Source organism: Ruegeria sp. AI3, from assembly GCF_056541245.1.
On record NZ_JBQFYA010000006.1, the window covers coordinates 172,835 to 257,927 of the forward strand.

At 57.7% G+C, this 85,093-nt stretch carries 64 protein-coding genes (1 of these 64 only partly in view); 32 read left to right on the forward strand and 32 right to left on the reverse strand.

Annotation, left to right across the window (positions count from 1 at the left end):
- The 4 genes in view from icmH to ACRZ95_RS11405 are tightly spaced (each overlapping or abutting the next) and all read left to right on the forward strand, a layout consistent with a single transcriptional unit that may run on beyond the window.
- On the forward strand, nucleotides 1-1,226 hold the 3' portion of the coding sequence (gene icmH / locus ACRZ95_RS11390; protein WP_170675841.1) for a type IVB secretion system protein IcmH/DotU. 211 nt of this gene lie to the left of the window's left edge; the window shows 1,226 of its 1,437 coding nt (coding positions 212-1,437); its start codon lies beyond the left edge, outside the window; its stop codon occupies nucleotides 1,224-1,226.
- Entirely contained in the window at nucleotides 1,226-4,795 is a 3,570-nt protein-coding gene (gene tssM, locus ACRZ95_RS11395) for a type VI secretion system membrane subunit TssM (protein WP_170675840.1), read from the forward strand. The genes icmH and tssM overlap by 1 nt, the downstream gene beginning before the upstream one ends.
- Complete coding sequence (gene tagF, locus ACRZ95_RS11400; RefSeq protein WP_170675839.1) at nucleotides 4,795-5,481, forward strand: type VI secretion system-associated protein TagF; 687 nt, start codon at nucleotides 4,795-4,797, stop codon at nucleotides 5,479-5,481. Before tssM ends, tagF begins: the two co-directional genes overlap by 1 nt.
- Nucleotides 5,478-6,200 (forward strand): protein phosphatase 2C domain-containing protein, encoded by a 723-nt coding sequence (locus ACRZ95_RS11405; RefSeq protein WP_170659069.1) that lies wholly within the window; start codon nucleotides 5,478-5,480, stop codon nucleotides 6,198-6,200. The genes tagF and ACRZ95_RS11405 overlap by 4 nt, the downstream gene beginning before the upstream one ends.
- Nucleotides 6,201-6,233: 33 nt before the next feature.
- Here the strand turns inward: ACRZ95_RS11405 and ACRZ95_RS11410 are convergent, their stop codons facing one another.
- Both ACRZ95_RS11410 and ACRZ95_RS11415 read right to left on the reverse strand, forming a co-directional pair.
- Complete coding sequence (locus ACRZ95_RS11410; protein WP_170675838.1) at nucleotides 6,234-8,426, reverse strand: serine/threonine-protein kinase; 2,193 nt, start codon at nucleotides 8,424-8,426, stop codon at nucleotides 6,234-6,236.
- 33 nt (nucleotides 8,427-8,459) lie between these two features.
- Nucleotides 8,460-9,032, reverse strand: coding sequence for an OmpA family protein (locus ACRZ95_RS11415; RefSeq protein ID WP_170549474.1), 573 nt, complete (start codon nucleotides 9,030-9,032; stop codon nucleotides 8,460-8,462).
- 168 nt (nucleotides 9,033-9,200) lie between these two features.
- On the opposite strand from ACRZ95_RS11415, the gene ACRZ95_RS11420 reads away from it, so the two are divergent.
- The 4 genes from ACRZ95_RS11420 to ACRZ95_RS11435 all read left to right on the forward strand — a co-directional run bounded on the left by ACRZ95_RS11420 (nucleotide 9,201) and on the right by ACRZ95_RS11435 (nucleotide 17,487).
- Nucleotides 9,201-10,040 carry a M15 family metallopeptidase gene (locus ACRZ95_RS11420; protein ID WP_480554959.1) on the forward strand — a complete coding sequence of 280 codons (840 nt, stop codon included), beginning with the start codon at nucleotides 9,201-9,203 and terminating at the stop codon, nucleotides 10,038-10,040.
- Between the two features lie 192 nt (nucleotides 10,041-10,232).
- Entirely contained in the window at nucleotides 10,233-11,948 is a 1,716-nt protein-coding gene (locus ACRZ95_RS11425; protein WP_170675836.1) for a ShlB/FhaC/HecB family hemolysin secretion/activation protein, read from the forward strand.
- The gene (locus ACRZ95_RS11430) at nucleotides 11,893-15,534 is read left to right on the forward strand and encodes a two-partner secretion domain-containing protein (RefSeq protein ID WP_170675835.1); all 3,642 of its coding nucleotides are present in this window, start codon (nucleotides 11,893-11,895) and stop codon (nucleotides 15,532-15,534) included. The genes ACRZ95_RS11425 and ACRZ95_RS11430 overlap by 56 nt, the downstream gene beginning before the upstream one ends.
- A 21-nt stretch (nucleotides 15,535-15,555) precedes the next feature.
- Nucleotides 15,556-17,487 carry a caspase family protein gene (locus tag ACRZ95_RS11435; RefSeq protein WP_170639697.1) on the forward strand — a complete coding sequence of 644 codons (1,932 nt, stop codon included), beginning with the start codon at nucleotides 15,556-15,558 and terminating at the stop codon, nucleotides 17,485-17,487.
- Between the two features lie 2 nt (nucleotides 17,488-17,489).
- Here the strand turns inward: ACRZ95_RS11435 and ACRZ95_RS11440 are convergent, their stop codons facing one another.
- On the reverse strand, nucleotides 17,490-18,545 hold the full coding sequence (locus ACRZ95_RS11440; protein WP_170675834.1) for an OmpA family protein: 1,056 nt from the start codon (nucleotides 18,543-18,545) through the stop codon (nucleotides 17,490-17,492).
- A gap of 121 nt (nucleotides 18,546-18,666) precedes the next feature.
- Between ACRZ95_RS11440 and ACRZ95_RS11445 the strand changes: the two genes are divergently transcribed.
- Nucleotides 18,667-20,172 (forward strand): caspase family protein, encoded by a 1,506-nt coding sequence (locus tag ACRZ95_RS11445; RefSeq protein ID WP_170675833.1) that lies wholly within the window; start codon nucleotides 18,667-18,669, stop codon nucleotides 20,170-20,172.
- Nucleotides 20,173-20,311: 139 nt separating this feature from the next.
- Entirely contained in the window at nucleotides 20,312-21,391 is a 1,080-nt protein-coding gene (locus ACRZ95_RS11450) for a helix-turn-helix domain-containing protein (protein ID WP_170549495.1), read from the forward strand.
- Here the strand turns inward: ACRZ95_RS11450 and ACRZ95_RS11455 are convergent.
- Entirely contained in the window at nucleotides 21,364-22,254 is an 891-nt protein-coding gene (locus ACRZ95_RS11455) for a LysR family transcriptional regulator (RefSeq protein ID WP_170675832.1), read from the reverse strand. The two genes, ACRZ95_RS11450 and ACRZ95_RS11455, sit on opposite strands and share 28 nt — an antisense overlap.
- A gap of 103 nt (nucleotides 22,255-22,357) precedes the next feature.
- Here ACRZ95_RS11455 and ACRZ95_RS11460 point away from each other — a divergent pair, with 103 nt between their 5' ends.
- Nucleotides 22,358-23,218: a phytanoyl-CoA dioxygenase family protein gene (locus tag ACRZ95_RS11460; protein WP_170675831.1), complete on the forward strand. Its 861-nt coding sequence runs from the start codon at nucleotides 22,358-22,360 to the stop codon at nucleotides 23,216-23,218.
- A 9-nt stretch (nucleotides 23,219-23,227) separates the two neighbouring features.
- Here the strand turns inward: ACRZ95_RS11460 and ACRZ95_RS11465 are convergent, their stop codons facing one another.
- Complete coding sequence (locus ACRZ95_RS11465; protein WP_170675830.1) at nucleotides 23,228-24,532, reverse strand: UDP-glucose dehydrogenase family protein; 1,305 nt, start codon at nucleotides 24,530-24,532, stop codon at nucleotides 23,228-23,230.
- A gap of 157 nt (nucleotides 24,533-24,689) precedes the next feature.
- Here ACRZ95_RS11465 and gmd point away from each other — a divergent pair, with 157 nt between their 5' ends.
- Together gmd and fcl are read left to right on the forward strand one after the other, a co-directional pair.
- Nucleotides 24,690-25,814 (forward strand): GDP-mannose 4,6-dehydratase, encoded by a 1,125-nt coding sequence (gmd, locus tag ACRZ95_RS11470; protein WP_170675829.1) that lies wholly within the window; start codon nucleotides 24,690-24,692, stop codon nucleotides 25,812-25,814.
- A gap of 10 nt (nucleotides 25,815-25,824) precedes the next feature.
- Complete coding sequence (gene fcl / locus ACRZ95_RS11475) at nucleotides 25,825-26,802, forward strand: GDP-L-fucose synthase (RefSeq protein ID WP_170675828.1); 978 nt, start codon at nucleotides 25,825-25,827, stop codon at nucleotides 26,800-26,802.
- Between the two features lie 35 nt (nucleotides 26,803-26,837).
- Here fcl and ACRZ95_RS11480 read toward each other — a convergent pair whose 3' ends face one another.
- The 4 genes from ACRZ95_RS11480 to ACRZ95_RS11495 all read right to left on the reverse strand — a co-directional run bounded on the left by ACRZ95_RS11480 (nucleotide 26,838) and on the right by ACRZ95_RS11495 (nucleotide 32,063).
- Nucleotides 26,838-27,908: a DUF2793 domain-containing protein gene (locus ACRZ95_RS11480; protein ID WP_170675827.1), complete on the reverse strand. Its 1,071-nt coding sequence runs from the start codon at nucleotides 27,906-27,908 to the stop codon at nucleotides 26,838-26,840.
- Nucleotides 27,909-28,058: 150 nt separating this feature from the next.
- Nucleotides 28,059-29,489 (reverse strand): mannose-1-phosphate guanylyltransferase/mannose-6-phosphate isomerase, encoded by a 1,431-nt coding sequence (locus ACRZ95_RS11485; RefSeq protein ID WP_170675826.1) that lies wholly within the window; start codon nucleotides 29,487-29,489, stop codon nucleotides 28,059-28,061.
- Between the two features lie 40 nt (nucleotides 29,490-29,529).
- Complete coding sequence (galU, locus tag ACRZ95_RS11490) at nucleotides 29,530-30,423, reverse strand: UTP--glucose-1-phosphate uridylyltransferase GalU (RefSeq protein WP_170639686.1); 894 nt, start codon at nucleotides 30,421-30,423, stop codon at nucleotides 29,530-29,532.
- 404 nt (nucleotides 30,424-30,827) lie between these two features.
- Entirely contained in the window at nucleotides 30,828-32,063 is a 1,236-nt protein-coding gene (locus ACRZ95_RS11495; protein ID WP_170675825.1) for a lytic murein transglycosylase, read from the reverse strand.
- Between the two features lie 153 nt (nucleotides 32,064-32,216).
- On the opposite strand from ACRZ95_RS11495, the gene ACRZ95_RS11500 reads away from it, so the two are divergent.
- From ACRZ95_RS11500 to ACRZ95_RS11515, 4 genes are read left to right on the forward strand one after another with little or no spacing between them, the layout of a single operon-like run.
- Entirely contained in the window at nucleotides 32,217-33,179 is a 963-nt protein-coding gene (locus tag ACRZ95_RS11500) for a cytochrome ubiquinol oxidase subunit II family protein (RefSeq protein ID WP_170675824.1), read from the forward strand.
- The gene (locus ACRZ95_RS11505; RefSeq protein ID WP_170675823.1) at nucleotides 33,176-35,263 is read left to right on the forward strand and encodes a cbb3-type cytochrome c oxidase subunit I; all 2,088 of its coding nucleotides are present in this window, start codon (nucleotides 33,176-33,178) and stop codon (nucleotides 35,261-35,263) included. The genes ACRZ95_RS11500 and ACRZ95_RS11505 overlap by 4 nt, the downstream gene beginning before the upstream one ends.
- Nucleotides 35,260-35,892, forward strand: coding sequence for a cytochrome c oxidase subunit 3 (locus ACRZ95_RS11510; RefSeq protein WP_170675822.1), 633 nt, complete (start codon nucleotides 35,260-35,262; stop codon nucleotides 35,890-35,892). The genes ACRZ95_RS11505 and ACRZ95_RS11510 overlap by 4 nt, the downstream gene beginning before the upstream one ends.
- Nucleotides 35,885-36,211, forward strand: coding sequence for a cytochrome o ubiquinol oxidase subunit IV (locus ACRZ95_RS11515; protein WP_419741360.1), 327 nt, complete (start codon nucleotides 35,885-35,887; stop codon nucleotides 36,209-36,211). Before ACRZ95_RS11510 ends, ACRZ95_RS11515 begins: the two co-directional genes overlap by 8 nt.
- A gap of 8 nt (nucleotides 36,212-36,219) precedes the next feature.
- On the opposite strand, the gene crcB is transcribed toward ACRZ95_RS11515, so the two are convergent.
- Both crcB and ACRZ95_RS11525 read right to left on the reverse strand, forming a co-directional pair.
- Entirely contained in the window at nucleotides 36,220-36,582 is a 363-nt protein-coding gene (crcB, locus tag ACRZ95_RS11520; protein ID WP_170659090.1) for a fluoride efflux transporter CrcB, read from the reverse strand.
- Complete coding sequence (locus ACRZ95_RS11525; protein ID WP_170659091.1) at nucleotides 36,579-36,947, reverse strand: FluC/FEX family fluoride channel; 369 nt, start codon at nucleotides 36,945-36,947, stop codon at nucleotides 36,579-36,581. The genes crcB and ACRZ95_RS11525 overlap by 4 nt, the downstream gene beginning before the upstream one ends.
- A 265-nt stretch (nucleotides 36,948-37,212) precedes the next feature.
- Between ACRZ95_RS11525 and ACRZ95_RS11530 the strand changes: the two genes are divergently transcribed.
- Nucleotides 37,213-38,793: an FMN-binding glutamate synthase family protein gene (locus tag ACRZ95_RS11530; protein ID WP_170675821.1), complete on the forward strand. Its 1,581-nt coding sequence runs from the start codon at nucleotides 37,213-37,215 to the stop codon at nucleotides 38,791-38,793.
- A 3-nt stretch (nucleotides 38,794-38,796) separates the two neighbouring features.
- Here the strand turns inward: ACRZ95_RS11530 and ACRZ95_RS11535 are convergent, their stop codons facing one another.
- From ACRZ95_RS11535 to ACRZ95_RS11550, 4 genes are read right to left on the reverse strand one after another with little or no spacing between them, the layout of a single operon-like run.
- Entirely contained in the window at nucleotides 38,797-39,453 is a 657-nt protein-coding gene (locus ACRZ95_RS11535; protein ID WP_170378328.1) for an ABC-type transport auxiliary lipoprotein family protein, read from the reverse strand.
- Nucleotides 39,450-40,766, reverse strand: coding sequence for an MlaD family protein (locus ACRZ95_RS11540; RefSeq protein WP_170378326.1), 1,317 nt, complete (start codon nucleotides 40,764-40,766; stop codon nucleotides 39,450-39,452). The genes ACRZ95_RS11535 and ACRZ95_RS11540 overlap by 4 nt, the downstream gene beginning before the upstream one ends.
- A 13-nt stretch (nucleotides 40,767-40,779) precedes the next feature.
- Nucleotides 40,780-41,586 carry an ABC transporter ATP-binding protein gene (locus ACRZ95_RS11545; protein WP_170639677.1) on the reverse strand — a complete coding sequence of 269 codons (807 nt, stop codon included), beginning with the start codon at nucleotides 41,584-41,586 and terminating at the stop codon, nucleotides 40,780-40,782.
- A 1-nt stretch (nucleotide 41,587) separates the two neighbouring features.
- Nucleotides 41,588-42,712: an ABC transporter permease gene (locus ACRZ95_RS11550; protein WP_170675820.1), complete on the reverse strand. Its 1,125-nt coding sequence runs from the start codon at nucleotides 42,710-42,712 to the stop codon at nucleotides 41,588-41,590.
- A 252-nt stretch (nucleotides 42,713-42,964) separates the two neighbouring features.
- Here ACRZ95_RS11550 and ACRZ95_RS11555 point away from each other — a divergent pair, with 252 nt between their 5' ends.
- The 3 genes from ACRZ95_RS11555 (at nucleotide 42,965) to ACRZ95_RS11565 (ending at nucleotide 47,479) form a co-directional block, all read left to right on the forward strand.
- On the forward strand, nucleotides 42,965-44,830 hold the full coding sequence (locus ACRZ95_RS11555; RefSeq protein ID WP_170676136.1) for a PAS-domain containing protein: 1,866 nt from the start codon (nucleotides 42,965-42,967) through the stop codon (nucleotides 44,828-44,830).
- Nucleotides 44,830-45,531 (forward strand): response regulator transcription factor, encoded by a 702-nt coding sequence (locus ACRZ95_RS11560; protein WP_170675819.1) that lies wholly within the window; start codon nucleotides 44,830-44,832, stop codon nucleotides 45,529-45,531. Before ACRZ95_RS11555 ends, ACRZ95_RS11560 begins: the two co-directional genes overlap by 1 nt.
- 181 nt (nucleotides 45,532-45,712) lie before the next feature.
- A complete protein-coding gene (locus ACRZ95_RS11565) occupies nucleotides 45,713-47,479 on the forward strand; it encodes an ABC transporter ATP-binding protein (RefSeq protein ID WP_170675818.1) in 1,767 nt (588 codons plus the stop codon).
- Nucleotides 47,480-47,539: 60 nt separating this feature from the next.
- Here ACRZ95_RS11565 and ACRZ95_RS11570 read toward each other — a convergent pair whose 3' ends face one another.
- The 4 genes from ACRZ95_RS11570 to ACRZ95_RS11585 all read right to left on the reverse strand — a co-directional run bounded on the left by ACRZ95_RS11570 (nucleotide 47,540) and on the right by ACRZ95_RS11585 (nucleotide 55,769).
- Nucleotides 47,540-48,850 (reverse strand): HlyD family type I secretion periplasmic adaptor subunit, encoded by a 1,311-nt coding sequence (locus ACRZ95_RS11570; RefSeq protein WP_170675817.1) that lies wholly within the window; start codon nucleotides 48,848-48,850, stop codon nucleotides 47,540-47,542.
- The gene (locus tag ACRZ95_RS11575; RefSeq protein ID WP_170675816.1) at nucleotides 48,834-50,981 is read right to left on the reverse strand and encodes a type I secretion system permease/ATPase; all 2,148 of its coding nucleotides are present in this window, start codon (nucleotides 50,979-50,981) and stop codon (nucleotides 48,834-48,836) included. The genes ACRZ95_RS11570 and ACRZ95_RS11575 overlap by 17 nt, the downstream gene beginning before the upstream one ends.
- 100 nt (nucleotides 50,982-51,081) lie before the next feature.
- A complete protein-coding gene (locus ACRZ95_RS11580; RefSeq protein ID WP_170675815.1) occupies nucleotides 51,082-51,921 on the reverse strand; it encodes a SapC family protein in 840 nt (279 codons plus the stop codon).
- Between the two features lie 38 nt (nucleotides 51,922-51,959).
- Nucleotides 51,960-55,769 carry an Ig-like domain-containing protein gene (locus tag ACRZ95_RS11585; RefSeq protein ID WP_170675814.1) on the reverse strand — a complete coding sequence of 1,270 codons (3,810 nt, stop codon included), beginning with the start codon at nucleotides 55,767-55,769 and terminating at the stop codon, nucleotides 51,960-51,962.
- A 228-nt stretch (nucleotides 55,770-55,997) separates the two neighbouring features.
- On the opposite strand from ACRZ95_RS11585, the gene ACRZ95_RS11590 reads away from it, so the two are divergent.
- The 6 genes from ACRZ95_RS11590 to ACRZ95_RS11615 all read left to right on the forward strand — a co-directional run bounded on the left by ACRZ95_RS11590 (nucleotide 55,998) and on the right by ACRZ95_RS11615 (nucleotide 61,862).
- Nucleotides 55,998-58,046 carry a dockerin type I domain-containing protein gene (locus ACRZ95_RS11590; RefSeq protein WP_480554967.1) on the forward strand — a complete coding sequence of 683 codons (2,049 nt, stop codon included), beginning with the start codon at nucleotides 55,998-56,000 and terminating at the stop codon, nucleotides 58,044-58,046.
- A 241-nt stretch (nucleotides 58,047-58,287) separates the two neighbouring features.
- Entirely contained in the window at nucleotides 58,288-58,878 is a 591-nt protein-coding gene (locus ACRZ95_RS11595) for a TetR/AcrR family transcriptional regulator (RefSeq protein ID WP_170675812.1), read from the forward strand.
- Nucleotides 58,875-59,138 (forward strand): hypothetical protein, encoded by a 264-nt coding sequence (locus ACRZ95_RS11600; RefSeq protein WP_170675811.1) that lies wholly within the window; start codon nucleotides 58,875-58,877, stop codon nucleotides 59,136-59,138. Before ACRZ95_RS11595 ends, ACRZ95_RS11600 begins: the two co-directional genes overlap by 4 nt.
- A 9-nt stretch (nucleotides 59,139-59,147) precedes the next feature.
- Nucleotides 59,148-60,299: an SRPBCC family protein gene (locus tag ACRZ95_RS11605; protein WP_170675810.1), complete on the forward strand. Its 1,152-nt coding sequence runs from the start codon at nucleotides 59,148-59,150 to the stop codon at nucleotides 60,297-60,299.
- 18 nt (nucleotides 60,300-60,317) lie between these two features.
- The gene (locus ACRZ95_RS11610; RefSeq protein WP_170675809.1) at nucleotides 60,318-60,791 is read left to right on the forward strand and encodes a hypothetical protein; all 474 of its coding nucleotides are present in this window, start codon (nucleotides 60,318-60,320) and stop codon (nucleotides 60,789-60,791) included.
- Nucleotides 60,792-60,803: 12 nt separating this feature from the next.
- On the forward strand, nucleotides 60,804-61,862 hold the full coding sequence (locus ACRZ95_RS11615; protein ID WP_170675808.1) for a ferredoxin--NADP reductase: 1,059 nt from the start codon (nucleotides 60,804-60,806) through the stop codon (nucleotides 61,860-61,862).
- A gap of 398 nt (nucleotides 61,863-62,260) precedes the next feature.
- Here ACRZ95_RS11615 and guaD read toward each other — a convergent pair whose 3' ends face one another.
- The 5 genes from guaD to xdhA all read right to left on the reverse strand — a co-directional run bounded on the left by guaD (nucleotide 62,261) and on the right by xdhA (nucleotide 69,977).
- Nucleotides 62,261-63,589, reverse strand: coding sequence for a guanine deaminase (guaD, locus tag ACRZ95_RS11620; RefSeq protein ID WP_480554969.1), 1,329 nt, complete (start codon nucleotides 63,587-63,589; stop codon nucleotides 62,261-62,263).
- Between the two features lie 63 nt (nucleotides 63,590-63,652).
- On the reverse strand, nucleotides 63,653-65,254 hold the full coding sequence (locus ACRZ95_RS11625) for a permease family protein (protein WP_170675807.1): 1,602 nt from the start codon (nucleotides 65,252-65,254) through the stop codon (nucleotides 63,653-63,655).
- Between the two features lie 43 nt (nucleotides 65,255-65,297).
- Nucleotides 65,298-66,176 carry a xanthine dehydrogenase accessory protein XdhC gene (gene xdhC / locus ACRZ95_RS11630; RefSeq protein ID WP_170675806.1) on the reverse strand — a complete coding sequence of 293 codons (879 nt, stop codon included), beginning with the start codon at nucleotides 66,174-66,176 and terminating at the stop codon, nucleotides 65,298-65,300.
- Nucleotides 66,177-66,179: 3 nt separating this feature from the next.
- Complete coding sequence (xdhB, locus tag ACRZ95_RS11635; RefSeq protein ID WP_170675805.1) at nucleotides 66,180-68,498, reverse strand: xanthine dehydrogenase molybdopterin binding subunit; 2,319 nt, start codon at nucleotides 68,496-68,498, stop codon at nucleotides 66,180-66,182.
- A 15-nt stretch (nucleotides 68,499-68,513) separates the two neighbouring features.
- On the reverse strand, nucleotides 68,514-69,977 hold the full coding sequence (xdhA, locus tag ACRZ95_RS11640; RefSeq protein ID WP_480554971.1) for a xanthine dehydrogenase small subunit: 1,464 nt from the start codon (nucleotides 69,975-69,977) through the stop codon (nucleotides 68,514-68,516).
- Nucleotides 69,978-70,131: 154 nt separating this feature from the next.
- Between xdhA and ACRZ95_RS11645 the strand changes: the two genes are divergently transcribed.
- Nucleotides 70,132-71,034: a LysR family transcriptional regulator gene (locus ACRZ95_RS11645; RefSeq protein WP_170675803.1), complete on the forward strand. Its 903-nt coding sequence runs from the start codon at nucleotides 70,132-70,134 to the stop codon at nucleotides 71,032-71,034.
- A 41-nt stretch (nucleotides 71,035-71,075) separates the two neighbouring features.
- Here the strand turns inward: ACRZ95_RS11645 and ACRZ95_RS11650 are convergent, their stop codons facing one another.
- Nucleotides 71,076-72,308 carry a urate hydroxylase PuuD gene (locus ACRZ95_RS11650; protein WP_170675802.1) on the reverse strand — a complete coding sequence of 411 codons (1,233 nt, stop codon included), beginning with the start codon at nucleotides 72,306-72,308 and terminating at the stop codon, nucleotides 71,076-71,078.
- Between the two features lie 101 nt (nucleotides 72,309-72,409).
- Between ACRZ95_RS11650 and ACRZ95_RS11655 the strand changes: the two genes are divergently transcribed.
- The gene (locus ACRZ95_RS11655) at nucleotides 72,410-73,324 is read left to right on the forward strand and encodes a LysR family transcriptional regulator (RefSeq protein ID WP_170675801.1); all 915 of its coding nucleotides are present in this window, start codon (nucleotides 72,410-72,412) and stop codon (nucleotides 73,322-73,324) included.
- 12 nt (nucleotides 73,325-73,336) lie between these two features.
- On the opposite strand, the gene uraH is transcribed toward ACRZ95_RS11655, so the two are convergent.
- On the reverse strand, nucleotides 73,337-73,690 hold the full coding sequence (gene uraH / locus ACRZ95_RS11660) for a hydroxyisourate hydrolase (RefSeq protein ID WP_170675800.1): 354 nt from the start codon (nucleotides 73,688-73,690) through the stop codon (nucleotides 73,337-73,339).
- Between the two features lie 146 nt (nucleotides 73,691-73,836).
- Here uraH and puuE point away from each other — a divergent pair, with 146 nt between their 5' ends.
- On the forward strand, nucleotides 73,837-75,249 hold the full coding sequence (gene puuE / locus ACRZ95_RS11665; RefSeq protein WP_170675799.1) for an allantoinase PuuE: 1,413 nt from the start codon (nucleotides 73,837-73,839) through the stop codon (nucleotides 75,247-75,249).
- On the forward strand, nucleotides 75,246-75,731 hold the full coding sequence (locus tag ACRZ95_RS11670; protein ID WP_170675798.1) for an ureidoglycolate lyase: 486 nt from the start codon (nucleotides 75,246-75,248) through the stop codon (nucleotides 75,729-75,731). The genes puuE and ACRZ95_RS11670 overlap by 4 nt, the downstream gene beginning before the upstream one ends.
- A 173-nt stretch (nucleotides 75,732-75,904) precedes the next feature.
- Here ACRZ95_RS11670 and bhcD read toward each other — a convergent pair whose 3' ends face one another.
- The 4 genes from bhcD to bhcA form a co-directional block, all read right to left on the reverse strand.
- The gene (gene bhcD, locus ACRZ95_RS11675) at nucleotides 75,905-76,870 is read right to left on the reverse strand and encodes an iminosuccinate reductase BhcD (protein ID WP_170675797.1); all 966 of its coding nucleotides are present in this window, start codon (nucleotides 76,868-76,870) and stop codon (nucleotides 75,905-75,907) included.
- Nucleotides 76,871-76,980: 110 nt separating this feature from the next.
- A complete protein-coding gene (gene bhcC, locus ACRZ95_RS11680) occupies nucleotides 76,981-78,144 on the reverse strand; it encodes a 3-hydroxy-D-aspartate aldolase BhcC (protein WP_170675796.1) in 1,164 nt (387 codons plus the stop codon).
- Nucleotides 78,145-78,186: 42 nt separating this feature from the next.
- Nucleotides 78,187-79,155, reverse strand: coding sequence for a beta-hydroxyaspartate dehydratase BhcB (bhcB, locus tag ACRZ95_RS11685; protein ID WP_170676135.1), 969 nt, complete (start codon nucleotides 79,153-79,155; stop codon nucleotides 78,187-78,189).
- The gene (gene bhcA / locus ACRZ95_RS11690; RefSeq protein WP_170675795.1) at nucleotides 79,155-80,345 is read right to left on the reverse strand and encodes an L-aspartate--glyoxylate aminotransferase BhcA; all 1,191 of its coding nucleotides are present in this window, start codon (nucleotides 80,343-80,345) and stop codon (nucleotides 79,155-79,157) included. Before bhcA ends, bhcB begins: the two co-directional genes overlap by 1 nt.
- Nucleotides 80,346-80,513: 168 nt before the next feature.
- On the opposite strand from bhcA, the gene bhcR reads away from it, so the two are divergent.
- Nucleotides 80,514-81,350, forward strand: coding sequence for an HTH-type transcriptional regulator BhcR (gene bhcR, locus ACRZ95_RS11695; protein ID WP_170675794.1), 837 nt, complete (start codon nucleotides 80,514-80,516; stop codon nucleotides 81,348-81,350).
- Nucleotides 81,351-81,357: 7 nt separating this feature from the next.
- Here bhcR and ACRZ95_RS11700 read toward each other — a convergent pair whose 3' ends face one another.
- Nucleotides 81,358-82,200: a bifunctional allantoicase/(S)-ureidoglycine aminohydrolase gene (locus tag ACRZ95_RS11700; protein ID WP_170639647.1), complete on the reverse strand. Its 843-nt coding sequence runs from the start codon at nucleotides 82,198-82,200 to the stop codon at nucleotides 81,358-81,360.
- Nucleotides 82,201-82,743: 543 nt separating this feature from the next.
- Nucleotides 82,744-84,690: a DUF3604 domain-containing protein gene (locus tag ACRZ95_RS11705; protein WP_170639646.1), complete on the reverse strand. Its 1,947-nt coding sequence runs from the start codon at nucleotides 84,688-84,690 to the stop codon at nucleotides 82,744-82,746.
- Nucleotides 84,691-85,093 lie beyond the last annotated feature (403 nt).

Genomic DNA, 85,093 nt, shown 5'->3' on the forward strand with positions numbered 1-85,093 from the left:
AGACGCCCCAATCCCGGCCTGCGTCCGGTGGGGAAGAGGTCGCGACTACCGGTATGAACCGGCTGAACGCCTGCGCTGCATCGCTGTTTTCGTTGATCAGCCGCATTCGCAATCGCGCGCAGCATATGGATCCGGACAAGCTGCGCCAAAGCGTTGTGGCCGAGGTGCGCGCGTTTGAAAATGCCGCTTTGCAAGCAGGCATTGCGGCGCAGACCGTCAAGATCGCACGCTATGCTTTGTGCGCGACTTTGGACGACGTTGTTTTGAATACACCGTGGGGTGGCCAATCCAGTTGGGCGACCCAGTCGCTGGTGGGCACCTTCCACCGAGAGACCGTCGGTGGTGATCGCTTCTATGACCTGCTGGCGCGTCTTGAACAGGACCCGGCCAACAATATTGAGCTGCTTGAATTCGTCTACATGTGCCTTTCGCTTGGGTTCGAGGGGCGTTTGCGCGTCGAACAGGGCGGCGCGGACAAGCATATGCAGATCCGTCAGGGTCTGGCGCGGATCATTCGCGCACAGCGTAGTGACGTGGAACGGGACCTCGCCCCGCATTGGGAAGGGGTCGACAAACCCTACCGCGCCCTCAGCCTTTGGAAGCCAGTCTGGATCGCTGTTGGCGTGACCGCGTTGCTTTTGCTGATCGAGTTTGGCGGATTGTCTTACCTGCTGTCCAACAAGACAGAAAACCTTGTGGGGCAGATGTCGGTGATTGATGCTGGCCGTGTGACGGAGTTGCAGCGCCGCGCGCCACCGCCTCCTCCGCCACCGCCGCAAGCCCAGCCGCAGGTCGAAAAGGTCGTGGCTTTCCTGCAGCCCGAGATCGACGAAGGGTTGGTTGAGGTCTTTGAGAAGGGCAACACGCTGATTATCCGGATCAAGGGATCGGGCATGTTCGGGTCGGGTTCGGATCATCTGCAGGACAAATTCAAGGAGCCGGTGCGCCGTGTGGCTGTTGCGTTGGACGGCGAACCCGGAGGGGTCATCGTGACCGGGCACTCAGACAATGTGCCGATCCGCTCATCGCGCTTTCCGTCCAACCTCGCTCTGTCTCTGGCACGGGCCAAATCGGTGATGAACCAGATGGCGGGTGAGATTTCCGATCCCGACCGCCTAAGTGCCGAAGGCCGCGCCGATAGCGAACCGATTGCCGACAACTCGACCCGCGAAGGCCGGGCCACGAACCGCCGGATCGAAGTCCTGCTGGTTCAGGAGGAGAACTGATGATCCGCCGCGTTTTAAGATATGTTTTCATGTCGATCTACACCGTGCTGTTCTTCACGGCGACGGTACTGGCTGGGTGTCTGTACTATTTCGGCCCGTGGATCGGCTCGGATGAGTGGCGTCCGCTGGACGGGGTCGGGACGCGCCTGATCTGGTGCGGGGTGATCTATCTGGTCTTCTTCCTGATCGGCCTGACCATTTTTCTGTTGCGCCGACGTCGCGAAAAGAAGCTGACGGAGGAGATCACTGAATCCGTCGCCGATGGCGGCGACATGATCGATAGCGAGATTTCCGAGCTTCGCGGCAAACTGAAAACCGCGATGGCGGCTTTGCGCAAGTCAAAGAACGGGCGGCGCCATCTGAATGAGCTGCCCTGGTACGTCATGATCGGCCCTCCGGGGGCTGGCAAAACGACGGCGATTGTGAACTCGGGCCTGAACTTCCCCTTGGCCGATGAGCTGGGCAAGACCGCGATTGGCGGTGTCGGCGGTACGCGGAACTGTGACTGGTGGTTCACCGAGAATGCCGTTCTGATCGACACGGCCGGGCGTTACACGACGCAGGAAAGCGATGCCGAGGTCGACAATGCGGCTTGGATCGGGTTCCTAAACCTGCTCAAGAAATACCGCAAAAGGCAGCCGATCAATGGCGCGATGATTGCGATATCGCTGTCTGACCTGTCTCTGCAGGACGAGGTCACGCAGAAGGAACACGCAAAGGCCGTCCGCCGCAGGCTGGAAGAGCTGCGTGAAAAATTGGGCGTGCGGTTCCCAGTTTATATCCTGTTCACCAAAGCCGACCTGATCGCAGGTTTTGCCGAATTCCACGACAATCTGGGCAAAGAAGAACGCGAACAGGTTTGGGGCTTTACTCTACCATTAGACAAGTCGCGCAGCGAGCAATCTCCGGTCGCGGCTTTTGATGAGGAATTCGCCCTGCTTCTGGGTCGCCTGAACTCTCAGTCCTTGGAGCGTATGCAGACCGAGACGGACCCGCAGCGCCGGGCTCTGATTGCCGGGTTCCCGATGCAGGTCGCCTCGGTGCGCAAGGTGGCGCATGAGTTCCTGACCGAGGTGTTTCAGGACAGCCGCTATCAGCACCGCCACATGCTGCGCGGGGTTTATTTTACGTCGGGTACGCAAGAAGGCACACCAATTGACCGCCTTATGCTGGGCATGGCGCGGACCTTTGGGATTGGCCGTCAGGCCATTGGCTCAGGGCAGGGGTCGGGTCGCTCCTATTTCCTGACGCGCCTGTTCGATCAGGTGATCTTCCGCGAGGCTGGTCTGGTTAGCGCGGATGACAAGGTGGAAAAGCGCTACAAGATCACCAAATGGGCCTCGATTGCGGCGACTGTCATTGCAGCCGTCACAGTCGGAGCCTTGCTGGTGCGCAGCTACATGGGCAACACTGATCTGATCGCCGAGGCGCAGGAGGGTGTATCCGCCTATCAGGCCGCCGCCGCGACTTTGCCGCCCAGCCCCGTGGGAGACACCGATCTGGTTCCGGTCGTGCAAGCGTTGAACACGTTGCGCGACCTGCCGGCCAATCCGACGCTATCGGATCCTGAGCCTGAAACACGTCTGACTTACGGTCTCTATCAGGGCGACGTGATCGGCACACAGGCGGCACAAACCTACCGCGCCGCGTTGAACCAACGTCTGTTGCCGCGTCTTCTTCTGCGTCTGGAAGAGCAGATGAGCGCCAACATCAACAACCCCGATGTGCTCTATGAAGCGCTGAAGGTTTATCTGATGCTGGGTCTGCAAGGGCCGATGAACCAGGATTTGGTCAAGGAATGGATGAACATTGATTGGAGCGTGTCCTTCCCCGGTCCATCGCGTGAGGAATTCCGCGCGGATCTGAACGATCACCTGGACGCCATGCTGAGCCAACCGATGCAAGAGATCGCGCTGAATGGGCCGATGGTGGATCAGATTCAGGGTATTCTGTCGGAACTCCCGCTGGCGCAGCGTGTCTATAACGGTATCGTCTCCAGCCCCGCGGCCACAGCGCTGCCGGAGTGGCGGATCACCGAAGTAGGTGGCCCCGCTGTCGGGCGCGTTCTAGTGCGGTCTTCCGGGAAACCTTTGAACGACGGGATCGAGGGCATTTTTACCTACAATGGCTTCAATAACGTTTTCCTTGGAGAGGCGATCGGTGTCGCCAAACGCGTTCAAAAGGAAAGCTGGGTTCTGGGCCCACGAGGTGAGGCTGAACAGACGGAGCAGGCTCTTGCCGCCCTCAGCCGCGATGTTCTGGACTTGTATTACAACGACTACATCGCGCGCTATGACGCCATGCTGGGCGATATCGACATCGTACCGATGGAAAGCCTCAGCCACGCAGTTGAGGTCACTAATGTGCTGTCAGGCCCGACCTCGCCTATCGTGAATGTCCTGAATTCGATCTCGGATGAGACGAAACTGACCGAAAACCGGTCAATTCTCTCGGGCAATGATGCGATCAGCGAAGGTGTTTCCGGGGCCGCCGCGATTGAGTTGCAGTCGGCTACCTCAGCCCAAACGCAGATCCTGTTGGAAGCCTTGGCCAAAACCAGTGGTGTCAATGCAGGCGAACCCGTGCAAGCGCCAGGGCAGTATGTCGAGGATCGCTTCGATTGGTTGCATCAGCTGGTTGAACGGCAAGAGGGGCAGCCTTCGCAGCTGGACATGCTGATGGGGTCGCTGACAAGCGTATATCAGGAGCTGAACAAAATGTCGTTCAGCGGTGTCTCTGGTGGTGAAACCGGGCAGGCTCTGCAGCAGTTCCAGCAAGAGGCCGCCCGTATTCCCGGCCCGATGGAACGCTGGGCCCTGCAGATCATCGACGGTTCGTCCGGGATCACCTCGGATAGCACCCGCTCGTCCATCAACGCGCGGTGGCAATCAACGGTTTTGCCGTTCTGCGAGCAGGTCGTCGGGGATCGCTATCCGTTCAACCGCCGCTCGGGTGCGGATGTTGCGATGGGTGACTTTGGCAAGTTGTTCGGTCCGCAAGGTCTGATCGACTCGTTCTTCAACGAAAACCTCGCCAAACATGTGGATATGCGCACGCGACCATGGTCGTGGAAGTCCGGGGTCAATGCGACCGATCTGGGCATCAGTCAGGCGGTTCTGACCCAGTTTCAAAATGCCGCCGAGATCAAGGAGGCATTCTTTGCGGCAGGCCCGCAGCCGCAAATCCAGTTCCAAATTATGCCCGAGGCATTGGATCCAAAGGCCAAAGGCGTCAAGCTTGAGATTGATGGCCAAGTGCTGGAGTTCAAACATCGCGGTGGGCTGCCCTCACCCCTCGCCGTGACATGGCCGGGCTCGGTTGGGCTGGCGCGCGTCAGCTTTGAGCCGGAAAAGCGCAATATCGAAAGCGTTCTGTCCAAGGACGGCCCCTGGGCCTGGTTCCGCCTGCTGGACGCGGCCGAGGTAAGGCGCACCAATGTGTCTGACCGCAAGAAGGTGATCTTCAATGTCGGTGGTCGCATCGCAATCTTCCAGTTGCAGTCGGGTTCGGTCATCAACCCGTTCGCTTTGCCGGCGCTGCAGAAATTCAGCTGTCCCAAGTCGTTCTGATGCAAACAGGCGGGTTTGGTGCATTCGGCAAGATGCCCTCGGTCGGAGATTTCTTCCGCCTCGGGGTATCACACGCGTTTGTACAGCCGTGGGATGAGTGGATACAGCGCAGCATGTTGGCTGCGTCAGAAGCTTTGGGTGAGGCATGGGATTCCCACTACATGTCTGCTCCGATCTGGCGGTTTTGCCTGTCTCCGGGGCTGGCTGGCCCGCAAAAGATGCTGGGGGTTCTGATGCCTTCGGTGGATCGGGTCGGACGTCGGTTTCCTTTGACCTTGGTTGCCGGGGTCTCGAACGAAGGGTCTGCTGCGTTGGCGCATTTCCGGGCAGCTGAGGTCTACCGACAACTTGAAGATCTGGCGCTTGCCGCGCTCGAAGATGACATGACCCGCGACAAACTGGCCGAGGGTTTGGCCGCTTTGCCAGCCCCAACGCAGCAACCGACTGCGCCTGTGCGCGCACATGGTAACACGATGGTGCTGACCCGCGGGGAAGTCTCCGACAGCTTGTTGCCTGATCTGGCGGCGGGCTTGATGTCGCAAAGATATCGCACCCCAAGCGTTTGGAGCACTGAAATCGGCGGCGTCCCCCGAATGATGATCTGCGAAGGTTTACCGGATGGGGCAAACATGCAAGGCTTGTTCAACTTACACGCCGCATTGTGGACCGAGGCACGACCAATATGAATTCAAGTCACCGCGTTCGGTACAGTGCACGCAGCCATGTGGGCCTAAGGCGTAAGGTCAACGAAGACGCGGTGCTAGCGCTGCCCGAGGAAAGCCTCTGGTTGGTGGCTGATGGGATGGGCGGGCATGACGCGGGAGACTATGCCAGCCGATTGGTCGCGGATATGGTTGCCGCAATCCCGCCCGGTTTGGCCCCAGCAGATAGGTTGACCGCATTGCGGGACGCAATCCAGCGCGCCCATGCCGTGATCCGACAAGAGGCAGATGCCCGAGGTGGCGGCACGATTGGTACGACGGTTGCGTGCATGATGCTGGCCAATGGGCACTTTGTCGGGCTTTGGGCTGGGGATAGCCGTATTTATCTGCTGCGTGAGGGCAAGATCCAGATGCTTAGCACCGATCACTCGGTCGTGGCGGATCTGGTTCTGGCCGGTCAGATGAGCTGGGACGAGGCAGAGCAGCACCCTCAATCCAATGCGATCACACGGGCCGTGGGCGTTGGGGATGTTCTTGAACTGGACAAGGTCCGTGGCGAAGTTCAGCCCGGCGATCGTTTTCTGATCTGCTCAGACGGCCTTAGTAAATACGCGACGTTCCCGATGTTGGAGAAAGCGCTGTCGGATATGCCGATCGAGACCGTCTCGGATCAGTTGATACAGGTCGCGCTGGATGGAGGCGGGGCCGACAACATAACCGTGATTGTTGTCGACATCCTTTAAATTCACATTTGGACGCAGGAACGCCGCCGGAGCCTATTGCTCCAGCGTGGTCAGAATGCGGCTGTCCAGAGACAGAATTTGCGTTTCAACATTGCGGTCCTGCTCGCGCAGAGCCTCGGCATAACCTGCAGCGGATTCCGCCGTTGGGCGTATGGTGCTAAACAACTGGTTGTCAGTGTGCAGAACGATTACCTTGCTTTTCCCAAGCGCGGTGTCATCGACCTGAAAGGCGATGCCGCCATTGTCTTGGCTTTCATCAATCGAATAGGCCACGCGGACGGAAATCGGTCCGGACTCTCCGTCGCGTATAGAGGCGATATCGTTGTCTTGGCGGGTGACATTGGGCAGCAAGTGGAACACATTGCCTGACACATCCAGGACCGAGACGGACAAATACCCATCCTGAACATCATCGGGCAGGTCGACATCGATGACCGGGTTTTGCCCGACAATGAAGTCTCCGGTCGGATTGGGCGCGTTGCCTTGCTCTCCGTTGAAGAACGCAATCGAGATATCGCTGGTAGGTGCCGAGGGCAGGAAGTTCTCGATCAGGCACAGGGTAGGGTTCAGCAGCGTGACCTGTTCAAGATCGATAGGGCGTGAACCAGCGAGGGCCGTCAGCGCGGTGTCCAAACCGACCAAACTGTCCCTTGAGGCCAGCGTTCCGCCAACCTTGATCGGTGTTTCGGGGCCGTAGCCCGTGCTGGGTGCGTCGATCAGTTTCAACGCGCCGCAATCGGCCAGACCGGACAAGATGGGTCGGACCTCATCTGCGGACAGGAACAGCGACTCCAACTCGATATCTGCGGTGCCTTGTAGCCCGGCGGGCAGACCGGCGGAGTAGAGTTGCTCTAGCTCGGCATGCAGGGCCTGATCGGTGGTTTGTCCGGTCAGCCGGGCCTCATTGCCTTCGACCACGAAACGCCACTCATCCAGATCCATGGCGGCGTCGATGACGCCGGTCACGGCTGTCCCCCAGGTGTCGGAAATGTCGCCTGAGGCCAATGTGAGATCAACGTCGCCCCCTTCGGATGTGATCTCGCCCGTCATGGCATCCCGCACGGTCTCGGACGGTACAAAGCCTACGGCACGAGGGGCCTGACCGGGGCGTTTATCAGCCACCAGAGTATAAGGCGATACGGTCGGATATTGCGGTGCAAGGAAGCTGTCAAACAGACCGCCGAAATATCCACCTGCGCCAATGCCAACGACCGCAAGCACGCCAACTGCGGCAACTACGCCTCCGCGCGAGGATTTGGCAGGCTCAGATTTAGCAGGGGTGGCCTTGGGTTTCGGGTCGGGTTTCGTAACCGGGGCGGAAGATGGCGCAGCAGCTGGGGCCGCGCGCGGGGCGATCACGGTCGCATCGTCCAGATCGTCTTGAGGCGCAGCCGATCCGTTCCGGGCCGCCGCAAGTGCGCGCAGGACATCTCCGGCGCTCTGGTACCGATCATCCGGGTTCGGAGCCGTCATTTTGTCGAGGATCGACTTCAGCGGTTCCGGTACGTCCTGAGTATTCAGCGGCTCTTTCTTGTTTTCGACCACTTCCAGCAGGTTGCGCCCGGCATCGGCTTTTTGCCCCCGGAAATTGGCCAGCAGCAAGGCGCCCAGAGAATAGATATCGGTACGCTGGTCGGTTTTGCCGGAAAGCTGCTCGGGCGCGGCATAGGCGTATTTCCCGGCAAACTCACCGCCCACAATGGTTTCGGCACCCGGGTTTGTATCCTTGGCGATGCCGAAATCAATAATCACGGCCTGCGCCGGATCGCCATCGCGCAGGATGATATTGTCGGGGCTCAGATCGCGGTGAACGATGTTGCGGGCATGGGCGGCTTCAAGCCCCTCGCAGACCCGTTTACACACAGTCAGCACATCGCTTGCCGACATGGGGCCAGCCTTGAGTTTCTGGTCCAGACCCGGCCCGTCGACATAGTCCATCACCAGATAGACATGCCCGTCGGCGGTTCGGTTGTTTTCAGAATAGCGGACAACCGCGTCGTGGCGGATGTCGCGGATTTCTTCCTCGCGGGTCAGCAGGACCAGATAGTCATCATTGCTGGAAAACTCGGCCTTCAGAACCTTCAAAGCGGCAAGCCGCCCCGAAATCTCGGAGCGGGCTCGATAGACGTCAGAAGTACCGCCCCGCCCAAGTATCGCTTCGATCCGATAGGTATTGTTCACCAGATCGCCCGGCTGAAACAGGTCGCCTGCGCGGGAGTCCGTCATGCTGTCCTCGGTTTAGTTAGAGTGGTGGTGTAATCAGCCGAGGGCCTGGAATTCAACGCGACGGTTTTCGTCGGCGCGCGGATTGTCCTTGTTCAGAGGTTCGGCTTCGCCCACGCCCAGTACCTCAAGCCGCTGTTCCGAGATGCCGCAATCGCCGACGAGGAAGCGCTTGACCTCTTTGGCGCGCAGCAGCGACAGGTTCTGGTTGTATTCAGCCGAGCCTGCACTGTCGGTATGGCCGATGATCTGGAAAACGTTCACATCCACGTTCTTCATCGCCTGACAAAGCGACGAAAGCTTGGGCTTTTCATCCTCACGCAGCGCGGCAGAGGCGAAATCGAAACGGATCTGGATATTGACCTGATCCTCGCTTGCGACCGGCTGGTATTCCGTCGGTGCAGCGGCGACGGTGGTTTCAGCTTCGGCCTCAGCCGTTTCGCCGGAATTCGACGGCACGATGACAAGGCCGCGCGTCTTTTGCTTGTTGAACGCGTCGGTGATTTCGTCTGCCGTCAACTCGCCTGACTGCGCCAAAGCGAACTGAGCGGTACACAGGACGGCAAATGCCGAGGCCCCGATGAACTTCCATGATGCAAATGCGGACATAACCCTAACCTTTCCGTGTTTGAGGGGAAGACTAGCCCCCCACCCGACGACCGACAATGAAGAATGTCACACAAGCGCTGGACATTTTTAGGTCAATAGCGTGACATCATGCGCCCAGCCTTTTAAGTTCATCTCATAAGGTGGCAGAATACAGGAAACATCAGGCAAATGCGCATCGTTCCAGCGATCATTCTGGGAGTGGCCATCATACTGGCTCCGATCATCTGGTACGTCTTTCCTTTGGTCGTCCCACTTGACGAGAATTTCGAAGGTCCCGCCATCGATTCAGGCGCCCGGATCGAGATCGAGATGCTCAGCCAACAGCTGGATGATATGCGCGAACAGGTTGAACGACTTTCGCTTGAGGTGTCGCGCACCCAAAATGGTGCCGGGATCGTGCCGCAAGACAATTCGGTGGCGGATGACTATGGGTTTGACCGCTCGTCGCCTAATGAGATCATTGACGCTTATGCGCAGGTCGTCCTGATCGCCAACCGCAACAAGGTGAACCGGGAGTTGGACTTGGCCGGATCGTCCTTCTTGCGCGAAACATTCGGCCTGCCGCGCGAGGATCTGACAGATGAATGTCAGTCGATGACCAATCCACGGCTTGAGGAACTATTGGTGCTGGAAGAGGTCGGGCCGGTTCGGGTGCGGATGTTGAAACCTGCGGTTGATTCACTGCGGGCTGTATTCGAGAACATTCAACGCACCGACCCCGACCTTTATGCGCGTATCAATACGGCTGGGTCGTTGTGTGTGCGCCGTATTCGCGGGGCGACGTCTTCGGCTTCGGCCCATGCTTACGGTCTTGCGGTCGACCTGAATATCGATGGTGTTCTGGATACGCTGGGCGACGGAAAAACACAGTTGGGTCTGACTATTCTGGCCGATTTCTTCCGCGAGGAAGGCTGGGTCTGGGGTGCCGCCTGGGGCCGTGAGGACTCCATGCATTTCGAGGTCAGCCGCAATAAGATCGAAGAGTGGCTCGAGGCCGGGATGCTCTGACCGCGCCTTTCTTGCGCTTTGTGAAGTCCGTCACAGACGCAATAGGGTGCAAAGTAAATAAAGCGTTATCTATTCCAAAGGGGGCTGCGGAATGTTGAGAACGACCTTGCCATGGTCCCTTCGATGGGATTTCCTCGATACGTTTCTGGCTCATTGGTTTGGGCCGGTACGGGTGAAGGGTGTTTTTCTGACATGACGCGGATTTGTCGTTTTCTGGTTTTGGCTTCCTGCGTCGTGATCGCGACGACTGTGTTTTCTACGGTGGCGCAGGCGCAAAGCGCGTCGAACCTTGCGCCGTCCACCTTTCAACCTCAAAACCAACGCAGCACCGGACCTGTGACCGTAGCGCGCGATCCGGGCGCGCCGGTGCCCGAAGGCGCAGACAGGCTGTTTGTGACCGTTGGTCAGGTGCGGATCGAAGATGGTCTGCCCCAGATGGAGGCGGCAAATGCGGCCTTCATTGAGCGCCTGACCGGCAAGCGCGTGGCCGTGTCCGAGATTTTTGCCGCCACAAACCGATTGGAAAGCGCCTATACCAATGAGGGTTTTGTTCTCAGCCGAGTGGTCCTGCCGCAGCAGACCCTGCGCGATGGGGGCACACTACGCATCGTTGTGATTGACGGGTTCATCGAACGCATTGACGCCGAAAAAGTGCCTCAGCAAGCGCGTGAGCGGGTGGTGATGATCACCAAACCTCTGATCGGCAAACGGGGCGTCAAGCTGCAACAGATTGAACGCGCGCTTTTGCTGGCCGGGGATACGTTTGGCGTGCGGCTGGCCTCGACCCTGTCGGCGGGCGATGCGCGGGGCGGCACCGTTCTGACGCTGGATGGTGAGTTCAAAGAGATCACCGGCTCTTACGGGTTCGACAATACACTGTCGGATGAGCTTGGGCCGGGGAACCTGAACCTCGGGCTTGAGGTCAACGGCGCGCTGGAGATGGGAGAGACCTTCTACTTCCGCGTCGGCGGTGCGCCCAAACGGTTCTTCTCAAGCGATGCGCAATATAGGATTGCGGCGGCAGGGGCGGTCTTTCCGATCGGCTATGACGGGATGACGTTCAACGCCGAATACACCCTGAGCGAAGCGCAGCCGGACGCAGAGCTGGTGCCAAATACCAGCAAATTCGAACGCTTTTCCCTGCGGCTTTACTATCCTTGGGTGCGCACGCGAAGCTACAACCTGTCGTCGCAACTGATCCTGGACCGGATCAGCGACTCGCAGGATCTGATTGCAAGCTCTGGCTCGCTGCCGATCTATGACGATGACCTGAGTGTGCTGAGGGCCACGCTGGACGCAAGCTGGACCTATGACAACGGCGCGTTTCTGTCTGCGGGGGCCGTTCTGTCGCGCGGGTTGGACGCATTCGGAGCCAGCTCCGCGGTCGGGGCGGGGGATACGCCCTTGTCACGGCAAGGCGCCAGCGCGCAATTCACCAAGCTTGTACTGTCCGCGCAGTATCAGCGCCCGTTGAACGCCAATTGGTCCGTGAACTTGAATGGCCGGATTCAATCGAGCTTTGGCGATCCGCTGGTCACGTCGGAACAGTTCAGTATCGCCAGCTCCAGCGAGTTATCGACCTTCGACGCGGGCGACCTGCGCGGAGATGACGGCTGGGTCGCCCGGGCCGAGCTTGGCCGGTCACAACAGACGCAAGTGGCCGGCTTTCCAATCCTTTTCAAACCCTATGTTTTTGGGGCTTACGGCGTGTTAGGTTTAGAACAACCCACTGTTCTGGAACAAGGCACAACCCGGGCATATGCCTACGGTCTGGGCTTTGATGTGTTTACGATTGAGGACTCGACCTATCGGTCCGGGTCAGTACGAGTGGAATATGGGAGGGGGGAACGTGATGACCTCGGGGAAGATGGAAACCGGTTTAGCATCACTGCCAGCCGCCGCTTCTGACGGTAGCGCAGCCATGACAGTCTCACGCCGCATTTTGCTGTCGGCCTCGGCCGTGCTATGGGGCACGACCGCACTAGCGCAATCCCTGCCGACCGGAGGAACGGTGGCTGCGGGTGATGTTGCGATCAGCCAACCCAGCGCCAATCAGTTGAACATCACGCAGGGGTCGAATGCGGCCATCGTGAATTGGAACGGATTTTCGATTGGCTCCGGCTCGACCGTGAATATCAATCAACCAGGCGCGCAAAGCGTGATCCTGAACCGGGTTACCGGGAATACAACCAGTCAGATCCACGGTCAGCTGAACGCCAACGGGCAGGTGCATCTGGTCAACCCGAACGGCATTTTCATCGGCCCGAATGGCCATGTGAACACTGGGGGCTTTGTGGCCTCGACCCTGAACATCTCGGACGATGATTTTCTGAACGGCCGCTATCACTACAACGGCAACGGGGCCTCAGCCGGGGTCGAGAATGCGGGTAGGATTCAGGTTGTTCCAGGCGGTTACGCAGCCTTGATCGGCGGCAAAGTGTCGAACTCGGGTGTGATCCGGGTGCCAATGGGCAAGGTGGGACTTGGCGCGGGTGAGCAAGTGACGCTGGACGTATCCGGCGACGGTTTTCTGCAGGTCGCCGTGCCTTCAAACAGTGATGACGCCGCGATGGAGGCTTTGGTCACCAATTCGGGCCGCATCGAGGCGGATGGCGGTGTCGTTCACCTCAAGGCCGCCAGCGCCCGCGATGCAGCGCGCCGGGTCGTGAACATGTCTGGCGTGATCGAGGCACGCTCGGTCGGTGGCGTGTCCGGAGCAGTTGTTCTGGGCGGCAGCGGCGGCGCCGTACAGGTGTCGGGCCGCATTGATACCTCGGCGCGAGTAACTCTGGTCGAGGCCTCTCCGCGCCCGGTGGCCCGCGATCAGAACAGTGGGTCGATCACGATTATCGGTGAAGCCATCGAACTGGCCGGTGCGGCCCTGAGCGCAGACGGTGCAGGCGCTGGAAATGGCGGAGAGATCCGCGTCGGCGGTGACCTGCAAGGCGGCGGCGATCTGCAGCGGGCCAGCACTACGCTGGTCGACAGCGCAACGGTAATCAGCGCCAATGGCGGAGATCAGGGCGATGGTGGTCTGATCATCATCTGGTCGGATGACTACACATCGTTCTCGGGCTTCAACTCGGCCCGCGGCGGCGATTTGGCCGGGGATGGTGGTTTTGTCGAAGTGTCCGGCAAGCTGGCCCTGAATTACGATGGCCTGACTGATACGCGGGCACCGTTTGGTGCATATGGCACGCTGCTGCTGGACCCCACGAATATCACGGTGTCTGACACGGCAACCGGTCCGGGTTCGGTCACGCCGGGTACAATTGAAACGAACCTTGGCTTCGGCAACGTCACTCTGACGACCGCCGGAAGTGGCACTCTGCAACCGGATGGAGACCCTATCGACCTTGGTGGCGATGACTCACAGGTCGGCACGATCACCGTCGACGATCCGATCACGTGGGGCAACGGCTCTAGGCTAACGCTGCTTGCCAATGATTCGATCACAATCAACGCTGCGATCACCGCGACAAGCGGCGAGTTGGAACTGAACGCCGCCACAACGATTGGTACCGGCGCAGGTGGTACAATCGACGTCGATACCTTTACGCTTACGAATGGCGCCTGGTCACAGGTAAGTTCCACGCTCCCGAGTTTCTCGACGGGAACGCTTGATATTGCGTCCGGCGCAACATTCACCCGTGCGCTCGGTGGCACTGGCGCCGCCGGGTCTCCATACCTCCTGACGGATGTTTTTGGCCTTCAAGGTATTTCGGACGGCAACAACTACGCCCTGGCCAATTCTATCAGTGCCGCGCCACTCAGTTCTTTCGATCCAATCGACTATGCGGGTGGTACACTTGAAGGCAACGGCTTTTCGATAAACGGCCTCACCATTTCGACCAGTTCGTTCGGTGGCCTGTTCAACAATCTTGATGGCAATGTTCAAAACCTGCGCATCAACGGGGCCAGCGTTTCCTCTGGGGGCGGTGGTATCTTGGCGGGAACAAATGGCGGCACGATTTCCGGCGTTTCGGTATCCGGTAGCTTTAGCAGTAGTGACGAACAGGCCGGTGGTCTTGTTGGTTTCAACGATGGCACAATCATAGACAGTTTCTCGACAGCCAGTGTGACCGTGGCCACGACCGAGGCCAACTTGGTTGTCGCGGGCGGTTTGGTCGGCGAAAACAACGGAACAATAACTCGGTCTCACGCTACAGGAACCGTCAGTGGTTCTACGGCTGGTGATTTTTCCGTTGGTGGTCTGGTGGGTGACAACAACGGCCTTGTTCAGGATTCCTATGCAACCGGAAGTGTCTCGGGCACCAACCAGAGTTCAGCGCCCGGAGACTCGGCGACGCTCGGAGGCCTCGTAGGCTTCAACAATGGCGGCACAGTTGCCCGAAGCTATTCGACGGGCGGTGCGAGTTTTTCAGGCCCTAATACACCCACACTTGGTGGGTTAGTCGGTTCAAACTCTGGATCTGTTTCAGGTTCCTTCTGGAACACCGATTCCTCCGGTCTGGCCACCAGCGCCGGGGGCACAGCACTCACCACCGCACAACTTCAGGATACGGTTGGGTTCTTTAACCTTGCGTCGGCTCAAGGTTGGGACTTTACCAATACGTGGGCGCCTGGAGCGAGCGGGTCAGAAGGCGGGACAAACCCACTGCACTACACGACCTCTCCGGTCCTGTTCGTTGTACCTGACACGCTTCTCATCCCCGAAGGTGAGGCTGAAACGACGACAGGCACGGGTACAATTTCTGGTGGCCCCTCTGTCTTTAGGTTCGGGCCGTCGGGTGACTCGCTGGACACGTCCCCGATCTTTGAGACTTTGACGTTTGCCAGCACCGAAAACGGAACCACGACTTATACCGTGGATACAAGCTCACTCCTGAGTATCTCAGAGGTGTTCTATACCGTTTCCGCGCTGCCTGGCACGGCAATCATCGGGAACACGGTCATTCCGACCCCGCCGACCCCAACTATTGAGATTACCCCGACCGTGGATACGACCATCACCGGCGGCGGAGGTGGCGGCGGTGGTACTACGACCACAACGACAACCGAAGCAGAAGCGGCGCTTGGTACGGTCGAGAATGCGTCGCAGGACTTTGACGAGGTGATCTCTTCCTGTGCGGAACAGGGCAACAATGTTAGCGCCTATCTGGCCTGTATCGCCGACGCGATGGACGAATACGCCTCGGACCTCGATTCGATCGTACAGGGTTTGCCGCCGGGTCTGGAATCAGTTGGCGATATCATCCGTGGCGCAAGCGCGGGTATTCGCGCGGCGGGCGAGGATGCGAACCGTCGTCTGGCACTTGCCACCACCGCTGAGGAGCGGGAGACGATCCGCCGCGAGGCCGTGCAGGAAGCGCGCCGTCAGATCCGTCAGGCACAGCGCGAAATCCGCAAGGCGATCACATTGATACGAGCAACCGACCCTGAGCTTGTCAGCATCCAGAACCAGCAGGTAGATACAATCGTGGCTGCTGTTGGTCAGGCCGAAATCGGCCTGTCGCGCGCCATCGGTCTGTAACCCAACGGAGGCTCTGCGCCCATGTTCCTGATCCGTCTTTGCGCGGCCATGCTATTGACCCTGTTCAGCGCCCTCGCGGCGCTGGCAGACAAACGTGTGGCGCTGATCATCGGGAACTCGGATTATCAGACCGTCGGGGCGCTCGACAATCCGATCAACGATGCCTCGGATCTGGCCATCGCGCTTGAGGGGCTGGGGTTCGACGTGTTTCTCGGCACCGATCTGACTCGGGATGAGATGCTGTCTCTGGCTGAATCCTATGGCGCGACGGCTGCGGATTCTGATGTCTCGCTGCTGTTTTATGCAGGCCACGGCTTTCAGGTGGATGGGCGCAATTATCTGGTTCCGGTCGATGCCAACCTGACCAGTGCTGCGGATATTCCGGAGCAGACAGTTGCAATGGAGGAGTTCGTCTCACGGATGGAACGGTCCGACGGCATCCGGCTGGTGTTTCTGGACGCCTGCCGTGACAACCCGTTCGAAGATGGTGTGTTGAGCGTTGACGAAGGGCTGGCCCGTGTCGGCAGCGCAGCGGATTTTCTGTTCGCCTACGCCACGCAGCCCGACAACGTGGCCTTCGATGGCACCGGGCGGAACAGCTTTTTCACTGAAGCACTCCTGAGCCATATTTACACGCCGGGACAGGATATCTCGGACCTGCTGATCTCGGTCCGCAAGGATGTTCTGGCTGCGACTGGTGGGCGGCAGATCCCGTGGGATAACTCCTCGTTGACGCGGCAATTCCGGTTCGACAACAGCCCAGTGACAGCATCAGAAGAGACCTTGCTGTGGCAGGTGGCGGCCAATGCGCAGGATGCCTCTCTGATGCAGCTCTATATTGACCGCTACCCACAGGGCGCGCATGCCACTGAGGTTTTTGCGTTTCTGGATGAGGCCGGGCAGGGCGGCACCCAGACCCGTGCGCTGAGCGTCGAAGACCAGGACGAACAGGCCGAGCGTCTTTGGAAACTGGCTCAACGCAGCCGGATGCGGCCTCTGCTGGAGTTCTACCTAGAGCAATACCCCGACGGCAGCCACGCCGCGCAGGCGCAGCGGCTGATCGCATCAATCCCAAGGCCCGAGGACAGCACGCCGGGCGGCATTTGTGAGCGGCTTGCGACCCATCCCCGTGACCGGACGGCCAGCATCACGGGCGTTCCGTTCAGCCGGTTGCAGGAAAACGCGCTGACGGCAATCCAGGCGTGCAGCGCGGCGGCAGCCCAGTCACCGGAGTTGTCGCACTACGTGGCGCTTCTTGCGCGGGCGACGATCGCTGCGGGGGATGTGGAGCGTGCCGTGACCCTCTACAAACAGGCTGCTGCCGAAGGGGATTTGCGGGCGATGGTGTCCTTGGCGCAACTGCACGAAAGCGGCACCGGCGTCCCTCAGGACATGGGCACAGCGCTGGATCTGTACGAGCGCGCGGCGGCAGGGGGCAGCGCGGATGCCATGATCAACCTCGCCGTTACCCTGTTTGAAGGCCAGATCGTTCCCAAAGACGATGCGCGCGCCGTCGCGCTCTTGCAGCAAGCCGCTGAAGGTGGGTCGGCCAAGGCGACCTTCAATCTTGGCGTGCTGGCGCAAGATGGTGCCGCTGGCGAGCCCGAGCAAGCATTGGGCTACTTCCAGAAAGCTGCGCGTGATGGCGAATATCAGGGCTATCTGGCGGCAGCGATCCTTCTGGACGAAGGGCGCGGCGTGCCTCGTGATCCGTTGGAAGCGGCGCGGATGCTTCTGCGCGGAGCTGCTGAGGATAACGGAGCGATCCTTGATCAGCTGTCCCTCGCCTCAGACCAATGGTCGCGCGATACCCTGATGGAGGTTCAACGGCTGCTGCAAAAGGCGGGCTATTACAACAGTACGATCGACGGCGTGCCGGGGCCGAATTTCATTTCGGCCCTGCGGCAATGGCGCAGCGGTGGGTTCGACCCGATCATTCTGGCCGAGAACTGAGTCTAGTTTACCGGCACAAACTCAATCCGCCGATTGCGACGCTTGCCGTCTGCGGTGTCATTCGACACAACCGGGCGGCTTTCGCCATAACCAACCGTCAGCAGACGTTCCGGCGCGATCCCCTGATCGACCAGATAGGTGTTGACCGCCTGCGCACGCCGTTCGCTGAGAACGCGGTTAGCCTCATCCGAGCCATCGCTGTCCGTGTGTCCGCCGATCTCGATCTTGAGGTCCGGGCAACGGTCGACAATGTCATGCAGATTGCTCAGCAGCGGAATCGAGTCATTGGTCAGCCGCGCACTGCCCGAGTTGAAGTAGATATTGCCTGTGCGCGACAGGATCTCCATCCGACCTTCGCAGGCCTCACGATCCAGATCACCCTTGGTTTCCAGCGCAGCAGCCCCTGGTGTAGCCGAGGCGACCTCAAGCTGAGGCGGTGTGCCGGGTTGGGCACGGTCGAATACGAACCCGAAGCTGACAAAGCCGAAGGGCAGAATATCAACACCGGCGGCCTCTTCGAGCTTGCCGCGCCCTTCCTCAAGGTTGAAGTCGGGCAGGGCAATCGCAATCGGTGTCGTGTTGGCCACAGCTACGCGGTCATTGTCGACCAAAGTGATGGCCACCTGCGCCACGCTGTCTTTTTTCACCCCATGCAGGGACAAGCTATAGGGTAGGTCGATGATCTTGTGCCGGGTCTGGTGAAGATCGACCAGCTGCTCGGGCGGCAATTGGGCGGTGATCACCGCTTCGGGAAAGTTGAAGGTTTCAAAAAACAGAAACCGCATGCGAACGTTGCGCAGGTCAATCTTGGTATCAACACTGTCCATCTGAACCCGGATATCGGCGCCACCCTCGGGGCTGATCACGCCCGTCAGGGTTGCAAAGCCGCTATTTTCGGCAATCGCGTTCTTTTTGACCGAAAGAAACTGCAGTTCCGAGGATTCTGCGTCCAGTTTCCAGCCATGTTCGAAGGGATCGGCGCTTTGACCCCACGCCGTGTTTGCACATACCAGTGCTGTCATCGCAAAAGTATTTCGCACCAAGTTTAAACGCGGCATGTGTGAACCTCTTCCTAGTCTTGATACTATAATTGGGATATTTCAGGCCACGGCCATAAGAAAGCCAAAAAACAATATCAGAGTACTTCCGGGCTGAGTGGTGCCCAAGGGGTCACGGACCATGAGACCAGAAAAAGGCAAAGAACCAAAGGTGCAACGCGTACTTAGAACCCTTTTTGCGATGATCGCAATACTCTGGACCGGTTCGGCTTGGGCCGAGCCGCGAATCGCGCTGGTGGTTGGAAATTCCGACTATGGTTCGGTCTCGGCCCTGGACAATCCGATCAATGATGCGCGGCTGATGGCGGAGAAGCTGGCCGCGCTCGGGTTCGAGGTGCGGCATCTGTCCGACAGCACTCAGATCGAAATGAAGCGCGCCATTGCCCAGTTCGGGCGTGACCTGCGCAAGGGCGGCGAAACCGCCGTTGGCCTGTTTTACTATGCGGGTCACGGGGTGCAGTCTTTCGGTTCAAACTACTTGTTGCCTGTAGATGTTTCGCTGTCCGATCCGGCCGATCTGGATCTGATGGCGGTTGAGGCGCGTTCGGTCCTGCATCAGATGGCCTCGGCCAACAACAAAACGAATATCGTCATTCTGGACGCCTGCCGGAACAACCCGTTCGAGGATCTGGCAGATATGGATGACAACGGTCTGGCTGAGATGAAAGCCCCGACTGGTACTTTTCTCGCCTATGCCACCGACCCCGGCGGTGTTGCGCTGGATGGCGAAACCGGCAACAGCCCGTTCACGCTGAGCCTTGCGCAGCATATCGACACGCCTGGCATGGCGATTGAGCAATTGTTCAAGAAGGTGCGCGTTGATGTTCTCAGCGAAACGCGGGGGCTGCAAACGCCTTGGGATACCTCGTCCTTGACGCAGGATTTCGCCTTTGCACGCGCGAATGAAACCCTGATCGCGAAACCTGAGCAAACCGAAGAAGAACAGTGGCAGGAAGCCGTGAACAGCCGTGACCCGGTGAAGATCATGCTGTTTCAGCGGGCCTATCCAGACAGTACTCATGCATCGCAGGCCAATGATCTGCTGCAGACGATTTTGGCCGAGTCTTTCGGCACTCTGCCCGCGCCCACGCCATCGCAAGAGGCCCCGGAAGCGACCGAGACGGACCGTCTGATGTATGAACTGGCGCAGGTGGACGATTCGATCCATTCCTACGAAGTCTATCTGCACAGCTTTCCCAGCGGCGCATTTGCCGACCAGGCGGTCGAACGTCTGGCGGCCCTGCAGTTGGAAAGCGAGACCGTGACTCGCAAAGCAGAACCCAATGTCGAGGCGCCCGAGGCGCAGAATTCGGGCAGCATCGACGCCGGAGCAGCGGTCACCATGAAATCTATCCTGACGTTCGGCAATACCCATGTCCGGGGCAAATCGATCGAGGAACTGGTAGCGGGTTCACCTCAGTTCCCGCCGATTGATGGGCTGCCGGATGAGTTGTGGAAAGACCAGAACTGTTCGAGTTGCCACCAGTGGACGCATGAGGCCCTGTGCGATCAGGCTCAGACCTATGTCAAACGCCCAGCGGCAGGCAACGTGGCCAAGCAGCATCCGTTTGGCGGTGGTTTGAAGGTCAACCTGCGCCGGTGGGCGATGGGCGGTTGTCAGGGATAAGTCTACCCTAAAGTCTAGATCAGCGATCGGGCGTGGTAGCGCGGCCTTTTGGGCGGACTTTCCAATAGATGTCGGGAAAGCTGGTCATCCAAATGGAAAACCCCTTGTGAGTGGTCGGAAATAGCCGAACAATACGGGAATGAAGCCTAAACCTGTCACATCCGAACCTGATGATGAGGCCGAAGACCTCGGGCCGCGCAGCATCTATGATGGTGACCCCGAGGATGAGGATGATCTGTGGTTTCTCCCCCCCGAGGATGACTCGCCACAGGATGATTTCCTGACCCCTGGCCCTCGGGCAGATCAGCGGCAATTGTTCGATCCCAGAGAGTGGCAGGCCGCGCAATCCGGGTTGTCGTATGAGCTTGCGGATTTGGCGGTGACCTTTGGCGCGCTGGATGAGCGACTGCGGGCGGGGCCGGAAGGGTGGACCCATCGTCTGGCCTTGATGGATGTATCCGATCTGGGCTGGTGGACCGGTGACCGGATCAGTGTCGAACGTTTAGCGCTTTGGACGAGTCTGCGGATCGGCGCGACCGGTGATGATGTGCAGTCCCTGTATCGGGCAGGTTGGGCGGTGCGCCGCCTGTCATCAGGTGCGGCCCCTTCCCATGATGGCTGGGAGGCCGGGCTGACCGCCTTTCTGGACCGGATGGCGCAAGGGATCGAAGAGGTGCCGGAGGCCATTGCAGACCTGTCGGACGTGATGCGCAGCGTCGAGGCGCTGCACCCCGTCACGCAGGCCGCAATCGCCTTTCATGCATGGCGGGCCGTGTCCCAAGGACCCGGTCAGGATACGGAAGCAGCTGTCATAGCAGCGCGTCATGCGGCCTCGATGGGGCGGGGCGGAGCGCTATTCATGCCGCTGGCCCTCTCCGGTCCGGGCGCGCTGCGTGGTGTTGGGTCGCCCGAGGAAAAACTGGCCGCCTGGATTGCCGGAGCCGGTCAGGCGGCCCTCGCAGCCTTATTGCATCTGGACCGTATCAACGCGTGGGAGGCACGGGCGAAGGAGGCAACAGCGGACCTCAGCGGTCGCACGCCGCCATTGCTGATTGACGCGCTGCGGGCTTGGCCCATGGTATCTGCCCCTCTTGCCGAAGAACTGACCCAGGCCTCGCGCGCTGCAGTACAACGCAACATTGACCGTTTCACCCGCCGTGGTTTGGTCCGCGAAGTCACGGGGCAGGGACGCTACCGCGTTTGGACGGCAGCGCTGTAGTCCAGCAGCCAGTCGCGAAACAGGCGGGCCGGCCGGCGCAAGTCTGTACGAGAGGGATAGATCAGGTGATAGGCCTCTTGCCCGCTGACCTGTAGGTCGGGCAGGCAGGACACGAGTCCTGAGCCCTCCATGATACGGTCGGATGCGGGCGCGCGGGCCAGTGCGATCCCAAGCCCGCAGGCGGACAGCTCGGCCGCCATGATCGAGTTGTCAGCAAAGAAGAACCGGGTCTGTCCAGTCGGCAAACGCAGCGCTTCGAACCAATAGAGCCAGCTGGCACGATGGGTCGATACTTCGATCAGGGTGAATTGCTGTAGGTCCTGCGGGGTACGGATCTGTGCAGCAATCTCAGGCGGGGCGACGGGAAACAGAACCTCGTGCAGCAGTTCATCTCCTTCAGTGCCAAACAGCGCGGGATTGCCAAACACGATCTGTAGATCTGTGAACTGATTGGTGAAATCCGAATTCGCATTGCCGGTGGTCAGCGAAAGATTGATCTGAGGTTGCGCGGTCTGAAACGTGGGCAGGCCTTTGGCCAAGATACCATGGGCAAACAACAAAACCGACTGAACGTATAGCCTCTGTTCCCGCGTCTCACCGAACAACCCGGTAGTGGCCGTTTCCAGCATCAGCAGGGATTGCTGAACTGAGGGCAGATAGGCTCGCCCCGCTTCCGTCAACGTTACAGCATGGGCATGGCGATGAAACAGCGGCGTGCCCAGCCGGGTCTCAAGCGCCTTGACCTGTTGGCTGACGGCGGCTGGCGACATGTTCAGCTGCGATGCGGCGCGGGAAAAGCTCTCCGTGCGGGCGGCTGCTTCGAACACGCGTAGCCAGTTGAGGGATGGGATGCGGGGCAACATGTGGAGCAGGCTAAGCTAAACTTATCCTGACGGGCAAGAGGTTTGGTTTTGACGTGTTCTCACTCGCGGATACCCTTTGCGCATACAGCGAGTAGGTGACCCCATGGCGACGACGTTAACGCAACAACAATCCGACCGGTATTGGGAGGATGGCTACCTCTTTCCCCTCTCCGTCTTTTCCGAAGCCGAGACCGCCGGTTTCCGGGCGGAGCTGGAACAGATTGAGAGTGACTGGCTGGATGCGGATCTGCCCTTGCCTTTGAACACCTACAAGCGGGTCAATGCGCATCTGGTCATGCCACTTGCGGCGCGCATCGCTCAGGATCCCCGCGTTCTCGATGTGGTCGAGGGCGTTCTGGGCTCTGATATCATGATCTGGTCGGCTGAGTTTTTCATCAAGGAGGCCAACACCGTGCAAACGGTTGGTATGCATCAGGACCTCACCTATTGGGGCATGGGGGAAACGCCGGATCAGGTCACGGCCTGGATCGCTCTCTCCCCCGCGACAGAGCGCAGCGGGTGTATGGATTTCGTGCGCGCCAGCCACAAGAACCCGATCTTGCCGCATACCGATACATATTCGGAAACGAACCTGTTGTCCCGCGGGCAAGAGGTGGCCGTCGAAGTTGCCGAGACTGACAAGACCCATATCGAGCTCGCGCCCGGTCAGATGTCGCTGCATCACGGGCTGACGATCCACGGTTCAGGGCCGAACCAGTCCGAAGACCGGCGGATCGGGTTGGCTATCCGCTATCTCAGTCCCGGAGCGCAACAATTGGTGGCGGATCGGGATTATGCGCTGCTGGCAAGGGGCTCGGACAAACACAGCAATTTCGTGCCGGTTCAAGCACCTACAGAATTGTTCTCATCCGATGCATTAGCAACGTATGAGCAAGTCCGGCGGGATCAGAGCAAAGCACTGGCCGAAGGGGCAGACGCGTCTGTTCCGCTCTATGCAGGTTGAGGTGGGCGGTTACCGCCCGACCCCCACATAGGTTTCAAAACCTGCTTTTTCGACACTGTCCTGAGAGTAGACGTTGCGCAGATCCACCATGCGCGGCGTCTTCATCGCTCCACCAAGTTCGCTTAGGTTCAAGGCACGGAACTCGTTCCATTCGGTCAGAAGAACAACGACGTCCGCATCCTTGGCCGCCACGTATGGGTCGTCGCACCAATCCACGCCGGGCAGCAGCGCCTCGCCCTCAGCACGGCCTTGCGGGTCGACCACGCGCACTTTGGCCCCTCCGCCGATCAAGGCCGGAATGATAGTCAGGGACGGGGCATCGCGCATATCGTCGGTGTTGGGTTTGAATGTCACCCCCAGCACGGTCACGGTCTTGCGGTTGAAATTGTCGTCGCAAGCGTCGCGGATCTTTTCAATCATTCGCTTTTTCACACCGTCATTGACGCGGATCACGGTCTCGGTGATCTGCATCGGATACGCGTGTTCCTGACCGATCCGGGCCAGAGCGGCAGTATCCTTGGGAAAGCACGAACCGCCATAGCCAGGGCCGGCATGCAGGAATTTATTGCCGATCCGACCATCCAGCCCGATCCCGCGCGACACCTCCTTAACGTCGGCGCCCACTTTCTCACAGAGGCCGGCAATCTCGTTGATGAAGGTGATCTTAGTCGCGAGGAAGGCGTTGGCGGCGTATTTGATCATCTCGGCGCTTTCCAGATCGGTGGTCAAGATCGGGAAGTCTCGCAGATAAAGCGGGCGATAGATCTCGGCCATCACCTCGGCAGCGCGGTCGTTTTCTATGCCGACCACAACCCGGTCAGGACGCATGAAATCGTCGATCGCAGCCCCTTCACGCAGAAATTCCGGGTTCGAGGCCACATCGAACTGCGCATTCGGATTTGCGGCAGTGACGACCTGCTGCACCTTGCGGTTGGTGCCGACGGGCACGGTAGATTTTGTCACGATCACCGCATAGTCGGTCAGCGCATTGGCGATTTCTTCGGCTGCAGCCATGACGTAGGTCAGATCCGCGTGCCCGTCCCCGCGTCGCGTCGGTGTGCCGACGGCGATGAATACCGCATCCGCTCCGTCCACCGCGTCTTGCAGGTTGGTCGTAAAACTAAGTCGCCCGGCGGCCACATTCTTGGCCATGAGGGTGTCCAGCCCCGGCTCATAAATCGGAACCTCACCGGCTTGCAGCAACTGGATTTTATGCTCGGACTTGTCGACGCAGATCACATCATGGCCGAAATCCGAAAAACACACTCCTGACACCAAACCCACATAGCCGGTGCCTATCATCGCAATACGCAAGCTCGAATTCCTTTTTTGTCTTGGCCGAAATGCGCCTGCACAATCAAAGAAATCGTGGTCAGGTGCAATGCCAGATTGTTGCCTTGGGTTGCATTCCATACGGTCTTGCTGTTTTTGAGACGTCAAACAGACGCATTTGTGGAAACGAGGCACAGTTATGACCAAAACGGCATTGATCACCGGCATTACCGGTCAGGACGGATCGTATCTGGCCGAGTTCCTTCTGGAAAAAGGCTATGAGGTGCATGGGATCAAGCGGCGGGCCTCGTCGTTCAACACGCAGCGGATCGACCATATCTATCAGGACCCGCACGAGCCGAACCCCAAGCTGCATCTGCACTATGGCGATCTGAGCGACACGTCCAACTTGACGCGGATTATCCAGCAGGTGCAGCCTGATGAGGTCTACAACCTCGGGGCCCAATCGCATGTGGCAGTCAGCTTCGAATCCCCAGAATACACGGCTGATGTGGATGCGATTGGGACGCTGCGCCTGCTCGAGGCGATCCGGTTTCTGGGACTGGAGGAGAAGTGCCGCTTTTACCAGGCCTCCACGTCCGAGCTTTATGGGCTGGTGCAGGAAACGCCTCAACGCGAGACCACGCCGTTCCACCCGCGCTCGCCCTATGCGGTCGCCAAGCTCTATTCCTATTGGATCACGGTCAACTATCGTGAGGCCTACGGGATGTATGCTTGCAACGGCATCCTGTTCAACCACGAAAGCCCGCGCCGGGGTGAGACCTTCGTGACCCGTAAAATCACGCGCGGCCTGGCGAATATTGCGCAGGGCCTCGAAGATTGCCTGCATATGGGCAATATAGACAGCCTACGGGACTGGGGCCATGCCAAGGATTATGTCCGCATGCAGTGGCTGATGCTGCAGCAGGACGCGCCCGAGGATTTCGTGATCGCGACTGGGGTGCAATATTCCGTGCGTCAGTTCATCGAATGGTCCGCCGCCGAGCTGGGTGTGACGCTTGAATTCACTGGTGAAGGTGTTGATGAAATTGCAACCGTCAAAGCGGTAGAGGGCGACAACGCTCCGGCACTGAAACCCGGGGACGTCGTGATGCGGATCAACCCCCGCTATTTCCGCCCGGCTGAGGTGGACACCCTGTTGGGTGATCCGTCCAAAGCCAAACAGAAACTGGGCTGGGTGCCGGAGTTGACGGTACAGGACATGTGCGAAGAGATGGTGCGCGAAGACCTCAAAACAGCGCAGCGCCACGCACTGCTGAAGCAACACGGCTACGAGATGCCCGTGAGCTTGGAAAACGGCTGAGGAACCGACCATGCGGAAAATTTACGTAGCAGGGCACCGCGGCATGGTTGGTGGTGCCATCCTGCGCAAATTGCAGGACCGGCAGGCCGCAGGCAAGGCCCTGAGCCTCATCACCCGCACGCATTCCGAACTGGATTTGACCGATCAAGCCGCGGTGCGCGCTTTCATGCGGGCTGAGAAGCCCGATGTGGTTGTGCTGGCTGCGGCCAAGGTCGGTGGCATTCATGCCAACAATACCTTCCCGGCCGATTTCATTTACAAAAACCTGATGATCGAATGCAACGTGATCAACCAGGCATTTGAGGCCGGAGTCAAACACCTACTACAACTTGGAAGCTCGTGCATCTATCCGCGCGCGGCTGTACAACCGATGCGCGAAGACGCTCTGCTGACGGGTATTCTGGAACCCACCAACGAACCTTACGCGGTGGCTAAGATCGCCGGGATCAAGCTGTGCGAAAGTTATAACCGGCAGCACGGTGTTGACTATCGCTCGGTCATGCCGACCAACCTCTATGGTCCGGGCGACAATTTCCATCCTGAAAACAGCCATGTGCTGCCCGCCCTGATCCGCCGTTTCCACGAAGCGCAGCGGGACGGTTTGGACGAGGTGATGATCTGGGGCACCGGCAAACCCCGTCGTGAATTCCTCCATGTGGATGACATGGCCGAGGCGTCCCTGTTCGTGCTGGACCTGCCGCGAGACGTTTATGAAGCGAACACGCAGCCGATGCTCAGCCATATCAACGTCGGGTGCGGGTCTGACATCTCGATTGCCGAGCTTGCGGCGCTGGTGGCGCAGGTCACGGGCTACAAAGGGCGGATCACGCAGGATACCTCAAAACCCGATGGGACCCTGCGCAAGTTGATGGATGTGTCACGTCTGGCGGATATGGGATGGACGGCCTCGATCGGGCTTGAGGACGGTATTCGCGAAACTTACGCTTGGTTTCTTGAACAGTCTCAGGGCGATCTTCGCGCGAAATAGAAGCCCGAACTCCAAGGCCCGGGCCCCATTTTACCTCAGAACCAACGTCCAATCGCGGCAAGAGACGGCGCTAGGATTGTTGCATCTGATGTGGTGGAAAGCACCTTGAAAACGGCCTGGCTGGTCGAGGGTTCGTCGGCCCCGATGAACCGCCCCGCGCTGCCACCGCTGCCGCTGACAGACGGGGTCGCCGCGAAAACGACCGGGAAGGTCCACGTCTCCGTGTTGCTAGCGAAAAGCGCGCCTTCAGCAATGGTACAACCTGTCGCGGTCAGGGTTGCGGTACAAATCTGAGTGCCATCAGCGAAACGGACATAGTCGCCCGTTTCAGTGCTGCCGCGTTCGATCACTGCACCCGTCGGCGCACCTGCGTTTTCCGACACCGACCCCAGCAGATTGCCAGGCCCGTACCCATAGTCGGTCCGCATCAAGCGCCCAGCCGTGGTATCCGTCGGGCTGTTTTGAACGGCGGCGCCGCTGGCGATACCCGTGGCGGGATCAAGGCGCAGCGCATCTGTCCATCTGCCACCGTCCGGTGACACCTTGATCGAGAACCCGGTACTGCCGGAAAGGCCCATCTCGGCGTGACCCGTCCAGTTGGACTGAAACAGTAGCGACGCGGTTTCGCCAGAGCCGGACTTGTTGATCTTCAGCTGGTGGCCTCCGCCCTCATGGCTCAGCAGCGTTGCGGGGCCGCGAACGGATAGGCGGTTGGTGCTGTCATAGCCTGTCGCCACACCCACACCGGGCAAGTTAGACGTCTCGACCGGAGGGTTAACCCACGCGCTACCGTCCCACAGTTTCATATGTCCGTCGGCTTGATCCCAGGCGCGCCAGCCTGTCTGCGGGGTCAGGAAATGCCAAGCAGTATCTATCCAGGCGGCCAATTCACCTGAATGGCCGTCCCAATCTCCGGTTGGGTTCGATCCCAACCCATGAATCTCACCCTGTTCTGGGGCGGCGGGTGGATTTTTGCTGCTGGTCGACACAACGCTCAGCTGCACCACGAGGTCCAACTGGCGCAGGGCTTCGTTGTGGGTGACATGTTTCTGCGCCTGAGACGGCTGCAAAAACGGCAGGTTCAATCTGGGTGAGGTCTGAGACACGGGCGTCCTCCTTGGCTGTCAGTCCGACATTTCGTTGCGCGCCACCCTGCCGTATGACGCATGAATTCTGTCTGACCGCAGCGAACGCCCGGAGGTGTTTCTGTTTACCTTTTCACCTGAATCTCGTGCAAAAAACTGAATTCAAACAGTTTAACTGCGTGAGTAGATGTCCTCATAGCGGATGATGTCATCCTCACCCAGATACGTGCCAGTCTGGACCTCGATCAGCACCATGGGCACCTTGCCGGGGTTTTCCATCCGATGGACCGCACCCAAAGGAATGTAGACAGACTGGTTTTCGGAAACCAGACGGTCTTCCTCGTCGATTGTGACCTTGGCGGTGCCTTCCACCACGATCCAGTGCTCCGACCGATGGTGATGAGACTGTAGACTGAGCGCCGCGCCGGGATGGACATGGATGCGCTTGACCTGAAACCGGTCGCCGATCACCAGGCTTTCGAACCAACCCCAAGGGCGGTGGTCTACTGGCAGGGATTCGGCCTGTTTCGCACCTTTGGCCTTCAGCGCGGTCACGGCCTTTTTGACGTCCTGCGCCTTGTCCATGCTGGCGACCAGAACCGCGTCGGGCATGGCAACGGCGATCACGTCCTGCAAACCCAGCGCTACAACCTCCTGCGCCGGAGATTCCGAGCGGACCAGCACGTTTTGACAGTCAATCGCCGTGACTTCACCAGAGGTCGCGACGCCATCTGTGTCGGGATGGGTCAACTCTTGCACCGCGGACCAACTGCCTACATCCGACCACCCGGCTGCATAGGGCACAACGCTCAGGTTGTCCGCTTTCTCCATCACGGCATAGTCGATCGAGATATCTTCGACCTCAGACCACGCCTCGGCATCCAGTCTGAGGAAACCAAGATCACTCTTGGCGTTTTCGACAGCGTTTTTAACAGGGCTCATCAGGGCAGGGGCGTGTTGTTCGAATGCGGCGATGATGTCGCGAACGGCAAACAGAAAGATGCCCGAGTTCCACAGATAGCTGCCATCGGCCAGCATGGATTCGGCTGTTTCAAGATCGGGCTTTTCAACGAACCGATCCAGAGGGACCGCGCGGGTTTCGGGCGTTTGGCTCAGTTTCAGGTAGCCATAGCCGGTTTCCGGCCGATCTGGAGTGATGCCGAAGGTCAGCAGATCACCACGCTCGGCAATCGCGCGCAAACCCTCAGACACCGCGTCGTGAAAGGCGCTGGAATCGGGGACGACGTGGTCAGATGGAGCCACCAGCATCACCGAATCCTGGTCGATTTCATTCAGGAACAAGGCTGCGGCCAGAACGGCGGGCGCGGTGTTGCGTCCTTCGGGTTCGATCAGAACCGGGCCGGGGTCTATACCGATCTCGGTCAATTGCTCCGGCACAACGAAGCGAAACGCCTCATTCGTGAGGACCACAGGTTTGGCGTAAGGCGCAGCTTCAGGCCCACGCATTCTGAGGGCGCAATCCTGCAGCAGGCTGTTTTCGCCGAGCAAGGGCACGAACTGCTTGGGATAGCTTTTACGCGAGAGCGGCCACAAACGGGTTCCAGAACCCCCGCACAGAATTACTGGGTATACGGTTGTCATGATCGCGCAGCGTCTTTCATTTGTGTGTCTTATCGCCCGTTTACTGGGCCGCTTTCTCTGCCGAGACAAGGTCGTGCAGATACGCGCTCAGGTCATCGCGCAGATCATCACGGGCCAAGGCAAATGCAACCGTCGCCTGCAGGAATCCAGCTTTCGATCCGCAGTCGAAGCGTTGACCGTCAAATTTGTAGCCAAAGACAGGAACACCGTTGCGGATATCTTCGGCAATGGCGTCGGTCAGCTGGATTTCTCCGCCGCTGCCCTTCTTTTTTTGGTTCAGATTGTACAGAACTGACGGCCCAAGCACGTAGCGTCCGATTACGGCGAGGTTTGAGGGCGCATCCTCAGGCTTGGGCTTTTCGACCATGCCGCGTGTGCGCACGACCGTGCCCACATTGTCGCCCACATCCAACACCCCGTAAGAGCTGGTTTTTTCTGGCGGAACCTCCATCGCGGCAACCATATTGCCGCCGGTTTCCTCATACGCTTCGATCATCTGCTGCAAACAGGGCTTGTCGGCGGCGATGACGTCATCGGGCAGCATGACGGCGAAAGGCTCGTCCCCGATCAGACGGCGCGCGCACCAGACCGCGTGGCCAAGCCCAAGCGCCTTGTGCTGGCGGATATAGGCGATGGCGCCGCTTTCCATGTTTGTCGCATTGAGCGTATCCAGCAGCTTGTCCTTGCCTTTGGCTTTCAGCTCTTGTTCCAGAACGAGGTTATGGTCGAAATAATCCTCAAGCGCGGATTTCCCGCGGGACGTGACAAATATGAACTCGGTGATCCCGGCTGCGCGGGCTTCGTCGATGGCGTATTGGACCAGAGGGCGGTCAACCAGCGTCATGATCTCTTTCGGGACGGATTTCGTCGCGGGCAAAAAGCGTGTTCCAAGTCCTGCTACGGGGAAAATCGCCTTGGTGACCTTGCGTGTCATAGTGCCTCTCAATCTAGTTGCCCCTTATGGTCGAAACCGGTCGGGTTATTCCTCTTAGGCTTTGGGGCCGGATCATTCAATATTACCCGAAGGGCCTGAGCTTAAATCGGTCAGATCGTGCCATGGAGGGAACAGCAAGTCAAAAGACAGTTATGTTGCCAGTTTCTGGTTTCTGGGGCTGTTATCTCAAGCCTGGAGGCCGCTTAGTTGAAGCACTCCAGTATCGCGTTCTGGGCGATGTATCCATAACGGGTTGATTCTAAACAGCCGCGCCAAGCCTGTGCGACATCTCCGGTCAATAGAAAGGCCGTGCATCAAGCCAATTTAGGCGAGTCCATCAATTGAACGGCAATTGGCAACGATAGCCAAATAAGAAGAGCATTGTTGATTTTGACTGGGGCTGGCTACTGACCAAGTTCAGAGACAAGTGCACGGTCAGGGAAACACGTCTCGGCCCGACCTTGCGTTTTCTGCCAGCGCCCGATTGAGCGTCGTGTTTTGAAACCTGGCAGCCCATCTGCACCGCCGACATCATGGCCAAGGCGTTCCAACCCTCTTTGCATCGCTGCAATTTCTGATCGGTATAGCGGGTCAACGCGACCCCAGCGCGCTGTGAAGTCTCCGACGCCGAATGCAATCCGATCCCCGACATGACCCACGAACAGGGCGTATAGATCGCTCTTGTTGTATTCTTTCAGGACGTAGAAATTCTGGGTCACCAAAAACGCAGGCCCGGTTCGACCTGCGGGCATCATTAGGAACCCTTGGGCGGGCAGTTCATGCGCTGGAAACGGACGGCCCGATGTTCGCGTGATCCCCATCAAGGCCCATTCCTCGATCTTGCGACCCTGATCAGGACCCTCCAGAGCGCAGCTGAGTGTATCAGGCACAAAAACCTCAAACCCCCAATCACGGCCCGAAATCCAGCCATGCTTCGACAGGTAGTTGGCGATCGAGGCGATCGTGTCCTCTTCGGATTGCCAGATATCTGCGCTGGCATCGCCATCTCCGTCCACGGCGTAAGTCAGAAAACTCGACGGCATGAATTGCGGCTGCCCCAGCGCTCCGGCCCAGCTGCTTTTCATCTCACGACCGTTCAAATGCCCTGCTTCCGCGATTTGCAAAGCGGCCAGCAACTCGGCTGTGAAATATTGCGAGCGGGTGCTCATGAACCCCTTTGTCGCTAGGACCTGAAACGCGTTGTGAGGGATCGCCACTTGGCCATATCCGCTTTCACGTCCCCAGATGGCGAGGATAATGCGGGCTGGAACGCCGGTTTCGGCCTCGATACGGGCAAGCACCGCCGCATGCCGTTTGGCCATTTTGCGCCCCTGAGCAGTCGCGCCTTGCAACGAGCCTGCTTTGAAATAGCGCGCTGGCGCTCCGAATTCGGCCTGGGATTGTGGTTTTGATGACCGCGGCGGGCTGCCCGGCGGCACCAGATCGGGAAGATCCCATTTCAATGTCACGCCGGACAGAGCCTGTGTCATGGTCTGGCGCGAAACGCCTTTGGCACGGGCTTGCGGCCACACCGTTTCCTGCAACCAGTTTTGAAACTGACGCTCAACCTTGGCGCGATCTTGCGCGTTGGCCGCCAGGGGCTGGATGGCAAGGCAAAAAATCAAAATGAGAATACGCATCGTAGCCAAGGTGTGTCCCGACGATGCCTGCAAGTCAACCGAAACCAGAGCACCATTGGTGCCAGCTTGAAGGCTGCGATCAAAAGCCTTGAGAAATCTCTTGCCTTTGTCGATAGTTGCACTGAAACGGGATGCGAAAGAGGACAGTCGCCTATGACCAAGGTCAGAACGGCCCTCATATCGGCGGCGATGCTGATGGCCCTTGTGGTAGTGGTATCATCGGCCCGGACCGCAGGCGCCAGTGACAGCTTCATGGACCCTCAGGGACCAATCGCGGCGGTGCAGAAGGTACATCTTTTGCGGGCAACGTGGTTGATTTTGATCGCTGTTGTGCCTGTTCTTGTTCTGGTTCCGCTTATCGCGCTGCGATATCGTCGTCGGAAGGGCGGCACAGCTGCTTATAGGCCAGATTGGGACTTCTCGCCCCGGCTCGAGATGGTGATGTGGGGCGTTCCGGTGGTGATCGTCACGATTTTGTCGATCTACCTGTGGAAAGCGACCCATCGTCTGGACCCTTATGCGGCTCCCTTTGGGGATGAACCTGCCGTTCAGGTTCAGGTCGTGGGCCTCGATTGGAAGTGGTTGTTTATCTATCCCGATCTCGGGATCGCGACCGTGGGTGAGATGGGAATTCCCGTCAAACAGCAAATCGCTCTGACTCTGACGACGGACACGGTAATGCAGTCTTTTATGATCCCTGCCTTGGCCGGGCAGATTTACGCGATGCCGGGCATGACCACTCAGCTGCATTTAGTCGCAGATCAACCCGAACAGATGCAAGGCGAGAATACGCAATATAACGGGCGCGGCTTCACGAAACAGAAGTTCGAAACGCTTGCCCTGTCGGCGGAAGACTTTGACGCTTGGGTCGAAGGCGTGCGCCAGAACGGCATCGTGTTGGATGCGGCGACGTATAGGACCGTCGCCATGCGCTCGGACCGGGATGAGGTGCAACAGGCTCTCGGAACCTCAGATATGCCTGAAAACGCCTTGTATTTCCGCTTGGATGACGGCGATTTGTTTCAGTCGATTCTGCACCGCTATCACTCTGGCCAAGCCTTGCCGCGCGATCAGCAGCCGGGAACAGCCTCATACGGGCAGGGGGTCGGCCAATGACTTCAGAGACCGGTTTCTTCGGCCGCCTCAGTTGGGACGCGTTTCCAATCGCGGGGCTGATCCAGAACCCCAACGCAAATGAGATCGTCGCCAATGCCGCCGCTGCCGTGGTCATAGTCGGAGCGGCTGCCGTTGTCTTTCTGCTGTCCTGGTTTCGGCTGTGGGGGCCGCTGTGGCGCGACTGGCTGACCAGCGCCGACCACAAGAAAATCGGCATCATGTATATCGTCTTTGCCATCGTGATGCTGGCCCGAGGGGTGCTGGAAGGCGTTGTCATGCGCGCCCAGCAGGCCGCGGGGCCCGGCGACGGTTTCCTTGAGGCCGAGCATTTCGCCGAACTCTTCAGTACGCACGGCACGATCATGATTTTCTTTGTCGCTGTGCCCTTTGTCTTTGGCATCGCGAACTACGTCATTCCACTGATGATCGGCGCGCGGGACGTCGCCTTTCCTGTGATGAACCAGATCAGTCTGGGGCTGACGGTCTCGGCGGGCATGATGCTGATGGTTTCTCTCGTGGTCGGAGAGTTCTCGACCGGGGGGTGGACCGCTTATCCGCCCTATACCGGGGCCGCGTTTAACCCGGGTGTGGGGCCGGACTATTGGATCTGGGCTATAGTTGTCTCGGGAATCGGAACGACCCTGACCGGGATCAACTTTGCCGTCACGATCTACAAGCTGCGGGCTCCCGGAATGACCTTCATGCGGCTGCCGATGTATTGTTGGACGATCATCTGTAGCTCGATTCTCATCGTCTTTGCGATGCCGCCGCTCGGGGTCGCGGCCTTGTTGCTGGCCGCTGATCGGTATCTGGATTTTCATTTCTTCACTAACGACCTCGGCGGCAATATGATGAACTATGCCAACCTGTTCTGGCTGTTCGGCCACCCCGAGGTCTACCTGCTCGTCCTGCCAGCATATGGCATCTATTCCGAGGTCTTTGCGACCTTCTCGGCCAAGCGCATCTATGGCTATACCTCGCTGGTGATTGCCACCATGTCGATTGCGGTCCTGTCCTTCACAGTCTGGCTGCATCACTTCTTCACCATGGGCCAAAGCGCGCTGATCAATGCCGTGTTCGGCATTGCGACCATGTTGATTGCCATCCCTACCGGCGTGAAGGTCTATGACTGGATGGCCACCCTCTGGCGGGGGCGTATCCGGTTCTCGGTGCCGATGCTCTATGGACTGGCTTTCCTGATGTTGTTTGTCATTGGCGGCCTCAGCGGAGTGATCTTGGCCAATCCAACCGTTGACTATCAGGTCCACAACACCCTGTTTCTCGTGGCGCATTTCCACAATGTTCTGCTGCCCGGCGTGCTATTTGGCTTGCTCGCGGCCTATAACTACTGGTTCCCCAAGGCGTTTGGGTTTCGTCTAAATGAAGGGTGGGGCAGGGTGACGGTTGCGCTCTGGACTGTTGGGTTCATGCTGACCTTCCTACCGCTCTATTTTGTCGGCCTGATGGGCATGCCGCGCCGGTCGTTCAGTTGGGAAGACCCGAGCTTTCACCCCTATATGATCGTCGCGGTCGTCGGTGCTTTGGTCATCACAGCAGCGCTGCTGTCGGTTCTGGTCCAGCTTTGGGTTAGCATCCGCGACCGCGAAAAAACCCGCGTTCCTGTGGGCGACCCATGGGATGGCCGCTCGTTGGAGTGGTCGATCCCTTCACCGCCACCGCCCTACAACTTTGCCATCATCCCACAGGTAACCGCGCGGGATGACTTCGCCACCGCCAAAGAACGCGGCGCGGCCTATCCCACCCCTGACGCCTATGAGGATATCGATATGCCGCGCAATACCGGGATCGGGTTCATCCTCTGCGTGACCAGCGGTATCTGGATGTTTGCGCTGGTCTGGTGGATCTGGTGGCTGGCAGCGCTGATGACGGTTGCGATGATCCTTGCCTTCATCACCTGGACCTTCGACACCAGCACCGAAATCACCATCCCCGCCGAGGAGGTCCGTAAGGAGCACGAAGCCTGGCTCGCACTGGTTCACAGCGAAACCGCCGTGGATCGGGACCACGAGACGGCGACGGAAAACCGAGGTCTTGCCCGACCCGACATGGAGGTGGTGACATGAAACGCGCCCCAACTCATAGCTATCCCGGCATCAACCTCGGTGAACGCCACGCCAGTGCCCACAAAGCGTCCGAAGTCGTCACCTTCGGTTTCTGGGTCTTCCTGATGAGCGATCTGGTCTATTTCGGCCTGATGTTCGCGATCTACATCACGATGATCGACGCGCAGGCGGGTGGTCCCGGCCCGCACGAGCTGTTCGACCTCAAAAGTATCTTCGCGCAAACCATGATCCTGTTGACCAGCAGCTTGACAGTCGGGTTGGCCATGCTGGCTCTGAAATACAACCTGCCAAGGTCAAAGATCATTCTGTGGTTCGGAGTAACGCTGTTCTTGGGCATCAGCTTCCTTGTTCTTGAGATCCGAGACTTTATGGCAATGGTCGAGAAGGGCGGTATTCCGCAACGCAGTGGCTTCCTTTCTGCCTTCTACGGGCTAGTGCCGTTGCATGGCCTGCACGTGGCGGCAGGCTGTGTTTGGTTGATTGTTTTAGGTATTCAACTGCGGGTCATGGGCATGACCGATCTAGTCATCTCACGCGTCGTGCGGCTTGCATTGTTCTGGCACTTTCTCGACCTGATCTGGATCGGCATCATCACAATCGTCTATTTCGGAGGTCTGACCTATGGATAAACGCTCCGAGATGCACCGGCGCGAGCGGCGGCGCTATGTCATTGGCTACGGAGGCTCGCTGCTTTTGACGCTTGCGATGTTTGGCGTTGCACAGGTGTTCGGCATTGAAACGACCGGAGTGTATCTGACTATCGGTCTGTTGGGTCTGGCGCAGTTGATCTTTCAACTGGTCTATTTCCTGCACATAGATCGTCGTCGCAGCAGCCGCGAGGATCTGGATCTGATCCTATTCTCGACCCTTGTTCTGTTGATTATCATTCTCGGAACGGTCTGGATCTTGGGCAACCTTGCGGTCCGAATGCATATGCACGCAATGTAGCCGGTACGTCAGCGTGTTATGACGAGACCCAACCACAACGCGCCCCAACACATCACAAGGCTGACGACGATATTGCCTGCGGCCAGAACCAGAGTTTGCTTGCGTCGCAGCTCTAGCGATTGATAGGCGAAGCTGGAAAAAGTGGTAAACCCGCCGCAAAAGCCGAATACCAATCGCTTTTCCTCCTCGCCCATGTCGACGGGGCCTCCCAGATAGCCCAGCCACAGCCCAAGCAACAGGCTGCCAAGCACGTTCACTATCAAGGTTGAGAGAGGGAGGTCATGCGTGATCCGCAACGCCACCCAATGACGAAGAACAGCACCCAAACCACCGCCTAGGCCAAACAGAGCATGCAGGTACAGATCCGTCATACGGACCCCCGACCTGCATGAAAACGCCGCCCAAGGGCCTCACCGGCGATTGCGGCACCCAGGCCAACTGCAATCTCCAACCCGGCCGCCGCCACTGCCGCCCCAAGCGTGTTTGCAGCCAACCGTTCAAGCTCGGCCACGAATGAAGAGAACGTAGAGAGGCCACCACAAAACCCGACAGCTCCGAGGTGTAAAACATGCGCGTGGACCCGATGGCGAATGGAATACAGCCAGCCAAGGACGAAACAGGCGAAAACGTTGATCCCGAACGTTGCAGTCAGGACCGAAGCGCCCGGGATTTCTACTGAAAAAAACTCCCGCACTAGAGACCCCAGTGCGCCGCCGACAAAAACGGCAAGAAACATCAAGACGCGGCCTTGTGTACCTGATTGAGAGTTCTGCGTGTTCACTCTGCCTGCCCTTAATGCCAGCCTGTCAGGCGTCGCGCCTTAAAACATTAGATCGATCAAACTCGTAACGCGATTTCACAAACGCGTCTCCTTTGATTGCAAACTGTCTGAGGGCTTGCAATCAAAAGCCAAGCTGTTTCACTTTGATTTATCATTTTCGGTTTTGATCTGAATGGATTTTACGCCGCACTCCAAAACGACCCACCCAAGGAGATCAGGAATGGTTGTACGCAGGCTTTATTACTTTCTCAGCTTCGTCTGTTTGCCTCTGGTTCTGCTTTTGGGCTTTGTCTGGCACCCAGTGCATTGGCTCCTGATCATTCTGATCCCCTATGCGGTTATCGGAATGTACGATATTCTGACTACCAAGCATAACGTGCTAAACAACTATCCTGTGCTGGGCCATTTCCGGTACATGTTGGAGTTCGTCAGTCCCGAGATCCGTCAGTATTTCGTGGAAACCAACGAAAGCGGTCGTCCCTACAACCGGATCGTACGCAGCCTGATTTACTCCCGCGCCAAAGGTCAGGTCGATACTCAGGCCTTTGGTACACAATACGATATCACGACCGTAGGCTATCACCGCGCCAATCATTCGCTGGCCCCTAAACACGTGGATGAAAGCGAAGAACGTATAATGTTGGGCGGGCCGCAATGTGAAAAACCGTACAGCGCGTCGCGCCTGAACGTTTCGGCTATGAGTTTCGGGGCGCTTAGTGCCAACGCCATTCGGGCTTTGAATGGTGGGGCAAAAGATGGCGGTTTCGCCCATAACACCGGTGAGGGCGGGTTGTCTCCACATCATTTGGCCGAAGGCGGCGACATTTTCTGGCAGATTGGCACCGGCTATTTCGGTTGTCGGACGCCCGACGGAGGGTTTGACAAAGACAAGTTCGCAGAAAAGGCCACTAAGGACGTGGTCAAAGCGATCGAGATCAAGCTGTCTCAGGGGGCTAAACCCTCGCATGGTGGGGTACTGCCCGCGGCCAAGGTCGACAAAGAAATTGCTGAGATTCGGGGCGTGCCAGAGCATCAGGACGTCATTTCCCCGCCGGTTCATTCGGCCTTTGACGGCCCGACCGAGCTGCTCGAATTCGTCCAACATCTGCGTGAGATGGCAGGCGGAAAACCGGTCGGCTTCAAGCTTTGCATCGGCAACCCATCCGAATTCATGGCAATCTGCAAAGCGATGTTGGAGACTGGGATCCTGCCCGATTTCATCACCATTGACGGATCCGAAGGGGGCACCGGGGCTGCTCCGGTTGAGTTCACGAACCGCCTTGGCATGCCGTTGAATGAGGCGTTGATCTTCGTGAATAACTGCCTGAAGGGCGTGGGCCTGCGCGACAAAATCCGCATCATCTGTTCGGGCAAAGTGGCCACTGGCTACGACCTGGTCGAAAAATTCGCTCTGGGGGCCGACATGTGCAACGCCGCGCGTGCCATGATGTTTGCGGTCGGCTGCATTCAGGCGCTGCATTGCAACACCAACCGCTGCCCATCCGGTGTGGCGACCCAGGACCCGATCCGAGGGCGGGCCGTAAACGTGCCACAAAAGCGCAAGCGTGTTCATCGCTACCACGATGCCACGTTGGAGAGCTTTCGCGAGCTGCTGGGTGCAATGGGTAAATCAACAGTGGCCGAGCTTCACCCCCGTGACATCTTGCGCCGGACCGCCGACGAGCGGGAGCATTCCTACGCGCAAATGCACACGATCCTGGACGAGGGCGCACTGCTGTCAGATGCTATACCCGTTGAATTTGCCGATGATTGGAACCGCGCGTCAGCCCAGCATTTCTAGGGTCTATTGCAACGACGGTCGGGGGTTGTTGGCGGCGTGCGAGTGGATTTTGCGCACGCTCCACTCAACGGCATCGCGCATGGTTTTGCCGAGCGCGATGTCGAAAGCCTCTACCAGATCAGGGGTTTGATCGCTGGCCGAGACGACATATTCGCGGAATGAGCTTGAGGCGATGATTTTGTCTTCGAACTCGTCGATGATCTTGATGTTCATCCGCACCTCGACCCTTACCGACGTGGAATCCTCAGTTTCCGATACGACAAGACCCTGAAATTCGCGCAGGTCCGGTTGAATGACATAGTCCGCGCGCAGTCCGACCGTGGATCGACCCACCGCAGCAACCTTGCCTGAGTTCTCAAAGCTCTCGACCATCAGCGCCTGCACGATCAGCGGCGCGCGATCGACCCAGCGCGCTTGCGGCAGGTATTGCACCTGAAGCGCAGTGGGCTGAATGGCGATCTGGTCGGTGTTGACGGCGGCCGTCGCCGTCGGCTCTTGCACAACGATCTGCTTTTGGACCCGGGGCAGCGAAGAAGAAAACGTACTTTTTGGTGTCAGCAGATACAGGTTGTTGGGTTTTGAGGCCTGTCGCAGCGTACCAAGACCGGCGCAGGCCCCCAGCAACGTCAAAGACAGGGTCAGAAACAGGGTCCTAATCATTGACGGAACTCCGATGCTTGGGTGCCCAGCAGGAACCGTGCCGGGTCGCGTTCTATTCTGTCAGCCAAGCGGTCGAGGGAAATGACCAGCCGCTGCGCCTCTTCGACAAAACGGACGAATTGAGGCAGGCCAACGCGTAGGAAGTTCGACACCTGCCGGCTGTTGTCTTGTACGATCTTGTCGACCGTTCCCAGCAGCTCCTTCGCTGAGTTCGAGGCGCTGAGGACATCGTCCGAGATCTCGTCGATTTTATTGGTGATGTTTGAGACGGTCTCGGTCACCTGATTGGCCGCTTTGCGGATGTCTTCAGCCACAGGAGCCACGTCTTCGTCTATCACCCGGTTGGCCGTATCAAAGGCACGCTCGGCCGAGGCCAATACGCCTTTGGTCGAGTCCATCGCGGTGGTGATTGACGCCAGCGTGGTGTTGGCATTCGCCACAGTTTCGGTGATCACACCTAGCGAGACACTGGCCTCATTTGACAGCCGCGTCAGGTTCTCGGCCAGTTCCGAGCCGCGCTGAATAAAGGGCTTGATGTCTTCGGCCATGACGCTGTTTGCCGTTGTCAGGGTTGTTTTGGCTTCATCCAACGCGCCTGTCGCCGAGTCCGCCGCCGTTTTGACTGATTGCAGCGTCTCGTTTCCGGTCTGAAGCGTGGTTTCAGCCGCAGCGATCAGCGGGTCGAGACGTTTGGTGAACTCACCGATATCCTTGGCCGCATCGCCGATATTGCCGGAAACGGTTTCAAAATCCGACATGGTCTTGTCCAAACGCCCGGTGGCGGAGGCTAGGTTTTCGAGAATATCCGAGACGGCCTTGCGGTTCTTTTCATCGACGACCGAGTTCAACTCCTGCAACAAAGTGATCGCTTCATCGAGCACCTTCGGCGCGCCTTCGAACAGAGATTGAATTGTACTGCGTTTGCTTTTGATCACGCTGTTTTGCGGCAGACGGGCGGCGGTGGTCGATCCTCCTGTCAGTTCGACATAGCCAACGCCGGTAACGCCAAGCGACTGCAATTGGGCGATCGTGTCTTCTGTGACGGGGATATCTGCATCGACCTCAATCCTCACCCGCACTTTCGAGGGGTCGTCATCATCCAGATTTAAAGAGATCACCTGACCCACAGGAAGGCCGTTGAAACTGACCCCGCCAGCGGCCGACAGGCCAGAAACGTTGTCGAACAACACGTCATAGTAGGCGTATTGGCGGGTCACCTCGAACTTGGCGAGCCATAGGAAAAAGCCAAAAGCCCCCAATAGTGCTGCAAGGGTAAATGCGCCGATTAGAATATAGTTCGCTCGGGTTTCCATCGCCTTACCTGCCTTACCCCTTCTGCTGTGCCGCGCGGGCGCGGGGGCCTGTGAAGTATTCCTGAACCCAAGGATGGTCGACCTTGGTCATCTCTTCTATCGGACCTTCAACCAGTACGCGTTTTTCTGCAAGTACCGCGATGCGGTCGCAAATCGCATACAGACTGTCCAAATCATGGGTGACCATAAAAACCGTCAGGCCCAATGCCTGCTGCAACTCTCGGATCAACTCATCATAGGCGGCGGCACCGATTGGGTCCAAACCAGCAGTGGGCTCATCTAGAAACACGATCTCGGGGTCCATGGCCAAGGCGCGAGCCAGCGCGGCCCGTTTGCGCATCCCGCCCGAAAGTTCGGATGGAAACTTGCCGCAACTCAGCTGTGGCAGACCCACTAGGCTGATCTTCAATGCGCCCAGAGATTCCATCAGTTTTTCACTCAGGCCAGTATGTTCGCGCAGCGGGGCCATGACGTTCTGCAAAACGGTGAGCGAGGAAAACAGCGCACCATCCTGAAACGCCACGCCCCAGTGGCGTTCGATACGGCGGCGGTCTTCCTCGGGGCCATTCAGGACATCCACGCCCAGAACCTCGATGCTGCCTGCCGCTGGCGTGTTCAACCCCACAATCGTCCGCAGCAGTACCGATTTACCGGTGCCCGAGCCGCCCACGATGCCCAAGACCTCACCCCGCCAGACATCGAGATCCAGATTGTCGTGGACAACCTGCGGCCCGAACTGATTGCGCAGCCCGCGCACGCGGATCACCGCCTCGCGTTGCGCATCTGCCTGAGTGGTCTGATGTTGCACCGTGCCGTCCATGTCAGATCCCAATCTCAGAGAAGAAGATCGAAAACAGGGCGTCGATGGCGATCACCATGAAGATCGACTGCACGACCGAGGCCGTGGTGCGCTGACCCACGCTCTGGGCCGAGCCTTTGACCTGCATGGCCTGCCAGCAGGCGATCACGCCGATGACCAGCGCGAAGAAGGGCGCTTTGATCAACCCAACCGCCAATTGCCAAACATCGGTGCTTTCGTTCAAACGGGTGACGAACATACCGGGGCTGATGCCAAGGTCGATCCAGCTCATCAATCCGCCGCCGAAAAGGCCCGCAAGATCGGCGACAAAACCCAGGATTGGGAGCATGATCAAAAGGGCCAGGACACGCGGCACCACCAGCACCTCGATCGGGTCCAGACCCAGCGTGCGCATGGCGTCTATTTCCTCCTGCACCTTCATCGACCCGATTGAGGCGGTAAAGGCCGACCCCGACCGACCGGCAACAATGATAGCGGTCAGAAGGATCCCAAGCTCTCGAAGTACAGAGATCGAGATCAGCTCGACCACGAAAATCTCGGCCCCGAATTGTTTCAGCTGCGTGGCCCCCTGAAAGGCCAGAACAACGCCGATCAGAAACCCCATCAACGCCACGATGGGCAGGGCCTTGAACCCGGTTTCCTCCATATGCGTAAACAGGGCGGCCCGGCGCAGACGCCAGGGCATGACCAGTGTGCGCCCAAGCCGATGCAGCGTTAGACCCAGGAACCCAAGGATCGAGAGCGTGTCCTTCCACGCGCCAACTGTTTTCTGACCCACGCTGGCGACCCAATCCACGGCATTGCGAGGCGGGGCCAGTTTTCCGGGATGGTCTGGGATGTTCTTCGATACGGTCTCGATCAGCGCGGCATGGGCCGGTTGAACGCCCCGGAATTCCAGCTGAGCGCCAGCCTTCGTGAACCGCTTTGCAAGATCCGCAACCAACCACGCGCCGCTTGTATCCAATGCTTCGACACCCGAAAGGTCCAGTGTCACATGCCCGCCCTCTGGCTGAATGCCCGCAAAAGGCCCCTCAACCGGAGCAAGCAATTGCGTCAGCATTTCGCCTGCAATACGGATCCGGGTGCAATCGCTTTCGCGTTCGGCAGAAATGGTTGGGCTGCTCATATCTGTATGTGATGCAAAAAAGCCTGAATCTGCAATGGTTGTATGCCTTTGTTGCCGGATTTACAAATTTGGGATTGCGAGGCTGCGACACTTGCGGCTTGCACGCCACGGTTGTTCGGCGCGGACCTGCTTGCCGATTGTGGGACAAAGTAACCGGCTGGGCGTTCGCCTCTACACCAAGTCTAAATCTGATGCTACGGATAGGTCGCAAGGAGGGCGATCTTGACCGTTAGTGAAAAGCGCATCAAAGCGATGACGACCGCCGGGCTGAATTTAATCGGTCAGGCACTGTCGATCTACGATAACAAACTGCGTCTTGTTCTCAGCAATCGGCGCTTTCAAGAGATGTTCGGCCTTCCCGACGACCTTGTGCAACCGGGCGCGTTGTTTCGGGACACGATCCATTATTTGGTCACCCGCGGAGAATACGGGCCCGAGGGCGATGTAGACGAAATGGTGCAGCAGCGCGTCGAGCAAGCCATGGCGTTTGAGCCGCATTACATGGAGCGTGTCCGCCCAAACGGGCAGGTTGTCGCTGTTGAGGGTTCGCCGCTGCCTCAGGGTGGTTGGGTTGCTGTGTACACCGATATCACAGGCACCAAACGCGCCGAAAACTTGCTTCGCGCCCGATCCGAGGAGCTTTCCGACCAACTGCTCAGCCATACCGAGGAACTTTCGGCCACCAACCGTAAGCTTGCCGCCACCATCGCCGCGTTGGAAGAGGCCAAGCGCGAACTGACCGAGATCGAAGCCCGCACGCGCATGACGACCGAGATGATGCCCGCCCATATCGCGCATCTCGATGTCGAGGGGCGCTACGATTACTCAAACCGGCGGCTCAGCTCCGTGCTGCCGGGTCGCCCATCTGATATTCTAGGGCTGCATATCTCCGACGCCCTTGGCCGACACGCCTTTTCACGAGTCGAGCCGCATCTGTCAAAAGCCTATGGCGGCGAAACGTCCGTTTTCGAGTTCACGGAAGAGCAGGATTCCCGCCGCATTCGCGTGTCCTTTACCCCTGATGGAGAAGGTGGCGTTTATATTATGTCCGTAGACATCACCGAGGAAACCCAAACCCGCGTCGCGCTGCAACAAACGCGCCGCCGCGAGATGGCCGCGCAGATGACCAGCGGGTTAGCACATGATTTTTCCAACTTGCTGACCATCATTCTGGGGATGCAGGGGCGGCTGGATAAGATGAACCTTCCCGATGAAGCGCATGAGTTGATTGCGGCGACCCGTCAGACTGCGCAGCGCGGTGGGCAGCTTTTGAACCGGATCGCGGATATGACGGGGAACCGGACGCCGCAGCCCAAGGCGACGGATATGCTGCAATTGCTTGAGGACCTGCGTATTCTCGCCTCGCCTTCCCTGCCGCGCGGGGTGGGGCTGTCGGTGGTCAACACTCTGCCGGATCAGGCCCTGATGCTGGATCCCGGTATGGTGCAGGATGCCTTGCTGAATTTGGTGCTGAATGCGCGCGATGCTTGCGGCAACAATGGTCAGATCACCATCAGCGCTCATGCGATTGGCGCGATTTGGGTGGAAATTACGGTCTCTGATACTGGGCCGGGGTTCTCGCCCGAAGCGCTGGACAAAGCCCTCAATCCGTTTTTCACCACCAAGGGCAGTGACGGATCCGGCCTTGGTTTGCCAATGGTCTATGACACGGTGAAACTGGCCGGAGGGGACCTGAGCCTGAAGAACACACCCTCGGGCGCGTCGGTTGTATTGCGGCTTCCGTACCGCCCTGCGCCCCCCATGCGCGGCGGAATGGTTCTGCTGGTCGAAGATAATCAGGACTTGCGCCTCCAGTTTCGTGACATGCTGATCGACTTTGGGTTTTCGGTCATCGAGGCAACCTCGGTCGACGAGGCATTGACGCTGGTGAGCGAACTGGACGACATCGTGCTGGTCCTGTCCGATATCCGGTTGGAAGGGGAGGCAACCGGGCTGGACCTGATGGAGCGTCTCAAACCCCGGCTGCCATGTATCTTGATGACGTCGTTGCCATCGACTGATCCTGTGTTGAAGCGCGCGATCGGTCGGGTGCCCGTCTTGCACAAACCGTTCACTCCCAAACAACTTTCGGCTTTGATCCGAACCGAGGCTGCGTGATGACCCAACCGTTGGTGACCATTCTCGACGATGAGCCCGAGATCCGCCATATTCTGACAGAGACCCTGCAAGACGCAGGTTTTCGAACCCAGAGCTTTTCACGCGCCCGCGAATTCGAGGCTGCGTTAAACCGAGTGACGCCCGATGTCTGCCTGGTCGATCTGTCTCTGCCAGATACAGATGGTCTTGCGCTGGTGCATCGTCTAGCCTTGGAGCAGGGCGCCGCAGTCATCATCATTTCAGGACGCGCGCAGGTGCAGGATCGGGTCACCGGGTTAGAGCTTGGGGCTGACGACTATATCACCAAACCGTTCGACCCTGCTGAGGTCGTGGCGCGCGTGCGGGCGCGGTTGCGGGCGCCAAAAGGGCAGGTGGCGCATTCGGAGACGGCCAGTTTCAACGGTTGGGTCGCGCATTTTGACCGCTATGTTCTTGAGGATCAAAACGGCGCAGAAACCGGTTTCAGCCATGCAGAAGGTGAAGTGCTGCGTCTGTTTCTCGAAAGTCCGAAACGTCTGATTAGCCGTGCCCAGATGCAGGAAACGCTGGGCGGCGCAGCAGGTGAGAGCTTTGATCGTGCAATGGATGTGCGTATTTCCCGCCTCAGAACCAAGCTGGGCGAAGATCCCAAGAACCCGAGATTGATCAAAACGATCTATGGCGCGGGCTATATTTTCCTGGGCGATGTGGTCTGGCACTGAAGGTCCCGGTGCGCGCATTTGACCCTGCTTCAAGTATATCTGCACGGGTGGGCTGGAATCTTGGGCTTGTCCTGATTAACTAAAGCGACCTCGACGACCGAGGGGCAGAGGTACAAGGCACCTCTGTTTAACCGTGCGGTTGCCCGATAAGGGCGGCGACACCGACGATCTGGAGTGTGAAATGATCGGCAAGGCCTGGGCAAAATGGCGATCGGGCTATATAGGCCGGCTTGTCGTGGAAAGTCTGCGCAAGCAAGGATGGATGTACGGCATCGCGATGGGTGCGATGGTAATCGTTGCTGCCACGACCGCTGGTACGGCTTGGATGATGGAGAACATCGTTGATGCCATGACCACCCCGGAAATGAGGTCTCAGGCACATTGGATCGCGCTTCTTGTTGTCGGGTTGTTCGGCGCTAAGGCGTTCGCTTCCTATATTCAGTCGATTTTTTTGGCGCGCGCGGGGAACCGAATTATCGCAGTCCAGCAGGAGCGGTTATACAATCGGCTTCTACAGCGCGGCATTGGGTATTTTGCCGAGATTGAATCCTCGAACCTGTTGATGAGGGTCACCGCAGGGGCGGGTGCCGCCCGGAACCTGGTAAACATCATCGTGACCAGCTTCGTACGCGACGCGCTGACGCTTGTTGGTCTGGTTATTGTCATGATTTATCAGCAACCGCTGCTTTCCGTGCTGTTTTTCGTCGTTGGTCCGGTTGCTTTGATCAGCGTGCGCTACCTTTTGAAGAACGTACGGCGAATTATGCAGGCCGAGTTGAAATACCTTTCCGAGATCATCCAGGTCCTTCAGGAAACGTCGAACGGGATCAAAGTTATCAAGGTCTTCAGCCTTGAAAACCGCATGACCGATCGGATGAACACTGCGATCAAACGCGTCGAGAAGCGTTCGAACGACATCGCCTCTTTGCAGGCCATCGCCAGCCCGCTGATGGAATTTCTGGCCGGTCTTGCTGTTGCCGGCATTCTGGTTGTCAGTACTTTGGGGATCGGAGGGTCTGAGCCTCCGACGGCGGGTCAGCTGATGTCGTTTATCACGGCCCTGCTGATGGCCTATGAACCCGCCAAACGCTTGTCGAAAATGAGGGTTTCGATCGAGACCTGCATGGTACCGATTGGTCTGATGTTCGAGCTTCTGGATGAACAGGATTCTATGCAGGAGCATTCAGAACCTAAAGAGATGGTTAAAGGTCCGGGCGAAATTCGCTTGCGTGATGTGACCTTCGGGTATCAGGGGGCAATACCCGTTATCAAGGATATGGATGTCACTTTCGAAGCAGGAAAAACCACGGCCCTTGTAGGCCAATCCGGCGGAGGAAAGTCCACGATTTTCGGCCTGATCATGCGATTTTATGATCCTAATCAGGGCTATGTTGAGATTGACGGCCAGGATTTGACCGAGGTCAGCTTTGCATCGCTTCGCCGAAAAATATCCTATGTTGGGCAGGACACGTTCCTGTTCTCAACCACCGTCATGGACAATTTGCGCTATGTAGCGCCCGACGCGACGGATGAAGAAATTGTCGCAGCTGCGCGAGCAGCGCATGCCCATGACTTCATCTCTCAGTTGTCAGAGGGCTATGACACTCAGGTTGGGGAAAACGGAGCTTTTCTTTCCGGAGGTCAGAAACAGCGGATCGCAATTGCTCGGGCAATTTTGCGCAAAGCGGAAATCCTTCTGCTGGATGAGGCCACAAGTGCGCTGGATGCAGAATCCGAAACTCTGGTCAAAAAGGCATTGGACAAGCTGACGGAAGGGGTCACGACAATCGTAATTGCCCACCGGCTATCGACGATTCTGGAAGCGGACAACATCATGGTCGTTCAGGATGGTCAAATTGTTGAGCAAGGGACCTTGAATGTGTTGCTGGAAGAAAACGGTGCGTTCCGACGGCTGTTTGACCAGCAATTTAAAAAGCCTACTTCCTAATCGGTCTGCGTCTTCCCGCGACTTCAATGTATTGAAAGTGATGAAATGATCAAGCCTGCACTATTCCCGCAGCGCTTGATCTTTAATCTTCACGACCGGTTGGATCAAGTAGTCCAGAACGGTTTTACGCCCAGCCAGAATATCGACCTCGGCAACCATGCCGGGAATGATTTCAACAGCAAGCCCCGAGGCGTCGAGCATCGTACCATTCGTCCGGATCTCAATGACAAAGACCTCTTCATCATTGCGTTCAGACCGGGTGATAGTGTCTGCACCAATACGAACAATTTCCCCGTCCAGCCCGCCGTAGCGGGCGAAATCATAGGCGGTGATTTTGACTTTGACGGGCTGTCCAGCGTGAAGAAACGCGATATCTTGCGGGCGAATATAGGCTTCGACCAGTAAACTGTCATCCAGTGGAACGATCTCGACCAACTCCTCCCCGGTGCGCGCAAGACCACCAATCGTGGTACGGTGGATGCGGTTTACGATGCCGCGCGCCGGAGATTGAACCTTTGCGCGGGACGCCCGATCCTGCAAAGCTGGTAGCATTGGTTCTAGAGCGGAAAGTTCAGCTGTCGCGAGGGCGAGGTCGGTCAGAGCATTGCTCCGAAATCTACTGCGCGCCGCTCGGATTCGGTCATCAATCTCTTCCAGACCAGTTTTTAGTCGGCTGGTCGCAGCTGCGGCTCTGACCCGGCGACCTTTCCATTCTGCCTCACTGCGCCTAAGCGCTAAAAGCGTGGTCGCGGGCTCCATTTTGCTGGCGACCAGAGGCGCCATCATTGCCCTTTCCTCAGCCAGAACATTCAATGTCTCTTCGGCGGTGACCTGATCCACCAATCCTTCTTCGTATTCCTTATCGCGTTGTTGTTGCTGTCGCAGCAAAATATCAACTTCAGCCTGCAGTTCGGCTTGCCGACCCTGATACAAAGCCCTTTCAGATTGAACGACATCCGGGGCGCCTGTGACGAGCGCAGCGTCAAACTGAAGGTCCCGCCCCTCGATCTCGGACTGTAGCCGCTGGATCCGAGCCATCAGGCCAAAAGCACGTTGTTGTTCCTGATTCAACTGACTGTCGATTTGGGTCGTGTCGAATTCCATCAACAAGGTGCCGGCTTGAACCACTTGACCTTCTCGCACGTGCAGTGCCTTCAAAACACCTGGCTCTGTTGCTTCGATGATCTGGATGTCTCCAGATGGCACGATCCGGCCATCCACGCGGGTTACGTCGTCCAACTCGGTCAGATGCGCCCAAAGCCCGGTCGTGAGGAGGCATGCGAGAATTGCCACAAGCAGAAGAGAGTTTCGCAAAGGTGAAGTTCCGCGCGTCGCGCGTGCCAATGAGGCAAGATCATGATGCTGCGACATTCAGGTGCCTCCTGTTTTGACTTGCATGTTGTGAAAGAAGGCTTTTGGGCCCGTCTTTCGCAATTTGACCGTCGGCAATGACAATAACGCGGTCCACCAATTCCAAGAGGCTAGGACGGTGCGTGACGATCACCATTGTCGTGTCCGGGGTCGCCTGCTTGAGGCGGGTCAGAACGCGCGCTTCGGTTTGAACATCCATGGCGCTCGTTGGCTCATCCAGCAGTAAAACCGATGGCTTGCCAATCATGGCTCGCGCCAAGGCAATCGCTTGTCTTTGCCCACCAGAAAGCCCTTCACCCCGTTCCGCAAGCTGTTGATTATAGCCTGCTGGATGGCTAGCTACGAAGTCTTCAACTCCGGCAATATACCCGGCTTCAACTACTTCTTCGTCGTTTGGTCTGATAGCGCCACTGGCGATGTTTTCGCGGATAGAGCCGGAAAACAGCCAAACATCCTGTAGAACAGAGCCGACACCGCGCCTTAGGTCGCCTGGGTCAATTTGCCGAATATCCAACCCATCCAGCATGACCGACCCGACCCGAGGCGCATAGAGGCCCAGCAACAGTCGCGCAATTGTGCTTTTGCCCGAGCCAATTTGGCCAAGAATTGCGACTTTCTCACCGGGGTTGATGGTGAAGGAAACACCTTTCAACGTATCTTCGGATTGATCCGGGTATGTGAAATGAACGTTGCTAAACGAGATTGCACCTTTGAAGCTTGAACGACTGATCCAGGTTCTGCCTTCTGGTCTCTCGCTATCTGCTCGCATAATCTGGTTGAGGTTTCGAAAAGCGCTGCGCGCCTGATTGTACCGCGTCAAAGTTTGCGCCAATTGCCCCAGAGGGGCCAAGGCACGGCCGGTCAACATGACAGCGGCGATCAAGGCACCCATGCTGGCTTTTCCTTCCATGACCAGGAACACACCATAGAAAACGATCAGAACTTGCGCCGCCTGTTGCGTGAGGCCGGTCAGGTTCAGGGCGAATTGTGCAATCGCGCGACTGCGAACTCCGTGGTTCGATTGTCGTTCTATCGCGCTTTCCCAACGGGTACGCATCTGACGATCAGCAGAGGTGGTTTTTATGGTTTCGAGGCCAGAGACGGTCTCAACAAGAACCGATTGTTTGGATTGACCATCCTTGAATTGGCGTTCGGCCAACCGCGATAGGATAGGTTGGGCGAGCAATCCGGAAATCAGCACGATGGGTACCGCCATCGCAGGAACGATGGCCAGCGGGCCGCCCACCAGGAAGATCACGAAGACAAACAGAGCGATGAAGGGTAGGTCGACGATCACAACCAATGTTGCGGACGTGAAAAACTCGCGCAGGGTTTCGAACTCGCGAACTGTATTTGCCGTCGCGCCGGTCGATCCGGTGCGAGATTTCATTTGAATATCGAGTAACTTGTCAAAAATGCGCCGTCCCATCAGCCTATCAGCCTTTTGGCCGGCCTGATCAATGAATCCAGCTCTTAGAATCTTGAGTAGGAAATCGAATCCAAGGGCGAGGCCTACGCCTATGGTCAGTGCAATCAGAGACTCCGTTGCTTCGTTGGGAAGAACGCGGTCATAGACGACCATGATGAAGATAGACGTTGAAAGCCCTAGAAGATTGGCGAGCGCCGCTGCGAGAATGACTTGGCAATAGGACCATCGACTGGACGCCAAAGCAGACCAGAACCAATGTCCAGACCTTTGGGCCTCGCTATTCTTCAAGATATCTTGATGATCTCGGCGAAATAGGATTGCATAGCCGGTATAGGCTTTGTCCAACTGCGTTTCCGGAATTGTCCCGGTTCCGGGCCCGATGCAAGGGTCGTACACCAACAGCATGCCGTCGTCGCTGCGCCCATGATAGACAACGGATCGTCCCCCCTCCAGCAACAGTATGGCTGGTGACAAATCGTCATCCAATTTGCTCAGTAAGCGTGCGCCATACCCTGCCTGAAGACCGCTTTGGCGTGCAAGCGCCAGTGCATCACTTATCGAGAGACCATTTTCCAATTCTGACTGCGCGGCAAAGAGAGACGCTTTTGTTATTGGGCGTTCAAGTGTCTCACCCACATGCAGAATACATGTTTCGAGTTCTGTCAAACGTGATGTGTCCGGTTGGGTTTCGTGCGGCGTCATGAATCAGTTCCTCTCCGGCAAGTTAGGGCAGCGAAGAATTGGAATGCGTCCGCTGATCGGATCTGTTTTCGGTTTTGTTGCGTCGTATGGCGACCAGGGGTTATCGAGCACAAGCGTGTCTCTCCGAAATCTGGCCCCAAGAGGTTTCGCTCGTTTGCGCATCGGCCAATGCAGATAAGAAGCCTTCGGCATTGGCCTTCCGCTCAGCATCCTTTGAACCCGGATTATGTGTCATTCGTGATTGTGCTTGGGTCAACCAAGGTATGTGAGACAGCGAGATTTGATGCGCGTGGACTAGCCGCAGAGCGCCACAAGCCGTCAGTGTGGCCAGCTGCTTGTTTGTCAAACTGTTCAACCGATCGGTCGAGATACCCCAACAGCTCCTTGGCAAAATGCAGCTCTCGTATTGGGTGAGTGGGTCCAACAAGTTCATTTCCGCAAGCACATCACAAATGGCCTTTGTGGTTTGTGCGGACGACATTCGACCTTGGAAGAACCTCTTTACGGCTTCAAGATTGGAAGAAAGCGCTCCTGTTTCACGGTAGAACGCCTCATCTCTGGGGTCATCACTGATCAAGCCAAGGGATTCGTCGATGAGCAATTGGAATTGAGCGTCCTTGACCTGCCCACCTCTTGGCATTGGTTCGGCATCGAAAGGCGGGCACCTCATCGCAGAGGGCAAGTAGGGCGCCAACCATATGCCTGTTTCGGACACAAATGGGTTTTCAGCCTCTTCTGTCAGGGAAAACACTGCGACCGGCTCTACCCCGCTCTCCGTTTTGCGGAACACAAGCGGGAAAGCAGCCGCTACGGGGAAAACTTCTGCCGCAACAACTGAACATTCGGTCACGTGCCTTGTATGGTCGAATGAGGTGAAGCGTTTCCAGAACTTGTGACCATACCTCTGGAATGAGAGGGGTTTGAGGTGGGTTTTTGACATGGCTGCCTTCCAAGCTCTCGGCCAATCCTAGAAAAGGACTAGGCGGTGGCACCTGTGGGATCGGTATGCAGGATATTGTCTGCACTCAGGCTGTTCAGATCATTCAGACCATCGAACACGGCGAGCGTATCAACAGTGACGTCGTCTGATGCAGAGAACCTGGCTTTGACGAGCTTGGCGTCGGTTCCATCGGTTGTCAGGGCATATATCTCGTCTCCGGCCTGCGCTCCGACCAGGCTCTCCAATGCCAATTCAATGGTGCTGGCCGTGAGGTCGCTGAGGATGGTCGTAAAGCCGATGAAGCCTGTATCTATTCCCAGATTGCCGCCTTGGCTCAGGAATTCCACGTCCGTTCCCGTGCCTCGCAACGTGGCGACGTCGAGGCCCCTGAACATCAGGGCATCTGCGACTTCCGTTGCAGTTCCGGTGCTGAACCCCGTGATGATATCTGTGCCATTGATTGCAGGGTCTGCTTCGAACACAACGATGTCTCGGCCTGCCTCTGTCAGGTCAATCGTATCGTCGCCATCACCCCCCCTGATGATCGTGTCCACATTGCTTGCATCTATAACATCGTCAGTGGTCGTCCCTGATTGGTAGACAGAGTCCCCTCCGTTTGGCGTGACGATCTTCAGCTCAAAGGGTTGATTGATGTCCTGAATGTCGACAGAAAACTGCACCAGAGGCGACGAAATGTCGGAGAAACTCAGCGTTGCTCCGGCAAAATTGACGAAACTGGGGTTGGCTGCGTTCACGGCAAGAGGCAATTGCCCGTTGAATATGATGGAGCCGCTGTCAAAGGTGACCTGAGCGGAGTCGAATTCCAATCGCATGTCTACAAATAACCCGCTCGACAGATCCCGATCGGCTTCCGAATAGACCGCGAACTGGACGGTTGAGCCACTTCGGCCGACTTCCGAGATGACATAGGCTATGGGGGTATGAGCCGTGGCTTCAGCGCTCACCGGAACGGGATCAGGCCCTCCTGATACTGTTGCTTCGGCCGAGAAGTTCAGATCCGTCCCGGCTGTCGTGGCGCCAAAAGCGGAGGCTGCGATAGGTGCAGACCATGTTCCATTTGCGGCGACGGTTGCGGTGCCAACGGATGTACTGCCCAGCAGGATATCCACTGTGTGACCGGCAACCAGACCGACCGAAGAGCCGCTGACTGTAATCCCGGAACTTTGCGCATCGGCAAGAGAGATCGCCCCATTTGTTCCAATTGTATCAAGGCTCAAAGTGGGCCGGAAATCGGTTGAGAAGGAACCTGTTGCCGCGTTGGAGGTATTTCCAGCAGCGTCTTCAACCGATGCCGAGACCTGAAAGCTTGCGCTGTCTGCCAAGGCCGCGAGATCGCTGGTTGGAATATCCGCATTCCAGTTTCCGTTCAGTGCGGTGGCCGTATAGGTCTCGCCGTCCAAGGTGATGGTTACAGTGTCTCCGTTATCGGCCGTTGTTGTGCCTGAAACCGTCAGGTCCTGCCCACGCTCCACTACATCCAGAACTGATCCGATGGACAGTGGATCGAGGGTAATGCTGGGTGCCGCAAAATCAGTTGTGAAGCCCATTGTGGTTTGGGACGTGTTTCCAACTGCATCAGCCACAGTCGCGGTGATGGTATAGCTTTCCTGATCCTGAAGCCCCAAAAGCTCAGACGCGTTTGTCACCAACGTCCAATTGCCACCGGTGACGGTTGTTGCGTCGGTGACGTCAACCGTGCCGTCGGCGCGTGCGATCGTGATAGATACAACCGCCCCTACGCCTGCATCGCTTGTGCCTGAAATGGTCAGGTCCGTTGCCCGCTCTGCGGCGTTCATGATCGAGCCGTCCGAAACGCTCGTGATCGCGATGGTTGGATCAGTGAAATCTGTATCGAAGCTGCTTGTCGCTTGAACAGCCGGGTTTTCGGCGATGTCTGAGACATCTGCTGTTACCGCAATTGTTGCTCCGTCCGCAAAGAGTGCCAAATCAGCGGCTGGTACGGTAACGGTCCACGACCCGCCCGAAGCCTCGGCGGTGTAGGTGAGCCCATTCATCCCAACGGTTACGGTTTGATCGTCTTCAGCTGAGGTGGAACCCGAAATGGTCAGGTCGGTTCCGCGCTCCGCCGCATTCATGACAGCACCGTCCGAGAAGCTGTCGATGGTCACCGTCGGAGCGCTGACATCCTTGGTCAATTGCGCCGTTGCTTGAGGCGCAGCCAGCCCGTCCGCGTCAGACACATTGGCTGTTATCGTAAAATCGCCGCCATCGGACAGAGATGCTAGATCGGCGGTCGGTACGGTAACGCTCCAAGAGCCACCCGAGACGAGGTCCGTATAGGTCTGGCCGTTCAGCGTGACGGAAACCTGCTGGTTGTCGCCAACATTTCCGGTTGTGCCTGAAATGGCAAGGTCTGAACCGGCCTCGGCAGCGTTCAGGATATCACCTACGGACAAGGGCGAAATGGCAATGGATGGGCCTGAGAGGTCGACGGGCACCGTGGCCGTCACGGTGGTCGCCGGGTTGCCAGCCGCATCCGCGAGCGTAACACTGATTTCTGCCGGAGTGCCCGTCGTCAACCCGGCAAGATCCGCGTTGGGAATAGTGACAGACCAACTGCCGCCCAGTGTCGTGCCGGTAAAGGACTGCCCATCCAATACAAGCGTTACAGTTTGGTTGTCCTCAGCCGAGGTCGCCCCGGTCACGGTCAGATCGCCGGTTACATCAATAAGGTCAATGGACCCTCCGCCGACCGGATCGAGCGTGAGGGTTGGAGCCGTGAAGTCCGTATCGAAGCTGTTGCTGGCTTGAACGGCCGTGTTGCCAGCGCGATCCGAAACGTCCGCTGTCACGCTGATGGTTGCCCCATCCGACAAGGCTGCCAGATCGGCGGCTGGAACGGTTGCCGACCATTGGCCGTTGGACACCGTACCGGTGTAAGTCTGACCATTCAGAGTGACGCTCACCGACTGCCCGTTTTCTGCGTCTGTCGCACCACCTACGACAAGATCTGTTCCCTGCTCGGCGGCGTTCATGACGGCGCCATCCGAGAAACTGTCAATGCTGAGTGTTGGTGGGATGGTGTCTACGACCACGGTTGCCGTCGATACGGAGATCTCGTCCCCCAAGGTATCAAGCATACGAACGGTCACTGTGGACTGGCCTTGGGCCAGGGCGCTCGCCTCGGGCGCTGTGAGGGTGACGGTCCAGTTCCCTTCGGAATCCGGTGTCACGGTCTTGGTCACGGAGCCGATCGTAACCTCGACCGAGGTCGCATCGTCCGGCGCAGTTGCGTTGGTCAGAGTGTTGTTGAGGGAGGTGGCCTGCAACTCTGCCAAATTCAGCGTCGGGAAGTTTGGCGTAGGGGCTGGATCGTCCCCGCCGCCTCCGCCGCCGCCACCTGCCGCCGCAGCACCGGCGAGACCAAGACCCGCCGCCGCAGCACCCATGCCGCCCAGACCGCCTGCCGCTGAAGCAGCTCCGGCCTCGGCGACGGCGCTGAATTCGACGATCTGCGAAACCATCGCCTCGGCGATCATGATCGAGCCGCTTTCAAGGACCTGAACATGTTCAGCCGCAACAACCATCGTGCGCCCATCGAGCATTTTCAGAAGGACATTCCCGTTGTCCATCAGCTTGGCTGATTTCACACCCGGGATCGTATCCGCGAATTGGAACGCATAGAGTTCCTCAACCGTCGCCTGCGCAAAAGCCGGAAGGGCCAGCAAGGTCGACACCAATCCGCCCGCAATGCCGCGCCCGGACAGTTTGCGCAGGTTGCGTTCGATCCACGAGCGCTTGTGGCGATCGCGATCTGCCCCTGAAAGATCGGCTGGCGTATCAGTATGGCGCTCAGGTGTCTTCATCGTCTTGCCCCTCAGATTTGGTGTCCGCGATCCGTGGAAGGCCATCCCCGACATGACGCTTTGTTCATCTGTCTTGCCTTCCGGTTAACACCGCGGGCGAACCTGGAAAAATTGAGTTAAACTGAAGCCGAACTCCTCGTTTTCACCACATTCCCGCTTTTGTTTCGGTCTGGGCATCAGATCATCCTCAGGTCATTGCCAGGGGTGGCATTGGGGGTGATCAAGGTGATGCTTCAATTCGAAACTGTGGTTGCAACGGGAAGCCCGGCGCTCGATTCAGGTATCGGCGATACGGCTTTAAAAACGTTTAACGGGGATAAGTATCTCTATTCCGTCACCGGTCCGTTCGGTGGTGTTGCCGCTTGGCGCCTCACCGAAGGGGCCGGGCCGCAGCTGGTGGATACCGTCTATCACAGTGGTCCGATCCTGTATCAAGTGGGGCGGACGGGTGTGCCCATCACGCTGGGCGCAGGGGATCAATTGGCCCTTGATATCAACAATGCAACGGGTTTGGTGGGGTACACGCTCAACGCGGATGGTACCTTTGGCGACCTGCAGGAAACCGGGACGCTCGTCGGTGGCGGAGACATCTCGGCGATGGCGCAACTGGACGTCGGAGGGCAGAGCTATCTGACACTTGCGCATGAAGATACCGATCAGATCGGCAGCTACGCGGTCAATCCAGACGGCACGCTTTCGGTCGTTTCGCTGGTCTCAGGCCAAGCCGATTCGATGCATGCTGCGACGGTCGGGTCTGAGCAATTCGTGATCACCGCGAACGCTGCAAATAGTGAAATCGCCGTGTTTGATGTTTCCGCGAGCGATGGCAGCCTCAGCGCTCTGGACAACAGTGCCGCTGTTTCAACGATGGGAATCTCTACGCCCACGGCGATTGAGGTGGTCGAGGCCTATGGGCAATCCTGGGTCATCGTGGCGGGGTCGGGCAGCAATTCCCTCAGCGTGATGGGTTTGCGCAGCGATGGTCGGTTGATCCCCAAGGATCACGTTCTCGATACGTTGAATACCCGGTTTGAATCCGTGCAGGACCTGTCGGTGATCGAGGTGAATGGTCGTGCGTTCGTCGTTGCGGGTGGGTCCGACGATGGGGTCAGCCTTTTCACGCTGACCCCGAATGGAAAGCTGGTCTATCTGGACAGCTTTGCGGACACGTTGGATAGCGGATTGGGGAACGTTCAGACTCTAAACCTCGCCCATATCGGTGATGAGCTTCAGGTGCTTGCAACCTCACAGCAGGATCCCGGGCTGACGCAGCTGAGCGTTTCTTTGGCAAATCTTGGCGTCGTTCTGGATGGTAGCGGGCCGGTTTCGGGCACGGCGCAAGACGACATGCTCAGCGCGGGGGTGCTTGATGCCCAACTGTCCGGCGGAGACGGAGATGACATCCTCATCGCTGGGAGTGGTGAGACGACGCTGACAGGCGGGGCAGGGGCCGATATTTTCGTCATGCAATATGGCAGCGACCCCACGACGATCACGGATTTCGAAGCCGGTACCGATCGGCTGGACATGTTCGACTATCTTCTGCTGCGCACCCCCGATCAATTGACCTTTACAGCCACATCCCAAGGGGCCGACATCCAATATCTGAATGAGGTCGTCCACGTGATTTCCTCAACCGGCACGCCGTTGACGAAAGAAGAGGTCTTTGGCTCCGGGTTTGGCGGGCCGGATCACATTCCTGTGGATTTCGGTACGTTCGGCGGGCTAGAGCCCGCAAGCTCGGACGGCATTCAGGGGCGCGTGAGCGTCGATTCCGAGACTGCCAATCCGGGCCTCGCAGATGCCGAGATCAAGTTCACTCCGACCGGAGGCGGCACCGTCACCGCAACTACAGATGAAACCGGACGCTTCGATTTGAACGTTCCGAACGGGACATTGGCCGGAGAGCTGGAGGTCGTCAAAACCTATTCAACAGCGAGCGGACGGGTCAACGCTCTGGATGCGTTGCAGGTTCTTCGCATCTCGGTTGGTCTGGATCCGACATGGGGACCAGCCGCTCCGGAAAACCTGATTGCCGCCGATATCACTCAGGACGGAGCCGTCAACGCCTTGGACGCGCTCTCCATTCTACAGGCAGCGGTCGGACAAACCTCTCCATATCCCGCGAAATGGGTTTTTCTGGACGCAGATGCCGACCTCTCGGGGATAACGCGAAATGCGGTGAATTATGACACGCAGTTGGATGTTACTGTCCAAGATGGTTCATTTGCGATGGATATGACCTCTATTCTTTTGGGAAACATCGAGACGTTGTGACGGTGTTCCGCGGTCATTTTACTTGGGCTGAACTCTCTTTCTCGAACCAGCGGGCGGTACTGTTGAAAAAGATGAGAGGCAGGCTGTCGCACTCGCGAAAGCATTGGATGGTGGCTGGCCCCTCGCTATAGCCCTTCCGAATTGAAGTTTCTTTTCACGCGCTGGTCTCAAAGTAGATTGTCATAGTTGACAAACAATCTCTAATCATTATTTGTCATCAGTGACAATTTAAGAGGCCGCAATGCCAAGACCATCTCTGAAAGACCAACGATCTCAGGAAATCCTGGATGCGTACCTCACATGTGTGGCGCGGTTCGGCCTTGACGGCGCGACCCAGGAACGGATCGCGGAGGAAGCAGGCGTCAAGCGCCCTCTGCTGCGCCACTATCTTGGCAACAAGGACGAAATGATTGCCGCACTTGCCGAGTACACGCTTGAAGGCTTTGCGATGTCACTAGACGGCCTGCGACAGGCCCTGCCAGACAGAGCAACGCCAACGGATCTTGTTGACGCTCTTTTTGCCGAAAACAGCGGAACTGATCCGCGGCTCATGCTGGCCTATCAGGCGCTGGTAACTGTTGTTCCGGATCGCCCCGATCTGCGGCAAGATCTTATGGACAGCCTAACTGCCTTCTTTGACGTTGTTGAGGATGTCCTGAGGCGCGCTGCCCCTGACGCGCCGGATACTAGCATTCGTGCCGTGACTCAGGGTATTTCCGCAATCTTTGTCAGCATGGATGCCCTGTCGCCACTCGAGCCGCCCAAAGTCTGGCGCGCGGAATTGAAACTGGCGGCGTCTTTGCTGGCCTCTACGCTGGAGGCCGAGCGATGAGCCACGCCAGAACCGCAAATTATTTAGCTTTGCCTGTCCTGTTGGCTGCCGCGTTATTGGGTTTCTACTGGGTCTGGGGGCTGCTTTTCTTATGGTGGACCATTCCGACCATCCTGAATGGTCAGGCTTTTCTGGTGTTCGAGATCAACCGAGACGACGATCCAGTTCTTTTCTGGGCCATAGTCTGCCTTTGGGCTTTGTCGGGACTGATGATGCTCGCCGCCAGCCTTTTCCCGCAATACGCCTATCTGATGACCTGAGGGATAAAGATGACCAAAATGTATCATCACCTGCCAGTCGAAGCCTACACCTCGCAGGATTGGTTCGACCGAGAACAACAACAGATCTTCTCACGCACCTGGCGTTTTGCAGGATTGGTTGAGGATATCGAAGGCCCGGGGCACTATCTGTCGGTGCAGGCAGGTCTGAACAATCTGTTTGTCGTCATGGGGCGCGATCACCGGCTGCGGGCCTTTCACAATATTTGCCGCCATCGCGGTACGCAGCTTATCCGCGCGGTCGGCAAGACGCAAAAGGTGCTGACCTGTCCCTACCACGATTGGACCTATGATCTGGAAGGAAATCTAATCTCCGTCCCCGATGAGGCGTCGGAATTTCCCGGTGGTGTTGATAAATCGTGCCTTGGCCTCAAACCGGCCAGCGTAGACGTCTGGCGCGGTATGCTGTTCGTTCATCCCGATCCGAATGCGCCCACGCTTGCGGAGTGGTTCGGCGGGGTCGATCCATTCCTTGGCCCGCACAAACCCGAGGAATTGGTAGAGTACGCTGAAGGCCGGAACACCTATGAGATCAAGGCAAATTGGAAGATCGTTGTCGAGAATTACATCGACGTCTATCACCTGAGCCACCTGCATTCCAACACCCTGCACATGTATGACCATGCCAAGGCAGAATACGGGTGGCAGGGGCCGCACTATCACTTTTGGGAGCCCCCTTCAGCGGAGTACGCCAAGGACCACGAGGCGAACCTGCCGATGCCGCGCGCGATCCCAAAACCCCATGTCGGCGCCTGGGTTCCAATGCTCTTTCCCGGCATTGGTATCGGAGCCAGTGAAGAAAGCTGGAACTTGTTTGTCATCACGCCACTGGCGCCGGACCTGACGCGCATCGAAAACCGCTCGAAGCTGGCCAACGTATCAGACTGGGCGTTTCAGAAACAGCAGTGGAAAAGCTGGGGTTTTTGGAAGGACTTTGGCGGTGCGAAGTACCAAGGGGACAACGTCGCCGGCGAAGACGATCCGATGGCATCCGGAGATTTCACGACCGAGGATATCTATGCCTGCGAACAACAGCAGAAGTCTCTGAAAAGCCCGTATCTGGAAATCGGCCCGGCTGGGATTGGCGAAAATCCGATTACCCAGCACCAGAAAGCAGTGTTGGAGTTCATGAAGGATGATTGAACAATGCGGAGATTGCTCATGACGCCCGTTCAAGCCACCCTGACAGGCGTGGTCATCGCGTCGACTTTGGTGCTGACAGCGCAAGCAGACACGCCTGAGGAGATCTCTGCCCGTGTCCTTGCGGCTCAAGACGAAGATAGCCTTCTGGCTACGTGGGAAATCTGGCATCCCGAAGCCACACACCGGATCATCCTCAAATACGGTACCGAGCAGGAAGATGATGTCTTCATTTACCGTGTGGGAGATGTGGCGGTCGCTACCGATGCTGAACTCCCCGAGGATCTGGAGGACTACAAGGAAACTGAGCGATCCAAGCCTAAAATGACCACCCGCACCGACAATGAGGTCCACCACGTAACCGCGGTTACGGATGTTCAATATGATTGGCAGGGATATGCCGGAAAAATGCGTCAAACAGATGAGTTTGTCTTTGAACCTTACCTTGGCGGGATGGTTATCCGGTCATTGACCACAACCTATGACTACCGGTGATTGGGTGATCTAATGCAACGCAACTTCTATCCATTGACCGTATCTGACATCCGCACAGAGATCGGCGGTGCAGCCACAAGTGTTACTTTAGATGTCCCTGCCAGACTGGCTGATCTGTTTCAATGGATAGCAGGGCAACATCTGACGATCAGGTTTTTGATCGAAGGGCAGGAACATAGGCGCAGCTACACCATCTCAAACCCTCCTGGATCCGCACTGCGCGTCACTGTGAAACGTGTGAAAGACGGGATCGTATCGAACCATATCGGTGATGCTCTGTCGGTGGGCGATATCATCGAAGTCATGCCCCCCTTTGGACAGTTCACCTTAACGCCCGGCCCCCTGAAACGCCGCACGCACTATTTCTTTGGCGCGGGCAGTGGCATCACGCCTCTATACGCGATGATCAATGCCGTTTTGACGGACGAGCCGCATTCCGTCGCGCATTTGGTTTTCGGCAATACCAACGCGAACAGCATCATTTTTCGGGACGAGTTAGAGCAGATCCAAGCGCGATACCCAAAACGCTTTTCTGTGCGCCATGTTCTGTCCCACCCGTCATTGCTGAGTTGGTTCAGCCCTTGGCGCACGGGTCGGTTGGACGCAAACACCGTTCAGGCCGCTATTGCCGAGACCCCACCTGTAGCGCAGGACGTGCAGTACTGGATCTGCGGTCCGGGCAGCATGAACACGGACCTGCGGGCGGCGCTCAAGAATTTGGACGTGCCTGACGATCGCATTCACAAGGAAAGCTTTGGTGGCGATGTCAAACACGATCTCAGCACGTCAGGAGTCGCGGCGACAGCCCGCATAAATCTGCATGGTGCATGGCATGATGTACCAGTGGCTGCGGGTCAAACCATACTGGAAGCTGCTCAAGCGAAAGGCTTGAACCCACCATACAGTTGCCAGTCCGGTGTTTGTGGTGCCTGTGTTGCCCGGCTTACTGAAGGGGCCGTCCATATGCGGAACCGAGTTGCACTTGAAGACGACGATATCTCAAAAGGACTCATCCTGTGCTGTCAAAGCGTTGCGACACAAGAAAGCATCGCCTTGAAGTTTGAGGGGTAGACTCGGGATCACGAAAAACGCAGGCAGAAGCCAAGCAAACAAGTCGGAACCCCACATCGCAAGTTGAAGGATTGGAAGTGGTGGCTGCTAGAAGATCAAATCTCTTTGCAGACCCGCCTCCTAACCTAACACACTGGTATTTGCCGCCATGTCGCAGCAGATGATGCCGTCACCTGCCTTGTTACTCAATTTGTGGAATGACGGGATACAGATCGATTTTTCATTGCACCAGAAGGATTTATTGGGTACCCGAGGCATCCCGCGCTTTTTGCCTTGTGCGATCAGGAACTTGGCCGCGCGGTTTTGAAGGGTCTAGCCCGGATCGAGCAAGTCAACTGATCCGGGCTTTCAATCAAAGACCGTCGCGGGATGGAAATGGGCCCGCGTTACAGGTGCCGCTAGGCAGAGACTTTGGCTCGTTCAGGTTGCGGCCCTGCAACTTTGCTGGGTGTCCCCGACACGTAGACTTTCTCGATCGCGCGGTCGTCTCCCATCATCTGCAGAACGAAAAGCTCTTGCGCCAGGCTGTCCACGCGGTCCATGCGAAGAGCCATGGCCGGGGTGCTGCGTGCGTTCAGAACGACGACATCCGCTTCACTTCCCGGGGCGAGCGTGCCGATTTTGTCTTCGAGGCCCAGAACGCAGGCATTGCCGAGGGTTGCCCAATGGAATGCTTGCAAAGGGTGCAGGGCTGTCCCTTGCAATTGCAGGACTTTGTAACCTTCGTTCAGGGTTTGCAGCATTGAATAGCTGGTGCCAGCACCAACATCCGTTGCGATCCCATTGGCGATTCCGCGCGCGCTCAGCCCGGCATGATCAAACAGGCCGCTGCCTAGAAACAGGTTCGAGGTCGGGCAGAACACGGGATGCGCGCCGGTTTCGGCCAGCGCGTCGATCTCGCGCGGCTCAAGATGGATGGAGTGTCCCAGCAGGGTTCTCCGTCCCAGCAAACCGTAGGACTGGTAGACATCCAGATAGTCCCGCGCCTGCGGATAGAGTTTTTTGGTAAAGGCAATCTCGTCCTTGTTTTCCGATAGGTGTGTCTGGATGTGGCAGTCGGGATGCTCTTGCGCCAGCGCCTGGGCCATGGCCATCTGGTCCGGGGTTGAGGTGATTGCAAACCGGGGCGTGATGACATAGCCGTTGCGTCCCTTGCCATGCCAGTCGGTGATCAGAGCTTTGGTGTCGTCATATCCGGATTGGGGCGTATCCTGCAGCGCCTCGGGCGCGTTGCGGTCCATCAGGACCTTTCCGCCAAGCATGCGCATGTTGCGTCTGGTCGCCTCGGTAAAGAACGCGTCAGCCGAGGTTTTGTGGACCGAGCAATAGGCAACCGCCGTCGTGGTGCCATGCGCAATCAGCTGATCATAGAACGCCCGCGCCATGGTCGCGCTGTGCCCGTCCGAGGCAAAGCGGGTTTCTTCGGGGAATGTGTAGGTGTTGAGCCAGTCCAAGAGCTGTGCGCCCCACGAGGCGATCACCTGCATTTGAGGGAAGTGGATATGGGTGTCGATAAACCCCGCCATCATCAGATGAGGGCGATGGTCCGTCACAGGCACGTCTTCGGCCTTTGCGCTGATCGTCGAGAATGGGCCGGTGTCCTGAATGATCCCGTCCCGGATCAGCAGCGCGCCGTCCTCAAGATAGGTATAGGCGCCGGTATCTTCGCCGTTCTGGGGCTCACGATGAAAGGTCAGCAGACGACCGCGCAGCAATCTCTGTGTCATGGAATGTCTCGTATGTCGTGGGAAAACGGGTAGGGGGCAGCCCTGAGGCTGCCCCATCATGGATCAGGCCTGTTGTGCAGGTGTATCGTCGTCGATCAGATCGGGCTCATCTGGAACGATCACGCGATGCTCAAGATCCTCTTTAGGGGCGAGCATTGGGTAGAGATAGAGGAACGCGCCGACGATCAGATAGCCGATGGTAATCCCGTCGAACTGCGGCATCTGCAGCGTGTAGGAGTGGATGATCCCTACCGCCGACATAAGTCCGCCAGCGACGGCAAACGCCCCTGCCATCCGGAACCGGCCGTCAATCACGTCGGCCACAATGGCGCCCCAGATCAGACCTGTGATGATTGCACCTTGGCTCAGCGCCAGATGTCCTTCGTAATGGGCTCCCTCCATCAGGAGTGCGGCGGTCAGACCCTCTTCACCCAGCGCAGGCAGGCCTTCGACACCGCTACTGCGCAGCGCGTTCATCAGCGACCCCCATTTGACCACCAGGAAGGCCGAGATGTGGGGCAAGATCGCAAAGGAGACCGCAGCCATGTGCATCGGCTTCACCGCCCAAGCCGTGTTGGTGATCAGGCTGACCGAGACAAAGACCAGAACAGGCGCCGCAGCCGCAATCGGGATAAGACCCGCAAGGAAGGACAGGAAGCCAAGGAAAGCTGCAGCCGCGATCACGACGGCCACACCCACGATGTAGCCCGCATGTGCATCAAGCCGTTTGTAGGCCGGATGACCGATATAGACTGTCGTCGGGAATGGAGAGCCAAACAGCGCGCCCAGCATCGTGCCCGCGCCATCCGTTACCTGGCACAGCCCGACGGGGTAGTGATCGCCCGCGGCCTCGGCGGATTCCACGTTGTTCATGGTTTCGATGAAGTTGTAGATCTGGACCGGGATTAGCACCAGAAACAGCTCAGGGTTGGCGAACAGGTACTGAACACCGACGATGAGGTCACCGAAATAGGGGATTGGTGGGTAGAAGCCGATGCCGCTTGTGTCGATTTTCGATTCACCAAGGATGATGGCAATCACCGTGCCCGCCGCAATCGCGACCAGACCGGCAGGCACGTTGCCCGGCAGGCGGAACCGCCCGATCAGACCCCAAAGGATGAACAGCAATGAGGTAAAACCGATGATTGGGTTCTCAAACACCTCGGCCAACGGGACTGAGCCGATGAAGACCAGCGCAATGCCACACAGCGTGCCAAGCATCCCGGCGCGCGGTGTAATGCGTTTCAGGTAGGGACCCACAAACGCCCCAAGGGCTGCAACGATCCCGCCCATTAAGCCCGCGCCGATTCCTACCTGCCAGGCCAGCATCGGGTCATTGGTGGCCCAGTAAATGGGTCCAATTACGCCGAAAAGATAGACGAACATGACCGGCGTCGAGATGCCATAGGGCAGGGCGGTGACATCTTGGCCCTTCCTGGTGGCCGCCCATTTGGCGAGAACCGTGTAGACCCCGACACCGGCCAGGATTGCTATGGCGGCACCGGGTACGATGCGGCCAAAAACGATCTCGGCTGGCATTTGGAACACGAACTGACAGACCCCGGAAAGGATCAGCAGGTTCACTAGGTTATCCGTAAAAAGCGCCCAGAAAGCGCTGAAGTCGCTGCGGGTAAACAGCTTGTATTCGTAGGTCCTCCCGTCCATGACGGTCTCCTCCTCTGATAGGACCGGAATTGCCTGGTGGATGTCAGGCGGTTCTCCCTCTCCGGTCGTGATGTTGGCCCGCATGGGGCGCCTTGGTTGCCCCGGTCGGGGCGGTCGCGGCAGTTTCAGAGGTCAGTTCAGCCATCACCTCGGCCACCACGAAGGTGGCGATGATGCTGGGCCGCTTGTCGCGGCTACCGCTTGCCCCGATGGGGCATCTCAAATGTTCGATGGATTGTCCGTCACACTGTTTGTGTGCCCAATTCCTCAGCTTGATCCGCTTGGTCGCGGATCCGATCATGCCAACATAGGCCGCGTCCTGACGTTCAAGCGCGGCGGTGGTCAGCAGGAAATCCAGCCCGTGATCATGGGTCAGGACGATAAAGGCGCTGCCTGCGGGCGCGCTGAAGATTTCGGCTTCGGGGATTGCACTCAGCCGGGTTTCGACATCCGCAGTGCAGAGGTCGATTTCCTCGGCCCGTGTGTCGACAAGGATGCAGCGCACAGGCAAGTGCTGAAAAAGATCCGCAAGTGCGCGTCCCACATGACCCGCCCCCATCACGTAGACATGTGGCAAGGCATCGTCGCGCCGCGCCGCCCGGTCGGTTGCGGCCCCCTTGTCCGAGGACCGCATACGGGTCAGTTGCAACTCGACCCGTCCCCCGCAGCACTGGCCAATTTCGGGTCCGAGCGGTACATCCATTTCCCGGTGTAGCGACCCGCCTCGCAGCATGTCCCGCGCGGCGTTGATGGCCATGAACTCCAACTGCCCACCGCCGATTGTCCCCCACAGGGCGTTAGGCGCCACGAACATCTCTGTCCCTTCGTTGCGGGGCGAAGACCCGCGCACACGTGTCAGCGCGATGCGGATCACGCTGCTTTGTTCGGAGAGAAACGTCCTCAGGGACTGCGCGGCAGGCATCGTTTAGGCACCGTTTTGCAGGCGGGCAACGGCCATCAGTACACGCTCGGGCGTGGCCGGGGCGTCCAGGCGAGGGCACTCCCGGTAGTCGGCGACGGATGCCACGGCCATCGACAGGGCCTCGAACACCGAAATTCCCAGCATGAAGGGCGGCTCGCCCACGGCTTTGGAGCGTTTGATCGTCAACTCTCGGTTTTCCGACCAATCGGCGAGTTTGACATTGAAGATACGCGGGCGGTCCGAGGCCAGCGGGATCTTGTATGTCGACGGAGCATGGGTGCGCAGGCGACCGGCATCATCCCACCAAAGCTCTTCGGTGGTCAGCCAGCCCATACCCTGAATAAAGGCCCCTTCCACCTGACCCTTATCGAGAACGGGGTTCAACGAGCGTCCGACATCGTGCAGCACATCCGTGCGGTCGACCCGGTATTCTCCGGTCAGGCTATCTATGGTCACTTCCGAACAGGATGCCCCATAGGCGTAGTAGTAGAACGGGCGGCCTTGTCCCTTGTCCCGGTCCCAGTGGATCTTGGGGGTTTTGTAGAACCCGGCTGCCGACAACTGCACGCGCGCCAGATAGGCCTGTTTGATGAAGACATCGAAGGGCAGAACCTCTTCGCCGATATGAACATGGTTGGTGAGAAAGATCACCTGCTCGGGGCTTACTTCCCATGTTTCCGAGGCGAATTTCACCAGCCGTTCCTTGATCTGCTCGACCGCGTTCAACGCGGCCATTCCGTTCAGGTCGGTGCCGCTGGAAGCTGCGGTGGCGGATGTGTTTGGGACCTTCTCGGTCGTTGTCTTGGTGATCTTGATCCGGTTGAAATCAACTTGGAAGGCCTCAGCCACCACCTGCGCGACTTTGGTATTCAGGCCTTGCCCCATTTCGGTGCCGCCGTGATTCAAGTGGATCGAACCATCTTTGTAGACATGCACCAGCGCGCCGGCCTGATTGTACCACGTCGCCGTGAACGATATGCCGAACTTCACCGGCGTCAGAGCGATGCCCTTTTTCAGGATCGGAGACGTTTTGTTGAAGTCGATGATGTCTTGTCGCCGCTGGCGGTAGTCTGAGGTCTCCTCTAGTTCTCCGACCAGCCGATCCAGAATGCTGTCTTCGACCACCTGATGATAAGGCGTCACGTTCCGATCTTCGGTGCCATAGAAATTGGCTTTGCGCACATCCAGAGGGTCCTGACCCGTGGCATACGCAATTTCCTCGATCATCCTTTCCGCCGCGATCACCCCCTGTGGTCCGCCAAATCCGCGGAAGGCGGTGTTTGAGACCGTGTTGGTTTTCATCGGGTGGCTGTTAAGGCGCACATTCGGGTGAAAATAAGCGTTATCCGCATGAAACAGCGCCCGGTCGGTCACGGGGCCCGAAAGATCTGCCGAGAACCCGCAGCGCGCGGCAAAGCTGCCTTCGACGGCTTGAATGCGACCGGCATCGTCAAAGGCCACGTCATAGTCGATCACAAAGTCATGGCGTTTGCCGGTCGCCGTCATGTCCTGATCCCGGTCGGGCCTGATCTTGACGGCCCTGTTCCACTTCTTTGCGGCCATGGCGGCCACAACGCAGAACAGGTTCATTTGGCTTTCCTTGCCGCCAAAGCCACCACCCATGCGGCGGACATTGACCACAACGGCGTTGGACGGCACGCCAAGTGCATGGGCCACCATATGCTGCGCCTCAGACGGATGCTGGGTCGAGCAATGCACAACCACATCATCATCCTCGCCCGGAATGGCAAAGGCAATGTGACCCTCAAGATACATGTGATCCTGACCGCCGACGCGCATCCGACCTTGGATCCGGTTGGGGGCCGAAGCCTGAGCCGGGGCGACATCTCCGCGCTCCAGCTTAAGAGGGGCGGTGACATGCGGGTAGCCAGCATTTTGGGCCTCAATCGGGTCTAGCGCATGGGGCAGTGGTTCGTATTCGATGTCTGCCAGCTCGGCGGCACGGCGTGCGATGTCGCGAGTTTCGGCAACGACGGCGAACAGGGGTTGGCCGTGAAACTGAATGGTATCGGTTGGGAAAACCGGCTCGTCGTTCAGATGGGTCGGGCTGATGTCATTGATCCCGGGCACGTCATCTGCCGTCAAAACCCCAACAACGCCGGGTGTCGCCAGAACCTTCGCAAAATCGATGCCCAACAGTTTGGCATGGGCTACGTCGGAAACGCCAAGATAGGCGTGCAGCGCGCCTTGGGGCAGGGCGATATCGTCGGTGTAGTCAGCCTCTCCGGTAACATGCTTGATCGCGCTGTCGTGGTTGACGTCGGTGTGGGCGGCCCCAACGATGGAAACGGTGTCTTTCATTGTGTCGTCTCCTTGTTACGCACGGGCCAGTTGAACGGGGGTGTCGGTCTGGGCGTCATGTTCTAGGAAGAACCGACGCAGCAGGTTCTGGGCCGTCAGCATCCGATAGTCAGACGAGGCTCGCCAATCGGTCAGGGGTGAGAAATCCTGAGCCAGCGCCGTTGCCGCCGCCTCGAAACTTTCCCGCGACCAGGGCTGACCGTTCAGAGCAGCCTCGGCAGCAGACGCGCGCTTTGGCGTCGCGGCCATGCCACCCATGGCGATGCGGGCGTCGCAGATGATGCCATCTTCAACCGACATATGAATACCTGCCGCCACCGAGGAGATATCCTCATCCCGGCGCTTCGAGATCTTGTAGGCGGCGTTCATTTCCTTTGGCTGGGGCAGAGGAACAAGTATGCTTTCGACAAACTCGTCCGGTTGGCGATCTTGTTTGCCGTAGTCAATGAAGAATGCGTCCAGTGGCAAGGTCCGCACATCCGACCCTCGCCGCAGCGTGATTTCCGCTCCAAGCGCGATCAGCACAGGCGGCGTGTCCCCGATGGGGGAACCGTTCGCGATGTTTCCGCCAACTGTACCCATGTTTCGCACCTGCCACCCGGCGATGCGATCCCAGTACGAGGTCAGATGCGGTAGATGCTCAGACAGCAGGTTTTGGCAATCAGTGTAGCTGGCACCTGCACCGATCAGCAGGTGCTGGCCCTGTGTTTCGACCGTTTTCAGGTCTTCGAGATGTCCGGTAAAGATCGCCGGTCCGATTTTGCGCAGAAATTTCGTGACCCACAGGCCCACATCTGTTGCCCCCGCGACGATAGTGGCCTCTGGGTAAGTCTGCAGGCAGTCGGCCAGATCATCCACGCTGGAGGGAAGGATGCTCAGATTGTCCATCGGACCCGAGACGACGCGGCGACCGTCTTTCAGTGCTGCCAGACGACCTGTCACGGCCTCACGTTCGGTGTTCAGGTGGTCCGAGGCCGGGGTGCCATAGCAGCTGACGGCAACGGCTGCCCGAATGATTGACTCATACCCGGTGCAGCGGCACAAATTGCCCTGCAATGCGGTTTCGACCTGCGCCTCTGTTGGTTCGGGCGTTTGCATCCACAGCGCATAGAGCGCCATGACGAAGCCCGGCGTGCAGAACCCGCATTGGCTGCCGTGATGATCCACCATGGCTTGCTGCACCGGATGAAGGCGACCGTCGGGGCCGGACAGATGCTCAACCGTCACGACATGGCAGCCGTCCAAAGAAGCGAGGAACCGAATGCATGCATTCACTGGAGCATAGGCAAGTCCTGTCCGCCCAAGCCGCCCGACAAGCACGGTACATGCACCGCAATCCCCTTCGGCGCAGCCTTCCTTGGTGCCGGTCAGCCGACGCTCGAGACGTAGAAAATCTAGAAGAGTCTGGTCGGCTGATACGTCTGGAACGGATACATCCTTGCCATTTAGGACAAATCGGATGTCAGTGCGCGGCGTCATGCTAATCTCCCTCTACACCTGCCTTCGGGTGGGTCGCCGCAGGACCATAGAGTCAGAGATTGAGTCTTAAAATCGTCGGAAATGACAAATACTTTCAACAAAACGTTGAAAAAGAAATCCGGCCGTCGCAGTCTTCCCGCAGTGGGAGGAATGAATGTCATACATCGAAAGCTTGCGTGTCTTCGTTAGGGTGATGCAGCTAGGCAGCATCACGTCCGGCGGCCGTGACCTGCGGCTGACACCCGCAGTGGCCAGCAAACGTCTGAAAGAGCTGGAAAACCATCTGGGCGTGCGCCTGTTCAACAGAACAACCCGCTCGATGACGGCAACAGAGGTCGGCGAGGTTTTCTATGATGAGGCCAAGGCCGTCTTGCTGGCGTTGGACCACGCCGAGGCGCGCGTCGCCAGTTTTTCGGACGCCCCTCGAGGCGCAATCCGCATCACAGCGCCGCTGGGGGTTGGGCGTAGAATCGTTGCGCCGCTGGTGCCGGATTTCTCGGAGCGTTATCCAGAGACCGAGATCCGCATGCGCCTGTCCGACCGCAAAGTGGACATGATGGCCGATGGTCTGGATATTGCGTTCTTTATCGGAGAGCCGGGCGATTCCACCATGAAGCTGCGGAAATTCGCGGATTGTGATCGGCTGCTATGTGCCTCGCCTGAATATCTTTCGAATTTCGGCGTGCCAAAAACGCCGGATGATCTATTGCACTCTCCGCACAATTGCCTGCTGCTGCGCTATCCTAGATCGCCTGAGTATTTCTGGACCCTGAACACCGATATGGGGCCGCGCAAACTGGAGGTTCGAGGAAAATACGATGCGGATGATGGCGATGTCCTGACGGATTGGGCTTTGGCAGGCAAGGGGATCGTCAACAAACCGCGCTTTGATGTGAAAGAGTATCTCGTGTCAGGCCAACTGGTTGAGGTTCTGCCCTCGACACCGCCATTGCCGACCATCTTCGGCTGCCTCTATCCGCACAAGAAACTTCAGGACCCTAAGATACGCCTGTTCGTCGAACACATCGCGAAACACAGCAAAAGGTTCTTTGGATAAACCAGCAGGAGGGTCCTGTTTCACCTGCTACAAGTCGGGGCTTACTGGCCTCTTACTTCACGCACCCAAGCGATGATGGTCTGACGGGCTTCGTCATCCATTTGAACCGAGGCTGGCGGCGGCATCGCGTGGCTGATCCCGGCCTGCAGATAGATTTGATCAGCCTGGCGGGCGACATCGCCGGGCGTTTCAAGATAGACCTTCTTGGGCGCCCATTTCATTGTGCCATAAACCGGCTCGCGCGCATGACACATGGAACAGTTGCCCAGGACCGTGTCATAAGCGGCCTCGAACCCCTCGGCCGAAGCGAATTTCTGTTCATAGGGTGTCAGTTCGCGCGCTTCGGCCTCTTCCCATGTCTCGCCGGACCGGACCGAGGACAGCCATGCAATCGCGATCATCAGAAGGACCGTGACTGCCCAGGTCCAATGAGGGCCTGTTCCAGTCGCATGCATCGTGTTGAAGTAGTGGCGAATGGTGACCCCGGTCAGGAAGATCAGGCTTGCAATGATCCAGGAATACTCAGTGCCGAAGGCCAGCGGGTAGTGGTTCGACAGCATCAGGAACACGACCGGCAAGGTCAGATAGTTGTTGTGCGTCGAACGCACCTTGGCAATCTTGCCGTATTTGGCGTCCGGGGTCCGACCCGCCTTGAGGTCTGCGACCACGATGCGCTGGTTCGGCATGATCTGAAAGAACACATTGGCCGTCATGATCGTTGCGGTAAACGCCCCAAGATGCAGCAGAGCGGCCCGTCCGGTGAATATCTGGTTGTAGCCCCAGGACATGATCACCAGGATCACGAACAACAACAGCATCAGAACGGTGGGATGATCGCTCAGCTTGGATTTGCACATTTGGTCATAGAGCAACCAACCAATGGTCAGTGACCCGCCAGAGATCAGAATTCCCTGCCATAGCGCCAGATCGACCTTGGTTGGGTCTAGAAGGAACAGCTCTCCTCCAACCCAGTAAATGATCATCAGAAGCGCGGCGCCGGACAGCCATGTCGTGTAGCTTTGCCATTTGTGCCAGGTCAGATGCTCGGGCATCTGGGCGGGGGCCACGAGGTATTTCACGGTGTGATAAAACCCGCCGCCATGGACCTCCCATTCTTCGCCATAGGCCCCATCCGGCAGCGCAGGGTTTGGCTTAAGCATAAGGTCCAAAGCGATAAAGTAAAAAGATGCCCCAATCCACGCCATCGCAGTGACAACGTGCAGCCAGCGGACCGAAAAGGCGATCCACTCCCACATTACGGCCAGATCATACATGGGTTTGCTCCTAAGATTCTTTGCTTCCGCTCACTCTATGCGAGACTGCTTTGTTCTGGTATTGCTAGCAAAGACCAAGCAGTATCAAAAAATGCAAAAAAATGTCCTATCTAGATAACATCAGAACCTTTGTCCGAGTCTACGAGTTGGGCAGCATGTCTGCCGCAGGCCGTGATCTGAGGGTTTCTCCGGCTGTCACCTCAGCGCGGATATCGCAATTGGAAGAGCATCTCGGCGTGCGGCTATTTCAACGCACGACGCGCAGCCTAACGCCGACCGAACAAGGGCAATCGTTTTATCGGGGGGCCGCTGAGATCCTCGAGGCCGTCGAAAACGCCGAGGCGCAGATCGTCAATATTACCGAGAATCTAAAAGGATCTCTCTATGTCGCTGCGCCATTGGGCGTCGGTCGCAGGCTGATCGCGCCACAGGTTCCAAAGTTTCTGGCCGAGTACCCCGAAGTCAATGTCAGGCTGAGGCTGACAGATCGCAAAGTCGATCTAACAACAGAAGGTCTGGATCTTGCGTTTTTCCTAGGGCAGCCCGAGGACAGCAACTTGCGCATTCGCAAGATCGCCGATGTTGAAAGAGTTCTGTGTGCATCCCCAAAATACATCAAAAAACGCGGGATGCCGGCAAGCGGAGACGACTTGATCGCCGACAATCATGAATGCCTCAATCTGCGCTTTCCGGGCGCGACCGAGTTTCAATGGCTTCTCAGAACTGAAACGGGGCCAAAGCGATTTCGCGTTTCTGGCCGCTATGAATCGGACGATGGCGATGTGTTGACGGATTGGGCACTTGCGGGTCACGGGATCGCGCTCAAGCCGATCTTTGAAATCGCACAGCACCTCAAGGCCGGGAATCTGATTCCGGTCGCAACAGAAACGCCGCCGGAACCCATTCAGATGGCGTGTTTGTTCACCCACCGTCGCATGCAAGACCCCAAAACGCGGCTTTTCATGGAGTTCATCATAGAGCGTATCGGATCCTCGATCGCTGCTGCGAACAACTAGAGCGACAAGGCCTCAGCTGCCGCGGTAGGTCGAGTATCCAAAAGGGGAAAGAAGCAGAGGCACATGATAGTGAGACTGCTCGGACATCCCGAACCGGATCGGTATCACATCCAGAAAGCGAGGTTCCTCGGGCGGCGTGCCCGACGCGTCAAGGTACGCGCCGGCATAGAAGATCAGCTCATACTCGCCCGTTGAAAACTCGGATTGCGGCAGAATCTGCTCGTTGGTTCTGCCGTCGTCATTTGTTACCAGTGCTTTCAGCAAGGTGCGGTCTGTACCATTGATGCGGTACAGCTCGATTTTCAGCCCCTCGGCGGGGCATCCCCGTGCAGTATCCAGAACATGTGTGGTAAGGTAACCGGTCATTTGTGCCACTCCTAAAGTTGCTTATTCATTAGTCTGTTTTCTCCTCCGAGGGCAAAGCCAGACTATCCGAAGCTGCTTTTCGTATTTTTTGAAAAATTTCTTTGATTATCCGGAGTATTGAGGAACTCAAGAAGAAGGAAACAGATGTGAAGCCTTATCCACGAGATATGACCGGCTATGGCAGTCAAATGCCAAAAGCCAACTGGCCGAATGGGGCCCGGATCGCGATTCAGATCGTATTGAACTATGAGGAAGGTGGCGAAAACAACATCTTGCACGGTGACGCTGCATCTGAGGCGTTTCTGTCCGAGATCACTGGTGCGGCCCCCTGGCCAGGACAGCGGCACTGGAACATGGAATCGATCTACGAATACGGCAGCCGTGCCGGGTTCTGGCGTGTTCACCACCTTTTGCAGGACCTGCCAGTGACCGTTTATGGCGTGGCGACCGCTTTGGCGCGTGCCCCAGCACAGGTTGCGGCGATGAAGCATGCAGGCTGGGAGATCGCGAGCCACGGGCTGAAATGGATCGAACACAAGGATATGGACCCGCAAGTTGAGCGCTCCCAGGTCCGCGAGGCGATCCGTTTGCACACCGAAGTCACCGGTCAACCTCCGCGCGGTTGGTACACGGGCCGGTGTTCGATGAACACGATTGATCTTGCTGCCGAAGAGGGTGACTTTGCCTATATCGCGGACAGCTATGCCGATGATCTGCCCTATTGGATCAAGGGAGGGGGCAAGGATCAGTTGATCGTGCCCTATACGATGGATTGCAACGATATGCGTTTCGCGATTCAGGCCGGGTATACGAATGGCGAGCAGTTCGAAAGCTATCTGAAAGATAGCTTCGACATGCTCTATGCCGAGGGCACGGCGGGTATGCCGAAAATGCTCTCGATCGGGTTGCATTGTCGCTTGATTGGCCGTCCGGGTCGCGCCATGGCGCTGAAACGCGCGCTGGACTATTTCAGACAACATGATGGAGTCTGGTTCGCGACCCGTGAACAGATCGCCGATCACTGGGCCAAGGAACACCCCCCGATGCAACGTCTCACCCCGTCCGAAATGGACCAGCCGACCTTTGTATCCGAATTTGGCGGCGTGTTCGAACACAGCCCATGGATTGCCGAAGGCGCATTTGACCTTGAACTGGGACCGACCCATGACAATGCGGCTGGCGTCCACAATGCGCTGGCCCGTGTTTTTCGCACCGCCACGTCCGAGCAACGCCTTGGCGTTCTGACGGCGCACCCGGATCTGGCGGGCAAGCTTGCCGCCGCCGGGCGGCTGACCAAGGAAAGCACGGCGGAACAGGCTGGGGCCGGTCTGGACATGCTGACGGATGAAGAACGCGAAACCTTTACCGCGTTGAATGAGGCCTACACGGCCAAATTCGGCTTTCCCTTCATCATCGCGGTCAAGGACAACACGAAGGCCAGCATCCTAAAGGCCTTTCACCGCCGCATAGACAGCGACCGGGATACCGAGTTCGACGAAGCCTGCCGTCAGGTCGAACGGATCGCCGAGCTGCGCTTGATCGAGAAGTTCTCGGAATGACCATCGAGTTGAAGCTACAGCCTCTGACCCCTGAAGCCTTTGCGCCGTTTGGAGATGTGATCCAAGCGGCGGGTGAGGTGGACAAGTACATCAATCAGGGCAAATGCGCCCGCTATCATGACCGCGCAGAGTTGGATTTCCAGGACGGCCGCGCGGGGATCAGCGTGTTCCAGTCCGAGGCTTTCAGCCTTCCGATCAGGCTGGATATGATGGAGCGTCACCCTGAGGGCAGTCAGGCCTTTCTGCCATTGTCCGAAAAGCCGTTTGTTGTGGTTGTAGCTACCGATGAAGACGGACAACCCGGACACCCGATTGCGTTCATAACTGCGCCGAGGCAAGGGGTGAACTACCACCGAAACACTTGGCACGGGGTACTGACACCGCTCCATGATCCGGGGCTTTTTGCGGTCGTGGATAGAATTGGAACTGGACCCAACCTGCAGGAGCATTGGTTCGAGGTGCCGTTCCTTATCGTCGAATAAATCGCCTGAAGATGCGCAAGGTATCGCAACTTCCCTGCGCATGAGGCTGGCAATCCAGCGAAAATTCAACGCCTAGCAAAATCTTCCGGGTGGAATGACATTGGCCGGGGCACGAACCCCGGCCGTTGCAAGCCGAGGGGCGACTTGCTGCTCGGAAACAGGTACCAGCGAGGTCAGAAATCAACCTCGATCGCGATCCCTTTTTCTACGGCAAGGTCAACCACCGCTGCGGCCACCGCAAGATCCTGCAGGCCAACGCCTGTGCCATCGAACAATGTGATCTGATCATCCGCGGAGCGGCCCTCATGCGTTCCATTGATGACCGCGCCAAGCTGAGCGACGTCGCTTTGGCTGATCAGACCTTCTGCGACGGCGTGCTGTGCCTCGCCAATGGTGATGGATTGCGCAACCTCGTCTGTGTAGACACTCGCTTTGGCCAGCAGGGTGGATTCGACCTCCTGTTTGCCCTTGGTGTCTGTTCCCATGCAGGCCACATGCGTTCCGGGGCTGACGTGGTGTGCCATCAACGACGGCGCAAAAGCCGAAGTGATCGAGATGATCACATCCGCTTCGGTCATTCCGTCAAGTTCGACCGCCTCAAATGGGACGCCTGCCTCAACAGCGACTTTCTCGATATTGGGCAGCATTTCCGGGTGGTAGTTCCAGCCAATGACCTTTTCAAAGCTATGCTGTTCCAGCGCGGCGCGCAGTTGAAAACCGGCCTGATGGCCCGCTCCGATCATGCCGATCACCTTGGCATCTGCGCGGGCCAGATGTTTGATCGACACGGACGAAGCCGCCGCTGTGCGCAGCGCCGTCAACAGGTTGCCGCCAACCATCGCCGACGGTTTGCCCGTGTCGGGATCGAACAGAAAAACCGTGGATTGGTGGTTGATCAACCCGCGTTTCTCAAGGTTGTTCGGCCAATAGCCACCGGCCTTCAGGCCCAAAGTCAGGCCGGCGCGGTCAAAACCACCCTTGAAGCCATACAGCGCGTCTTCGTGGCCGATGGCCTCACGCACAACAGGGAAGTTATAGGCATCGCCAGCGGCCATCGCCGCAAAGACGCTTTCAACGGCATCAAAGGCGGCTTGGCGGGTCATCAATCCGGCGATCTCACGCTCGGGTACGATCAACATGTCAGTCTCCACTTGGAATTCGTTCGCCCGTGCGCTTGTCCCGAAGGGAGAGGAGGTACACGGGCGAGAATCAGGCTACTGTTGAGCCAGATTTTCTTGATTGTAAGGCCTTAGTAGGCGCGGCCGCGGGCGGATACGGGCCAGACGGCCTCGACCTTGCCGTTGCGCACACCGACATACCAATCATGTACATTGGCCGTTGGGTCGCAGTGACCGGGCACCAGCTTGAGCTTGTCGTTGACTTTGAGAACACCATCCGTATCCATCACAACGCCATGCTCGTCCGAGCATTTAGTGTACTCAACGTCGTCGCGCCCAAACACGACGGGTAAACCGCTGTCTACCGATTGCGCCTTTAGGCCTGCATCGACAATCGCCTTATCAGCTTTGGCGTGGCTCATGACGCTGGTCAGGATGAACAGAGCGTTCTCCCACTCACCCCGGTCGATGCGGTTGCCGTCTTTGTCCAGAATGCGGCCGTAATCGGCATCCATGAAGGCATAGGACCCGCATTGAAGCTCATTGTATACGCCCGAGTCGGACTCGAAGTAGTAAGAGCCGGTGCCGCCGCCTGAAACCAGCTCGCAATCGATGCCTTCGGCTTTCAGGCCGTCAACAGCGTCTTTGACCATCGCAATTGCGGTATCCAGCTTTTCCTTGCGCGCCTCGTAGCTGTCGAGATGCTGCATCGCACCCTGATAGGCTTGAATGCCGGTGAATTTGAGGTTGTCGGCCGCTTCGACCGCTTTGGCAATTTCAATCACCTGAGGCGTAGTGGTCACGCCGCACCGTCCCGCGCCGCAGTCGATCTCGACGAAGACCTCAAGCTGAGTGCCGTGATCGACGGCTGCTCCGGAAAGATCTGCGACGTTGTCTACGTCGTCGACACATACAATGATGCGACTGCCGAGTTTTGGCAGGCTGGCCAGGCGGTCGATCTTGGCGGGGTCGCGCACCTGGTTCGACACCAACACGTCCTTGATCCCACCGCGCACGAAAACCTCGGCCTCTGAAACCTTCTGACAGCACACGCCCACTGCTCCGCCAAGGCGTTCCTGCAGTTTCGCCACATCGACGGATTTGTGCATTTTGCCGTGCACGCGGTGGCGCATACCGTGGGCCTTGGCATAATCGCCCATCTTCTTGATGTTGCGTTCAAGCGCATCGAGATCCAGCACAAGGCTGGGGGTCTGGATGTCTGCTTCATCCATTCCGGGCTTGGCCGGAATGTCATAGCCTACTTCGAATGCGTCGAGATTGGTCATATCTTTCATGTCCGTATTCCTGTGTCGGTATTGATGTCTGTTGCGACTGGGTCAGGTGTTCAGCCAGGGCAGCTTGTCCAGATCGACATTGCCACCGGTGATGATCAGGCCGACCCGCTTACCTTTGAACGCGTCGGGGTTCTTGAGGATCGTAGCCAGAGGCACAGCCGAGGACGGCTCCATCACGACCCGAAGGTGTTTCCACGTCAGCTTCATCGCGTCGATGATCTCTTGTTCCGAGGCCGTGTAGATCTCGGAAACGTGGTTCGAGACGAAGTGCCACGTTAGGTCTTTCAGGGGCACCAACAGGCCGTCGGCAATGGTCTTCGGCGCATCATCGGCGATGATGTGACCCGCTTTGAAACTGCGATAGGCGTCATCCGCCTGTTCGGGTTCCGCCGCAATGATTTCGGTTTCAGGCGCAAGGGTGGACAGGGTCAGGCAAGTGCCGGACACCATGCCACCACCGCCGATAGGGGCAACCACCGCGTCCAGACCATCGGTCTGCTCCATGAATTCGCGCGAACAGGTGCCCTGTCCGGCGATCACCCGCGGATCGTTGTAGGGATGGACAAAATCCCCCCCCGTGGCCGCTTGAACCTGAGCGAAAGTCGCCTCGCGCGACGTGGTAGAGGGCTCACACTCGGTGATTTTGCCTCCGTAGCGACGCACCGTGTCTTTCTTGGCCTGAGGCGCTGTGCGCGGCATCACAACGTTGCACGGAATGCCGCGCTTCATTGCGGCATAGGACAAGCATGACGCGTGATTACCGGAGGAATGGGTGGCAACACCTTTCTTCGCCTGTCCCTCGTCAAGGCCGAATACTGCGTTGGTGGCGCCGCGTACCTTGAAGGCGCCCGGTTCCTGAAAGTTCTCGCATTTGAAGAACAACTGGGCGCCCGTCAATTCGTTCAGGTAGTCCGAGGTCCGAACCGGGGTCCGACGGATGTAAGGTTCGATCCGAGTATGCGCCTCGAGCATGTCCTCATAGGTCGGGATATACATGGAGAGGTCCTTTATCATGCAGCGTCCTTCTGAACGGCGGCTGGATGACCGCGATAGTATTCCTGTGCGGCCGCCACGCCCGAACCCAGTTGAATGTTCAAACCCAGATCGACCATGCACATTTCGGCTGTCGCGATCCCCGACAAGGCCATGACGTCGGTCAGGCTGCCCAGATGTCCGATCCGGAAGACTTTGCCAGCGACTTCGCCAAGGCCGACGCCAAAGGCCACGCCGTATTTCTCGGCGGCATGGGTGACGATATCGGTTGCGTTGAAACCATCCGGTGTGCGGATCGCGCTGACCGTGTCGGAATAAACCGAGGGGTTCGCGGCACAAAGCTCCAGCCCCCATGCGCCAACAGCGGCACGCACCCCTTCGGCGATGCGGGTATGGCGGGCAAAGACGTTCTCCAACCCTTCCTTCAGCAACATGTCGCAGGCCTGGTTTAGGCCATTCATCAAGCCGACGGCAGGCGTGTAGGGATAGGCGCTGTTTGCGTATCCCTTGGCCATGTCGTGGACGTCAAAAAACGTGCGGGGCAGGGTGCCAGTTTTGGTCGCCTCCATCGCCTTCTGGCTAAAGCCGACGATCGCGAGACCTGCGGGCAGCATGAACCCTTTTTGCGATCCGGTGACGGCCACATCGACGCCCCACTCATCAAAGCGGAAATCCATCGACGCAATGGACGAGACGCCATCAACGTACAGCAGCGCAGAATGCCCTGACGCGTTCAGCGCCTTGCGCACGGCGGCAATGTCCGATTTTACGCCGGTTGCCGTTTCGTTATGCGTGGCAAGAACGGCTTTGATCTCGTGGTTGGTGTCCGCGGTCAGGATCTCTTCATAGCGGTCGGCAGGCAGGCCCTGACCCCACGGGGTTTCGACGATCTCGACATTCAGCCCGTGGCGCTGGCACATGTCGATCCAGCGATGGCTGAACATGCCGTTGCGCGCGGCCAGAACCTTGTCTCCGGCAGATAGGGTGTTGGTCAAAGCTGTTTCCCAGCCGCCCGTCCCGGTCGAGGGGAAGATGAACACCTCGGCGCTGTCGCTTTTCAGAACTTTCCGAACACCCGCGCGGGCAGGGTGCAGAATTTGCCCAAACAGCGGCGACCGGTGGTCGATCGTGGGCATGTCACAAGCCTTGCGCAGGCTTTCAGGGATATTGGTCGGGCCCGGAATGAAAACGGGGTTTTGAAAGCTCATGGATGGTCTCCTTCCGTCGTTGGAGACATCCTAAGGCCAAGCTCCTTGATTTTAAATTTTTTTGAAAACGATTTTCAAAAACTAATAGTCGCGATTTAAATTATAGTTGTCAGTATCTTATGTTTTTCATATGATGAATTAAAATTTCGAAAAAATCCGAAGGTTCTTATGGTTTCTCAAAAAAATGGCGCTGGCTCCCTTCGCAAAGCCAGGGGAAGGCCGCGGGGGTGGGATGACAAAACGGCTCAGAACACGATCAAATCCCTCGACCGGGCGATGGAGGTTTTCGAGTATCTGAGCGAGGCGCAAGGCAAGTCATTGACGATGCTGTCCGACGAAATGCAGCAGTCCCCGGCCACGGTCTATCGCATCCTTGTCACGCTTGAGGGTAGGGGCCTAGTAGAGTTCGATCCCGTCGAGCAGATTTGGCATATCGGCCCCCGTGCCTTCGTCATAGGCTCGCGATTCCTAAGGCGCACCAGCCTTGTTGATCGGGCAAGGCCGGTGATGCGCAAGCTGATGGAAGCCACGGGTGAGACGGCCAATTTAGGCATTCAGAAAGAAGGCTCAGTCCTGTTTCTAAGCCAAGTCGAAACGCATGCCAGCATTCGGGCCTTCTTTCCGCCCGGAACACTGTCGCCCATGCACGCATCGGGGATCGGGAAGGTCCTGCTGGCGCATATGGATGAAGACCGGTTGGACAGATTGCTGGCTTCGGTCCAACTGCAGGCGTTCACGGACCGGTCGATCACGACTGTAGAGAGTCTGAAACAGGACCTAACTTCTATCCGTGCGCGAGGTTTTTCGATCGACAATGAGGAAAAGAACGAGGGCATGCGCTGTATCGCTGCGCCGGTGTTCGACGTGAACGGCGAAGCGGTTGCGGGGATTTCCGTCTCGGGACCTACCAGCCGGGTGCGCGAGAACGGGATCGAACAGCTCAGCCGCCCCGTGATTGAGGCGGGCCAAGCGTTGTCTCAGGCCATCGGAGGAACCGTTAGTTGACTGCTCCCTAACGCCGGTTTGCAGCCGATCCAAGGCGCAGCGGCATGTGTCGGTTTACATCCTTATAAAGCAGGTACCGGAACTTTCCTGGACCACCTGCATAACAGGCCTGTGGGCAGAATGCACGCAGCCACATGTAGTCTCCCGCCTCGACCTCGACCCAGTCATTGTTCAACCGGTACACCGCCTTACCCTCAAGCACGTAGAGGCCGTGTTCCATCACATGGGTTTCGAGGAAAGGGATGACCGCACCGGGTTCGAATGTCACCACGGTGACATGCATGTCGTGGCGCAGGTCATTCGGGTCGACAAATCGCGTTGTCGCCCATTTGCCATCTGTGCCAGGCATTGGAGTCGGCGCGATATCGTTTTCATTCAGCACAAGGACATCTGGAGTGCCCAACCCCTCAACGGCCTCATAGGCTTTGCGAATCCAATGGAACCGCAAGGTGTCATCGGAGTGGTTACGCAGGGTCCAATCGCATCCGGGCGGCAGATAGGCATAGCCGCCGGGGGTCAGCTCATGGCGCGTACCTGCAGCGATCAGCGTTGCGGTGCCTTCGACTACGAACAGAACGCCTTGGGCTTCGGGGTCGGTTTCGGGCCGGTCCGAGCCTCCGCCCGGCTGCACCTCCACGATATATTGTGAGAAGGTCTCGGCAAATCCTGTCAGTGGGCGCGAAATCACCCAAAGGCGCGTATCGTCCCAGAACGGCAGAAAGCTCGTCACGATGTCCCGCATGGTGCCCTTGGGGATCACGGCATAAGCATCCGTAAACACGGCGCGGTCCGTCAACAGCTGGTCTTGTCCGGGGTGTCCGCCATGGGGTGCGTAGTATTGCTTGCTCATGTGTGCTCCTGAAGAAAAGCCGTACGCGTTTACGTATGCTCCGGTTCTGAGGATCGAACCAGCCGTAAGGAGGCGACAGCTCTCTCTGTAAAAATTTGATAATCATGATAATTGTTTGGGGATTTTGAGGTTTCAATCAGCGTCAGACGATTTCCCTATTTGATCCGCAAGAGGCAGCGTCACACAAATTTGCGTTGGGATTCACAAGCCATTCGGCTTGTACATAGTCTCAAAAAGCTATTCTCTTACACAGCATACTGATGCGCCGCGCGTCATCACTGACCGGTCAACATAGCGATTTTCTTTGCGTGCATGTAATCGCCCTTGAGGTGAACCCGAAAGCAGCGAGGATTTTAGGACACTGCAGGAGTTGATCCGTTGAATCGGTAGTGGCCAGTACCGACACAAAGCAGTCCCTCGACTGGAGTGTTTCGATGTCTGCTCGAAGCCCTAGGTGGACGTTCGCACAATCCGACTAGCCCGATGTTGCGGCGACAGGAACAGCCGGGTTTTTACGACACCAACATAAGGACGAGTTACATTTCAGCCTTTGGGAGTATACCAAATTGGCGAAGTGTAAGCACGTTCCTGCGTTGACGTAGGCACCTCGGCAGGCACCTCGTCTCCAAACCGAACGGCGTCGTAAATTGTCCACCTCGGAGTGGGAATCTCTAGGACACGTGCGTAGTAGAAAGCCCTGACTGACGGATCAAATTCAGGATCCGTCCAAACATTGATCAGCTCTGGAGACCCTATCGAGTTGGTAAACGTGCCCGTTGCAACATCCACGGTGTTCCCAACCGCTGGCAGCTTGCCGTCAGCATCAAGTTTTCGGTCTCCCGACCAAGCTACGTCATAGACCCGCTCTTCAGTTTCGCCATTGGCATTTAACCAACCTTTCACAATCTGAACACGGTCGAGATTGCCGGAAAACGGATCTTTCAGCGCAGCAACCAGGAATGTTGGGGCGTCCGCGCCTTCTGTTGCATCTGCGAGGTCCCCTCCCATCGGAACGCCTTTTTCATATCCTATTTCGGCGGGCAAACGAGACCTTGCGTCAGCTTCGGTAAAGTCCCAGCCACCAAAGAAGCGAACTGCAATTCGACTGCCGGTCGTCCCATAGACTTCTTTCCGTTCCATTGCATCGAAAATTGCTTCGCGCGAGTTCTCTTCTGCCCAGACTGCGGCGTAGCCAGACGCTGCCATTTCCCATCCAAGAATTCTTGTCGTATCGAACTCACCAACGACGTGCTGCCAACGACCGGGTTCCGGTTCGACGCCAGAATGTTTGCCAAAGAAATTGTCTTCTTCCGCTGTTGCCAAAGCGGTATGGCTGTCTGTCGAACCCACTACTCCGAATTTGTATGGATTGGTGCCTAGTTGAGCCTCAAGCTTCAGTCCGTTCTTCAGAGCCTCTCGGGCATACTCGTACTGAAGCATCCAATCCTCTTTGGGCGTTGGGCCGAGGTTGGATTTATCCCAAGTTTCATAGTCCGCGAACTCATCGTTTGGGCTTAAAAACGGATGCGTCTCTCCGTCACCTTTGATTTGGGTGATCTCATACATCGGCTCCCACTTGGCACGCCGCTCTGCGTAATCTCCTGTCAAAGGCTCACCCGTTTCAGGGTTTGTCTCGACCGGAAACATCAGGCCGTTGGAGACGTTACCGTTGTGTGCAAGGGCCAGTACACGACCGCCAGTCTCTTGTTCATATGTTTCCATCCAGTCCCACAACCTTTCCGGATTAAAAGTTTCTGCGGTTGTGAAGGGCAGCATTTGCCGCGCGCGAATGGCATCATCTCGGTAGATTACGTTGCGGTGGAGATTGTTGCCAGCTTCCGTGGACGTCCACTCGTATCCAATGAATGCGGTGAATGTGCCAGGGGCGTTGTGATGATCCGCAGTTTGCGTGAACTCATCCCATATGGATTGTACAAACCTGCGATCTGAAACAGCCTCGGGCAGAGCATCTCCGGTGATGCCAGCAAAAGTTTCAATAACTTCCATGGTTGCACCCAGAGCGACGTCCCCGCCGGCGTTGAGGCGTTCGTTCCAGTCTCGCAGCGTTGGGTCACGCATTAGTGTAGAGTTCCCCGCCACGATCTCATTCATGGCACCCATGGCATCTGAATGATCAGATACGACAAGCCAGTCGAGGGGACGCGACAGCTTCACACGGAGGCCATGCGATGTTGTGACTTCGTCACCACGTGCAAACCTATAGGCATCGTCTGGGCTCAGAATGACGCCAAATCCGCGCGCATCGAGCGAGTTTGACGTGTGCAGGTGAGTGTCACCCCAAAGCGGGCGCGTAGGAAAATCTCGACCTGCATACGGCGAAAAATCAGTAGGCGCTGGTTCACGCATATCATCAACTGATATGGTCATCTCTCCAACTTGCCCGCCTTGTGCAGCGTCTTGAGCATTTGAAGAGCTTGCTATGAACGCTATGGAAACTATTGCTGTCGATGTCTTAAGAAAAAACTTCATTTGAACCTCCCAGCCGAGCTGAATTCTAGTCTATGGCAACATCTGACCCGGCTGTTCGTCAAGGAAAACAAAGGTTTTTCTTATGTGAGCTTAAGAGATCCCGGGTGAGGCTCGACTAGTCCCGGGCCGCAGCTTCGCCCAAAACTTTGACGCTCGGACGCAGTAAAAAGCACCCCTACGAGTGCACGTTCTTGACGACTGGTGACTTGGCTCGCCAGTCTTGAAACCGAGACCTTGATCGGAGGCCTTGCCGTAAAGAGGTTGTCGCGAACACCCCTATTGTCCTTATCCCTTTTTTTTGCCTCGGTCGTTTCAGCTCAAGATAAGCCCAACATCATATTCATATTTCTAGATAATTTTTGCTGGTGCGAACCTAGGCTCATGGAGACGGCATAATCCGTGT

Bases quoted from the DNA above. Each gene is read 5' to 3' on its own strand.
- tssM (WP_170675840.1), top strand. From the start codon at position 1,226: ATGATCCGCCGCGTTTTAAGATATGTTTTCATGTCGATCTACACCGTG.
- tagF (WP_170675839.1), top strand. From the start codon at position 4,795: ATGCAAACAGGCGGGTTTGGTGCATTCGGCAAGATGCCCTCGGTCGGA.
- ACRZ95_RS11405 (WP_170659069.1), top strand. From the start codon at position 5,478: ATGAATTCAAGTCACCGCGTTCGGTACAGTGCACGCAGCCATGTGGGC.
- ACRZ95_RS11410 (WP_170675838.1), bottom strand. From the start codon at position 8,426: ATGACGGACTCCCGCGCAGGCGACCTGTTTCAGCCGGGCGATCTGGTG.
- ACRZ95_RS11415 (WP_170549474.1), bottom strand. From the start codon at position 9,032: ATGTCCGCATTTGCATCATGGAAGTTCATCGGGGCCTCGGCATTTGCC.
- ACRZ95_RS11420 (WP_480554959.1), top strand. From the start codon at position 9,201: ATGCGCATCGTTCCAGCGATCATTCTGGGAGTGGCCATCATACTGGCT.
- ACRZ95_RS11425 (WP_170675836.1), top strand. From the start codon at position 10,233: ATGACGCGGATTTGTCGTTTTCTGGTTTTGGCTTCCTGCGTCGTGATC.
- ACRZ95_RS11430 (WP_170675835.1), top strand. From the start codon at position 11,893: ATGACCTCGGGGAAGATGGAAACCGGTTTAGCATCACTGCCAGCCGCC.
- ACRZ95_RS11435 (WP_170639697.1), top strand. From the start codon at position 15,556: ATGTTCCTGATCCGTCTTTGCGCGGCCATGCTATTGACCCTGTTCAGC.
- ACRZ95_RS11440 (WP_170675834.1), bottom strand. From the start codon at position 18,545: ATGCCGCGTTTAAACTTGGTGCGAAATACTTTTGCGATGACAGCACTG.
- ACRZ95_RS11445 (WP_170675833.1), top strand. From the start codon at position 18,667: ATGAGACCAGAAAAAGGCAAAGAACCAAAGGTGCAACGCGTACTTAGA.
- ACRZ95_RS11450 (WP_170549495.1), top strand. From the start codon at position 20,312: ATGAAGCCTAAACCTGTCACATCCGAACCTGATGATGAGGCCGAAGAC.
- ACRZ95_RS11455 (WP_170675832.1), bottom strand. From the start codon at position 22,254: ATGTTGCCCCGCATCCCATCCCTCAACTGGCTACGCGTGTTCGAAGCA.
- ACRZ95_RS11460 (WP_170675831.1), top strand. From the start codon at position 22,358: ATGGCGACGACGTTAACGCAACAACAATCCGACCGGTATTGGGAGGAT.
- gmd (WP_170675829.1), top strand. From the start codon at position 24,690: ATGACCAAAACGGCATTGATCACCGGCATTACCGGTCAGGACGGATCG.
- fcl (WP_170675828.1), top strand. From the start codon at position 25,825: ATGCGGAAAATTTACGTAGCAGGGCACCGCGGCATGGTTGGTGGTGCC.
- ACRZ95_RS11485 (WP_170675826.1), bottom strand. From the start codon at position 29,489: ATGACAACCGTATACCCAGTAATTCTGTGCGGGGGTTCTGGAACCCGT.
- galU (WP_170639686.1), bottom strand. From the start codon at position 30,423: ATGACACGCAAGGTCACCAAGGCGATTTTCCCCGTAGCAGGACTTGGA.
- ACRZ95_RS11495 (WP_170675825.1), bottom strand. From the start codon at position 32,063: ATGCGTATTCTCATTTTGATTTTTTGCCTTGCCATCCAGCCCCTGGCG.
- ACRZ95_RS11500 (WP_170675824.1), top strand. From the start codon at position 32,217: ATGACCAAGGTCAGAACGGCCCTCATATCGGCGGCGATGCTGATGGCC.
- ACRZ95_RS11505 (WP_170675823.1), top strand. From the start codon at position 33,176: ATGACTTCAGAGACCGGTTTCTTCGGCCGCCTCAGTTGGGACGCGTTT.
- ACRZ95_RS11510 (WP_170675822.1), top strand. From the start codon at position 35,260: ATGAAACGCGCCCCAACTCATAGCTATCCCGGCATCAACCTCGGTGAA.
- ACRZ95_RS11515 (WP_419741360.1), top strand. From the start codon at position 35,885: ATGGATAAACGCTCCGAGATGCACCGGCGCGAGCGGCGGCGCTATGTC.
- crcB (WP_170659090.1), bottom strand. From the start codon at position 36,582: ATGACGGATCTGTACCTGCATGCTCTGTTTGGCCTAGGCGGTGGTTTG.
- ACRZ95_RS11525 (WP_170659091.1), bottom strand. From the start codon at position 36,947: ATGTTTCTTGCCGTTTTTGTCGGCGGCGCACTGGGGTCTCTAGTGCGG.
- ACRZ95_RS11530 (WP_170675821.1), top strand. From the start codon at position 37,213: ATGGTTGTACGCAGGCTTTATTACTTTCTCAGCTTCGTCTGTTTGCCT.
- ACRZ95_RS11535 (WP_170378328.1), bottom strand. From the start codon at position 39,453: ATGATTAGGACCCTGTTTCTGACCCTGTCTTTGACGTTGCTGGGGGCC.
- ACRZ95_RS11540 (WP_170378326.1), bottom strand. From the start codon at position 40,766: ATGGAAACCCGAGCGAACTATATTCTAATCGGCGCATTTACCCTTGCA.
- ACRZ95_RS11545 (WP_170639677.1), bottom strand. From the start codon at position 41,586: ATGGACGGCACGGTGCAACATCAGACCACTCAGGCAGATGCGCAACGC.
- ACRZ95_RS11550 (WP_170675820.1), bottom strand. From the start codon at position 42,712: ATGAGCAGCCCAACCATTTCTGCCGAACGCGAAAGCGATTGCACCCGG.
- ACRZ95_RS11555 (WP_170676136.1), top strand. From the start codon at position 42,965: ATGACGACCGCCGGGCTGAATTTAATCGGTCAGGCACTGTCGATCTAC.
- ACRZ95_RS11560 (WP_170675819.1), top strand. From the start codon at position 44,830: ATGACCCAACCGTTGGTGACCATTCTCGACGATGAGCCCGAGATCCGC.
- ACRZ95_RS11565 (WP_170675818.1), top strand. From the start codon at position 45,713: ATGATCGGCAAGGCCTGGGCAAAATGGCGATCGGGCTATATAGGCCGG.
- ACRZ95_RS11570 (WP_170675817.1), bottom strand. From the start codon at position 48,850: ATGTCGCAGCATCATGATCTTGCCTCATTGGCACGCGCGACGCGCGGA.
- ACRZ95_RS11575 (WP_170675816.1), bottom strand. From the start codon at position 50,981: ATGACGCCGCACGAAACCCAACCGGACACATCACGTTTGACAGAACTC.
- ACRZ95_RS11580 (WP_170675815.1), bottom strand. From the start codon at position 51,921: ATGTCAAAAACCCACCTCAAACCCCTCTCATTCCAGAGGTATGGTCAC.
- ACRZ95_RS11585 (WP_170675814.1), bottom strand. From the start codon at position 55,769: ATGAAGACACCTGAGCGCCATACTGATACGCCAGCCGATCTTTCAGGG.
- ACRZ95_RS11590 (WP_480554967.1), top strand. From the start codon at position 55,998: ATGCTTCAATTCGAAACTGTGGTTGCAACGGGAAGCCCGGCGCTCGAT.
- ACRZ95_RS11595 (WP_170675812.1), top strand. From the start codon at position 58,288: ATGCCAAGACCATCTCTGAAAGACCAACGATCTCAGGAAATCCTGGAT.
- ACRZ95_RS11600 (WP_170675811.1), top strand. From the start codon at position 58,875: ATGAGCCACGCCAGAACCGCAAATTATTTAGCTTTGCCTGTCCTGTTG.
- ACRZ95_RS11605 (WP_170675810.1), top strand. From the start codon at position 59,148: ATGACCAAAATGTATCATCACCTGCCAGTCGAAGCCTACACCTCGCAG.
- ACRZ95_RS11610 (WP_170675809.1), top strand. From the start codon at position 60,318: ATGACGCCCGTTCAAGCCACCCTGACAGGCGTGGTCATCGCGTCGACT.
- ACRZ95_RS11615 (WP_170675808.1), top strand. From the start codon at position 60,804: ATGCAACGCAACTTCTATCCATTGACCGTATCTGACATCCGCACAGAG.
- guaD (WP_480554969.1), bottom strand. From the start codon at position 63,589: ATGACACAGAGATTGCTGCGCGGTCGTCTGCTGACCTTTCATCGTGAG.
- ACRZ95_RS11625 (WP_170675807.1), bottom strand. From the start codon at position 65,254: ATGGACGGGAGGACCTACGAATACAAGCTGTTTACCCGCAGCGACTTC.
- xdhC (WP_170675806.1), bottom strand. From the start codon at position 66,176: ATGCCTGCCGCGCAGTCCCTGAGGACGTTTCTCTCCGAACAAAGCAGC.
- xdhB (WP_170675805.1), bottom strand. From the start codon at position 68,498: ATGAAAGACACCGTTTCCATCGTTGGGGCCGCCCACACCGACGTCAAC.
- xdhA (WP_480554971.1), bottom strand. From the start codon at position 69,977: ATGACGCCGCGCACTGACATCCGATTTGTCCTAAATGGCAAGGATGTA.
- ACRZ95_RS11645 (WP_170675803.1), top strand. From the start codon at position 70,132: ATGTCATACATCGAAAGCTTGCGTGTCTTCGTTAGGGTGATGCAGCTA.
- ACRZ95_RS11650 (WP_170675802.1), bottom strand. From the start codon at position 72,308: ATGTATGATCTGGCCGTAATGTGGGAGTGGATCGCCTTTTCGGTCCGC.
- ACRZ95_RS11655 (WP_170675801.1), top strand. From the start codon at position 72,410: ATGTCCTATCTAGATAACATCAGAACCTTTGTCCGAGTCTACGAGTTG.
- uraH (WP_170675800.1), bottom strand. From the start codon at position 73,690: ATGACCGGTTACCTTACCACACATGTTCTGGATACTGCACGGGGATGC.
- ACRZ95_RS11670 (WP_170675798.1), top strand. From the start codon at position 75,246: ATGACCATCGAGTTGAAGCTACAGCCTCTGACCCCTGAAGCCTTTGCG.
- bhcD (WP_170675797.1), bottom strand. From the start codon at position 76,870: ATGTTGATCGTACCCGAGCGTGAGATCGCCGGATTGATGACCCGCCAA.
- bhcC (WP_170675796.1), bottom strand. From the start codon at position 78,144: ATGAAAGATATGACCAATCTCGACGCATTCGAAGTAGGCTATGACATT.
- bhcA (WP_170675795.1), bottom strand. From the start codon at position 80,345: ATGAGCTTTCAAAACCCCGTTTTCATTCCGGGCCCGACCAATATCCCT.
- bhcR (WP_170675794.1), top strand. From the start codon at position 80,514: ATGGTTTCTCAAAAAAATGGCGCTGGCTCCCTTCGCAAAGCCAGGGGA.
- ACRZ95_RS11700 (WP_170639647.1), bottom strand. From the start codon at position 82,200: ATGAGCAAGCAATACTACGCACCCCATGGCGGACACCCCGGACAAGAC.
- ACRZ95_RS11705 (WP_170639646.1), bottom strand. From the start codon at position 84,690: ATGAAGTTTTTTCTTAAGACATCGACAGCAATAGTTTCCATAGCGTTC.